The sequence below is a fragment of the Paraburkholderia atlantica genome (assembly GCF_000092885.1).
GTDB lineage: Bacteria > Pseudomonadota > Gammaproteobacteria > Burkholderiales > Burkholderiaceae > Paraburkholderia > Paraburkholderia atlantica.
On record NC_014117.1, the window covers coordinates 1,603,922 to 1,719,264 of the forward strand.

Below are 115,343 nucleotides of genomic sequence, written 5' to 3' on the forward strand. Positions count from 1 at the left end.
CAGCGGCGCGCCGACGCAGCCGACTTCCTCGTCGAACGACAGCGCGAGGTGGATCGGCTTCGCGAGCTTCGCGCGTTGCATGTCGGGCACGAGCGCGAGCGCCGCGCCGATGAAGCCCTTCATGTCGCAACTGCCGCGGCCGTAGAGCTTGTCACCGCGAATCTCGGGCTTGAACGGATCGCTGTCCCATTGCTGGCCATCCACCGGCACGACGTCCGTGTGGCCCGACAGTACGACGCCGCCGTTCGTTTCGCCATCGTGTGCGGGAATCGTCGCGAACAGGTTCGCCCATTTGCCGCCTTTGCCGTGCGTCAGCGTCGCGTCGATACCGACCGCGCGCAGTTCGTCGCGCACGGTTTCGATCAGGCCGAGATTCGGATTGCGGCTCACCGTGTCCATCGACACGAGACGGGTGACCCAGGGCAGAGATACCGGAGAAGCGGGAGAAGCGGAGGAGGCGGACGACTGCGACGATTGCGCTGTTTCAGCGACGTGGGACATGACATGACTCCATCATTTTGTATCTATCGATCATATCCCATATTGCATTTTGGCAAGGGGAGCCAAAATGCCGGGCGCGCGTTGGCGCAGCGCAGCATCGATGCAAAAAAAACGGGGGGACGTCCCCCCGTTTTTTGTTGTTTCACGACCCTCAGCGCGCGGGCGCTGCCGCCGTGCCGCGGCTCGGCGAACCGAGCGCGCGCAACGTCTCCTTGACGGTCGCGACGCGCACCGCGAGATCCGGGCTGCGCGTTTCGATGCGCAGCTTGTCCTGACCTGCGAGCTTGATGTGCTTGTGCTTCTGCACCATCTCGATGATCCGCATCGCATCGATGGGCGGATTGGGGATGAACTGCAGGCCGATCACCGCTTCGCCGGCATCGATCTTCGAAATGCCGAGCGGCTTGGCGGCGAGCCGCAGACGATGCGTTTCCACCAGCGCATGCGCCTGCGGCGGCAGCTTGCCGAAGCGGTCGATCAGCTCCTCCTGGATGCCGTCGATCGAATCGCTGTTTTCGCAGTTCGCGAGGCGCTTGTACAGCGACAGACGTTCCTGCACGTCGCCGCAATAGTCCGATGGCAGGATCGCCGGCGAATGCAGGTTGATTTCGGTGGTCGCCGCGAGCGGCGCGGTGAGGTCCGGTTCCTTGCCGTTCTTGAGCGCCTTCACCGCGTCATTGAGCATGTCGGTATAAAGCTGGAAGCCGATCTCGTGAATCTCGCCCGACTGCTTGTCGCCGAGCACTTCGCCGGTGCCGCGAATCTCGAGGTCGTGCATCGCGAGATAGAAGCCCGAGCCGAGTTCCTCCATCTGCTGGATCGCTTCGAGCCGTCGCTGCGCCTGCTTGGTGAGCCCCTGCGGATCATGCACGAGCAGATATGAATACGCCTGGTGATGCGAGCGGCCGACGCGGCCACGCAGCTGATGCAATTGCGCGAGACCGAACTTGTCGGAACGATGGATCAGGATCGTGTTCGCGCTCGGCACGTCGATGCCGGTTTCGATGATCGTCGTGCACAGCAGCACGTTCGCGCGCTGCGCGACGAAGTCGCGCATCACGCGTTCCAGTTCGCGCTCGTGCATCTGGCCGTGCGCGACCGCGATGCGCGCTTCGGGCACGAGTGCCTCGAGCATCTGCCGGCGATTCTCGATCGTTTCGACTTCGTTGTGCAGGAAGTAGACCTGGCCGCCGCGCTTCAACTCGCGCAGCATCGCTTCGCGAATCACACTGTCTTCCTCGCGCCGCACGAAGGTCTTGATCGCGAGGCGCTTTTGCGGCGCCGTTGCGATCACCGAGAAATCGCGCAGGCCTTCGAGCGCCATGCCGAGCGTACGTGGAATCGGCGTCGCGGTCAGCGTCAGCACGTCGACTTCCGCGCGCAGCGCCTTCAGCGCTTCCTTCTGACGCACGCCGAAGCGATGCTCCTCGTCGATGATCACGAGCCCGAGCCGCTTGAACTGCACATCGGACGACAGCAGCTTGTGCGTGCCGATCACGATGTCGACCGAACCTTCGTTGATCTGCTGGATTGCCGCGTTAACTTCCTTGGTCGACTTGAAGCGCGACAGCTCGGCGATGCGCACCGGCCAGTCGGAGAAGCGGTCACTGAAGGTTTGCGTGTGCTGTTCGGCGAGCAGCGTGGTCGGCGACAGCAGCGCGACCTGCTTGCCGCCCATCACCGCGATGAACGCCGCGCGCAACGCGACCTCGGTCTTGCCGAAGCCGACGTCGCCGCACACGAGCCGGTCCATCGGCTTGCCGCCCGTCATGTCGCCGATCACCGCCGCGATCGCGGCGGCCTGGTCCGGCGTCTCCTCGAAACCGAAGCTCTCGGCGAACTTCACATAGTCCTTCGGTTCGAGCGCGAACGCGTGGCCTTCGCGGGCGGCACGGCGCGCGTACAGGTTCAGCAGTTCGGCGGCCGTATCGCGGATCTGCTGCGCGGCCTTGCGTTTGGCCTTTTCCCACTGGCCCGAACCCAGCGAATGCAGCGGCGCGCTTTCCGGATCGGCGCCGCTATAGCGCGAGATCACGTGCAATTGCGCGACCGGCACGTAGAGCTTGCTGTCGCCAGCGTATTCGAGGTGCAGGAACTCGGTTTCGCCTTCGCCGAGGTCCATCGTCACAAGACCCATGTAGCGGCCGATACCGTGCTGCGAATGGACGACCGGATCGCCCACCTTCAACTCGGACAGATCGCGCACCATCGAATCGACGTTGCTCGCCTGTTCCTGGCGGCGGCGCCCCGCGCGGCGCGCGAGCGGTCCGTACAGTTCGGTTTCGGTGATGATCGCGATGCCGTCGCCCGGCACCGCAAAGCCGTTCGCGAGCGGCGCGACGCCGAGCGAGAACGGCGCATCGCTCTTGAGCCAGTCGGCGAAGCTGTCGGCCGAGGCGGGCTTCAGCTGGTTGTCGGCGAGCAGTTGCAGCAGCGTCTCGCGACGGCCCGCCGATTCGGCGGCGAACAGCACGCGGTTCGGCGTCGTGCTCAGATACGCGCGCAGTGCCGACACAGGGTCGTCGGCGTGACGGTCGATCGCGAGGTTCGGCAAGGCGATCGACCAGGCGCCGCCGCCGTTGCTGGGCAGCACGAGCCGTGCGAACGGCTTCGCGAACGCAAAGAAATCCTCGTCCGACAGGAACAGCGTCTGCGGTTCGAGAATCGGCCGGTCGCGGTCGTGCGACAGGAAGTTGAAGCGCTGTTTCGTGTCGTTGGTGAAGCGCCGGATCGCCGCGTCCAGGTCGCCGACGAACGCGAGCTGCGAACCGTCGGGCAGGTAATGGAAGAGGGTGGCCGTTTCCTCGAAGAACAGCGGCAGATAGTATTCGATGCCCGCCGACGGCACGCCGTTGCCGATGTCTTTATAGATCGACGCGCGGCTCGGATCGCCCTCGAAGGTCTCGCGCCAGCGGCTGCGGAATGCGGTGCGCGCGGCTTCATCGAACGGGAATTCGCGGCCCGGCAGCAGACGCACGTCCTTGACCGGATAGAGGCTGCGCTGCGTGTCGGGGTCGAACGCGCGGATCGAGTCGACCTGATCGTCGAACAGGTCGATGCGGTAGGGCAGCGGCGAGCCCATCGGAAACAGATCGAGCAGCGAGCCGCGCACGCAGTATTCGCCGGGACGCACGACCTGGCTCACGTGCTCGTAGCCGGCGAGCGTCAGCTGCGCCTTCAGCTTCGCTTCGTCGAGCCGCTCGCCTTGCGAGAACGAGAACGTGTAGGCGGCGAGGAACGACGCGGGCGGCATCCGGTACAGGGCCGTCGTGGCCGGTACGAGCAGGATGTCACAGCGGCCTTCGCCGAGATCGTGCAGCGTCGCGAGACGCTCGGACACGAGGTCCTGGTGCGGCGAAAACGTGTCGTATGGCAGCGTTTCCCAGTCGGGCAGCAAGCGCACGCGCGCGTCGGGGGCGAAGAAGCCGATTTCCTGCGACAGCCGCTGCGCGTCGACCGCGCTTTCGCAGACCACCGCCAGCAGCGGCATCTTCTCGCGGTAGGTGAGATGGTAGCGGGCGATCAGCAACGCGTCGGACGAACCGCGCGTGCCGTCGAAGGCGAAACGCTGGCCGGCCTTGACGAGCGCGACGGGCGAGGAGGACTGCGAGGTTGCGGCGATGTCTGGCATAAAGGAGAGAAAGCGGCTCGAGGCTCACACGACGGCCAAGTTTACGCGTCCACGGGCGTGAATGCGAAGGACGTATTATAAAATCCGTCCTTTACTTTGACCTGGCGGCATCCGCACTCGTGACTTCCCGTCTCTTCGCCCTGATCCCGTGCGCGGGCACCGGCAGCCGTTCCGGCGCCGCGATGCCCAAGCAATACCGTACTGTCGCCGGCCGCGACATGCTGCATTACTCGCTCGCCGCGTTCGACGCGTGCAGCGAATTCACGCGGACGCTAGTCGTCATCGCGCCCGACGACCAGCACTTCGACGCGCGCCGCTTCGGCAATCTGCGCTTCGCGGTGCGGCGCGTGGGCGGCGCATCGCGCCAGGCGTCGGTGCTCAACGGTCTGCACGCGCTCGCCGAGTTCGGCGCCCACGACGACGACTGGGTACTCGTGCACGACGCGGCGCGCCCGGGCATCACGCCGGCGCTGATCCGCACGCTGATCGGTTCGCTAAAGGACGACGCGGTCGGCGGCATCATGGCGTTGCCGGTCGCCGATACGTTAAAGCGTATCGACCGTGCGTCGGCCGATGGCCGCATCGCCCGTACCGAGGCACGCGACGGCTTGTGGCAGGCGCAGACCCCGCAGATGTTCCGCATCGGCATGCTGCGCGAGGCGATCCTGCGCGCGCAGGCCGACGGCCACGATCTGACCGACGAGGCGAGCGCGATCGAATGGTCGGGCCATGCGCCGAAGCTCGTGCAAGGCAGCTTGCGCAACTTCAAGGTCACGTATCCGGAAGATTTCGATCTGGCCGAGGCGATTCTGAGCCGCGCCGCCGGTTCGTGATACTTCGTGTTTGCACCATGGAAAGGTTTGGAAAGGCTTTAAAGAAGCATTAAAAGCTTCAGCACTTGAGGATGTGACGCTTATGGATTTCAGAATTGGGCAAGGCTACGACGTGCATGCGCTGGTGCCGGGACGCGCGTTGATCATCGGCGGCGTGACGATTCCGTACGAACGCGGGCTGCTCGGTCACTCGGACGCGGACGTGTTGCTGCACGCGATCACCGACGCGCTGTTCGGCGCGGCCGCGTTGGGCGATATCGGCCGCCACTTCTCCGATACCGACGCGAAGTTCGCCGGCGCCGACAGCCGCGTGCTGTTGCGCGAATGCGTGGCGCGCGTGAAGGCGGCGGGTTTTGCGATCGGCAACGTCGATAGCAGCGTGATCGCGCAGGCGCCGAAGCTCGCGCCGCATATCGAAGGGATGCGCGCGAATATCGCGGCGGACCTCGGCTTGCCGATCGAGCGCGTGAACGTCAAAGCGAAGACGAACGAGAAGCTCGGCTATCTTGGCCGCGGGGAGGGCATCGAGGCACAGGCCGCGGTGTTGTTGGTCAAGGGCTGAACGGGCTTCTGTTTGAGCGACTGGCGGTGCCGCTCACAGCGTCGCACCGCCGATCGTCCGATTGCTCGGACACAGCTCTTCCGTTTGCAGGCCGTCGAGGATGCGCAGCACTTCTGCGGGATTACGGCCCACGTAAAGGTTGTTGACCGACACGTGCTGGATCGTGTTGTCCGGATCGATGATATAAGTCGCGCGCAGCGCGACACCCGCTTCCTTGTCGCGCACGCCGAGCTGGTCGATCAGCTCGCCTTTCACGTCGCCGAACGAGTAGTGGTTGAGCCTGTCGAGCGCCTTGTACTCGCGGCGCCACGCGAGCTTCACATATTCATTGTCGACGCTGCCGCCGAGCAGCACCGCCTCGCGGTCCTCGAACTCCTTGACGAGCTTGCTGAAATCGACGATTTCCGTCGGGCAGACCAGCGAAAAATCCTTCGGATAAAAGTAGATGATTTTCCACTTGCCTGGAAACGACTGATCGGTGATGTATTCGAACGCCGAGACGCCGTGTTCTTCGTGATGGTTGAAGCCTGGCTTGGCGGCAATGACGGTGAACGCTTCGAGTTTATCGCCAACGGTTTTCATTCAAAGGCTCCTTCGAAAGTCGCAAAAAGCGGCGTGCTTCGAATAACGACGGCGCGCCGTCGGCTCACGCGCTCTTCGCGAGCGGAAACTCGATCGTCACTTCAAGCCCCGGTCCGGGCGAGCGGTTGCGCAGACGCAGCGCGCCGCGATAACGGGCGACGAGCCGCTGCACGATCGCCATGCCGAGGCCCGTGCCGTTGGCCTGGGTGCGCGCCGAATTCACGCGATAGAACGGCCGCGTGACGAGCGCGAGCTGGTCTTCGGGAATGCCGGGGCCTTCGTCGACCACCGACAGTTCGACGCGCGAATGCGACACGCGCGTTTCGAGAATCACGTGTGGCACACCGTCGCCGTCGCTGAGACCATATTTGCGCGCGTTCTCGAGCAGATTGCCGACCACCCGACGCATGTCGGTTTCATCGGCCTCGATCACCGCCGACGGAGCGAGCCGTGTGATCAGCCGCATGCTGTCCTCGCTTTGCATGCGTGCGGCCAGCTCGCTCGCGATCACCGACAGGTCGACCGGTTCCGGCACGCGCTGCACCGGACGCGCATAGTCGAGGAAGCGGCCGATGATCATGTCCATCTGCTCGATGTCGTCGACCATCGCGTCCTTGGTGGCCTGATCGGACGGGCTCATTTCGGTTTCGAGTCGCAGCCGCGCGAGCGGCGTGCGCAGATCGTGCGAGATGCCCGCGAGCATCAGTGCGCGATCGGCCTCGAGCTGTTCGAGGTCGCGCACCATCTGGTTGAAGCTTCGATTGGTTTCGGCGGCGACACCCATGCCGCGCTCGGGCAGCGGCTCGGGAGATTGCCCCGAGCCGACCCTGCGCGCCGCCATCGCGAGACGCGCAAAAGGCCGGTTCACCAGACTCGTGATGAACGCCGCGCCGAACAGCGACAGCGCGAGCGCGAACACGCCCCAGCCGGCCCACTGCAGGCCGGTCGCGTTGTCGAGCTGATCGCGGTCGAGCGCGACCCAGTAATCGTCGTCGTCGATCTTGAAGCTGATCCATACGCCGTTGATATCGTTTACGCTCTGCGCGATCACGGTGTCGTCGCCGAGACGGCCGCGGATGTCGTGCTCGATCAGTCGATTCAGCGATTCGTCGGGCTGGAGTTTGTATTTGTCGGTGGCTTCGCGGGGGTACACGCGCACCCCTTCATTGCTCTCCAGATCCTGCAGCAGCGCGCGCCGCAGGTCGGGATCGGAATAGAGGAGTGCGGTGCGCGTGAGTTTGACGATCGCGACGAGTTGCAGAGCCACACGCTGCGCGCGCGGCTCCCGCTCGATCACGCGAAAGCTCTGGAACCACGCGGCGAGACTGACTGCGATCAGCAGCGCGATCAGCAGAAAGGTTCGCCAGAAAAGGCCGCCGAACGCGAGCGTCAGGAGGCGCCGGTCGATCCGCATGGGCCCTTCTTATCTGGAGTCAAAGACAGAAACTATATGGGACCGAAGCAGGTGCTTTGCATGGGACCAGGTGACGCACCGAAGCGCGAACTCTGGTCGACAGCTAAAGCGCCTACTCGGGTCGACATGAAAACGGAGCACAAACTCAGGCTGCGCCGTCGGGAATGAACACGTAGCCAAGGCCCCACACGGTCTGAATGAAGCGCGGGCTGCCCGGGTCCGGCTCGATCAGCTTACGCAGACGCGAGATCTGCACGTCGAGGCTGCGGTCGAAGACTTCGTATTCGCGGCCGCGTGCGAGCTCCATCAGCTTTTCGCGCGACAGCGGCTGACGCGGATGACGGGCGAACACCTTCAGCACCGAGAATTCACCGGTGGTAAGCGGAATTTCCTGGCCGGCCTTGGTCAGCGTGCGGGTGGCGAGATTCAGCGCGAACTCGCCGAACTCGAACACCTCGGTGGTCTCGGACGGCGCGCCCGGCAACTCGGACGGCGACTGACGACGCAGCACCGCGTGAATGCGCGCGACCAGTTCGCGCGGATTGAACGGCTTGGGCAGGTAGTCGTCGGCACCCATCTCGAGGCCGACGATACGATCGACATCCTCTCCCTTGGCCGTCAGCATGATGATCGGCGTGCGGTCGTTGCTGCCGCGCAGACGCCGGCAGATCGACAGGCCGTCCTCACCGGGCAGCATCAGATCGAGCACCAGCAGATCGAAGCGCTCGCGCACCCAGAGCTTGTTCATTGACGGCGCATTTTCGGCGACGTAGACGTTGAAGCCCTGCTCGCCGAGGTAGCGGCGCAGAAGATCGCGCAGGCGTGGATCGTCGTCGACGACGAGGATTTTCGAAGGGTTTTTGGTTTCCATGGTCGGCATCTTAGCGCGATTAGAAAGTGGTGCGCGGTTACACCATTTCTGGGGTTACAGTCGGTTACAAAATTTACCCGCGGCGTGGCGCGACGTAAAGTATGCGCGTTTAGACTCCTTTACTGAATGCGGCTGTTCGGTGGATACTTCACTCGACAAAACTCTCGTACCCGGCTGTTACCGGGGTTTGTATACGCATCTGAGGTAGCCGGTTGCCGCGCCACGAAGGGAACAACATGAAGGGAGGGGTTTGGCCAAATGTGCGCTTGAGCGTGATTGCACTGGCGGTTGCCGGTACGCTCGCAGGCACACTGAGCCCGACGCTCGCCCATGCGCAGCCGTCCGCGGATAGAGCGGCGAGCGAGCATGCGCCCCGCTCCGGCAATGGCAAGGCCACCCACCGCAACCCGACCATCGATCGCCCTGCTTCAGACGTGATGTTGCGTACCGCGGTTCCCCCTGATCTCGATCAACGTCGCCGTGACGGGCATATGACGCCCGAAGAGCGTCGGCTGTTGCGGCAGCATATCGAAGACGCCGTGCGCGAGTTGTACAAACGTTAATCCCAGCGCGCATCGTCGCGTGAACCATCCTGTTGCATCTTCAGCGTCAACTTCCTGATCCGCTGCTCCGTGGAGTCGCTAGCATCCGCTCGAGATTTCACGCGAAACGGATCAGCGTCGGCGAACCTTTTCAACGTATGGGATGAGCGTCGCGCGTTGAGTACCGCAGCGAAGCGAAATCGTCGCCTTCCGACCGGGTGTTCTAGCCGATTCCAATGCGTGCCGCGCGCATCACATGGAGGCCGGATCAACGTCGCGAGCAACAAAAGCTGATTGGACAGCGTTACGAACTATTACCTGCAGGGTGGGTGCGCGAAGTGTTGAATACACCTTTGCCGCTCACCGAACCCATGACGCTTTTCTGGCACGACCACTTCGCGTCAGGCAGGACCAAGCCCGCATCCGGAATTGATGGCGCGGCTGAATCTGCTGTTGAGATCCCGATATGCAGTGACGTGCTGCGCGCGAATCAGCGTGACGGCGCCGAGAAGACCGTGCGTGATCAAACCGGCGCGCTCGATGGCTGCCACGTACTCGATATCCTGCTCGGTCCGTGACCGTGACGTTCGTCACAGTGAAGCTTTGGCGCGAGTTCATCTACGACATGGTGGACCAGGCCGCATTCGCTGTCGGCTTCGACGGCACCTCGCCGTTCGCCGCGCCGATTCGCGCGCTTGGCGAGAAGCTGTTCTATCCGTGGAACGTCAAAGGATGGCTGGCGGCGCGTCGTCGTTGATCAACAGCTCGAAGCTGCTAGCGCAGCCCGCCGCTGCAGCGCGTCATGGCGCGCAATGGCCAGAGTGGCGTACGCTTTGACATCGCGATTTGGCTCTCGCATATGCAGCGGGCGGCGGCACACCACGCGCCTGCATGATCACAACGAGGTGCAGCATGAAACGACGCAGCTTTCTGTCGATGAGCGTAGCCGCCGGCGCATCGCTGTGGTTGCCTCGCGCGATCGGCGCGGAGGATGCGAAGGCTGCGCAGCGGCGGGATGCGTCGAAAGCGCCGGTTGTGCCGGGGCGCGGTTACGACAATCTGCTGATCCTGATCGAACTCAAAGGCGGCAACGACGGATTGAATACCGTGATCCCGTTCGCCGATCCCGCGTACTACACGCTGCGCAAAAACATTGGCATCAAACGCGAACAGATGATCCAGCTCGACGAGCGCACCGCGCTGCATCCCGCGTTGCAGCCGTTGATGCCGTTGTGGCGCAGCCGGCAACTCGCAATCGTGCAGGGTGTCAGCTACGCGCAGCCAAACCTGTCGCATTTCCGTTCGATCGAGATCTGGGATACCGCGTCGCGCTCCGATCAATATCTGCGCGACGGCTGGCTCACGCGCGCGTTCGCGATGCGGCCGGTGCCCTTCGGTTTCGCGGCCGACGGGGTCGTGATCGGTAGCGCCGAGATGGGGCCGCTCGCAAATGGCGCGCGCGCGATCGCGCTGGTCAATCGCACGCAGTTCGTCAGGGCCTCGCGAGTCGCGACACCGATGCCGCAGTTGAAGACCGCGTTTCCGGGCGGCGCGTTTGGCGGTTCGATCACAACGGCGATGCAGGTGCTGGCCGCTTCGGACACCCTGAAGGTGACCGCCGCCGGACGCGCGCCACCGGAGCAGCCGTTGAGCGGAAAAGGCGTGGCCGTGATCCGGCTAACGCTGAACGGTTTCGATACACACCAGAACCAGTCTGGACAGCAGGCCGCGTTGCTTCAACAGTTGGCGGAAGGCATCGTGGCGATGCAGGCCGCGCTCGTCGAGTTGGGCCGGTGGCAAGAGACGCTCGTGATGACGTATGCGGAGTTCGGGCGCCGTCCGCGCGAGAACGAGAGCAACGGCACCGATCACGGCACGGTGGCGCCGCACTTGGTGACGGGTGGTTGCGTGAAGGGCGGTTTGTATGGCGTGCCGCCGATGCTTGCGCGGCTCGACGGAAATGGCAACCTGCCTGTTGGCGTTGATTTTCGCCACATTTATGCGACGGTGCTCGGGCCGTGGTGGGGGTTGGACGCATCGACGATTCTGCAGCAGCGGTTCGAGCCGCTGCCGCTGCTGCGGGCGTGAGCGAATGGGCGCGAATCGGCGCGCCTCGCTGTCAGGCTACTTCGCGCGCCACGCGATCCATAGCTTACGGATCGGCGTCAACGCGATACGTTGATGCAGCACGTGGTAACCGTCGCGCTCGATTTCATCGAGCAACGCCAACGCGAGCGCCGCGAGCGCGAGCAGCGTGCGCTGGGCGCGCCGCGCTCTGGCGGGCACCGCGGCGAGCGCGGTCTGCACTGCGTCGCGCGCGCGATGCGTCTCGAAGCGCATCAGCTCGGTGAACGCGTCGGTGTATTTGCGGTTGATCAGATCGGCGGCGGTGACGTTGTAGCGCTGCATCTCGTCGATCGGAACGTAGATGCGGCCGTGCCGCGCATCGTTACCGGTTTCGGCGACGAACTGCGCGAGCATCAGCGCCTCGCCGAGGGGAGCGGCCCACGTCGACGCTTGCGCGGCATCGTCGGCCGATCCGGCTGCCGCGGCGCGCGACACCAGCGACGCGAAATTGCCGCCGACCCCGCGCACATAGCGATGCAGGTTCGGATAGTCGAGATAGCGAGCCTGGTCGAGATCCATCTCGAAGCCCGCCAGTAATTCCTGTAGAGCAGGATATTCGGCCCGCGCGTCGGGCAGATAGGCCGCGAGCGCCTTGGATACCGGATGCGACGGCGAGCCCGCGGCGAGCGCGGCGATTTCTTTCTGCCACCACGCGAGCTTCGTGCGGCCGACCGCCGGATCACTCGTCTCCTTGACCGTTTCCTCGAATTCGCGACGCAATGCGAAGAGCGCCGTCAACAGCGGCTGACTGGCTGTGCGCGCCTGGCGAAGCGCATAGTAGGTGCTCGATCCTGGGGGCGCCGCTTTCTGCTGGCAATAGTCGTCGAAATTCACGGGATGAGAGTGTGGGAAAGGGCTGGCGAGAAGGGCGCTGGTGCCCGTCTCGACGAGCCGAAAATTGTAGCATCGGCGCCGCGCGCGCAGATACCGCCGGGTGCAGACAAGCGCGAATCAATCGGTTAGAATCTCGCGCTTACGCTTTCAGGCACGTGTTTGGCGCGCGTGGAAGTGCACAGGACAATCGGGCACGATGCATCGCGGCGTACCCGGCTGCGAGGGTGGCGAAATTGGTAGACGCACCAGGTTTAGGTCCTGACGCCCGCAAGGGTGTAGGGGTTCGAGTCCCCTCCCTCGCACCATTTATTGGTAGTCAAGAAAAAACCCCGTCAAGTCTTCGGACCGGCGGGGTTTTTTTTGTTGCACGGTCTCTGCAAGGCCGCAGTGTTGCCCCGCGGCCTGCCATTGCGAGAACGCGAATCAGGCGCCCGGTGTTCCCGGCGTTTGCTGCGAGCCCGGCACCTCCGCTTGCGCGGCACCTTCAAGGAAGCGGCGGGTCGACTCGAACGCCTGCAGCATTTGGTCCGGCCACGGCGTTTGCAGCATCACGGCCTGATGATTTTCAAATGCCGACGACAGCAGTTTCGCCAGTTCCGGCGAACGAAGATGACGCAGCACGACGCTTACCGCGATCGCGGTTGCCTGGCTCGCACCGGCGGTCTGGAGTTCCGACGCGGTGAGTGCCGCGACCTGTTTGTTGATGTCCACTGAAACGTCCCTGGATGAAAAAGACGGTGAAGGCGCGTTGGCCAATGCTCAATTTTGACACGCGCCGCCCAATGCCGTGAGGCGGCGCTCTTAAACATGGCCGGTTCGTCTCGGGCCATCACTCGCGCGCGTTCATCGCGCGGATCACCTTGTCGAGCGCCGCGCCGAACGCGGCCCTTTCTTCTTCGTCGAGACAGTCGAACATATCGCCGTTCCACTTGCGCGCGATCGGCATCACCTTGCGATACAGCGCGCGACCTTCCTGCGTCAGCGAGACCAGCACGACGCGGCCGTCCGCGGCGCTCGTTTCGCGCTGCACGAGTCCCTGCCGGATCAGCGCTTCGGCTGCGCGACTCGCCTGGCTTTTGTCCAGATTTGCATGGCGTGCCAGCTCCATGATCGAGAATGGTCCGAACGATCCCACTGACGCAATCACACGCGCTTCAGGCAGCGTTACGCCGAGCTTCGCCGCGTAGCGCGCGCTGATGCCGCGCTCGGACAGTTTGTTCAAAACATGCAGACGATACGTGAGGAACTGCTCGAGCCCGGCTTTGGCGGAGTCCTTCATGGTCACCCCGTGATGAGTGGAACGGTCGTGGCGCTGTGATTGTTGCGGCAACCGTTTCGCGGGTCAACGCACGCCGTATTTCAGGCGCGTCAGCTGCTCGGCCTCGTTGGCGAGCAGGCGCGCTGCGTCGCGAATCGCGACGTCGAGCGTGATCGGCCCGGGCGCCGGCGAAAAGCAGCCGCTGAAGTGTTCGGCGAGACGCGGCAGCGCGGCGGGGTCGACCGCGCCGGACAATAGCGTGGCGGGCACGCCCGCGGCTCGCGCATGCGCGCACGCAATGAAGGGCGCCTTGCCGTGCAGCGTCTGTACGTCCGAGCGGCCTTCGCCGGTGATCAGCCAGTCGGCGCCGGCGAGCGCTGCGTCGAGGCCGATTTGCCGCGCGACGGTTTCCGCGCCCGGCTCGAACTGCGCGCCGAGCATGTGCAACGCGAAGCCGAGACCGCCCGCCGCGCCCGCGCCCGGCAGCTCGCGCGCGGTGCGGCCGAGCGCGGCTTCGAGCAGATCGGCGAAGCGCGCGAGCGCGGCGTCGATCGGAGCGACCTGTTCGGGCTTCACGCCTTTTTGCGGTCCGAAGACGGCGGTCGCGCCGTGTTCGCCGGTCAGCGGATTGTCGACGTCCGACATACCGACGAACTGCGTGTCGGCAAGCCGCGCGTCGAGCAGGGACGCATCGACCCGCGCCACGCGCGCTAGCTGCTCGGGCGTGCCTTCGAGGGCGTTGCCTTGCGCGTCGAACAGTTGCAGGCCGAGGCCGGTCAGCAGGCCGGCGCCGCCGTCGTTCGTGCTGCTGCCGCCGAGCGCTACGAAAAATCGCCGCACGCCGGCGTCGAGCAGCGCGCGAATCGCTTCGCCCATGCCGCGCGTGCTGCGCGCCTCGACCGGCACGGCCATGCCGACGGGGTCCGTAATGCCGACGATTTCCGCCGTTTCGATGATTGCGCTGCCGTCCGCGAGCAAGCCCGTGAGCGCCGCGCGCGTCGGACCGGCCGCGCCGCGCACGCTGAGCGTGCGGCGCTCGCCGCCGCTCGTGAGCATTGCGTCGAGCGTGCCTTCGCCGCCGTCAGCCATCGGACAAATGCGCACGCTGGCGTCGGCGCGCGCGCGCCGGATGCCGGATGCAATCGCCTGCGCGACCTGTTCCGCGCTGAGCGAGCCTTTGAATGAATCGGGAGCGATGACGACGACAGGCGAGGGCGACGAATTCGGCATGGTGTCTCTGAGAGGTTTGAGTCGTTGTAAGCGGTTGCCGGAGCGGATGAAGCGACCGGCTGCTGAAGACCGGCGGTGGCGGCCCGACCGAGTGCGTTAGCTTATCAGCATGGGGGCGTCGGCTGAATATGTCGAAAGGCATAGGCGGGATCGCTGCAAACTGGCTAGCCACGCCAGCGGCAAACCGCGCTCGCTGTGTCAAAACTACCCGAAAATGACCCTCAAAACGCGCAGAATGCAGGGAAAACTCGATGCATTCATCGAATCCCGGCTAGGCGCGCAAATAGTTTGCTAAAATATTCGGCTCTTTGGACTCAACCGTGCTGCCGGCGGCCTGCAAGCCCGCGGCGCAGGTGCGTGATCGATGCAATCGGCGCAAATCGATGCGAAGCGACATCGACGGGCAGCACGGAGAAGATAACTGATTCGCTCGAATAATTTTAGGACGATTGAAGCCATGGCTAACGTTGTTGAAAACCTCGGCAAGCTCGAACGCCGCGTGACGATTTCCCTGCCGAAGGATGCCGTGCAGAAGGAAGTGGATTCGCGTATCCGTCAACTCGCGAAGAACGTGCGCATGCCGGGTTTCCGCCCGGGCAAGGTGCCGCTCAAGATGGTGACGCAACAGTATTCGGGCCAGGTGGAAGCCGAAGTGCTGAGCGACAAGGTCGGCAAGGAATTCTTCGACATTAGCCGCGCCGAAAACCTGCGTGTCGCGGGTCAGCCGAGCTTCGCGCCGAAGACCGACGCCGCTGAAGGCAGCTACGCGTTCGACGCGACCTTCGAGGTGTATCCGGAAGTGAAGCTGGGCGACGTCGCCACGGCGGAAATCGAGCGCACCACGACCAGCATCAGCGAAGCGGAAATCGACCGCACACTGGACATCCTGCGCAAGCAGCGCGTGCACTTCCACGCTCGCGGCGAAGCCGGCGAGCACGGCGACGGCGGCGCGGACACGGCCGCCAAAGACGGCGACCGCGTGACGGTCGACTTCGTCGGCAAGATCGACGGGGAAGCATTCCAGGGCGGTAGCGCCGAAGACTTCGGCTTCGTGCTTGGCGAAGGCCGCATGCTGCCGGAATTCGAAAAAGCGGCGCTTGGCCTGAAGGTCGGCGAAGCGAAGGAATTCGACCTGAAGTTCCCGGACGACTACCACGGCAAGGAAGTGGCGGGCAAGACGGCGCAATTCACGATCACGATAAAGAAGATCGAATGGCCGCATCTGCCGGAAGTCGACGGCGAATTCGCGAAGTCGCTGGGCATCCAGGACGGCGATCTGACAAAGATGCGCGCCGAAATCAAGGATAACCTCGAGCGCGAAGCGAAGCGCCGCACGCAAGCCATCGTCAAGAACCAGGTGATGGACGCGCTGCTGAAGATTTCGGAACTCGACGTGCCGAACGCGCTGATCGAACAAGATCAGGAGCGCCTCGTCGCGATGGCTCGCCAGGATCTGGAGCAGCGTGGCGTGCCGAACGCGAAGGACGCGCCGATCCCGGCGGCGATGTTCAAGGAGCAGGCTGAGCGCCGCGTCAAGCTGGGCCTCGTGTTGGCCGAACTCGTGAAGGCGAATGAACTGCAGGCGAAGCCGGAGCAGATCCGTGCCGAAGTCGACGAATTCGCGAAAAGCTACGAAGACCCGAAGGAAGTCGTCCGCTGGTATTATTCGAACCAGCAACGTCTTGCTGAAATGGAAGCGTATGTCGTTGAAGCTAACGTCGTCGAATTCGTCCTCAGCAAGGCCAAGGTGACGGACAAGGAAGTGAGCTTCGAGGAACTGGCAAGCGCAACGGCGCAAGCGTAAGCGTCGCTGCAACGGCGTGCCGGCTGTCGGAGCGACCGACGGCCCGCACGCCGTTTTTTTGCGCCGCAACAATGTGTGACGTATCGGATCCGGTCGTACGTCGCACATCAAGACGGCACTTGAATACGGGCTCGTCGCACCAACCTGTGTCCAGCAGCTAATATTCAGAATATTTCCAGACAAGGATCCATTGCATGACCTTTCGCGCCCAAATGCTGGACACGTTGACCTCCCAGTCGTCCCGGGATCTCGAAGCGCAGGCACTCGGTCTGGTGCCGATCGTCGTGGAAACGAGCGGCCGGGGCGAGCGTTCGTATGATATTTATTCGCGTCTGCTGAAGGAACGCATCGTGTTCCTCGTGGGCGAAGTGAACGACCAGACAGCCAATCTGGTGGTTGCGCAGATGCTGTTTCTCGAAAGCGAGAATCCGGACAAGGACATCTACTTCTACATCAACAGCCCGGGCGGCTCCGTGTCTGCCGGTATGGCGATCTACGATACGATGCAGTTCATCAAGCCGGACGTCTCGACCCTTTGCATGGGCCTCGCGGCGAGCATGGGCGCGTTCCTGCTCGCGGCCGGCGCGAAGGGCAAGCGTTTCGCGCTGCCGAATTCGCGCGTGATGATCCACCAGCCGCTCGGCGGCGCGCGCGGTCAGGCATCGGACATCGAAATCCAGGCGCGCGAAATCCTGTACCTGAAGGATCGGCTGAATCATCTGCTCGCGCATCACACCGGTCAGCCCGTCGAGCGTATCGCGCGGGACACCGACCGCGACAATTTCATGTCTGGCGATGACGCGCAGGCGTACGGCCTTGTCGACCAGGTGGCGCACAAGCGTCCTTGATCTGGTACGGTTTTGCCACGCTGTTTTGCCCGGTGTTGCGGCAAAACCGTCATCGGGCCGGTGGTGAATGTTCAACTTCCGTCCGGGCGTCTGCGGCAAGCGCCGTTATCGTGCTCACTAGCCCTGCCGCGCCCAAACTACGTGGCGAGGGCAAACGGCGTATTATGTAATCCGGTGTCCGGAGGCTCACACATCTATGGCGGACAAGAAAGGTTCTAACAGCGAAAAGCTGTTGTATTGCTCGTTTTGCGGCAAGAGCCAGCATGAGGTCAAGAAACTGATTGCTGGCCCGTCGGTATTCATCTGCGATGAATGCATCGATCTATGCAACGAAATCATTCGTGACGAGGCTGCAGGCGCGGGCATCGAGGCGGGCTTGTCCAAGTCCGACCTGCCGACTCCGCAGGAAATCCGCGAAATTCTCGACCAGTACGTGATCGGTCAGGAACGCGCAAAGAAAATCCTCGCGGTCGCGGTCTACAACCACTACAAGCGTCTCAAGCACCTCGACAAGAAGGACGAAATCGAGCTGTCGAAGAGCAACATCCTGCTGATCGGCCCGACCGGCTCTGGCAAGACGCTGCTCGCGCAGACGCTCGCGCGCCTTCTGAACGTGCCGTTCGTGATCGCCGACGCGACCACGTTGACGGAAGCCGGCTATGTCGGTGAAGACGTCGAGAACATCATTCAGAAGCTACTGCAGAATTGTAATTACGAGGTGGACAAGGCCCAGCGCGGCATTGTCTACATCGACGAGATCGACAAGATCAGCCGCAAGTCCGACAACCCGTCCATCACGCGCGACGTGTCGGGCGAGGGCGTCCAGCAGGCTCTACTGAAGCTGGTCGAAGGCACGATGGCGTCGGTGCCGCCGCAAGGTGGTCGTAAGCATCCGAACCAGGACTTCATCCAGGTCGATACCACCAACATCCTGTTCATCTGCGGCGGCGCTTTCGACGGTCTGGAAAAGGTCATCGTCGACCGTACCGAGAAGACCGGCATCGGTTTTGGCGCCAGCGTGAAGAGCAAGCAGGACCGCGACGCCGGTGAAGTACTGCGTGAAGTGGAGCCGGAAGATCTAATCAAGTTCGGCCTGATTCCAGAACTGATCGGCCGTCTGCCGGTAGTCGCCACGCTCGGCAAGCTCGACGAAGCCGCGCTAATGAAGATTCTCGTCGAACCGAAGAATGCGCTGGTCAAGCAGTATCACAAGCTCTTCAGCATGGAGCGAGTCGAACTGGAAATTCGTCCAGCCGCGCTGCAGGCCGTGGCGCGCAAGGCAATCCGCCGCAAGACCGGGGCGCGAGGCCTGCGTTCGATTCTGGAACAGGCGTTGCTCGATGTGATGTACGATCTTCCGCAAATGAAAGGTGTCAGCAAGGTCATCATCGACGACAACGTTATCGACGGCGACGGCAAACCGCTGCTGATCTACGAAGACGCGCCGAAGGTCGCGGGTTCGAACTGATCGGCTTTCGAGTTCTGCAAAAAGCCGTTCATGGCGACGTGAACGGCTTTTTCGTTTATCGTGTGGTCAGGCTGGTTGTTCTCAACTATGGAGTCACTGAACCTTCGGAGTCACTGAACTTTTCCCACACGCGGAGGCTTGCAATATTTTCTGCTGGCCTCACCTATCGAACGAACTGATTCCACTCATGGGGAAATGAAATGTCAGGAACCCAACTCCTCCCGCCGGAACGCATTACGCTGCCGCTGCTCCCGCTGCGCGACGTAGTCGTATTCCCGCACATGGTGATTCCGCTCTTCGTAGGCCGCCCGAAGTCGATCAAGGCTCTCGAAGCAGCGATGGAAGGCGGCAAGCACATCATGCTCGTCGCCCAGAAAACGGCTGCGAAAGACGAGCCGACCGAAAAGGACATGTACGAAGTAGGGTGTATCGCCAACATCCTGCAGATGCTGAAGCTGCCTGACGGTACCGTGAAGGTGCTCGTCGAAGGCTTGCAGCGCGCGAAGACGCTTTTCATCGAAGAACAGGAAACGCAGTTCTCGTGCGAAGTCATGCCGCTCGAACCCGACCACGCCGACAGCGCTGAAACCGAAGCGCTGCGTCGCGCGATCGTGTCGCAGTTCGACCAGTATGTGAAGCTGAACAAGAAGATCCCGCCGGAGATCCTGACCTCCCTGTCGGGTATCGACGAAGCGGGGCGTCTCGCCGACACGATCGCGGCGCATCTGCCGCTCAAGCTCGATCAGAAGCAGCACATCCTCGAGATGTTCCCCGTGATCGAGCGACTCGAGCATCTGCTCGCGCAACTGGAAGCCGAGATCGACATCCTGCAGGTCGAAAAGCGCATCCGTGGGCGCGTGAAGCGTCAGATGGAGAAGAGCCAGCGCGAGTACTACCTGAACGAACAGGTCAAGGCGATCCAGAAGGAACTCGGCGAAGGTGAAGAGGGTGCGGATCTCGAGGAACTCGAAAAGCGCATCACCGCTGCCCGCATGCCGAAGGAAGCGAAAAAGAAGGCCGACGCGGAGCTTAAGAAGCTCAAGCTGATGTCGCCGATGTCGGCCGAAGCGACGGTCGTGCGCAACTACATCGACACGCTGATCGGCTTGCCGTGGCGCAAGAAGAGCAAGGTCAACAATGATCTGTCGAATGCCGAGCGCGTGCTCGACGAAGACCACTTCGGTCTCGAGAAGGTGAAGGAACGCATTCTCGAGTATCTCGCGGTCCAGCAACGTGTCGACAAGGTCAAGGCACCGATCCTGTGCCTCGTTGGGCCTCCGGGTGTCGGTAAGACTTCGCTCGGCCAGTCAATCGCGCGCGCGACGAACCGCAAGTTCGTGCGCATGGCATTGGGCGGCGTACGCGACGAAGCCGAGATTCGCGGCCACCGCCGTACGTACATTGGTTCGATGCCGGGCAAAATCCTGCAAAGCCTGACGAAGGTCGGCGTGCGCAATCCGCTTTTCCTGCTCGACGAAGTCGACAAGATGGGCCAGGATTTCCGCGGCGATCCGTCGTCGGCCCTGCTCGAAGTGCTCGATCCGGAACAAAACCATACGTTTGCCGATCACTACGTCGAAGTCGATTTCGATCTGTCGGACGTAATGTTCGTTGCGACGTCGAACTCGTTGAACATTCCGCCGCCGCTGCTTGACCGGATGGAAGTGATCCGTCTGTCCGGCTATACGGAGGACGAGAAGGTCAGCATCGCGCAGCGTTATCTGTTGCCGAAGCAGAAGAAGAACAACGGCCTCAAGGATGGCGAGGTCGATGTGACTGAATCCGCGATCCGCGACATCATTCGCTACTACACGCGTGAAGCGGGCGTGCGTTCGCTCGAGCGTGAAGTGTCGAAGATTTGCCGCAAAGTCGTGAAGATGCTTCTGCTGAAGAAGGCAGAAGGCGCGGTGAAGGTCGACGGTAGCAATCTCGACACGTTCCTCGGCGTGCGCAAGTACGACTTCGGTCTGGCCGCGAAGGAAAATCAGGTAGGCCAGGTCACGGGTCTCGCGTGGACGGAAGTGGGCGGCGATCTGCTGACTATTGAAGCCGCAGTGATGCCGGGCAAGGGCAATGTGATCCGCACGGGTTCGCTCGGCGACGTGATGAAGGAATCCGTCGAAGCGGCGCGCTCGGTGGTGCGTTCGCGTTCGCGTCGTCTTGGCATCAAGGACGAAGCGTTCGACAAGCAGGACATTCACATTCACGTGCCGGAAGGCGCGACGCCGAAAGATGGTCCCTCGGCCGGTATCGCGATGACGACCGCGCTGGTGTCGGTGTTGACCGGTATACCGGTGCGCGCCGATGTCGCGATGACGGGCGAAATCACGTTACGTGGCGAAGTCCTGCCCATCGGCGGCCTGAAAGAGAAACTGCTCGCGGCGCATCGCGGTGGCATCAAACTGGTGCTGATTCCGGAAGAAAACGTCAAGGACTTGACGGAGATTCCGGACAACGTGAAGAACGCGATCGAAATCGTGCCGGTCCGCTGGATCGACAAGGTGCTCGAACTTGCGCTCGAACGTGTGCCGCAGGCGTTGCCGGAAGAAGAGCCGAAGCCTTCGGCGCCGGTTGGGGCCGAGCCGGGCAAGGATGCTGCGACGGACGTCGTCAAGCACTGAGGTCCGAAGCGAATTAGAATCCGCTGACGCAAAAGCGTTCTACAGCACGATTGTTCGCTGAAACTGAAAACCCGCGGTCAAGGCCGCGGGTTTTTTATTGCCCGCACGACTTTGTCGCTGGCCGCATCGCCAGTTTTGCCGCTGGAACATACTGCGTCGAAAGTGCCGCTCTAAAATCACCCCGATCAGGCTCAACTCCGGTTGACACAAGGGTTTCGGCCGCTTTTAATGGGGTGGCCTGGCGTTATATAACGCCGGCCGCGTGACGGGGAGGTGCTGGAAAGCACTGTCACGATTGCCAATAAACATTCACGGGGGTTTTGAATGAACAAGACGGAATTGATCGATCACATCGCACAGCAAGCCGACATTTCGAAGGCTGCGGCGGGCCGTGCACTCGATGCAGTCATCGCGGGCGTCAAAAGCACGTTGAAGAAGGGCGGATCGGTCACGCTGGTCGGCTTTGGCACGTTCGCGGTCGGCAAGCGCACCGCGCGCACCGGCCGCAATCCGCGCACGGGCGCTGCGATCAAAATCAAGGCAGCAAAAGTTCCTAAATTTAGGCCTGGCAAAGCGCTGAAGGATGCGCTAAACTAACGGGCTTGCTGCTTGAGGAATTGCTTGACCCGATTGCATAAATGATTCATCGGGAGGGCGGCGGCAAGGCAGAAAACACACATCAAGCACTGAATCACGAAACGGGTGCTTAGCTCAGTTGGTAGAGCGGCGCCCTTACAAGGCGTAGGTCGGGAGTTCGAGCCTCTCAGCACCCACCAGTTTCAGATTCGGCGGCCGTGTTTTTCAGTAGCAACAGCGCAGTAAAAGGAGTGGTAGTTCAGTCGGTTAGAATACCGGCCTGTCACGCCGGGGGTCGCGGGTTCGAGTCCCGTCCACTCCGCCAGTATCCACGAAAGGCGAACTCCGGTTCGCCTTTTTTGTTGCCCGCTGAGGTAAGATCGGGCGTTCTGTTTTTGGCATCCCTCACGCATGCTCGATTTTTTCCGCAATCACCAACGCCTGATGATGTTCATGCTCATCCTCGTCATTTTGCCGGGGTTGGGTTTCGTGGGTATTCAGGGTTTCCGCGGCTTCTTTGACGAAAGTGCAAACGTCGCAAGTGTCAACGGTCACAAGATCACCCGCGTCGAATACGACGACGCGATGCGTCAGCAGATCGACCGGGGGCGTCAGATGCTCGGCGCGCAGTTCGACATGAAGGCGTTCGACACACCGGAGCGCCGCCGCGAGATGCTCGACGGCATGATCGAGCAGCGCGTGCTCGCCGACGAAACGCAGCGTCTGCATCTGACCGCGTCGGACGACGCGGTGCGCCGTGCGCTGCTGTCCGATCCGGTGATTTCGTCGCTGAAGAATCCCGACGGTTCGATCGACCTCGAGCGCTACAAGCAGTTGCTTGCGATGCAGGGCATGACGCCCGATCAGTACGACGAGCGCATGCGCTACAACCTCGCGATGCAACAGCTGCCCGCGAGCATCGCGGCGAGCGCGTTCACGTCGAAGACGCTTGCGCAGCATCTGAGCGAGCTCGCGCAGCAGCAGCGTGAAGTGCAGGGCATCGCGTTCCATCCGCACGATTACGAGGCGAAGATCCAGCCGACCGACGCGCAATTGCAAGCGTATTACGACGCGCATCGCAACGACTTCGCGACGCCCGCTACCGCGGCGATCCAGTACGTGGTGATGTCGCCGGCCACGCTGGGCGCATCGGTGCAGCCAAGCGACGCGGACCTGAAGAAGTACTACGACGACAACATCGCCCACTTTCGCACCGAAGGCGAAGTGCGCGCGAGCCACATCCTGATCGCGGCACCGAAGGACGCGAGCACGGCCGACAAGGCCAAGGCGAAGCAGAAAGCCGAGGAGTTGCTCGCGCAGCTCAAGGCGCATCCGGACCAGTTCGCACAGATCGCGCAGCAGAACTCGCAGGACCCGGGTTCGGCGTCGAAGGGCGGCGATCTCGGCTACTTCGGCCGCGGCATGATCGCAGGCGGCCAGGCGTTCGACGACGCGGTGTTCGCGCTGAAGAAGGACGAAATCAGCGGCATCGTGCAGACCGACTTCGGCTTCCACATCATCAAGGTCACCGAGGTAAAGCCGGCGGTCACCAAGTCGTTCGACGAGGTGAAAGACCAGATCGCCAAGGAGGTGAAGACGCAACTGGCGAGCAAGGCGTTCACCGACAACTCCGAAGGCTTCACGTCGCTCGTCTATGAAAAGGCGAAGAGCCTGCAGCCGGCCGCGGACAAGTTCAAGCTGCCGATCCAGACCGCGACGGTCACGCCGCAGCCGGACGCCAAGCTGCCGCCCGACAGCCCGCTGAACAATCCCAAGTTCCTCGCGGCCGTTTTCGCAAACGACTCGGTATCGGCGCACAACAATACGCAGGCCATCGACGTCGGCGACAACACGCTGATCGCCGCGCGCGTGACCGACTACAAGCCCGCTGCCGTGCCCGCATTCGACGCGGTGAAGGACGCGGTGCGTCAGAAGGTGATCGCCGAGCAGGCGAACGAAGCGGCGCACAAGGACGGCGCTGCGAAGCTGGCCGAGTTCGAGAAATCGAAGGCGACCGCCGGTTTCTCGTCGCCGCTGAAGGTATCGCGCAATGACGCGCAGGGCGTGCCGCCTGCCGCTCTGAGCGCGATCTACAAGGTCGATGCGCAAAAGTTGCCGGCCTACGTGGGTGTCGATCTCGGCGACGACGGCTATGCGATCTATCGCGTGAACCGGATCGTGCCGCCCGCGGCCACTGACGCGCAGCATCTCGCCGTCGCGCAGCAGCAGATCGCGCAGGTGGACGCGCAGTCGCAGGCCGAAGCCTATCTGAAGGCGCTGCGCGAGCGCTCGAAGGTGCAGTTCTACGGCACGCTCGATAGCGCCGCGCAGACGGCCGACCAGTAAGCCGCCGTTAGCATTACCTGCCGCTCAAAGGAAAAGCCCCGCAAATGCGGGGCTTTTTTTATCTACAGCCAAGGCGACAGTTTCACAGACAGCCGCTGATCGCGCCGGTAGCGTTGCTTGCGCCAGCGCCAGCGCCAGCGCCAGCGCCGCCGGCGCGGAAGCCGACCCACGTGCCCTTGCCGCTATACGACGGACGGACCACCGCGGCCGCGCCGTTAGGCGGCTGCTGGCCCGGGACGTAGACGTCCATGGCCTGATCGTTGGCGAGGATACTTTGCGAAACGACCTGCTGCTGCGAGCTATCCGCCCATTTCTGCGCGATGCAGGTTGCGACGGCGTGAGGCGGCTGCTGGCTTTGACCCACCGACTGGACGCCGGCCGGCGGTTGAGCCGCGCAGGCCGAGATGGCAACGGTCAAAGCGATTAACGGTAAGTATTTCAACGTTATCTCCTCAGAGGTCGCTCAAGAATGAGCCGGGTGGCACGGAACGGCCCATGTGTCGAACGGCTCGGCGATCCATGCTCCCCCAGGTTCCGGAAACAAGTCGTTAGCAGATGTTTCAGTGCGGCGAACTTGTGCGAAGGAGTGGCTTGACAGCGGGCCACACGTTGTTGAGTAGCAGCGGCTGTGCCTGCTGCGTCGGGTGGATCTGATCGGCCTGGAACATATCCGGTTTATCCGCGATGCCGGCGAGCAAAAAAGGCACGAGCGGCACATGGAATTCCTTCGACAGCTGGCCGTAGAGGCCGTTGAACTTTTGCGTATAGTCCGGGCCGTAATTGGGCGGCACGTACATGCCGACGAGCACGACCTTCGCGTGGCCTTGCTGCGCCTGTTCGATGATCGTGCGCAGATTGGCCTCGGTCGTCGACAGCGGTACGCCGCGCAATGCGTCGTTGGCGCCGAGCTCGACGATCACGATGCTCGGCTCGAGCCGTTCCATCAGCGCGGGCAGACGCGCGCGCCCGCCGCTCGTCGTGTCACCGCTGATGCTCGCATTGGCGACGCTATAATCGATGCGCTCTTCGGCCAGACGCTGACGCATCAACGCGACCCAGCCCGTATCGCGGGGCAGCCCGTACTCGGCGGAGATGCTGTCGCCGAGCACGACGATCACCGGCTTCGCGGGTTCGGGCGCATTCGCCGCATGAGCCCGCAACGGTAACGAAACCAGCGCGGCGGCCATCATGGTCGCGCCGAATGCCGCAGTCAGCGCCGCGGCGCGAGGGACGATGGCGCGCACTTTCAACCTACGCTTCACCATGCCAAACAGAACTGATCCAGTCATTGAAGTGCGGGGTTTGTGCAAGAAGGTTAACGATGCGACGGGCGAACTGACGATTCTCGACGACATCGATCTAGCCATCGATGCCGGCAGCAGCGTCGCGATCGTCGGTGCATCCGGATCGGGCAAGTCTACGCTGCTCGGCCTGCTCGCGGGATTGGACAGCGCGAGCGCGGGCTCGGTTCGGCTGCTCGGCCGCGAGCTCGGCGAGCTCGACGAAGACGGGCGCGCCGCATTGCGCAGTGGCGCGGTTGGCTTCGTGTTCCAGTCGTTTCAGTTGATGCCGCATCTGACCGCGCTCGAAAACGTCACGTTGCCGCTCGAACTGCAAGGCGGCATCGGCACGCGCGAGGCCGCCGCGCGTGCGCGTGAACTGCTCGAACAGGTGGGGCTAGGGCAGCGCACCGGTCATTATCCGAAGCTGCTGTCGGGCGGCGAGCAGCAGCGCGTTGCGCTCGCGCGGGCGTTCGTCACGCGCCCGGCGATCCTGTTCGCCGACGAACCCACCGGCAGTCTCGACGCGGCCACCGGCCACGCGGTCATCGATCTGATGTTCGAGATGAATCGCGCGCACGGCGCGACGCTTGTGCTCGTGACGCATGACATCGAACTCGCGCGGCGTTGCGATACGACGGTGACGATCGAAGCGGGGCGGCTCGCTTGATGATCGTGCGGCTCGCTATTCCGCGCTTCAAACTTCGACTCAGCGTTTCAACGCAGCGCGCGCCCGCGCGATCAACGCCGACGTCGACGAATCATGCTTCTTCACGTCGGCACTCGCCGCACCCAGATCGGCCTCGACCACCTTGCCGAGGATCTTGCCGAGCTCGACGCCCCACTGATCGAACGGATTGATGTTCCACACCGACGCCTGCACCAGCACCTTGTGCTCATACAGCGCGATCAGCGCGCCGAGCGTGCGCGCGGTCAACGCGTCGAGCAGCAACGTCGCGGTCGGACGGTTGCCGGGGAACGTCAGGTGCGGCGCGAGTTCCGGCTTGTCGGGGCCGGCCACCTTCTTTGCTTCCTCGAGCGTGCGGCCCAGCATCAGTGCTTCGCTTTGCGCGAAGCAGTTCGCGAGCAGCTTCGGATGATGGCTCGCGAGCGGATGCTCGGGCGTCAGCACGGCGATGAAATCGATCGGCACGATCGTCGGGCCTTGGTGCAGCATCTGGAAAAAGGCGTGCTGACCGTTGGTCCCGGGCTCGCCCCACGTTACCGCGGAAGTCGCATAGTCGACCATCGCGCCGTCGAGCCGCGCGGACTTGCCGTTGCTTTCCATTTCGAGCTGCTGCAGATACGACGGCAGGAAATGCAGCGCCTGCGAATACGGCGCGACCAGATAGCTCTGCGAGCCGAAGAAGTTGCGATACCAGATGCCGATCATGCCGAGCAGCACCGGCAGGTTCTTGTCGAGCGGCGCGGTACGGAAGTGCTGGTCCATCTCGTTGGCGCCGGCGAGCAGTTCGTCGAACTGTTGCGGGCCGATCGCGATCATGATCGACAGACCGACGGCCGACCACAACGAGTAGCGTCCGCCGACCCAGTCCCACATCGAGAACACGTTCTCTTTTGCGATGCCGAACTTGACGACTTCGGCCGTATTCGCCGACACGCCGACGAAGTGCTTCGCGAGCGCGCTTTCCGGGCAGCCCTTCTTGATGAAAAAGTCGCGCAGCGAGCGCGCGTTGGTCATCGTCTCCAGCGTCGTGAAGGTCTTCGACACGATGATCGCGAGCGTCTCCTCGGGATCGATCTGCTGCATCACGTTGTACAGATCGGCGCCGTCGACGTTCGACACGAAGTGCGTCGAGATCTCGGGCGTCGCCAGATGATGCAGCGCATGCACGACCATCTTCGGCCCGAGATCCGAGCCGCCGATGCCGATGTTCACGACATGACGAATCCGCTTGCCGGTGTAGCCGGTCCATGCGCCGCTGCGAACCTGCTCGGCGAACGCGGCCATTTTCTTGCGCTCGGCCTGCACGTCGGCGAAGAACGGCGCCTTCGGGTCGGTTGCGCGCAATGCGGTGTGAAGCGCGGCGCGGCCTTCGGTCGGGTTGACGACCTCGCCCGCGAACATCGCATCGCGGCGCTTTTCGACGCCTGCTTCGCGCGCGAGTTGCACGAGCAGTTGCAGGGTTTCTTCGGTGATGCGGTGCTTCGAGAAATCGGCTGCGAGACCGCCGCCCGCGAACGTGAAGCGTTCGGCGCGCGTGGGAGCGGGATCGTTCTCGGGGGCGAACCAGTCGCGCAGATGCGCATCGCGAATCGTGTCGTAATGCGTCTGCAGCGAGGACCAGGAGGGGAGCGAGTTCTGGGTCATAGCGTCCGTCTAACCAAGGGGCACGAAGGAAGGCGCGCGCATGAAGCGCGGCCGAGAATGATGCGGCGATTCAGTCAGAGCGATGCCACGCAGCCCGGTTCGCGAGCGGGTTCCGACGATACTTCGCGAAGCAGGTGAACTTCGCGAAAACGCCAGGCGGCGCACGCGCCTGCTGGAGTATCGCCGCGACCCGCGATCGATCCGACGCGCGGCGCAGGCACCCAGTATAGCGGGGATGAGTGGCGGGCAGCAGTGCGTTGCGCTGGCTCCCAATGATCGGGATGGCGACGTTTCACCGGTGTGAACGAGCGCGGCGAACAAGCGGCGCACGACCCGTCCGTCAGGCAGGCGTCGCCGGGTAGAACATCCGGTTCAACAAGGTACGCACCATCGGTGCCAGCTCGCCGGCCGTCAAACCCGCGGGGCCTTGGCCCTGCGCGGTCTGCGTATCGGCGGCGAGGCCGTGCAGATAGACGCCCGCTAGCGCCGCCTCGAAGCGTGGCAGGTGCTGCGCGAGCAGCGCGCCGATGATGCCGCCGAGCACGTCGCCGGTGCCGCCCGTCGCGAGTGCGGCGTTGCCGGTCGGGTTCAGCGCGAGGCGGCCGTCGGGCGCGGCGATGATCGTGCCGACGCCCTTCAGCACGACGACGCTCGCAAAACGCGCCGCGAGCGCGCGGGCGGCCGCGAGACGGTCGCGCTGCACGCTCGCCGCATCGCTGCCGAGCAGGCGCGCGGCTTCGAGCGGATGCGGCGTCAGGATGCACGGATCGCCTTGCACGCCGCGCGCGGTGACTTCGGCGGCGAGCGCGGGATCTCTGGCGATCAGGTTCAGCGCGTCGGCATCGAACAGCTTCGGCACGTCGAGTGGTAGCACGTCATGCAGTACGCGCGTCGCGCGTTCGCCATGCCCCATGCCGCAGCCGACCGCGAGTGCGTCCATCGAATCGAGCGGCAGCGTGTCGATCGGATGCAGCATCAGTTCCGGGTGCGGCGGATCGTAGGGCGGGGCACCTTCGCCGAGCAGCGCGACGTGGACCTTGCCCGCGCCGCTGTAGAGCGCCGCGCGCGCCGCGAGAATCGGCGCGCCGCACATGCCGGTGTCGCCACCGACCACCGCGAGGCTGCCGAAGGTGCCCTTGTTGGTCGCGAAGTCGCGCGGGGGCATGAAGGGGCCGAACAGGTCAGGGGCGCTGAGCTGGAGCGCGGCGCGAGGGGCGGCTGTGGTAGCGTCCTGGCCAGCGCCGCCGCCGTTGATCCCTGCCGTGAGCCCGATCGGTGCAACCGTCACCCGCCCGGAGAGGTCGCGGCCCTGCGCAGTGAAAAGCCCTGGTTTCGCGCCGATGAACGTGATCGTGTGGGTCGCATGGACCGCCGCCGCGCCATTGCCGCCGATCACCGCGCCGGTATCACTGTCGAGCCCGCTGGGCACATCGAGCGCGAGCACGGCGCCCTGTGTCGGGCGCGTCTTCGTGCGCTGCGACAACTGCCGCGCGAGCGTCGCGAACACGCCGTCGAGCGGCCGCGCGAGACCGATGCCGAACATGCCGTCGACGAGCCAGCCATAGCCGTCGAGCGAGGCGGGCGGCGCCGCGTCGATCGACACGCCGGCGGCGCGTGCGGCGTCGAGCGCCCAGCGCGCGTCGGCGGGCTTCACTTCAACCGGCATGCAGACCTCGACGGCGATGCCGGCCTTGTGCAGTTCCGTTGCGACGACCAGCGCGTCGCCGCCATTGTTGCCGGGGCCGGCGACCAGCCAGGCCCGCTGCTGCGCTTTCGTCACGGAGGTGTCCGCGGCGATTCGTTCGAGCAGCCAGCGCGCGGCCGCGTGACCGGCGCGCGCCATCAGCGTGTGCTCGGGCAGCGCAGCGGCGGCCTGGGATTCGGCGATTCGCAAGTCGGTCAGCGTCAGCAACGGCAGCGCAAGCGGCTGCGGGTCGCTGAGCGGGACGGTTAGCGGATCGAAAAGGGTGAGCAGCGAATTTTCGGCGTCTGTCATGGCGAAGCCTGGCGGTGCGCCCGCGGCGCGGCGGGCAGACTAGGGAATCGCTATGGTAGTGCCGATAGCCGAGCGGCGTGCGGCTGTTTCGGTGCAGGCGGTGGGACTGGCGCGATGAACGCGGGGTGTCGGCAGCGGGCTGTCAGCCCGCCATGCCCGCCCGGAAGAGCGCGAAACCTTACCGGAACCGCTCCGGCCGCAACGCCGCGAGTGTGTCTTGCGGCAACGTCGGTGTCTGCCCCGACATCAGCTCCGCAACGAGCTTGCCCGCGCCGCAGGCGAGGCCCCAGCCGGCCGGGCCGTGCCCGATGTTGACGAAGAGGCGCGGATGCAGCGCGTTGCCGATCACCGGCAAGCCGTCCGGCGACAGCAGTTTCACGCCTTCCCACGGCAGCGCCGCCGAAATGCGCGCGGCGCCCGGAATCCAGTCGTGCGTCGCCTGGCCGAGCATCGCGAGCGCCTCCTCGGTCAGTGCTTCGCCGAGCGGCTTGTCGATCTGGCTCGCGCTTTGCAGCACCGCGCCGCCCGCGATCCGCAGCCGATGGTTCATGCGGCTGATGCCGATACGCTTGACCGCATCGACGATCGCGACGTGCGGCGCGCATTCTTCGTGCGCGATCGGCGCGACCAGCGAATGCAGCCGCAGCGGATGCAGCGGCAGCTTGAGCCCCGCGCGTTCGAGCAGCGCGAGGCTGCCATAACCGGCCGCGACCACGACCGCGTCGGCCTGGACCACGTCGATTTCACGCGAGCGGGGCGTGCCGTCGCGAGGCGCGAGTTCAACCGCCGCGCGCTGATTTTCGAGCCGAATGCCGGTCACCTCGCAGTTCGGCATGAACTGCACGCCGCCCTGGTTATCCAGCACCTGTTTGATGAGCTTGGTGAAAAGCGGGCAGTTCGCGGTGCGCTCGTGCTCGAACAGCACGCCGCCGGCGAATTCAGGATCTGTGGGGACCGCATGCTCGAAAACCGCGCATTCGGCCGGGCTCATCACGTGATGCGGTACCTCGAACTGGCCCAGCAGATCGAGCGCGGCCGCGCTCAGCTCCCATTCGTGCGCGCTGCGCACGAGATACAAAAGGCCACTCCCCTGTTCGAATTCGAGGCCGAAGCGGGCTTCGACGTCGGCCATCGCCTCGCGCGACGATTCGATCAGCGGCCGCAGCAGCGCGTACTGGCGCGCAAACGCTGCGGGTTCCTGCCATGCTGCGAGCTGCTTGATGAACTGCCGCGCGGCGCCGTTGAAGCCGGTCTTGCTGATCACGCCATTTTTCGCGTTGTAGCGGCTCGCCATGAAGGTCGGCCCGAACCAGACGTCGAGCGGCGTCGGCAGCACGGTGCCGCCTTGTCCATAAGTGGCGCCTTGCGCGACGGTTGCGTGACGCTCGACGACGCATACCCGGTGGCCGGCCGCGCGCAACTGATAAGCGGTGGCGACGCCCGCTACCCCGCCGCCAATGACGATGACATCCATGCTCTGATTCGATGTGCCGACGGGCGGCTCGCGCGCGTTCCCATTGGCTGTGACATGCGGCGCGCCGCCGGATAAAGCCCGGGTTGCGTGCGCCGATCTGGTGAAACGCGAATGATAGCAGTCAAAACCCCCGCGCGGCGACGCGACGGGCGCTCCAGCGACGCCTCGCGCGGGCAGACGCAGCCCGCCGACGCCGCACCCCGGTGCCCGCTGGAAGCCCGTTCCCGGGGTATAATCTCGGACTTCCTTTCCGCCTCACGTCGCCTGCATGCGCGGCTCTCCGGCATCAATGAGCGACGCAACGTCAAGTCCCATGGCCCACTTCTCGTGTTTCCCCGGCGCTTCGGCCCTTTCCGATTTCCGTCAAACCCGCCTGCTCGACACGCTCACGCGCATCGACCCGAATATCACCGGCGTGCGCGGGCAGTATCTGCACTTCGTCAATGCCCAGACCGAACTGTCCGCTGAAGACAGCGCGAAGATCGAGGCGCTGATGCACTACGGCGATCCGTTCGAAGAAGGCAAGGAACGTGGCGCGGTCGAGACCTTCCTCGTGGTGCCGCGCTTTGGCACCGTGTCGCCGTGGGCCAGCAAGGCAACCGACATCGCGCATCATTGCGGTCTCACGCAGGTGCGTCGCATCGAGCGCGGCGTCGAATACTCGGTGACGCTGAAAAGCGGCCTGCTCGGCGGCAAGAAGACGCTGTCCGACGAAGCGCGCGCGGCCGTCGCCGCCGCGCTGCACGACCGCATGACCGAGAGCGTCGCTCCGTCGCGCGACCATGCGCTGCATCTGTTCGACGAGCTGCCGGCCAAGCCGCTGCAAACCGTCGACGTGCTCGCGAGCGGCCGCGCGGCGCTCGAAACCGCCAATGTGGAACTGGGCCTCGCACTCGCCGACGACGAGATCGACTACCTGGTCGACGCATTCACGAAACTCGAGCGCAATCCGACCGACGTCGAGCTGATGATGTTCGCGCAGGCCAACAGCGAGCACTGCCGCCACAAGATCTTCAACGCGGACTGGACGATCGACGGCGAGAAGCAGGACATGTCGCTGTTCAACATGATCCGCAACACCGAAAAGCTGAACCCGCAGGGCACGATCGTCGCGTATTCGGATAACTCGGCGATCATGGTCGGCGGCATGGCCGAGCGCTGGTTCCCGCGCACCCCGGCCGAACTCGGCGCGAGCGAATTGCCGGAGCACTACGGCCGCAGCGTCGAGCTCACGCACACGCTGATGAAGGTCGAAACGCACAACCACCCGACTGCGATCTCGCCGTTCCCGGGCGCCGCGACCGGCGCGGGCGGCGAAATCCGCGACGAAGGCGCGACCGGCCGTGGCGCGCGTCCGAAGGCGGGTCTCACGGGTTTCACGGTATCGAACCTCGAACTGCCGGACGCCGTCGAGGCGTGGGAAAACGCCCGCGACTCCGCACAGCCGCTCGCGCAGCGCAATCCGGCCGATCAGCACCAGGCGTACGGGCGCCCGGACCGCATCGCGTCGCCGCTGCAGATCATGATCGACGGCCCGCTCGGCGGCGCCGCGTTCAATAACGAATTCGGCCGGCCGAACCTCGGCGGCTACTTCCGCACCTACGAGCAGAACGTCGCGGGCCTCGTGCGCGGCTATCACAAGCCGATCATGATCGCGGGCGGCATCGGCAATATCTCCGACCAGCACACGCACAAGCACGATCTGCCGGAAGGCTCGCTGCTGATCCAGATCGGCGGTCCGGGCATGCGCATCGGCATGGGCGGCGGCGCCGCGAGCTCGATGGCGACCGGCACCAACACCGCTGAACTCGACTTCGACTCGGTGCAGCGCGGCAACCCGGAAATCGAGCGTCGCGCGCAGGAAGTGATCAACGCGTGCTGGCAGCTCGGCGACAAGAACCCGATCCTCAGCATTCACGACGTCGGCGCGGGCGGTCTGTCGAACGCGTTCCCCGAAGTGGTCGACGGTGCGGGCAAGGGGGCACTGTTCGAACTGCGCAAGATCCAGCTCGAAGAAAGCGGCCTGTCGCCGCGCGAAATCTGGTCGAACGAAGCGCAGGAGCGCTATGTGCTCGCGATCGCGCCGGCCGATCTGCCGGTGTTCGAGGCGATGTGCCAGCGCGAGCGCTGCCCGTTCGCCGTGATCGGCACGGCCACCGCCGAGCGTCAGCTGAAGCTGATCGATGCCGAGTTGCAGGAAGGCGCGCATCAGCCGGTCGATATGCCGATGGAAGTGCTGCTCGGCAAGCCGCCGCGTATGCACCGCGACGTGAAGCGCGTCGAGCGCACGCTCGAACCGGTCGACGTGACCGGCCTCGCGCTGCAAGACGTCGCGCAGAGCGTGCTGCGTCATCCGACGGTCGCGAGCAAGTCGTTCCTGATCACGATCGGCGACCGCTCGGTCGGCGGCACGACCGCGCGCGACCAGATGGTCGGTCCGTGGCAGGTGCCGGTGGCCGACGTCGCGATCACGACGATGGACTACGCAGGCTTTAACGGCGAAGCGATGACGATGTCCGAGCGCACGCCGCTCGCCGTCATCAATGCGCCAGCCTCGGGCCGCATGGCGGTCGGCGAGGCGATTACCAACATCGCGGCGGCGCCGATCGCATCGCTCGACAAGCTGAAGCTGTCGGCCAACTGGATGGCCGCGTGCGGTGCGCCGGGCGAAGACGCGGCGCTTTACGACACCGTGAAGGCAATCGGCATGGAACTGTGCCCGGCGCTCGGTATCGGCATTCCGGTCGGCAAGGATTCGCTGTCGATGCGCACGCGCTGGGAAGAGAGCGGCGTCGCGAAGGAAGTGGTCGCGCCGGTGTCGCTGATCATCTCCGCATTCGCGCCGGTCGAAGACGTTCGCAAGCATCTGACGCCGCAACTGCAGCGCGTGAGCGAAGTCGGCGAGTCGGTGCTGATCGCGATCGATCTCGGCCGCGGCAAGCACCGTCTGGGTGGCAGCATCCTTGCGCAGGTCACGCAGCAGGTCGGCGACACGGTGCCGGACGTCGACGATCCGGAAGATCTGAAACGCTTCTTCAACGCGATCCAGGCGCTCAACAGCGACGGCAAGCTGCTCGCCTACCACGACCGCTCGGACGGCGGACTGTGGGCGACAGTGTGCGAAATGGCGTTCGCGGGTCATACGGGTGTGTCGCTGAACGTCGACATGCTGGTGCTCGACGCCAACCACGAATCCGATTACGGCGACGCGAAGGACTGGGCGAAGCAGACCAGCGGCCGCCGCGAAGACCGTACGCTGCGCGCGCTGTTCAACGAAGAGCTCGGTGCCGTGGTGCAGGTGCGCGCGGCCGATCGCGACGCGGTGCTCGCCGCGCTGCGCGAACATGGTCTGTCGGCGTGCTCGCACGTGATCGGCAAGACCAACGAGCGTGATGTCATCGAGATCTATCGCGACGCGAAGAAGGTCTACGAAGCGCCGCGTGCGGAGCTGCATCGCACGTGGAGCGAAGTGAGCTGGCGTATCGCGCGTCTGCGCGACAACCCCGCCTGCGCCGACGCCGAATACGACGCGCTGCTCGACGCGGCCGACCCGGGCATCACGCCGGTGCTGAGCTTCGATCCGGCCCAAGACGTCGCCGCGCCGTTCGTCGGCAAGGGCGCGCGTCCGCGCGTCGCGATCCTGCGCGAGCAGGGCGTGAACTCGCATCTGGAGACGGCCTATGCATTCGATCGCGCCGGCTTCGACGCGCACGACGTGCATATGAGCGACCTGCTGGCGGGCCGCGCGAATCTCGCCGATTTCGCGGGCGCGGTCGCGTGTGGCGGCTTCTCGTACGGCGATACGCTGGGTGCCGGTGAAGGCTGGGCGAAGACGATCCGCTTCAACGCGCAACTGGCCGACATGTTCGCCGCGTTCTTCGGTCGCGACGACACGTTCGCGCTCGGCATCTGCAACGGCTGCCAGATGATGAGCAGCCTCGCGTCGATGATCCCCGGCGCCGAAGCATGGCCGAAGTTCACGCGCAACAAGTCGGAGAAATTCGAGGCGCGCTTCTCGCTCGTCGAGGTGCAGGCCTCACCGTCGATCTTCTTCGCCGGCATGGAAGGCTCGCGCATTCCGGTCGCCGTCGCGCACGGCGAAGGCTTTGCGGACTTCTCGCAGCAGGGCGACAAGTCGAGGGTCGCGGTCGCGATGCGCTACGTCGATCACCGTGGTCAGGCGACCGAGCAGTATCCGTTCAACCCGAACGGTTCGCCCGAGGGCATCACGTCGGTCACGACGGCCGACGGCCGCTTCACGGTGCTGATGCCGCACACGGAGCGCGTGCATCGCGCGGTGCAGATGAGCTGGCATCCGCAGGGCTGGGGCGAGATCGGCACGGACGCGAGCCCGTGGATGCGCGTGTTCCAGAACGCGCGCCGCTGGCTCGGTTGATGAGTCAGGGGGCCGCCGCCCGTGTGCGGCGGCCACTGTTTGCAGCGGCAGTACGTCGCCGCTCCGCGAAGCTCGCAGCAACAAAAAAGCCGCCTGTTTGGGCGGCTTTTTTTGCGTTCAGGCTTCTTTAGAGCCAGGCGGCGGACTGTCCGACGACGATCCGCCCGCTGATGCTTACTGAATCTTCGCGTTCTTGCGCAGATTCTCTTCGAAGGCCTGCAGCTTTTCCTGCTGGATCTGCTGCACGATCTGCGCGCGCACCTGCTCGAGCGGCGGCGGCGTGACGGCGCGGATGTCGTCGACACGGATGATGTGCCAGCCGAATTGCGTATGCACCGGCGTGTCGGTCATCTGGCCTTTCTGCAGATGAGCGGCCGCGTCCGCGAATTCAGGCACGTAGGCCTTCGGGTCCGACCAGTCGAGGTCGCCGCCGTTCTTGCCCGATCCCGGGTCCTTCGAGTACTGCCTGGCGAGATCTTCGAAGCTTGCGCCGGCCTTGATCTTCGCGATCAGGTCCTTCGCCTGCTGCTCGTTGTCGACGAGGATATGGTGCAGGTGAAATTCCTTGCCGCCCGCATCCTTGACGAGCGCGTTGTAGCGCGCGGTGACTTCGGCGTCGGTCGGCTGGTTGTTCTTCACGAAGTCTTCGATCAGCGCGCGCAGCACGACGGTTTGCTGCGCGACCGCGATTTGGGCCTTGATGTCCGGACGGTTCGGCAGCCCGCGACGCAGGGCTTCCTGCATCAGGATTTCGCGATTCACGAGCTCTTCGCGCACGGCCTGCTGCAACTGCGGCGTGTCTTGCTGGCCCTGATGAACCAGTTGCTGGATCAACGCATCGGCGCGCGACTTCGGAATCGGCGTACCGTTCACGACGGCGATGTTCTGTGCGAATGCAGGTGCGGCCGCGAACGCAGCCAGCAATACCCAGAGGCGGGTTTTCTTCAAGGTCATCGAAAGGTTCCTAGCGGGGCAACAAAGCAAATTCTTCGGGCGTGTACGCCGTGATGGCAAGGGCATGAATGCCGCGCTGCATGGCATCGGCCAGCGCATCATACACCATGCGATGCCGCGCCACGCGGGGCTTGCCGGCAAACGCGACAGCCACGATCGTGACACTGAAATGACCGCCGGCGGCGGCCCCTGCGTGGCCCGCGTGCTGCGCGCTGTCGTCGGTGATGCGGATCGATTCGACGGGCGCGAGCGCGGCTGCGAGGCGCGCTTCGATCAGCGCGGCGCGCTCGGCGGTGGTGGCGTGCATGAACAGGTCGCTCATGTCATTCCTCCTTCATATACTTCGACAGCCACAGGCTCTGTCCGACGATGAACACGAGCAGGCACCCGGTCGCGCCGAACAGCTTGAAATTGACCCACTGATCGGTCGTGTAGTGATACGCGACAAACAGGTTCAGAAGACCGAGCAGCACGAAAAAGACCGCCCAGATCAGATTCAGCTTGCCCCAGATCGCGTGCGGCAGCGTGATCTGCTTGCCCATCATCGCTTCGATCAGGTTCTTGTTGAAACCGAGCTGCGACACGATCAGCCCGACGGAAAACGCCCAGTACAGCACGGTCGGCTTCCATTTGATGAAGGTGTCGTTGTGCAGCACGAGCGTCGCACCGCCGAATACCACGACGACGCCGAGGCTCACCCACAGCATCGGGTCGACCTTGCGGTGGCGGAACGCCACCCACGCGATCTGCACCAGCGTGGCGACGATCGCCACTGCCGTCGCCGTGAAAATGCCCCAGATCTTGAAGGCGACGAAGAACAGGATGATCGGGAACAGATCGAACAGGAATTTCATTATCTGGTCGGGAAGTCGGAGAGTGAGTCGAACGGTGCGTCGAAGACTGAAGCGCGCCTGCCTGGCGTGCCTGGTGCGCGGTGCCCGCTGCCGAGCGGGAGTGCCGCATTGAAAGGGCGCCGCGCGCGGTTCGCGCCGCGGCGCCCGAAGCGGGCAAGGCTGCTGTCGCGCCGCGTTACTTGGGCTCGAATTGTAACGCAGCCGAATTGATGCAGTAGCGCAGACCGGTCGGTGCCGGTCCGTCCTCGAACACGTGGCCCAGATGCGCGCCGCAGTTCTTGCACTGCACCTCGATGCGCAGCATGCCGTGCGAGCGGTCGGTCTTCTCGGCGATCACCTCGCCGTTGATCGGCCGGAAATAGCTCGGCCATCCGCAGCCGGCGTCGAACTTGGTGTCCGATTCGAATAGCGGCGTGCCGCAGCACACGCAGTCGTAGACGCCGCGTTCCCAGTGATCGTTGTAGCGCCCCGTGAACGGGCGCTCGGTGGCCGCGTGGCGGGTCACCTGGTACTCGATGTCGGACAGCTCCTTGCGCCACTCGGCGTCGCTTTTCTGTACGGCTGGGGCGTCATGCTTGAGATCGTCGGGGTTGCTCATGGTCGGGTTCCTGTCTCGGGTTTGTACCGGTGTTTTCTGGCGGGACGGCCGCGGCGATTCAACTGCGCCGGCGCGTCATGACGAACAGCTCACTTCCAGCGAGCTCGCCCAGTCGGGCGGCAGGCCCGCATACGACGCGTATTCGGGCTGCTCGTCGAACGGGCGACGCAACACGGCCGCGAGCCGTTCCACCTCGGAGAAATCCTTCTCCTTCGCGCGTTGGATCGCCGTTTCCGCCAGATGGTTGCGAAGTACGAATTTGGGGTTCACGCGATTCATTGCAATGGCGCGCGCAGCGTCGTCGTGTGACTCAACGGCGAGCCGCGCGCGATAGTCGTTCGCCCATACGTCGAAGGCGGCGCGATCGAGGAACAGGTCGCGTACCGGCGCATCGCCGCTCGCATCGTGTTTCGACAGCCGCGCGAGGTTGCGGAACGTCAGCGTGAAATCGGCGCGGTTCGCGTGCATCGCTTCGAACAGCCGGTTGACGAGCGCGTCGTCGCCGTCGCGCGCCTGTTCCAGCCCGAGCTTTGCGCGCATGCGGTTTTCGAGCGCCGGCGCGAAGCGCTCCTTGAAGCCGGCGAGCACGTGCTGCGCATCTTCGACCGCCTTGTCGGCGCGCACGCTTTCGTCGTGCTTCTCGCCCAACAACGGCAGCAGTCCTTGCGCGAGGCAAAAGAGGTTCCAGTACGCGATTTGCGGCTGCAGCCGGTACGCGTAGCGGCCCTGGGTATCGGAATGATTGCAGATGTGGCCGGCATCGAAGCCATTCATGAAACCGAACGGGCCGTAGTCGATCGTCAGGCCGAGGATCGACATGTTGTCGGTATTCATCACGCCGTGACAGAAACCGACCGCCTGCCAGTCGACCATCAGATCGGCGGTAGAGCGGACCGCTTCCGCGAGCAGCGCCAGATACGGATCATCGGCCTCCTTGCAATGCGGATAGAAGCGCTCGATTACGTGATCGGCCAGCGCGCGCAACGCGTCGACACGATCGTTCGCATAGAAGTGCTCGAAGTGGCCAAAGCGCACGAAGCTAGGCGCGACGCGCGTGACCACCGCGGCGGTTTCGATCGTCTCGCGCCGCACCGGCTGGTCGGAGCCGATCACGCACAACGCGCGCGTGGTCGGAATGCCGAGGTGATGCATCGCCTCCGAGCACAGATATTCGCGGATCGACGAGCGCAGCACCGCGCGGCCGTCGCCCATGCGCGAATAGGGTGTGCGGCCCGCGCCTTTGAGCTGCAGCTCGTTGCGCTCGCCGTCGTGTTCGAGCTCGCCCAGCGTGAGCGCGCGGCCGTCGCCGAGCTGGCCGGCCCACACGCCGAACTGATGCCCCGAGTACACCGACGCATAAGGCAGTGCGTCGGCCGGCCAGTCGCGCGTCGCATTGCCGCAGAACAGCTCGAGGAAGCCCGGATCGCGCTCGATGCCTTCGGGCATCCCGAGCCGTGCGGCGGTCTCGGCCGAGAAGCCGACGAGGTAGGGTGCGTCGAGCGGCGCGGCGGGCAGCCGCGTGAAGAAGGTGCCGCCGAGCCGCGCGAACGCGTTGGCTGGGGGAGTGGCGAGTGTGTTGGAAAGATCCGTCAAAGCTGCGGATAACCCTGCAATGCTTGGGGAAAACGACATGTTGAGCGCCTCTGGATTAGCCGATATTGTAAGTCCGCGCCCGCGGCGCTGCTGGGCGGCCGCCTTCATCGTTCGGACCATGCTGCGTACGACGCCGCCACGACCTTCCGCCTCGCGCTGTTCGGCGCGTGATCCGTTTCACGACCACGTATTCACCAAACCCGACTGCAACCCATCGACACTAACAAGCCGAGGAGACCCCGCCTTATGACGACGCCGCTGCTGGGCCAGATGATGGACGTGCCGCTCACCGTATCATCGTTGCTCGCGCATGCCGCGCGGCATTTCGGCAGCACCGAGATCGTGTCGCGGCGCATCGAAGGCGACCTGCATCGCTACACGTACCGCGATTGCGAGAAGCGCGCGAAGCAACTCGCGCAGGCGCTCATCGCGCTCGGCGTCGAACCGGGCGACCGGGTCGCGACGCTCGCGTGGAACGGCTACCGGCATCTCGAAGCGTATTACGGCACCACCGGCTTCGGCGCCGTGTGTCACACGATCAATCCGCGCCTTTTCCCCGACCAGATCGCCTACATCATCAATCACGCCGACGATGCGTACGTGCTGTTCGATACGACGTTCGCCGCGCTGGTCGATACGCTCGCGCCGCAGTGCCCGCACGTGCGCGGCTGGATCGCACTGTGCGATGAAGCGCACCGGCCGCCGATGCAAACGTCGGTGCTGTGCTACGAAACGCTGATGGACGGTCAGGACGGCGGCTTCGACTGGCCCGCGCTCGACGAGCAGCAGGCGTCGTACCTCTGCTACACGTCGGGCACGACCGGCAATCCGAAAGGCGCGCTGTATACGCATCGCTCGACGGTGCTGCACGCGTTCGGCGCGGCGTTGCCCGACTCGATGAGCCTGTCCGCGAGCGACTCGGTGCTGCCGATCGTGCCGATGTTCCATGTCAACGCGTGGGGCCTCGCGCATGCGGGGCCGCTGACCGGCGCGAAGCTCGTGTTCCCCGGCAAGGATCTCGACGGCAAGTCGCTTTACGAGCTGATGGAGAGCGAACGCGTCACGTGTTCGGCCGGCGTGCCGACCGTGTGGCTCGGTCTGCTGAACCACCTGCGCGAAACGGGCGCGAAGTTTTCATCGTTGCAGCGCACGGTGATCGGCGGCTCCGCCTGTCCGCCCGCGATGCTGCGGATACTCGAGGACGACTACGGCGTGCAGGTGATCCATGCATGGGGCATGACGGAGATGTCGCCGCTCGGGACGTTGTCGAAGCTCACCTGGGAGCAGAGCCAGCGGCCGCTCGCCGAGCAGCGCAAGCTGCTCGAAAAGCAGGGGCATGTGATCTATGGCGTCGACATGAAGATCGTCGGCGAGGATGGCCGCGAGCTGCCGTGGGACGGCGTCGCATTCGGCGATCTGCACGTGCGCGGACCGTGGGTCATCGACCGGTATTTCCGCAAGGAAGAGTCGCCGCTCATCGACGGCTGGTTCCCGACCGGCGACGTCGCGACGATCGACCCCGACAGCTTCCTGCATATCACCGACCGCTCGAAGGACGTGATCAAGTCGGGCGGCGAATGGATCAGTTCGATCGAAGTCGAGAACGTCGCGGTCGCGCATCCGGCGGTCGCGGAAGCCGCGTGCATCGCGTGCGCGCATCCGAAGTGGACCGAGCGGCCGCTGCTCGTCGTCGTCAAACGCGCGGGGTTCGACGTTACACGCGAAGAACTGCTCGCGTTCTACGACGGCAAGGTCGCGAAGTGGTGGATTCCCGACGATGTCGTGTTCGTCGACGAACTGCCGCACACGGCGACCGGCAAGCTGCAGAAGCTGAAGCTGCGCGACCTGTTCCGCGACCACGTGCTGCCGTCCGCTCTCGAAGACAGCCGCAACTGGGCGCTGACCCCTGAGGCCCAGGGGAAACCCCGTTCGACAATAAATTGAACGTTCGTGCTTTTTCAGTGTATTCTGCGTGCTGACACCGGAACTGTCGCTTGAAATAGTCTGACAATGAGCAGGCTCGATGAACCGGACAGGCGGCGCATCATGCGCCGCCTCAATGAATGCATGGATCGCACGGAGGCACGCAGATGGCAGTGGACTACACAACTCATGACGGCGTGGCCGTTCTCACGCTGAATAATCCGCCCGTCAATGGGCTCGGTCTGTCGACGCGGGCGGGGATCGTCGAAGGGCTCGACCGTGCGCAGAACGATCCGGCCATCGAGGCCATCGTGCTGACGGGCGCGGGCAAGGCCTTCTCGGGCGGTGCCGACATCACCGAGTTCAATACGCCGAAGGCGACCCAGGAGCCGACGCTCGCGACCGTCATCAAGGCCGTAGAGGGCAGCGCGAAGCCGGTCGTCGCGGCGATTCACAGCGTTGCGATGGGTGGCGGCCTCGAGCTTGCGCTGGGCGCGCATTACCGCGTCGCCGCGGCTGGCGCGCAGATCGCGCTGCCCGAAGTGAAGCTCGGCATCCTGCCGGGCGCGGGCGGCACGCAGCGTCTGCCGCGCGCGATCGGCCTCGAAGCGTCGCTGAACATGATCGTGTCGGGTACGCCGGTGCTGTCGGAAAAGCTTGCCGATTCGGGGCTGTTCGACGAAGTCGTCGCGAATCCCGCCGAACTGGCCGAAGCCGCGCTCGCGTTCGCGCGCAAGGTCGGCGCGCAAGCAGGCCCGCATCCGAAGGTGCGCGACCGCAAGATCGAACATCCGAATGCGGCCGGTTTCATCCAGTTCGCGCGCAATAGCGTCGCGGCCATCGCGAAGAACTTCCCGGCGCCGCATAAGTGCATCGACGCGGTCGAGGCCGGTGTGAAGGACGGCTTCGACAAGGGGCTCGCATTCGAGCGCGAATGCTTCATCGCACTCGTGCAGACGCCGGAGAGCCACGCGCTGCGTCACGCGTTCTTCGGCGAGCGCGCCGCGAGCAAGATACCCGACGTGCCGTCCGATACATCCGTGCGCGACATCAATCAGGTGGCCGTGATCGGCGCCGGCACGATGGGCGGCGGCATCGCGATGAACTTCCTCAACGCGGGCATTCCGGTCACGCTGCTCGAAACGAAGCAGGAAGCGCTCGACCGTGGTGTCGCGACGATCCGCAAGAACTACGAGGCCACCGTCACGAAGGGCAAGCTGAAGCCCGAGGTGATGGAGCAGCGTCTCGCGCTGCTGAGCCCGACGCTGTCCTACGACGACCTGAAGCACGCCGACATGATCATCGAAGCCGTGTTCGAAGAACTCGGTGTGAAGGAGCAGGTGTTCGGCCGGCTCGATGAAGTCGCGAAGCCCGGCGCGATCCTCGCGTCGAACACGTCGACGCTCGACGTCGACAGGATCGCCGCGTTCACGAAGCGTCCGCAGGATGTGGTCGGCATGCACTTCTTCAGCCCGGCCAACGTAATGAAGCTGCTCGAAGTCGTGCGTGGCAAGGAGACCGCGAAAGACGTGCTCGCCACCGTGATGAAGCTCGCGAAAAAGATCAGAAAGACCGCGGTGGTGTCGGGCGTGTGCGACGGCTTTATCGGCAACCGGATGATCGAGCAGTACCTGCGCCAGGCGCTCTTCATGCTCGAAGAGGGCGCATTGCCCGCACAGGTCGACAAGGCCATCGAGAAGTTCGGTTTCGCGATGGGTCCGTTCCGCATGAGCGACCTCGCCGGCAACGACATCGGCTGGGCGATCCGCAAGCGCCGCTACGTCGAGCATCCCGACATGCACTACTCGAAGATCGCCGACCGTCTATGCGAGATGGGCCGCTTCGGCCAGAAGACCGGCGGCGGTTGGTACGACTACAAGGCGGGCGATCGCACCGCGTATCCGTCCGGCGCGGTCAACGAAATGATCGTCGAATACTCGAAGGAAACCCACTCCGAGCGCCGCAAGATCAGCGACGACGAAATCGTCGAGCGTCTGGTGTTCGCGCTCGTCAACGAAGGCGCGAAGATTCTCGAGGAAGGCATCGCGTCGAAGGCCTCGGATATCGACATGGTCTATCTGACCGGCTACGGCTTCCCGCTCTATCGCGGCGGCCCGATGCTGTACGCGGACACGGTCGGGCTCTACAACGTCGAGCGCGCGATTCGCCGCTATGCCGCGCGGCCGAACGGCGACGCGTGGAAGCTCGCGCCGAGCATCGCGAAGCTGGCGGCCGAAGGTCGCGGCTTCAACGGCTGAGCACGGCTGACTTCAGCACACGAATTGAGCGCTGCGGATTACTCCCGCAGCGCTCGCATCAAACGACAGAGGCGGCGCGGTGATGCGCTTTTGAACGCACGGCAGTGAGCCGGCGCGCCACTTCGACATTGCAATTGGAGACACCCATGACTGACGCCGTAATCGTATCCACCGCCCGCACGGGCCTCGCCAAATCGTGGCGCGGCGGTTTCAACATGACGCACGGCGCGACGCTCGGCGGCCACGTGACGCAGGCCGCGGTCGAGCGCGCGAAGCTCGACCCGGCGCGCGTCGAGGACGTGATCATGGGTTGCGCGAATCCGGAAGGCGCGACGGGCGGCAACATCGCGCGTCAGATCGCGTTGCGCGCCGGCCTGCCGGTCAGCGTGCCGGGCATGACCGTGAACCGTTTCTGCTCGTCGGGATTGCAGACGATCGCGCTCGCGTCGCAACGTGTGATCGCCGGCGAGGGCGATGTATACGTCGCGGGCGGCGTCGAGTCGATCTCGTGCGTGCAGAACGAGATGAACCACCACATGATGACCGACGGCTGGCTCACCGAGCACAAGCCGGAGATCTACTGGTCGATGTTGCAAACCGCCGAGACCGTCGCGAAGCGCTACGCGATCTCGAAGGAGCGTCAAGACGAATACGGCGTGCGCTCGCAGCAGCGCGCGGCGGCCGCGCTCGAAGCCGGCAGGTTCAACGACGAGATCGTGCCGCTGACGGTGCTCGCCGGCGTCGCCGACAAGGCGAGCGGCCGTCTCTACACGAAGGAAGTGACCGTCAGCGGCGACGAAGGCATTCGCGCCGACACGACACTCGAAGGCGTGTCGAAGATTCGCACCGCGCTGCCGGGCGGCGTGATCACCGCGGGCAATGCGAGCCAGTTCTCGGACGGCGCATCGGCTTGCGTCGTGATGAACGCGACGCTGGCCGAACGCGAAGGGCTGCAGCCGCTCGGCATTTTCCGCGGTTTCGCGGTGGCCGGCTGCGAGCCCGACGAAATGGGCATCGGCCCGGTGTTCGCGGTGCCGAAGCTGTTGCAAAAGGCTGGCCTCAAGGTCGAGGACATCGGCCTGTGGGAGCTGAACGAAGCGTTCGCGGTGCAAGTCCTCTATTGCGCGGACAAGCTCGGCATTCCGCACGACCGGCTGAACGTCAACGGCGGCGCGATCGCGGTGGGCCATCCGTATGGCGTGTCGGGTGCTCGGCTCGTCGGCCATGCGCTGATCGAAGGCAAGCGGCGCGGCGTGAAGTTCGTCGTCGTGACGATGTGCATCGGCGGCGGGCAGGGCGCGGCGGGGCTGTTCGAGATCGCGTAGGTCGGGCGCGATCGCGCCTCAGGAAGACGGGCGCCGTGGGTTCGACGAGTGGCAATGTCGGACCGCGGCGCCGTGTTTTTATCCGCCGTCTTCTCGTCTACTGCGACGCCATTCCCGGCAGCGTCAACATGCCCTGGTCGGTGAAGCGTGTCGTGCCGGTCAGGCCGCCCGCGAGCTTGCCTTGCAGCCGGTACGGGACCTGCCCAGACTGCGCGATGCCCGCAAGCCCGAGCGCCTGGCGAACCGCGGCGAACGCGGGCACGGTCAGCGGCACGCTGACGACGGTTTCGCCGAAGCGCGGCACGGTGCCGCTCTGATCGCTGACACCGCTCGCGAACGGCTTGCCGTTCAGCTCGAGATCGACCGCGATGCCGTTGAAGCTCACTACTGAATCGTTCGGATTCTGCACACGCAGCTTCAGATTGAAGCGCATCTCGAGGCCTTCGCCGGGCAGCGGTTCGATACCGGCGACGTTGACGCGCAACGCATCGCCGCCGAGCAGCCCGGCGCATGCGCCAAGCGTCAGCGTAACGGCGCAGACGAGATGGAAACAGCGTACGAAGGTGGCGAGACGGCCGAAAAGCCGCGTGCGTGGAAAGAACATGACCGGCACCTCGAAACAGGAAGCGGGTGGTCACGCATTCTAACTGGCGGCGAGGCGTCGATTCTCGTGATCGAGTCTGCGTATCAGGTAGTACGCCGGCATGATCTCGCGACGACACCAGCGAGTCGCCGGACGGCTCGACGGACGAGTTCGCGAAGGTCCGCCGCATCGTCGGGCGAAGCTTGTACGATCAGCACCGCGGCACCCGCGCGCGACGCGCGGATCGACATGACGCCGCGTTGGCTGGAGATGAAATGCTCACCTTCGCGCACGATGATCGACGTGCACGGTACGGCGCTGCCGAGCCACGCGAGCGCGTGATCGCGAAATTCGAGTTCGAGATCGCCTTCAACGGCCACGATCGTGGCCCCGGCGCGCAGATCGAGCATGGCGGCCTGGGCGCGTGCAAGGCGTAATGCATCAGGGCGAGACGGAATCACCGCGCAGGTCGGGAGAGGCATCGCGCTTTCCTTAGAATCGTTTTCATGCGGTACAGCTTATTGAGTCCACCGCCTTCGGAACAGCAACAACCATGGACAATCCGAACCGATACAGCGAAGGCTTTCGGCCTGCTGTATCGGTCCGAATCGTGCGGTTGTGTATCTGTTGCTCTGCGTGGACTGTCCGCACCATCGGCGTATGAGCAAACTGACCTTCGAGCGGCGCGACGCGTTCGCGGACCCTTCAGCGGACCGCCAGCCTCTTTATCGGCGACTGGCGGATCAATATCGCCGCGCGATCGGCAACGGCGTGCTGCGCCCCGGCGACCGCATGCCGTCGATGCGTGCGTTCATGCAGCGGCACGGCGTGAGCCTCGCGACCGCGACCGAGAGCTACCGTTTGCTCGAGCGCGACGCGTTGATCGATGCGCGGCCGCGCTCAGGCTATTTCGTGCGCGTGCCCGCCGAGGTGCTGCCCAATGCCTCTGAACCGGATCTGGCCATGCCGCCGGGCGAAGCGCAATTCGTCGGCATCCATGCGACGATTTCGGCGATCGTGTCGAAGTACCAGCGCTATCCGCAGGCGCTCAATCTCGGCGGCGCAACCGCGGCGCCCGATCTCTATCCGACCGATGCACTGCAGCAGGCCGCAATGCGCGCGTTGCGCCGCGAGCCCACGCTGCTGACCTCGGCCGGCCCCGACTTCGGCGATCCGGCTTTGCGCGCGATCATCGCGCGGCGTGCGCTCGAAGGCGGCATCGAGATCGGCGCGGATGAGGTCATCATGACGCACGGCGGCATCGAAGCCGTGAACCTCGCGTTGCGTGCGGTGACGCAGCCCGGGGACACCGTCGCGGTCGAGTCGCCGTGTTTTTTCGGCCTGCTGCAGGTGCTGGAGAGCCTCGGACTGCGCGCGCTCGAAATTCCGGCGAGCCCAAGCACGGGCCTCGCCGTCGAAGCGCTGAACTTCGCTTTGCAAAATCATCGCGACATCAAGGCCGTCGTCGTGGTGCCGAACCTGCAGAATCCGCTCGGCAGCGTGATGCCTGACTCGAACAAGGCCAGTGTCGTCGAGCTGTGCGCGCGTGCCGGCGTCGCGCTGATCGAGGAAGACCCATATCGCGATCTCGTCGATGGAGAACCGTCTCCCCGCTCACTGAAGGCCTGGGACACCGACGGCACCGTGATCCATTGCACGTCGTTCAACAAGACGCTCGCGCCTGGCATGCGGGTGGGCTGGATCAATGGCGGGCGCTGGCATCCACGCGTGGGCATGCTGAAGTTCGCGCAGTCGCGGCACAACGATCAGCTTGCGCAGGTCGTGCTCGCCGGGTTTCTGGGGACGGGCGCCTACGCGCGGCATTTGCGGCGCTTACGCGAGAGCCTGCGGCTTCAGCGCGAGCGCATGGCGGCGGGGATCGCGACGGCGTTTCCGGAGGGCACGCGCTTCACATCGCCGCGCGGCGGCATGTTCTTTTGGGTCGAGTTGCCGCATCGGTTGTCGTCGGCCGCTTTTTTCGAGGCGGCGTTGGATGATGGCATCCGCATCATGCCTGGGACGGTGTTTTCTAACACCGGGCGCTTCGATCGTTTCGTCCGCCTGAGTTGCCCGAGCGCGCACCTCGACCTGGTCGATGAAGCGGTGCGCCGATTGGGGCGGTTGGCGACGCGAATGATCGAGTGGAATGAGGCGGATGGATCAAAGCGATAGCCGGTAGAATTTCTCATTTAGCGCACACGCGTGCCCCTTGCGGAGTGCGGGGATGCGGCGAATCGATTTCCGAGCTTGCCGCCCACGAACTCCAGACACCGCCATGACCGACCCAACCACTTCCGCCACAACAGGCAACCCATCGTTGCCGGAAAGCCCCTTCATCGACCGTCTCGGCGCGCAGCTGCTGCGCGCCGCCGATGGCGTCAGCGAAGTCGTGCTGCCGTTGCAGCCCGATCATATGAACACCTGGGACGTCGCGCACGGCGGCGTCACGATGACGCTCGCCGACGTCGCGCTCGCGATGGCCGCGCGCAGTCTCGCGGGCGACGGCGTCGGCGTCGTCACCGTCGAGATGAAGGTCAACTTCATGCAGCCGGGGCGCGGCGAGTTGCGCGCGACCGGCCGCGTGCTGCATCGCTCGACCACGATGGCCTATTGCGAAGGCGAGATCCGCGACAGCGAAGGTCACTTCGTCGCCAAAGCGCTCGGCACCTTCAAGTACATGCGGCGCCTCGCAGTCGGCCGCGACGTCAGGCGTCAGCGTCTGCGCAGCGACCCGGCGGCGAAGCCCGGTCCGAGCGACTAAGCCCTCATCGCAGTCAACTTCAGACCTGGGTTCGACGAATGCAGGTCAATCCCCAACAACCCAAGGAGACGACTTCATGGCCCAGATCAACCGCCAGGTGCTGCTGGTTTCGCGCCCGCAAGGCGAAGCCACGCCCGATAACTTCAAGCTCGTCGAAACGCCGCTGGCGCCGCTCGCCGACGGCGAAGTACGCGTGCGCAACCACTATCTGTCGCTCGATCCGTACATGCGCGGACGCATGAACGACAGCAAGTCATATGCGCCGCCGCAGCCGCTGAACGAAGTGATGATCGGCGGCACGGTCGGCGAGGTCGTCGAAACGAGGAATCCGAAGTTCGCGGTGGGCGACAAGGTCGTCGCGATGTTCGGCTGGCAGGAGTACGGCACCTCGAACGGCGCGGGCATGCAGAAGGTCGACGACACGCACGTGCCGCTGTCCGCGTATCTCGGCCCGGTCGGCATGCCGGGCGTCACCGCGTGGTACGGACTGAACCGCATCATCGCCCCGAAGGCGGGGGAGACGGTGGTCGTCAGTGCGGCGAGCGGCGCGGTGGGCAGCGTGGTCGGCCAGCTCGCGAAGGCGGCCGGCGCGCGCGCGGTCGGTATCGCGGGCGGCGCGGACAAGTGCCGCTATGTGGTCGATACGCTCGGCTTCGACGCCTGCGTCGACTACAAAGCCGGCAACCTGTACCAGGACCTGAAGGCCGTGACGCCCGACGGTGTCGACGGCTGCTTCGAGAACGTCGGCGGCGAGGGGCTCGACGCGACGCTCGCGCGCATGAATGCGTTCGGGCGCATCGCGTTGTGCGGCTTCATCGCCGGATACGACGGCCAGCCGCTGCCGTTGAAGAATCCGTCGATGATGCTGACGCAGCGGCTGCTCGTGCAGGGCTTCATCGTCAGCGAACATATGGACGTCTGGCCCGAGGCGCTCAAGCAGCTCGGCACGCTCGTCGCGCAGAACAGGCTGCACTATCGCGAGACCATCGCGCAAGGGCTCGAGGCCGCGCCCGAGGCGTTCATCGGTTTGCTGAAGGGCCGCAACTTCGGCAAGCAACTGGTCAAGCTGATCTGAGCGCGACGTCATCATGCAACGGCCAGCTGCCACTCAATCACGGAGTCACAGGATGTTCGAATTCGCAGGCAAGGTGGCGGTGATCACCGGCGCGGGCAGCGGCTTCGGCCGCGCGTTCGCGCACAAGGGCGCGGCGCTCGGCATGAAGCTCGTGCTCGCCGACGTCAACGCCGAGCAGCTCATGCAGACCGTCGACGCATTGCGCGAAGCCGGCGCCGCAGCGATCGGCGTGCCGACCGACGTATCGAGCGCCGCGCAGGTCGAGGCGCTCGCGCAGGCGGCGCTCGCCGCATTCGGCAAGGTCCACCTGCTGTTCAACAACGCTGGCGTCGGCACCGGCGGCTTCCTGTGGGAAAGCTCCGCCAACGACTGGTCGTGGGTGTTCGGCGTCAACGTGATCGGCGTCGCGCACGGCGTGCGCGTGTTCGCGCCGATCATGCTCGCGCAGAACGAGCCCGCGCATATCGTCAATACGGCGTCGGTGGCGGGGCTGCTGGCGCCGCCGGCGATGGGCATCTACAACGCGTCCAAGCATGCGGTGGTGGCGCTGACCGAGACGCTATATCACGACCTGAAGCTCGCGCAGGCCGGCACCGGCGGCGAGGTCGGCTGTTCGCTGCTGTGTCCCGCCTTCGTGCCGACCGGCATCGCCGACGCCGAGCGCGCGCGTCCCGAGGAACTGCGCAACGCGAGCCGGCCGACGCGCTCGCAGATCGCTGCGGCCAAGCAGTTGCAGCGCGCGGTGCAGTCCGGCAAGCTCAATGCCGACGATGTCGCCGACATCGCGTTCGAGGCGATCGCCGCGCGGCGTTTCTATATCATCACGCATCCGGGCATCATGGCGACCGTCAAGCTGCGCCACGAGGATATCGAGCAGTTGCGCGAGCCGTCCGATCCGATGTCGCTGAAGCCCGAAGTGAAGAACGCGGAGTAGCGGCCGGCTGCGTAGCCGGTGCGCCGGCTCCTGACAACAATTGGCTTCCTGCGCTGTGCGCATCACGTTGCCGAAACCATGCCGCTGAATCCAACGATCGAGCAGGTGCTCGACATGATCGCGCGGGCCAAACGCCCGCAGTATCACCAGATGAGCGCGCAAGCGGCGCGCGCGTCGTACGAGAAAAGTGCGCCGATTCTCGAGATCCCGAGTGCGCCGATGTTCTCCGTCGAAGACCTGCGGGTACCGACGCGCGACGGCGCGACGATCCGCGCGCGCCTCTATTTCCCGGTCGAGCCGAACTGGGCCGAGCCGCTGCCGGCGTTCGTCTACTACCACGGCGGCGGCTTCACGCTCGGCAGCGTCGACACGCACGATGCGCTGTGCCGGATGTTCGCGCGCGACGGCCAGTGCGCGGTGCTGTCGGTCGATTACCGGCTCGCGCCCGAGCACAAGTTTCCGACCGCGGTCGATGATGCCTTCGATGCCCTTAGCTGGCTGCACGCGCACGCAGCCGAATTCGGCCTCGACGACACCCGGCTCGCACTCGGCGGCGATAGCGCGGGCGGCACGCTCGCGACGGTTTGCGCGGTGCTCGCGCGCGACGCCGGCATTTCGCTCGCGCTGCAATTGCTGATCTATCCGGGCACCACCGGCCATCAGCAGACCGACTCGCATTCGCGCCTCGCCGACGGCTTCCTGCTGTCGGGCGACACGATCCAGTGGTTCTTCGAACACTACGTGCGCGATAGCGGCGATCGCGACGACTGGCGTTTCGCGCCGCTCGACGGCGAGCGCGGCGCGCCGGATTTTCGTGGCGTCGCGCCCGCGTGGATCGCGACCGCCGAATACGATCCGCTCAGCGACGAGGGCGATGCGTATGCGCAGAAGCTACGTGCGCTCGGCAATCCGGTCACGCTCAAGCGCTACGCCGGCATGATCCACGAGTTCTTCAAGATGGGCGGCTTCGTGCCCGAAGTGGCGCAGGCGCATGCGGATGCCGCGGCGGCATTGCGCGCGGCATTCGGCATCGGATGAGGGTGGTTGTCGCGAAGCGGTGAGCGGCCGGCGGCGAATGCGCCGGCGAGGCGGTGATCAAACGGTCAAGCCACGCTCATCCGGTCACGCTCGACATTGAACGCGAAGCTGCGCTCGAAATCGCCGGGCCGCACGATGCGGTGCGAGCCGTTGTCGTCGCTGCGCTCGGCGACCGCGACGCCGATCACCTCGCCATAGGCGGCGACGCGCAGCGCGGTGGTGCTGCGCGTGCCATATTCCGGCGACTCGATGAACGCCGCCGACAGCACGCGCTCGCGTTCGAGCGGAATCCCGGTCGACGGCAATTCGTCGTCGCGCGCGAGTCGCGGATCGCGCATCAGATCGATCAGGCGTTCGAGCGGCGGCATCGCATCGCGCGCGAGCAGCGTGCCGAGCTCGCCGCGCTTTCTGACCAGCTTCGGCCACGCGGTGTCGAGCACCGCGTTCGAGATGCCGTGCGTGCCCGGCGCGAGCAGCGCGGGGCCACTGTTTGCGTCGACGGCGCCGCGATTGCAGTACCAAGCGAGCTCGCGGCGCGTCCAGTCGCCGACCAGCAGGTTGAAGCCGTTGTAGATGTCGCCGCTTTGCGCGACGTGCTGCAGATACGCGAGCGGCGTCTCGTGAGGATGCCCGTCGGGGTCGCGCGCGGCGCTCGTGAGCCAGTTGCTGACGAGCGTGCCGCGGGTCGGCGCATCGGCGCGCATTTCGCCCGGCGCGCGGTAATTGGTCAGCGCGGCGAAACGGCCGTCGCGCGACAGCCCGAGCCACGTGCCGCCGCCCACGAGGTCGCGGCCCGCCAGCACGTCCGGCGCGTCACGCCACCAGCCGATCGGCTCGGCCGTGCGGCGGAAGAACTCGTCGCGATTCGCGGCGAGCGTGAACAGCGGACCATCGACCGCATCAGGTCGCCAGTCGAATACGATCAGGCACATCGGGGAGCATCTCCCGTACAGAGCATGGGGCGGCCGCCTGATGCCGCAAAGGCCGGCGGCAGAGAAAGCGACAAAAATCGGACGAGAATAAAGCAGCCAATAAAAAACGGCGCCCGATTGCGCCGCTTTTTACCTGTCCAGCGATCAGACCTCGGCTGGCAGCCCGTAGGGCAGCGTCAGGAAGCGCAGCGCGGGGCCGTCGGCCGCGCCGGCATGCACGCTGCCGCTTTCGAGCGCCGTGAGCTTGATCTCGACCAGCAGATCGACGCCGCCGCCTTGTGCCGATGCCGCGTTGACGATCATCCCGCACGGCTGGCCGGGATCGTCCGAGTGGAACAGCTCGACGCCGGGGCGCACCGTGTCCAGCTCGCCGGCGACGTTGGCGAGCGACGTGCGCCGCTTGATCGTGCCGCGGTACTGGCTGCGCGCGACCACTTCCTGACCCGGATAGCAGCCCTTGCGGAAGTTGACCGCGCCGAGCACGTCGAAGTTGACCATTTGCGGCACGAACTGCTCGACGACCGGCTGCGTGATGCGCGGCTCGCCCGCGCGGATGTCGAGCCAGTCCCACACGGCCGGCGATACGCGCTTCAACTTGCCGTCGAGCGACGGCAGCAGCGCTTCGACCTGCGCCTTCGGTCCGATCCACAGATAGCGCAGCCGCTCCAACGCGTCCGGCACGCGGATCAGCGTGCCCGCGGTGCCGTCGACCTGCACGTGCACACCGTCGGGCAGCGCGTCGAATACGCCGGATAGCGCGCCGCGCACGTCGCCCGCGAGGCCGACCACCGCGAGCTCGCCGCTCGCGTCCACGAGCTTGGCTTTTGCGCGCAGCACGAACATCGACAGGCGCTTTTGCACCGCGGCCTGCACATCTTTCGATACCAGCAGGCGGATCGTGTCGCCGCTGCGCCAGCTGAGGAACGACGCGAGCAGCCGGCCCTTGGCCGAGCAGTAGCCGGCGAGGCGCGCGTTCGCGGCGTCGAGATGCTGGACGTCGTTGGTCAACTGGGCGTGCAGGAAGCTTGCCGCGTCGTCGCCGGTCGTGTCGATCACGCCGAACTGCGACAGCGGCATATAGGCGCCATGTTCGAGCACGGCGGCGAATTCTTCGGCCGACGGGCGCGGCATGATGGGCAGGGCGGCGGGCGCCGCCGCGGTGGGAGCGAGACCGGAAGCGTTACCTGAGGTGTTCACGAGCGGTGTGTTCATGGATTCCGGGAACAGTCAATTCTGACTTTGGCTAAGGCAAACAGTTATTATATTCAGTCCAACCCAGTCACGTTTCGCATGACCCTTTTCAAGAAATGTTTCGCAGCCGGCGCGCTCGTCGTTGTGCTGGCCGCGGCGGCCATCGCCGCTGGATACTACTGGGCCACCCGCCCGCTCGAATTGACCCCGGCGCAACTCGACGTCACCGTCAAACCGCACAGCAGCCTGCGCAGCGTCGCGCTGCAGCTCAATCGCGGCGGCGTGCCGGTCGAACCCGAGCTGTTCATCGCGATGACGCGGCTGCTCGGGCTGCAAAGCGACCTGAAGTCCGGCAACTACGAGTTCAAGAGCGGCATCACGCCCTACGAGGTGCTGCAGAAAATCGCGCGCGGCGACGTCAACGAATACGTGGCGACGATCATCGAAGGCTGGACGTTCAAGCGCATGCGCGCCGAGCTCGACGCGAATCCCGCGCTGAAGCACGACACGCTCGGCATGAGCGACGCCGATCTGATGAGCGCAATCGGCGCGCCCGAGGCGTCGATCGGCAATGGCGAAGGGCTGTTCTTCCCGGATACCTACCTGTTCGACAAGGACACGAGCGACCTCGACATCTACCGCCGTGCTTACCGGCTGATGCGCGTGCGTCTCGACGAAGCGTGGCTCGCGCGCGCGCCGAACCTGCCGTACAAGACGCCGTACGACGCGCTGACGATGGCGTCGATCATCGAAAAGGAAACCGGCAAGGCGTCCGACCGCGCGCTCGTCGCCGCCGTGTTCGCCAACCGTCTGCGCGCGGGCATGCCGCTGCAGACCGACCCGACCGTGATCTACGGGATGGGCGACAGCTACGCCGGCCGCATCAGGAAGAAAGACCTGCAGACCGACACTCCCTACAATACCTACACGCGGATGGGCCTCCCGCCTACGCCGATCTCGCTGCCGAGCGTCGCGTCGCTGCAGGCGGCGATGAACCCGGCGCCGAGCAGCGCGCTGTACTTCGTGTCGCGCGGCGACGGCAGCAGCATCTTTTCTGACACCCTCGGCGAACACAACAAGGCCGTGGACAAATACATTCGAGGGCAATGATGGCGCGCGGCAAATTCATAACGTTTGAAGGCATCGACGGCGCAGGCAAGACCACCCATCTGGGCTGGTTCCGCGAACGGCTCGAGGCGAAGCTCGCGCCGAGCGGCCGCTCGGTGGTGATGACGCGCGAGCCCGGCGGCACGCCGCTCGGCGAGCAGATCCGCGAAATCGTGCTGCATCAGCAGATGGACCTCGAAACCGAGGCGCTGTTGATGTTCGCGCTGCGCCGCCAGCATCTGGCCGACGTGATCGAGCCGGCGCTCACGCGCGGCGACTGGGTGTTGTCCGACCGTTTCACCGACGCCACGTTCGCGTACCAGGGCGGCGGCCGCGGCCTGCCGCGCGACAAGCTGGAGACGCTCGAGCGTTGGGTGCAGGGTGGTTTCCAGCCGGATTTGACCGTGCTGTTCGACCTGCCGCCCGCCGTTGCCAACGAGCGGCGCAGCGCGGCGCGCAACCCGGATCGTTTCGAGAGCGAGTCGGCGGCGTTTTTCGAGCGCACGCGCGCCGAATATATGCGCCGCGCCGAAGAAGCGCCGTATCGATTCGCTATCATCGACTCTTCGCAGAGCGTCGCGCGAATCCAGAAGCAGCTTGAAGAGTTGATTGCAACTCTTTGATCCAGACGCAATATAACTGCTTCTTATAATCACGCGCCAAGTTGATTCGATACCTGAGGCAGCGCGTGCAACCAATTGATTCAAAAGACAAACGATGATCTATCCGTGGCAAGCCGATGACTGGAACCGCCTGCAGCAGCTGCGCGCCCACTGGCCGCACGCGTTGTTGCTGCACGGTCAGGCGGGTATCGGCAAGCTGCGCTTCGCGCAGCATCTCGCGCAGGGTCTGCTGTGCGAGGCGCCGCAACCTGGAGGCGAGCCGTGCGGTTCGTGCGTGGCCTGCAACTGGTTCGCGCAGGGCAATCATCCCGATTACCGCATCGTCGTGCCGGAGGCGCTCGCCGCCGAAGCCGGTCTCGCGAACGGCGCCGAAGACAAGGCCGAAAAAGCCGAAGGTGACGAGGGCAAAAAGACCCGCACGCCGAGCAAGGAAATCAAGATCGAACAGATCCGCGGTCTGCTCGACTTCGTCGGTGTCGGCTCGCACCGCGGCGGCGCGCGCGTGGTCGTGCTGTATCCGGCCGAGGCGCTCAACGTCGCGGCCGCCAACGCGTTGCTGAAGACGCTCGAAGAACCGCCCGCGGGCGTCGTGTTCCTGATGGTGTCGGCGCGCATCGACCGTTTGCTGCCGACCATCATCAGCCGCTGCCGTCAGTGGCCGATGAGCGTGCCTGCGCCGGACACCGCCGCGCCATGGCTCGCCGCACAAGGCGTCGACGATGCCGCCGCGCTGCTCGCCGAAGCGGGCGGCGCGCCGCTCGCCGCGCTCGCGCTCGCCAGCGACGAAAACCGTCCGCTGCGCGACTGGACGCTCAAGCAGCTCGCGGCTGGCGCAGGCTGCGACGCGTTCGCCTGTGGCGAGGCGCTGCAAAAGCTGCCGGTGCCGCTCGTGCTCGGCTGGCTGCAGCGCTGGATGTACGATCTGCTCGCGCAGCGCACCGCCGGCGCGCCGCGCTATTTCCCGCAGGCCTCGGCCGCGCTGACGCGCTGCGCCGCGCAGGCCGACGCCAATGCATTCGCGCGCTTTCTGCGCACCGTCACGCGCCAGCGCGCCGTCGAGAACCATCCGCTGAACGCGCGGCTCGTATTCGAGGAACTGTTCATCGGCTATCGCGCGCTGTTCGCGTGAGCCCGGAGCCGGACAGCCTTCCGTCTCATTCCATTCAAGCCAGACACCATGAGCCTTTCCTACCGCGACGCCACGCTCGACGACCTGCCTGCGATCGTCGCCATCTACAATTCGACGATCCCGTCGCGCCAGGTCACCGCGGACCTCGAGCCGGTCAGCGTCGAGAGCCGGCATGCGTGGTTTGATGCGCACGGCCCGCAAAAACGGCCGCTGTGGGTGGTCGAGGATCCGAAGCAGGCGGGCCGCGTGATCGCGTGGCTGAGCTTTTCCGATTTTTATGGCCGGCCGGCTTATCAGCGCACCGCCGAAGTCAGCATCTATCTCGACGAAAGCGCGCGCGGCCAGGGTCTCGGCAAACAGTTGCTGGCGGCCTCGCTCGACGCGGCACCGGGTCTCGGCATCGACACGGTGCTCGGCTTCGTGTTCGGTCACAATGAAGCGAGCGTGCGGCTGTTCCGCGGCTTCGGCTTCGACGCATGGGGCACGCTGCCGCGCGTCGCGGTGCTGGACGGTGTCGAGCGCGATCTGGTGATTCTTGGCAAGCGCCTTGCGCACGCGAGTTGAGCAAGCTACCTGAGTTGTCGCAAGCGGCCCCGGCCACGCCGTGGCCTGGCCGCAAAGCCTTTTTTCGCAGGACCTGACCATGTTTGTCGATTCACACTGCCATATCAACTTCGAAGGACTCGCGGACCGTCTGCCGCAAGTGCTCGACAACATGCGCAGCCATTCGGTGTCGCACGCGCTGTGCGTGTCGGTGGACCTCGAAACGCTGCCGTCGGTGCTGGATATCGCCGGCCGCTATGACAACGTGTACGCGTCGGTCGGCGTGCATCCCGATCACGAGCACATGCGCGAGCCGAGCGTGGCCGAGCTGGTCGAACTGGCGGAACACCCGAAGGTCGTCGCGATCGGCGAAACCGGGCTCGACTACTACCGCCTCGAAGGCCGCTCGATCGCAGACATGGAATGGCAGCGCGAGCGCTTTCGCACGCATATCCGCGCCGCGCACGCGACCAGCAAGCCGCTGATTATCCACACCCGGTCGTCGTCGGAAGATACGTTGCGCATCATGGCCGAGGAGCGCGCGGGCGTGCCGGGCGGCGTCATGCATTGCTTCACCGAACCGTGGGCCATCGCCGAGCAGGCGCTCGCGCAGAATTTCTACATTTCGCTGTCGGGCATCGTCACGTTCAAGAACGCGATCGATGTGCAGGAGGTTGCGCGCCGCGTGCCGCTCGAGCGTCTGCTGATCGAAACCGATTCGCCGTATCTGGCGCCGGTGCCGTATCGCGGCAAACCGAATGAACCTGCGTACGTCAGTTATGTCGGACGCTTCATCGCGCAGCAACGCGAGATGCCGGACGAGGCGCTGGCCGCCGCAACCACGCAAAATTTCTTCAGGCTGTTCGGAATCGCCACGCCGGCCGGCGTCTGAGTTAAAAAGCCTCGCAATATCAAAGGGATAGGAAGTTTTCCTAAAGTACCATATGAAAAACATTTCGATGTCGTCCGCTGATTTCCAACCGCTGTGCGCCGGACCGGCCGCTCGGGCTCTCGCGCCGGCACGCCGTCTTGCGTGCGCCGCCGCGCTCGCCTGCGCGGCGCTAGTCGCGATGCCCGCGCACGCAGCGCCGATCGACACGCTGATCAAGGCGGTCAAGTTCGACGACGTCGACGGCGTCAACAAGCTGCTCGCGAAGGGCATGGACCCGAACAGCGTCGACAACCAGGGCATGCCGCTGCTCGTGATCGCCGCGCGCGAAAAATCCGACAAGGTCGCAGCCGCGTTGCTTGCGAATCAGAAGACCGACATCGAGATTCAGGACAAGGCCGGCGAGAACGCGCTGATGATGGCGTCGCTGGTCGGCGACCTGAACCTCGTGAATCTACTGATCGCGAACGACGCCGAGGTCAACAAGAAGGGCTGGGCGCCACTGCACTACGCGGCCGCGAACGGCCACGACGATATCGTCAAGGTGCTGCTCGACCACTCGGCTTACGTCGACACGGGCTCGCCGAACGGCACCACGCCGTTGATGATGGCCGCGCGCGGCGGCCACGTGTCGACCGTCAAACTGCTGCTCGACAACGGTGCGGATCTGTCGGTGAAAAACCAGATCGGCATGACCGCGCTCGATTTCGCCAAGACCTACAAGGAGCCGGACGTCGTCGAAGGGCTCACGGCGCGCATGCAGCAGACCCAGCAGCAGAAGCAATGACGCTGTCGGCAGACCGCGCGGCGCGCCCCGAGGCCGTGCCGTTTTGCTGCCGTTTTGTCCGACCCGCGCGGCAGCGCGCCTGCTGCCGCCGCGCAAAACAGTGCAGAATGACGACTTCGGCGCGCCGTGTAGCGCGCCGTCCGGACGCGGCAGAAAGACCGCGTGATAAACAACCCTGGAAAGGAACACCATGCTGCGGGCATTGATTTTCGCCGGCGCGCTTGCCTTGCCGCTTTCGGCAGCCGCGTTTACGGGAGGCGACCTCAACAAGCTGTGCACCAAGACGGACATCGCTTCGCGTAGCGCCTGCGCGGCCTACATCGAAGGCGCGGCCGACGGCATCTTCAACACGATCGACGCGATCGGCGGCACCACCGGTCCACGCGTCGGCCAGTACTTCTGCCTGCCGCCGGACGCGCGCTCGGCGCAGTTGACCGACGCGGTGCGCAAGTACATCGCCGAGAATCCGAACGCCGCGGGCTACAACGCGAGCACGGCGATTTCGCTGGGTCTCGGCAAGGCGTTTCCCTGCAAGAGCGGCACCTGATCGATAACCGCCCGCGCATTGAAGAACCCGTTGTAACGCCCAGGCGCTGTCGTGCGCCTCGGGTGTCGGGGTCGTCGCTCCCGCTGGGGCGCCCCCGGATGTCAGTAGTCCCGCAGGCGCGCCGCCGCTCATCGAGCCCGGAGGAAGATGCCCGTTATGCCTACTATCGACGACTTCTACCGCGTGGCCGCCGCGCCGTTGCATACGTGGCTCGGCGCGCTGATCGTGACGGCCTTCGTGACGGTCGTGGCGATCGGCGTTCACCGCTTCGGCGCGCGTGTCGTGATGCGCCTCGCGAAGCCTCATGCGCTGACGAGCGTCGTGCTGCGCTACATCGACAAGCCGTCGCTGTTCGTCCTCGTGATCCTCGTGTTCGCGTGGGTCGGGTCCGAGGCGCCCGATACCCTGAACTTCATCGAACCGGTGCGCGACATCACCGGCATCGCGCTGATCGCCGCGCTGACGTGGCTGTCCGTGCGCTCGGCCGCGGCGATCGGCGAAGCGATCATCCGCGCCCATCCGCTCGATTCCGCCGATAACCTGCAGGCGCGCCGCATCCATACGCAGGCCCGCGTGCTCGCGCGCTCGGTGATGATCGTGATCGTGATCATCGGTGTCGGCGGTGCGCTGATGACCTTGCCCAATGTGCGGCAGATCGGCGCGAGCCTGCTGGCTTCGGCCGGTGTCGCCGGTCTGGTCGCCGGTATCGCGGCGCGGCCGGTGCTCGGTAACCTGATCGCCGGTTTGCAGATTGCGCTGTCGCAGCCGATCCGCCTCGACGACGTGGTCGTGATCCAGAACGAGTGGGGGCGCATCGAGGAAATCACCGGTACTTACGTGTCGGTGCGGCTGTGGGACCAGCGCCGGCTGATCGTGCCGCTGCAATGGTTTATCGAAAACCCGTTCACGAACTGGACGCGCAACAGCTCGCAAATCATCGGCACCGTGTTCCTGTTCGTCGATTACCGGATGCCGCTCGCGCCGCTGCGCGAGGAACTCGCGCGCATCGTCGAGAACGCGCCCGAGTGGGACCGCCGCGTGCAGGTGCTGCAGGTGACGGACTGCACCGAGCGCGCGATGCAGTTGCGCGCGCTCGTCAGCGCGCCCGATTCCGGCCTCGCGTGGGATTTGCGCTGCCGCGTGCGCGAAGGGCTGCTCGATTTCGTGCACCGGCATTACCCGGAGTACCTGCCGCGCGCGCGTGCGGAGGTGTCGGCGGAGCTGGAGACCAGCGGCGCTGCTCCGATCGACTGGCTGCCGCGCAGCCGCCAGGCGCCAGCCGGCAGCACCGCCGCGCATACCGAAGCCGATCCGGTGGCGAGCCGCCTCGGCCGCACGGGCGCGGGCGAGGTACCGCAGAAGGCTAAGGAGCAGGCCTAGTCAGGCGTTGCCGAGCGCCGATCGAATCGCGCGCCGCGAACGTCGAGCGCGCTCACGCCCAACGGTGCCTGGGCACGCTGATTGCTATTTACGGGCGCACCACGCCCGCGCAGGCGGCGCGGCGCACCGCAAGAACTACGGAGGACATGCACTATGGGCCGATTGATCGTCGTGTCGAATCGCGTCGCGACGCCGACGGAGACCAAGGGATCGGCGGGCGGACTCGCCGTCGGCGTATTCGGCGCGCTAAAGGATGCGGGGGGTGTCTGGTTCGGCTGGAGCGGCGACGTGGTCAGCGAAACGGTCGCCAACGCGGGGCCGATGCTCGAGCAGGACGGCGCGGTGACGTTCGCGACCGTCGGCCTCACGCGCAAGGACTACGACCAGTATTACCGCGGCTTCTCGAACGCGACGCTATGGCCGGTATTCCACTACCGCAACGACCTCGCGCGCTACGAGCGCGAAGAGTACGCGGGCTACCGGCGCGTCAATGCATGGCTCGCGCACAAGCTGGTCAAGCTGCTCCAACCGGACGACATCATCTGGATTCACGACTACCATCTGATTCCGTTCGCCGAGGCGCTGCGCAGCGAGGGCGTGACGAACCGCATCGGTTTCTTCCTGCACATCCCGTTTCCCGCGCCGCAAATCCTGCTCAACATTCCGCCGCACGAGGAGCTCGTCAAGTCGCTGTCGTGCTATGACCTGCTCGGCTTCCAGACCGCCACCGACCAGCAGGCGTTTCACGACTACGTGACGCGTCACGCGCGCGGCACGGTCAGCGCGGACGGCAGCGTCGAGGCGTTCGGGCGCAAGCTGCGCACCGGCGTGTACCGGATCGGCGTGTTTCCCGACGAAATCGCCGAGCAGGCCAAACGCTACGAAAGCCGCCAGCACGTGCTCGAACTGAAGCAGAGCCTCGAAGGGCGCAAGCTGATCATGAGCGTCGACCGGCTCGATTATTCGAAGGGGCTGGTCGAGCGCTTTCGCGCGTTCGAACTGCTGCTCGAACGCTCGCCGGAATGGCGCGGCAACGTCACGCTCGTGCAGATCGCGCCGCCAACGCGCTCGGACGTGGCGACCTATCAGAAGATCCGCCAGGATCTCGAATACGAGGCAGGGCGCATCAACGGCCGCTACTCGGGGCTCGATTACACGCCGATCCGCTATCTGAACCAGCAGTACGACCGCTGGAAGCTGATGTCGCTGTTTCGCGAGTCGCAGATCGGCTTCGTCACACCGCTGCACGACGGCATGAACCTCGTCGCGAAGGAGTACGTGGCCGCGCAGAATCCCGACGACCCCGGCGTGCTGGTGCTGTCGATTTTCGCGGGCGCAGCGGCCGAGCTCTCTGGCGCGGTGCTCGTCAATCCGCACGATGCGATCGGCATGTGCGAAGCCTTGCAGCGCGCATTGCAGATGCCGCTCGACGCGCGCCAGCGGCGTCACGAAATCAATATGGCCGCGCTGCGCGAGAACGATCTCGGGGTGTGGCGCGACAGCTTTCTCAGGGATTTGCGCAGCGTGCCCGTACGCCGGGCGGGCGAGGGCGGCGGCCACCAATGACGGCGCGAAGATGGCGCGATGAAGGCCCAAAGCTCGCGCAAAGTCGGCGCGCGGCCCCGGGTCACCGGATGTAAGCCGTTTGTAACAGCACCGAGCAATTGCAAGACCTGCGGCTTTTCCACCGACGCCAGGGAATAATCCTCCGTAGCGACGATGCATGCGGCGCTTAGGGACCGCGTGAATTGATCCGACGTCATGGCGCTGTCATACTCGGCGTCGCCGACGGCATCGTGATTGCACGCCAGCCGTCGGCTCACGGAGACACAATATGAAGATTGCGCAGATCGCCCCGCTGACCGAATCGGTGCCGCCGAAGCTATACGGCGGCACGGAGCGGGTCGTGTCGTACATCACCGAAGCGCTGGTCGAACAGGGTCACGACGTGACGCTGTTCGCGAGCGGCGACTCCGTCACCAGCGCGAAGCTCGAAGCGGTGTGGCCGCGCGCGCTGCGGCTCGATCCGGGCATTCGCGACCGCGTCGCGCCGCACATGCTGCTGATGGAACTGGTGCGCCGCCAGGCCGAAGACTTCGACGTGCTGCATTTCCACCTCGACTACTACTCGTTCTCGGTATTCAAGCGGCAGGACACGCCGTTCGTCACGACGATGCACGGCCGGCTCGATCTGCCTGAGCAGCAGCCGGTGTTCGACACGTTCGACTCGGTGCCGGTGATCTCGATCTCGAATGCGCAGCGCCATCCGCTGCCGCAGGCGCGCTGGCTCACCACGGTCTATCACGGCCTGCCGGAGCAGCTCTATACGCCGCAACCGGTCGAGCAGAAGTATCTCGCGTTTCTCGGCCGGATTTCGCCGGAAAAGCGCGTCGATACGGCGATCCGCATCGCGGGCCGCTGCGGCATGCCGATCCGCATCGCCGCCAAGGTCGACGCGGCCGACCGCGAATACTTCGAGCGCGATATCCGGCCGTTGCTCGACCTGCCGTACGTCGAGTACATCGGCGAGATTGCCGATCATCAGAAGGCCGAGTTTCTGTCGGGCGCGCATGCGCTGCTGTTTCCGATCGACTGGCCGGAGCCGTTCGGTCTCGTGATGATCGAGGCGATGGCGTGCGGCACGCCGGTGATCGCGTTCAATCGTGGCTCGGTGCCGGAAGTGCTCGAAGAGGGCGTGACCGGGTTCATCGTCGAGGACGAGATCGGCGCGGTGGCGGCCGTGAACAGGCTGCACAAGGTTCCCCGCACGGGCGTGCGGCGGCGCTTCGAGGAGCGCTTCACGTCGCACCGGATGGCGCGTCAGTATGTGGAGGCGTATCAGTCGGTGATTCGCGCGCAGAAGCGCTCGAGGTTCAAGGTGATCGATTCGTCGGGCGCTTGACGCGGGATCGTTCGCCAGTGTCGAAGCGAAGAGCGGCGCGGTGCGCGATGCGCGGCGCCGTTTTTTTTCGCGCTTGAGTTTTGTCGCGGGTGAGCGCCGGCATCGGCATCACACAATAAAAAGGCCGCGCGATGACCCACACAAGGTCCCTCGCGCGGCCTTCGCCGCGATGCGATCCGGATGCAAAGCCTGCGCGCGTGTCAGGACGCGCGCGCAAGTGTTCAGCGAAGCGTGCCGATGAACGCGCTCAGATCTTCAGCCGCGTGACCTTCGTGCCTTGCAGCGACACGTCGCCCATCAGGCCCGCGTTGGTCAACACGAAAACCTGCACCGGCGCGGTGGCCGTGGTCGTGTCGACGGCGCCGTTCGCGCCGACCTTCACGAGCGCGACCGATGCATCGACGCCGGCCGACCAGCCGTCCGCGTTGCGGAATTTGTCGAGCGAATCCTGCGTCATGAACAGGAAGATGAGTGCCTTCGACTGCGCGCCCGCCGTCAGGCCGAACGAGCCCGACACGGTGCTGTAGTAGCCGACCGTCGAGCCGCCCACTCGCAACGCGCCCTCTCCATACTGGCCGCCGACGATGAAGCCCGCCTGTATCACCGACGGGAACACCAGCACGCCGCGCGCCTTCGACACCAGCTCGCGCGAGCCCGGCACGGTCGTGAACAGCCTGGACAGCGTGCCGTCGACGCTGGCGTCGATCGACTGTCGTTTCGAGGCGTTGACATGAGCATTGTCCGGAGTGTTGCCCGTCGTCGTGCACCCGGCGAGTGCAAGGCCTCCGAAAGCTAGCGCAGCGGTCGTCTTCAACATGAAGTGTCGTCTTTGCATCGTTTTTCTCCGTGGTGGGTCCGGTGCGCAACCGTGTTGTTGTCGCATGGTTGCCTCTGAGTTATAACACAGCCTGGTCTAAAAGGCGCGTCGCGTAGCAACGCGAAAAGCCTTATGGGACAAGGGTTTGAGGCTGATCGCAAGGTCCTTTTCAGTAACTTTGACCGGTCCGCCGGGCAGCGTCGAAGTACGCGTCCAGCGAAGATCGGAGGAGGCGAAGCGGACGAGCGCCCAAAGCGCGGCGATTTTGGGGACGCTTCGGCGCGACCCCGCGATGCGCCGGTTTTTACCGATTTTCGCGTCCCGTGGCGGCCCATCGACATCGAAATGAAAGTGTTGTTTCGGCGCAGCAGATGGCCGCGAGTGCCAACGGCGCGGCCGCCACTCACCCGTGATTCACCGGACTCTTGACCGCGGGCGGGCGCCGCAGCGCGCGGCGCACCATGCCGATGATTGCGCCGATCACGAACAGGATCGCCGCCGGCACGATCCAATAGCCGACGAACGCGTGCCACAGATAGGCGAACAGCGTCGAGCGGCGCACACTGTATTCGTTGATCGCGTCCTGCTGACGCGGCGCATTGGCAGCCAGCACTTCGGCCGGGCAGCCGGCGGCTTTCGCCTCGTCGGGCTTGCCATGGCAACGCGCAGGCGCGCCGGCGGCGCGCTGCGCCTGAGTGAAATTCCAGGTGGTCAGCGCGCGATCGAGATCGACCGCGTTGTACGACATTTCCTCGCGGATCTCGTTGACCGCCACGATCGCCACGGGCACGGCCCAGAATATGATGACCAGCAACCACCGCCTTAACCAGCGGTTTTTGTGCTTCGATACCATCCTTGCCTCCGATCGATGCTCAGTAGCACCAACGACAAGATGGCGGCCCGCGTAGTGATTGGTTCTATATGTGAGGGTGGGCCGTCTCCGCAGCCATCATAGAAGAAAACGGCGGGTTGCGGCGGGTGGACTACGAAGCAGGGGACTCGGGCGGAGCGCCGCGTGGGCGGAACGATGCGCCGGCGCCGCGTGCACAGGCAGGGCGCCGGCGTGGGGAACGGCTACGCGTATTGCTCAGTTGGCTGGGGCCGACGAGGACAGGCAGGTCTTCATGAACGCCTTGCGGTCGTCGCCCTTCTTGTCGCCCGCCTGCTTGTTGCACGCCTTCATCTTGTCCTGCTGGCTCATCGGCGCGGCGGCGGCCGGCTTCGCGGAAAGACAGGTTTGCATGAACGCCTTGCGCTCGTCGCCCTTCTTGTCGCCGGCCTGCTTGTTGCAGTCGGCCATCCTGGTCTGCTGGCTGTTCGCCGCGAACGCCGGCGATACGAGTACCGCGCCCAACACCAGCGTAGCGATAGCGGATTGGATTTTCATGGGAGACTCCATCGGTGGTGAAAACGTTTCTGGTCGTTTATGCGCGCGGGCGACGACGGCATCCATGGGCCCATCGGCGCATCCATTATGGCAAATGCCTCTGCCAGAACGGCTCGAAATGCATTTCGGTTGACAGCGGTCCGCGCTCGTTTTCCCCGAGTAGCGGGCAGCAACCGGCGATGCGGCGTTTGAAACGATTGAATGAACGAGCGCGCGAATTTCGTTATGCAATGCAGATGAGTCGCGCCGATTATTTCAAACCTATCGAATGGAAATTACGGCTTCCGGTATTTGAATCCATGGCCAGCAGGCAATGAAAATTTCTACATTGCTGCGAATGCACCTGAATAGAAAATTGGCACAAAATTCGGGCGCGGCCGTTATGCTCAAATGCGCTCCGATGCATGCCGCTCCATGTCAACCTTCGTCCTTGCGAGGAGACTTACGATGCACTACCTGTTGATGTACGAGCTGGTGCCCGACTATCTGGCGCGACGCGGCGAGTACCGCGACGCGCATCTGAAACTCGCTTGGGCCGCCGCCGAACGGGGCGAACTGCTGCTGGCCGGCGCACTCACCGAGCCGACGGACGGTGCGGTGCTGCTCTTCACCGGGCCCTCGCCGGCAGTCGCGGAAGCCTTTGCAAAGGCCGATCCGTACGTGCTATCCGGACTCGTCACGCGCTGGCGCGTGCGCGAATGGACCACCGTGGTCGGCGAGCAGGCATCGAAACCAGTGCGCCCATAGCGTCGCTCGAAGCGACTTAGACGTCTTTCGTGTCGCGTCGAACTCCGCGCATGCGCAGCGGCCGCGTGCGCGCCTCCCATTGCCTCTATGTCACCGCGCGTGCGCGTCGGCGTTCTGTCGCCGACGCTCGACACCGCTGATCAAATCAAACATCAAATGGCATAGAAATGCATGCTGGATCGGCAATTGCATTTCTAAAAGCGCATTCGGTTCGGAAATGCGGTATTGTGCTTTGCAATAAACAGATTCAATGCTGGATAAGCAGTGGCTTCTGTTACGGCAATACGAGAATCGACGCAGCGAAACAGACAAGATTGTTTCTATCGGTAACACTTGTCTCAACTGTACTCATGCAAAGAATGAGGTGGTATGCTTCGTGCACAAATTTTCCCGTGCACGAGTGAGACCGCGTTTTGTGCTTCGCAATAGGGAAGAGCCGCACCACGCATGGGCGGACTGCTCCAGCGAGCCGAACGAACAAAACAAATTTGTGCAACCGAGGGCCGCACACGGGTCGTGAACGCTGAGAATCCGTGGCAGGCCCAACGCCGCGGCCAGGCCAGGCCGCGTGGAGAAAATCCAATGTTTTTCGATGAGCTAAACAACGACGAATGGGCGCTGCTCGCGCCCCTCGTCTCCGACGAGCCGGCCGTCCGTCTGAACAGGCGCGGCCGGCCGCGCGCCGAACCGCGCATCGTGACGAATGCGGTGCTGTGGATCATGACTACGGGTGAGCCGTGGTCGAAGCTGCCGGGCCGCTATCCGTCCGGTCCCACGTGCCGTCGCCGCTTCGAAGAGTGGCAACTGAACGGCACACTGCTGGAGATGGTCCGCCTGCTGTCGCAGAGCGGCCGCACCTTCGCGTACATTCCCCAACCGGCGCCGCCCGCTACAGCCAGACCCGCGGCACCGGTGGCGCAAACCCCGAGCCCGCGCGAAGACGATAGTCTGCGCGGCGTGTCGTGGAAGAGTCCCGAGTCGTGGCAGGCGCCCGGTGTCGCGAGTGCGTTGAGCCAATGGCGCACGGCCGATCCGATCGGCGACATCACGCGGCAATTGTCGGGGCTCGCGCCAGCGGCAGTGCCGGCGGCCCCGGTGGCGACATCGGCGGAGGCGCACGTCGAACCGCCCGCATTCGACACGGCCGAGACCGTCGCGGCTGACGAGCCGCGCCCGTCGCTGACCATGAGCCTCGCGCCGCGCGGCATGCAGGTCACCGACTCGCGCGGTTATCTGATCTACGTGGTGGTCGAGGAAGTGCCGAATGCGATGTATCGCGGGTGGGCGGAGATCATCAGGGACGGCAAGCGTGTCGAGCGCTCCGGCCTCGTCGGCCCGCGCTTCGAGGATGCGCAGCACGCGCAGCAATTCGCGCTCGACTGGGCGCGTCAGTGGATCGATCGCGAATGCGCAACCGACGCGGCGGCCGCCACGATGACCGATGCAAGCGCCGCCGAACCTGCGTCGGCACACGCGTCGGGCAACCCTGCGCAGCGCTCCGCGACCCGTTCGTTGTCGGGCCTGCGTCATGTGCCGGAACCGGCGTCGATCGATGGCCTCGCGAATCACGCGCCCAATCACGGCGCGCCGTTGCACGGGCCGCTGAAGCCATCACTGAATGCATTGCGCGGACCGTTGCGCCGCTATCCGTCGGACTCCGGGAGCGCGGGCGTCGCAAGCACGCCCACGGTGACGGCCGACAGCGGCACCGTGGAGCGCTTTTCGGCGACCTACAAAGAACTCATCTCGTACGTGGGATGAGCCCGGCGGACCCTGCGGCCGCTTTTCGCCGCCGCAGGGTCCCGCATCATTATTTCGGCCGGTCGCAGGTCATTGCCGTCCGTAGGTATCGTCGAAGCGGACGATATCGTCTTCACCCAGGTACGAACCGGACTGCACCTCGATCATTTCGAGCGGCATCTTGCCCGGGTTTTCGAGGCGATGCGTGACGCCGAGCGGAATATAGGCCGACTCGTTTTCGGACACGATAAAGCGCTCGTCGCCGCGCGTGACGAGCGCGGTGCCGCGCACGACGATCCAGTGCTCCGCGCGATGATGATGCATCTGCAATGACAGCCGCGCGCCCGGCTTCACGACGATCCGCTTGACCTGGAAGCGCTCGCCGGTGTCGACGGAATCGTAGTTGCCCCACGGCCGATGCACCTTGCGATGATTGGCCGCTTCGAGCCCGCCATCCTCACGAATCCGGTTGACGATCTTCTTGACGTCCTGCACGCGTGATTTGTCGGCGACGAGTATCGCATCGGCGGTCTCGACGACGACGAGATCCTGCGTGCCGACACAGGCAATCAGCCGTCCTTCCGAATGCGCGAACGTCGAGTTCGCACCTTCGAACATCACGCGGCCGCGGCTCACATTGCGATCGGCGTCCTTCTCGGAGATGTCCCAGATCGCGTCCCACGAACCGACGTCGGACCAGCCGGCCGTCAGCGGCACGACCACGCCCGACGCGATGCTCTGATCGGCGCCGAGCTTTTCCATCACCGCATAGTCGATCGAATTCGACGGCGACGCGCCGAACGCATCGCGTTGCAGCCGGAAGAAGTCGCCGTCCGCCGTGCTGCCCGTGAAGGCCGCTTCGCATGCTTCGTAAATGGCCGGCTGAAAATGGCGAATCGCCTTGAGCCACGTCGATGCGCGCACGATGAAAATACCGCTGTTCCACCAGTATTCGCGTGATTCGACGTAGCGCCGCGCGAGTTCCAGATGCGGCTTTTCGACGAAGCGGTCGAGGCGATGCGCGACGAGGCGCGCCGGTCCTTCGGTCTGCGCGGCATCCTGCACATCGTTAGAGCCGAGCGGCGCGCCGATGCGGATATAGCCGTAGCCGGTTTCCGCGCGCGTCGGCACGATCCCCATCGTCACGATTTGCCCGGCCGCCGCATGCTGAACGCCGGCGGCGACCGCCGCGTGAAAGCCTGCGCTGTCGGTGACCGCGTGATCGGCGGGCATCACGACCATGATGCCGTCTTCGTCCTGCGCAGCGACGGACAACGCGGCCACCGTCAACGCGGGCGCGGTGTCACGGCCGACGGGTTCGAGTATCAGCCGGCTCGGCTTGCCGCGCGTGCGCAACTGTTCGGCCGTCGTGAAGCGCTGTTCTTCGTTGGCGACGACCACGAGTTGGCCGGCGAGCGGATAGCCGGCTTCGAGCCCATCGAGACGGCGGGTCGTCGATTGCAGCAGCGACTCGTCGCCGAGCAGGCCGATCAGCTGCTTCGGATGCTGCTCGCGCGACATCGGCCATAGCCGCGTGCCCGAGCCGCCCGCGAGAATCACGGGATGAACCTTGAGCTTGACGCTGGTCGCGGTTGAGGGCGTGGACGAAGCGGTGGGGGAAGGCCGGGTGCCGGCGGGCGTGACCGGGGCCGGAGCTGTCATGGTGAACTCTCCTCGAGGCTGGATGAATGCGTCGAGTTTTATCACGAAGTCGCGAATCAATAAAAGCGCGTTAAATACAATTCGGATAAAGCGTGCGGCGGATTTATTCGAAATGCGTGAAAAAATATCGCATCGATTGATTAAAAAATAAAAATTACCGGAAAAAACCGCCAAGTATTTTTTTCGCTTAATGATGCGCAAGAATGACAGCACGGATGGCGCCGGTCGTCACCGGCAGAACTGTTTGGAAAGCGCAAGTTTCAGCCGAAAAGGCGCAAGTGAGTTGCCCGGAACCCTCTGTCGAGCCGCATTGCGGCAACAATTACCGCACAAAATGCATAAAAAATTCGAAATTTTGACCGATACAATTTGAGATTTTTTGCAGTCTTGTCGCGCGAATTTTAATACCGCTTTATTGAGGTATGTACAAGGGTATTCACTCATTCGGCCTTGGCTTTTCCGTCCTGGTCAATCCAGGCGCATTCAGTGCCATTCAGCCGCGAGGCAAATGGGAAATAAAAAGCGCAACGGTGAAACCCGCATGCAACACCCAATTCAACCAACCGACGGATCGCACTTGACTGACGAACAGAGGGGCGGCGCATGCTGAGCGTTCTAGCGAGAATCATCGACATAGCCATGGTCGCGCTCGCCGCGATGGTGGCGGCGGCCGTGCACAGCGGCAGAGTGGTATGGCTCGACGATATGCAAAGCGTGTCGCTCGCGTTCGGCTGCCTGCTCGTGGTGGTGTTCTTCCCGGCGCTCGGCATCTATCAGTCGTGGCGCGGCAAGCCGCTCTACGATCTGCTGTCGCGCGTCACCGGCGGCTGGCTGATGGTCGAAGTGACCGGCGTGCTGATCAGCTTCAGCGTGCACCGCGCCGACAGCCTGTCGCGGCTGTGGCTCGTGTACTGGGCGCTCGCGTCGATCGTGCTGCTGGTCGTCACCAAGGTGATCGTCTATTCGATCCTGCGCGGGCTGCGCCGCGAGGGCTTCAATCAGCGCGCGGTCGCGATCGTCGGCGGTGCGCCGTACGGCCGTTTCCTGATCGAACAGATGCGCGGCCGCCCTGAAGCCGGCTTCACGCCCGTCGTCGTGTTCGACGAGGACGGCACCATCAATCCGTACGAAGACCCGGACACGGCGCACGCGGTCGCGGGCGTGCCGGTCGAGCGCGACTATCAGCGCATGATCGAGCTGGTGCGCCAGCGCGCGATCCGCGAGCTGTGGCTCGCGCTGCCGATCTCGAAGGAGAAGGCGATCCATCGCTTCGTGATGGACCTGCGCAACGACTTCGTGAACATCCGCTTCATCCCCGACGTCGGCAGCCTGACGCTGTTCAATCAGCCGATGGTCGAGCTGCTCGGCGTACCCGCGATCAATCTGGCCGCCTCGCCGATCACCGATCTGCGCGTGCTGCCCAAGCGCGTATTCGACAGCCTGTTCGCGCTGGCCGCGTTGCTCGCGCTGTCGCCGCTGATGCTCGTGATCGCGCTGATGGTGAAGCTCAGCTCGCCCGGGCCGGTGTTTTTCCGCCAGCGGCGCAAGGGGATCGACGGCCGCGAGTTCGAGATCTTCAAGTTCCGCTCGATGAAGGTCCACAAGGAAGCGGCCGGCCAGATCACCCAGGCGACGCGGCGCGATCCGCGCATCACCGCGGTCGGCGCGTTCCTGCGCCGCACCAGCCTCGACGAGCTGCCGCAGTTCATCAACGTGCTGCGCGGCGAGATGTCGGTGGTCGGTCCGCGTCCCCATGCGCTCGAGCACGACGACATCTACAAGGATCTGGTGAAGGGCTATATGCACCGCTACCGGATCAAGCCGGGCATCACCGGGTGGGCGCAGATCAACGGTTATCGCGGCGAAACCGACCGCATCGAAAAGATGATGGGCCGCGTGAAGCTCGATCTGTACTACATGCAGCACTGGACCTTCTGGCTCGACATCAAGATCGTCGTGCTGACGCTGTGGAAAGGCTTCGCGGGCAGCAACGCCTATTGAACGTGACGCGCCGGGCCGTGCCGATGCCACGCATCGCGCGAGCGCGTTTCTGAATCAACTCTATTTATCGAGGTGCAATCCATGAACCTGACGATCATCGGTAGCGGCTATGTCGGCCTCGTGACCGGCGCATGTTTGGCCGACATCGGCCACGACGTGTTCTGTCTCGACGTCGACACACGCAAGATCGACGTGCTCAACAACGGCGGCGTGCCGATCCACGAACCGGGACTGCAGGAAATCATCGCGCGCAATCGCCGCGCGAAGCGCCTGACGTTTTCCACCGACGTCGAGGCAGCGGTCGCGCACGGCGACATCCAGTTCATCGCGGTCGGCACGCCGGCCGACGAAGACGGTTCGGCGGACTTGCAGTACGTGCTCGCCGCCGCCCGCAACATCGGCCGCCATATGAACGGCTTCAAGGTGATCGTCGACAAATCGACGGTGCCGGTCGGCACCGCATCGCGCGTGCGCGAAGTGGTCGCCGCCGAGCTGGCCGCGCGCGGCGTCGAGCAGATGTTCTCGGTCGTGTCGAATCCGGAGTTCCTGAAGGAGGGCGCGGCCGTCGAAGACTTCACGCGGCCCGATCGCATCGTGCTCGGCTGCGACGACGACGTGCCCGGCGAAAAGGCGCGCGAACTGATGAAGCGCCTGTATGCGCCGTTCAACCGCAATCGCGAACGCACGCTGTACATGGACGTGCGTTCCGCCGAGTTCACCAAGTACGCGGCCAACGCGATGCTCGCGACGCGCATCTCGTACATGAACGAGCTCGCGAATCTGGCCGATCGCGTCGGCGCGGATATCGAGGCGGTGCGCCGCGGCATCGGTTCCGATCCGCGCATCGGCTATGACTTCCTGTACGCGGGCTGCGGCTATGGCGGCTCGTGCTTTCCGAAGGACGTGCAGGCGCTGATCCGCACCGCCGCCGATCACAACGCCAACCTGCGCATTCTCGAAGCGGTGGAAGAGGTCAACGACGCGCAGAAGCAGATCCTCGCGCAGAAGATCGTCGCGCGTCTCGGCGAGGATCTGTCGGACCGCACGTTCGGCGTGTGGGGGCTCGCGTTCAAGCCGAACACCGACGACATGCGCGCGGCGCCGAGCCGCGAGCTGATCGCAGAACTGCTGCGTCGCGGCGCGCGCGTGAAGGCCTACGACCCGGTCTCGATCGACGAAGCGAAGCGCGTGCTCGCGCTCGATCTGAAGGACGTGCCGCAGCAGCATGCGCGCCTTTCGTTCGTGAACGAAGAGATGGAAGCGGCGAGCGGCGTCGATGCACTCGTGATCCTGACCGAATGGAAAGTCTTCAAGAGCCCTGATTTCGATGCGCTGAAACGCATGCTGAAGACGCCGCTGATTTTCGATGGCCGCAATCTGTACGAGCCGGACGTGCTGCTCGAACTCGGCATCGAGTATCACGCGATCGGCCGGCGGCACGCGTTGCGCAATGCGCCGGCGCGCGTCGGCGCGAACAGCGCGATGCACGCGGCGGGCATCGCCGCGGCGGAAACCTTCGGCCGCTGAGGCCACTGCGATTGCCGCGCGAGGAAACCCGCCATGTTCGCCAACGTGCTAATCGTGTGCCACGCCAACGTGTGCCGCTCGCCTGCCGCCGAGATGCTGTTCAAGGCGCGCCAGGCGCGCGCGCCGCGCTCGGGCGCCGCGCCGATCGCGTTTCATTCGGCGGGCATTCGCGCGGTGAACGGCCACGGCATGGACCCGGTGATGCGGCGCCTGCTCGAAGAGCGCGGCGTCGCGGCCGGCCTGCATCACGCGCGGCGTCTCGACCGGTCGCTCGTGCGCGCGGCCGATCTCGTGCTGGTGAGCGAGCGCGCGCAGGTGAGCAAGGTCGAAGCGCTCGATCCGTCCGCGCGCGGCAAGGTCTATCCGCTCGGCAAGTGGGAAGCCGATTCGGACGTCGCCGATCCGCACGGCGGCGCGGAAGACGAATACAGGGAGAGTCTCGTGCTCATCGAACATCTGGTCATGGGATGGCTGCAAAAAATATGCTGAAGAAACCCCGCATCGAAAACTCATTCGCGAGCTTGCGCACGAAGCTCGCCGCCTCGCTTCTGCTGACGTCTTTTCTGTCGGCCTGCGCGACCGCACCGGGCAACTATCTCGACACGTCGCGGCTCAAGGACAACGATCAGGCGCCGAGCGAAACCTATCCGGTCCATCTGATCGACGCGAACCTGATCATGGCGCAGGCGCAAGCCGCCGCCGCGAAAACCGAGCCGTTGCCGCCGTCGGCGCTGTCCGATCCGTCGCTGTACGTGTATCACCTCGCGCCGCAGGACATTCTCGGCATCACCGTGTGGGATCACCCTGAGCTGACCACGCCGCAGGGCAGCACCTTGTCCTCGGGCGGCAACACTACGCAGACGATCGCGGGCGCGTTGCAGCAGCCGTATACGGCCGCTTTGCCGGGCCAGGCCGATCCGTACGGCCAGACCATCGCCGCCGACGGCACGATCTTTTTCCCGTTCGTCGGCCGCATCCAGGCCGCGGGCAAGACCACCACCCAGCTGCGCGATCAGCTTGCCGCGCGCCTCGTGCCTTATATCCGCAATCCGCAGGTCGACGTGCGCGTGCTGTCGTATCGCAGCCAGAAAGTGCAGGTCACCGGCGAAGTGAAGCAGCCGGGACCGCTCGCGGTCAGCGACGTGCCGCTGACGCTGGTCGACGCGATCACGCGCTCGGGCGGCACGAACCCGGACGCCGACATCCAGCGCGTGCGCCTCACGCGCAACCACAAGCTCTACGTGCTTAACGCCGATCGCATGCTCGATCAGGGCGACACCACGCAGGACGTGATGCTGCAGAACGGCGACGTGGTCAACGTGCCGGACCGCACCGACAGCCGCATCTTCGTGATGGGCGAAGTGAAGACGCCGATCCAGGTGCCGATCATCCGCGGCCGCATGACGATCGCCGATGCGCTCACCCAGGGCGGCGGCATCCTGAACACCGACGCCAATCCGCGCCAGATCTTCGTGATGCGCGGCATGCGCGAGCATCCGACCACGCCCGAGGTGTTCCGCCTCGATATGACGCAGCCGGACTCGATCATGCTGTCCTCGCAGTTCCAGTTGCAGCCGCTCGACGTCGTGTACGTGGGCACCGCCGCGTCGACCACGTTCAACCGCGTGTTGCAGCAGGTGCTGCCGAGCGTGCAGACGCTGTTCTATCTGAAGCAGCTGACGCGCTGAACGTTTGGGCTGTAACGTCCCGCGCCGCTGTTGTAGAGGCCGGCGCGGGACGCGCAACGAAAGCAGAAGTACCGCTGACGCGAAAGCCGAAGCCAACGACACGGGATGGAACAGTGAGCAATCAACTCTCTCCACACATGGCTGGTCCGATCAAGACCGAAGAAGAAGACGTCGTCCTCGGACAACTGGTGCAGGTGATCCTGGACGACATCTGGTGGCTGCTCGCGATCACCGCGATTATCGTCACGATGGCGCTCGCCTACTGCTACCTCGCCAAGCCGACGTATTCGGCCGATGCGCACGTACGCGTCGAGCCGTCCGACAGCATGTCGCAGGCGCTCACGCAAACGCAGACCGGCGCCGCGATCACCAGCGGCTCGACGTCGCTGCCGACCGACGCCGAGATCGAAATCATCAAGAGCCGTGGCGTGGTCGCCCCGGTCGTGCAGCAGCTGAAGCTGAACTTCAGCGTGACGCCGAAGACGGTCCCGCTGCTCGGCAACATCGCCGCGCGCCTCGCGACGCCGGGCCAGCCAGCGCGTGCGTGGCTGGGGCTCACGTCATACGCATGGGGCGGTGAAAACGTCGACGTCGATTCGATCGACGTGACGCCGTCGCTCGAAGGCGAGAAGCTGCTGCTGCGCGTGATCGACGCGCAGCACTATGAGCTGTTTGCGCCGAACGGCTCGCTGCTGCTGCGCGGCGAGGTCGGTCAGCAGGCGCAGGGCGGCGGCGTGACGATGGTCGTCAACAAGCTGATCGCGCGCCCCGGGCAGGAGTTCACCATCGTGCGCTCGAACGATCTCGACGCGATCACCGCGTTCCAGTCGGCGATCGCGGTTCAGGAGCAGGGCAAGCAGACCGGCGTGATCCAGATCTCGCTGGAGGACAAGAGTCCCCAGCATGCGGCGCTCGTCGCCAATGCGCTCGCGCAGTCGTATCTTCGGCAGCACGTGTCGAACAAGCAGGCCGACGCGAGCAAGATGCTCGACTTCCTGAAGAGCGAGGAGCCGCGCCTGAAGGCCGACCTCGAACGCGCGGAAGCCGCGCTGACCGCCTATCAACGTCAGTCCGGCTCGATCAACGCGAGCGAAGAGGCGAAGGTCTACCTCGAAGGCAGCGTGCAGTACGAGCAGCAGATCGCCGCGCTGCGCCTGCAAATGACGCAGCTCGCCGAGCGCTACGGCGACGACCATCCGACGCTCGTCGCCGCGCGTCAGCAGATGGCCGAGCTGCAGGCGCAGCGCACCAAATACGCGGACCGTTTCCGCGATCTGCCGGCCACCGAAGTGAAGGCCGTGCAACTGCAGCGCGACGCCAAGGTCGCCGAAGACATCTACGTGCTGCTGCTCAATCGCGTGCAGGAACTGTCGGTGCAAAAGGCGGGCACGGGCGGCAACGTGCATATCGTCGACGCGGCGCTGCGCCCCGGCGCGCCGGTCAAGCCGAAGAAGATGCTGATCATGTCGGCGGCGGTGATTCTCGGGCTGATCGCGGGCACCGGTTTCGTGTTCCTGCGCCGCAATCTGTTCAAGGGCATCGACGACCCGGATCACGTCGAGCGCGCGTTCCATCTGCCGGTGTTCGGCCTCGTGCCGCAAAGCGCCGAGCAGGTGCAGCTCGAAAGCAGCTATGCGCGCGGCGGCGAACGGCTGCGTCCGGTGCTCGCGAATGCGCGGCCGAAGGACGTGACGATCGAAAGTCTGCGCAGCCTGCGCACCGCGATGCAGTTCACGCTGATGGACGCGCGCAATCGCATCGTGATGCTGACGGGCCCGATGGCCGGCGTCGGCAAGAGCTTCCTCAGCGTGAACCTCGCGATGCTGCTCGCGCATTCGGGCAAGCGGGTGCTGCTGATCGACGGCGACATGCGGCGCGGCGCGCTCGAACGTCAGATCGGCGGCGTGCAGGAGAACGGCCTGTCCGAGTTGCTGAGCGGCCAGATTTCGCTTGAAGAGGCGATTCGCCCTTCGAATGTCGAGGGCCTGAGCTTCATTTCGTGCGGCCGCCGTCCGCCGAATCCGTCCGAACTGCTGATGTCGCCGCGTCTACCGCAGTACCTCGACGGCCTCGCGAAGCGCTACGACGTGATCCTGATCGACACGCCACCGGTGCTCGCGGTGACCGATGCGTCGATCATCGGCGCGTATGCGGGCTCGACGTTCTTCGTGATGCGCTCGGGCATGCACAGCGAGATCGAGCTGGCCGATGCGCTGAAGCGCCTGCGCGCGGCGGGCGTGCACGTGCAGGGCGGCATCTTCAACGGCATGCCGGCGCGCTCGCGGGTCGGCTACGACCGCGGCTACGCGGCGACCCAGGAATACCTGAGCACGTGACGCGCGCAGCGGACTCCAGCGCCGACTTCTGCCCAACAGGAACCGAGGACATCACGATGAAACTGACGGTACTGGTACCGACTTATCGCCGCCCGGCCGATCTCGCGCGCTGCCTCGCGGCGCTCGAACGGCAATCGCGCGCGCCCGACGAAGTGATCGTGGTCGCACGCGTCGACGACGACGCGACTCATGCATGCCTGCGCGATCCGTCCTCGCGCGGCCGCCTGCCGCTGGTGATCGCACCGGTGGACATACCCGGCCAGGTCGCGGCGCTCAATCGCGGGCTCGATGCCGCCAGCGGCGACGTGATCGCGATCACCGACGACGACGCGGCGCCGCGCCGCGACTGGGTCGAGCGCATCGCCGCCGCGTTCGAAGCCGATGCGCGCCTCGGCGCGCTCGGCGGGCGCGACTGGGTGCACGAAAAAGGCCGCGTGCTCGACGGCGAGCGGCCGCTGGTCGGCAAGGTGACCGCGCACGGCAAGATCATCGGCAATCATCACCTGGGGGTCGGTGCCGCGCGCGAAGTCGACATCCTGAAGGGCGCCAACATGAGCTACCGGCGCGACGCGGTGCGCACGATCCGCTTCGACGCGCGTCTGCGCGGCGCGGGCGCGCAGGTGCACAACGACATGGCATTCAGCCTCGCGGTAAAGAACGCGGGCTGGAAGCTCGTCTACGACCCGCAGGTCGCCGTCGATCATTTCCCCGCCGAACGTTTCGACGACGACAAGCGCGACGCGCAGACGATGGCCGCGCTGCGCAACGCCGCGTTCAACTTCCATCTGATCCTGCGCGACCAGTTGCCGCCGCTGCGCCGCGAAGCCGCGTGGTGGTGGTGGACGCTGGTCGGCACACGGCTTTATCCGGGCCTCACGCATGCGGCGCTCGCGCTGCTGTCGAAGCAGGCGCAGTTGCAGCTGTCGCGCTGGCGCGAGGTGCGCGCGGGCGCCCATGAGGCGCGGCGCGCGCTGTCGAAGAGCGGAGTGTCCGCATGAGCACCAAGGTTCACGTTCATCTGTTTTACGGCGCCGATCCGCGCTTTTATCGCAAGGGCGACGACATCGGCTGCCTGTACGGTTATCACCACGCCGAGTCCGAGGCATTCTCGCTGACCTATTCGCAAGACGCGCGCGAAAGCCGGCCCGTGCGGCTCGTGCGGCGCGCGCTGAAAGCCGCGCTCGGTTTCGATTTCATCCATACGTGGCGCAATCGCGCGCAGATGCTGCGCTCGGACGTGATCTGGACGCATACCGAGCAGGAGTGGCTGTCCGCCGCGCTGATGCTGCTGCTGTGCGGCCGCAAGGCGGGGCCCGGCGCGTCGCCGCTGCTGCTCGCGCAAAGCGTGTGGCTGCTCGACAAATGGCCGTCGTACGGCATCGTGCGCAGCTGGCTGTATCGCAAGCTGATGACGCGCGCGGACCGGCTGACCACGCTCGCGAGCGAAAACGCCGAGCTGTGTCAGGACTATTTCCACCGCGACGCGACGCCGCTGCTTTACGGCCTCAATACACGCGACTTCCCGGTCAACCCGCCGACACAGTGGACGCCGCATACACCGCTGCGCATCGCCGCGATCGGCAACGATCGCGACCGTGACTGGGAGACGCTGATCAAGGCGTTCGGCAACGATCCGCGCTACACGGTGAAGCTGGCGACGCGGCGGCGTATTCCCGCGTCGCTGCGCGCGTCGAACGTCGAGATCGCACTGTTTTCTGGCATCAAGAAGCAGCACGAGCTGTACGACTGGGCCGACGTGATCGTCGTGCCGCTGCGGCCCAACTCGCACGCGTCGGGCATCACCGTGATGCTCGAAGCGGCGGCGGTCGGCAAGCCGATGGTCGCGACCGACGTCGGCGCCCTGCGCGATTATTTTCCCGCCGACGAAGCCGCCTACGTGCCGCCGTTCATTCCCGAGGCGCTGCGCGCCGCGGTCGACCGGCTCGCCGCCGAGCCCGCCGAGGCGTTGCGCCAGGCGCAGGCAGCCGCGGCCGGTCTGCTCGCGCGCGATTTGACCACCCAGCACTACGCGATGCAGCACGTGCGGATCACGCGCGAGATGCTGAGCGCGCGCGGGCAGGCGAGCGCACACACGGCCGCGGCCACGCACGAGCAACGCGCGGCACCCGCGCGCGAATCGCGCGGAGGCCTCTAAGCGATGTCGACGATTCCGCGCGCGAACCCAATACCGCCGGCAGGCGCGGCCAACGCCGGCGCCGCGAAGACCAGCGCGAGCGGGCTGCTGTCCGGCGCAAGGCGGGAATGGCTGCCGCCGCTGTTGCTGTGGCTGATCACCGCGGTGCTGATCGTCGCGCATCAGGGCACCGTGCTGACGCTCGCGTTTCCGGTGCTCGCGATCCTGACGGGCCTGTGGCTCTACTTCAAGAGCCCGGCGCGCTATATCGGCTTCATGTGGTGGCTGTGGTTTCTGAGCCCCGAAGTGCGGCGTCTCGCCGACTGGTCGAAGGGCGCGTTCACGCCGACGAGTCTGATCCAGGTCGCGCCGCTCGCCGTCACGATGATCAGCGGCCTGTCGTTGTTGCGCTATTACCGGCTGCTCGCGCAGCGCCGTGGTTTGCCGGTGCTGCTGATCCTGCTCGGCCTCGTCTACGCATTCCTGATCGGCGTGATGTCGAGCGGCCCGCTCGCGGCCACCTACGACCTCGCGAACTGGCTTTATCCGATCCTGATCGGCTTTCACATCATGGCGCACACGCGCCAGTATCCGCAGTACCGCGACACGATCGTGGGCACGTTCATCTGGGGCATGCTGGTGATGGGCGGCTACGGCCTGATCCAGTTCTTCATCATGCCGCCATGGGACGTGCTGTGGATGCTCGGCTCGCAGATGAACTCGCAGGGCGACCCGGTGCCGATGGGCGTGCGCGTGTTCAGTACGATGAATTCGTCGGGCCCGTTCGCGTTCGCGATGATGGGTGCGATGGTCTTCGTGATGGCCGCGCAGCACCGCGTGCGCTGGATCGCCGCCGGGCTCGGCTTCTTTTCGTTCGCGTTGAGCCTCGTGCGCTCGACGTGGGGCGGCTGGGTCATCGCGCTGTTGATCCAGCTGGTGAAGTCGAACAACAAGGTGCGCGTGCGCATCGTCGCGAGCGCGGTGCTGCTCGCCGGCTTCTGCGTGCCGCTGCTCGCGGTCGGTCCGGTGGCCGAACGGATGCAGGCGCGCCTGAACACGATCGTCAATCTGCACGACGACCAGAGCTACGCGGCGCGTAACGAGTTCTACGCGAGCTTCGCGAAGACCGCGTTTACGGACGTGTCCGGCGAGGGCATGGGCGCGACCGGCACCTCGACGAAGCTTTCCAACGACGGCGGCCAGCTCGGCCAGTACGGCAACTTCGACAGCGGCGTGATGAACATTCCGTTCGTGCTCGGCTGGCCCGGCACCTTGCTGTACATGTCCGGCATCGTGTGGCTGCTGACGCGCGCGGTGCTCGCGTCGTTCAGGCTGCGCGACGACAAGTTCGTCGCCGCGTGCCTGAGCCTGTGTCTGGCGACCTTCGCGATGCTCGTGTTCACGAACTCGCTGGTCGGCACGGGCGGCCTGCTGCTCTTCATGGGCGCTTTTTCGATTCTTTCCGCGGTTCACTACGAAAAAATGAACCGCGCACGCACGCAATTTCTCCACGGAGGCACGGATTGAGAGTCGCCATAGTCACGCACGTAGTGCGTCATAACGACGGCCAGGGGCGCGTCAATCACGAGATCGCGCGCGCGGCGCTCGACGAGAACATCCGCGTGACGCTGGTCGCGTCGCACGTGGCGCCCGAGCTGCTCGCGCATCCGAACGTGCGCTGGGCGCCGGTGAAGATCGGCCGCTGGTGGCCGACCAATCTGCTGCGCCAGCAGGTGTTCGCGCTGAAGAGCGCGCTGTGGCTGCGTGCGCATCGGCGCGACTACGACGTGCTGCACGTGAACGGCTTCATCACCTGGATGCGGGCCGACGTCAATACCTCGCATTTCGTGCATAGCGGCTGGTTCGCGAGCAAGTACTACCCGTTCGGTTTGACGAAGGGCGTGTGGTCCGCGTACCAGTCGGTCTATACGCGCTGCAATGCATTGCTCGAACGCTGGGCCTACCGGCGCTCGAAGGTGATCACCGCGGTGTCGCAGAAGGTCGCCGACGAAATCCGCGCGATCGGCCTCACGCCGCGCAACCGCGTGGACGTGATCTACAACGGCGTCGATACGCAGGGCTTCGCGGCGGCGAGCGGCGATCGCGCGAAGTTCCGCTTACCGGACGATGCGTTCCTGCTGCTGTTCGTCGGCGATCTGCGCACCCCGCGCAAGAATCTCGGCACCGTGCTCGCCGCGTTGAAACATCTGCCCGAGCATGTGCAGATAGCGGTGGCCGGCTTTCTGCCGGGCAGCCCGTATCCGGACGAGGCGAAGGCGCTCGGCATCGCGCATCGCGTGCATTTTCTCGGGCTGGTGAAGGAGATGCCGGTGCTGATGCATTCGGTCGACGCGTTCGTGTTTCCATCGCGCTACGAAGCGATGAGCCTGTCGCTGCTCGAAGCGATGGCCGCAGGCCTGCCCGTCGTGACCGCGCGCACCGCGGGCGGCGCCGAGATCATCACGCCCGAGTGCGGCATCGTGCTCGACGATCCCGACGACCCGCAAGCGCTCGCTCGCGCGGTCGCGCAACTCGCCGGCGACGACACCGCGCGCCGCGCGATGGGCAAAGCCGCGAGCGAGCTCGCAACAGGCTTCGGCTGGGCGCGCATGGCCGCGCAATACATCGCGCTGTACCGGCAACTGGCCGGGCAGCAGGAAAACCGCCGGCGCAGCCAGACCGAAGCGACGGTTGTCGCGCAGAACGATGCGCTGACGCTGAACCATCTCGCCGGACAGAAGAGCGTGGAATGAACGCGCGAACCGCGCGATCCACGCAAGGACATAGCAACTCACCGCAAGCAACACACAGGGGCACACCATCATGACGACTGGCTCAATCAAATCACTGCAAATCGGGATGCACTGGTTTCCCGAACGCGCGGGCGGCCTCGACCGCATGTACTACTCGCTGGTCGGCGCGCTGCCCGGCGCGGGCGTCGCGGTGCGCGGCGTCGTCGCCGGCTCGCCGAAAGTCGCGGCCGATACCGGCGGCGCGATCAACGGCTTCGGACCCGCCGCGCAATCGCTGCCGTTGCGGCTGATGGCGGCACGCCGCGCGTTGCGCCAGGAAATCCGCAGCTCGCGGCCCGACGTGATTTCGTCGCACTTCGCGCTCTATACGTTTGCGGGCCTCGACGTGACGCGCGGCATTCCGCAGGTGTCGCATTTTCAGGGGCCGTGGGCCGACGAGAGCCACGTCGAAGGCGCCGATTCGCTCGGCCAGCGCGCGAAGCGTTATCTGGAGCAGTCGGTGTATGCGCGTTCGTCGCGGCTGATCGTACTGTCGGACGCGTTCGGCAAGATCCTGACGGCGCGCTACGGCATCTCGCCGGAGCGCGTGCGCGTGGTGCCGGGCTGCGTCGATGTCGAGCAGTTCAATCTGCCGATCACGCAAGCCGAAGCGCGTTTGCGTCTGCAATTGCCGCAGGATCGGCCGATCGTGCTGGCGGTGCGGCGGCTGGTGCGGCGCATGGGCCTCGAAGATCTGATCGATGCGGTCAAGCTGGTGAAACGCAGTGCGCCCGACGTGCTGCTGCTGATCGCGGGCAAGGGGCGGCTCGAAAGCGAGCTTCAGGCGCGCATCGACGACGCGGGGCTGGAACACAACGTGAAGCTGCTCGGCTTCGTGCCCGACCAGCATCTGGCGGCGCTGTATCGCGCGGCCAATCTCAGCGTCGTGCCGACGGTCGCGCTGGAAGGCTTCGGGCTCATCACGGTCGAATCGCTTGCGTCGGGTACGCCGGTGCTGGTGACGCCGGTCGGCGGATTGCCTGAGGCGGTGGCGGGCTTGTCGCCCGATCTGGTGTTGCCGCAGACCGGCGCAGCGGCGATCGCCGCGGGACTCGCCGGCGCGCTGAACGGCACGCTAAAGCTGCCCGATGAGAATGCATGCCGCCGTTATGCGCGCGAGCACTTCGATAACGCGGTGATCGCGAAGCGAGTCGCGGCGGTGTATGCCGAAGCGATCGCGGGGGACGCGTTGCATTGAAGCGCAGCGGCGACGCTTCGATGAAATGAAACGACAGGCGAGGCCGGATCGTTGCGGTCGGGCCTCGCGTTCATGCCGCCGCAGGCTAACGAAAAAAACAGGCTATCAATAACGGCATTTTTCTTTCGAACTTGAGCCCGGATCAGCCCTTGGTCCCGCATTTTTTGACGTTATTTTTCAAAACCCTCAAACGTGTCGCCCGGCGTCGACTTCGTCACGTTGACGTCACACATCCGCGACGATAATCCCCGCGCCCGAAAGTACAAAAACACACGGGCGTCCCGCTCAAAGCGGGGACCTTGTATTTTCAGACCTCGGGGATTCTCAGATGACCATCCGTCACCGCATCACGCTACTCGTCATTCTGATGCTTGTCGCGCTATCCGCCATTGGTGGATACGCTGTGCTTCAGACTCGCAACAGCGCCGCCAACGTCAGGCAGGTGACCCAGGGCGTCGTGCCGAGCGCGCTGGCGTCGGCCGACCTCGTGTCGCAGCTCAAGGACGTGCAGCTCGCGATGATGACGCTCGTCTACGCGCCTGACGAGAACATGGTCGCGCAGGCTCGCGACCTGCTGAAGAGCAAGGAAGCGTCGCTGCACGCGGCGCTCGACGTGCAGGCGAAGGCCGCGCAAGGTCGGGCCCAAACCGGGCTCGTGAGCCAGGCGCGCGACAGCCTCGCGAATTATTTCAACGCGGTCAACGACACCGCGAAGATGAAGGCCGACGGCAAGAACGAACTGGCACAGGCGTATCTGTTCGCGAACGTCGCGCAATACCGCGATGAACTCGAAGGCATCGTCGAGACGCTGCGAATCGAAAAGAACCGCCAGAAAGACGCCGCGATCGACGACCTGAACAGCGCGCTCGCCACCACGACGACGGCGATCGGCGCCGCGACCGGCGCGGCCATCGTCGTGCTGCTGCTGATCAGCGCGCTGCTGTATCGCCAGATCACCCGGCCGCTGAGCCGCATGCAGGTGGAGATGAGCGAGATCGCCGCAAGCCAGGACTTCACGCGCCGCGTGCCGGTTGGCCGCATGGACGAGATCGGTCATTCGATCGTCGCGTTCAACGGCATGATCGAGAAGATCCAGCAAAGCTCGCTGCAGTTGAAGCAGAAGACCGCCGATATCCAGGCGATGCTGCAAAACATGCAGCAGGGGATTCTGACGGTGGTCGAAGGCGTGGTCGTGCATCCGGAATACTCCGCGTATCTGGAGGCCATCTTCGAGACTCGTGAGATTGCGGGCCGTCCGTTGCTCGACCTCGTGTTCGGCGGCACCGATATCAACAGCGACGAGCGCTCGCAGATCGAAGCGGCGCTGCACGCATGTATCGGTGAAGACAGCATGAACTTCGAGTTCAATCAGCACCTGCTCGTCAACGAAATCGCGAAGCCGATGGCCGATGGCCGCGTGAAGACGCTCGACCTGAGCTGGTCGGCCATCACCGACGAACACGACGTCGTGCAGCGTTTGATGCTGTGCGTGCGCGACGTGACCGAACTGCGCGCGCTCGCCGCCGAGGCCGGCGAACAGAAGCGCCGGCTGGAAATGATCGGCGAGATTCTCGCGGTGAGCCAGGAGAAGTTCCATCACTTCGTCGAAAGCGCGACGGGCTTCATCAGCGAGAACGAGCGGATCATTCGTCAGCATCATGAGCCGAGTCACGAGGCCGTCGCCGAGCTGTTCCGCAACATGCACACCGTCAAGGGCAATGCGCGCACGTACAGCCTTCAGCATCTGACCGGCGTCGTCCACGAAACCGAACAGCGTTACGACGCGTTGCGCCGCGCGGACAGCGGCGAGGCGTGGGACCAGCAGCTTCTGATCGAGGATCTGCAGCGCGTGAAGGCCGCGCTCGAAACCTACGCGACGATCAACGAAGTGAGCCTCGGCCGCAAGGGCCCGGGCCAGAACGGCGCGGTGGATCGCTATTTGATGGTCGATCGTGAGTTGATCCAGAAGCAGCTGGACCTGCTCGAAAGCGCCGATCCGGCCGACCGTGACGCACTCGTGTCGATGCGCGAATCGTTGCAGCGCGAGCTGCGTCTGTTGGGCACCGAATCGATCTACGAAGCGCTCGCGGGCGTGCTCGAATCGCTGCCGTCTCTGGCGGCCGAACTCGGCAAGGAAGCGCCGGTCGTCAGCATCGACAACAACGGCTACCGCGTGCGCAGTGAGATCAGCCATACGCTGCGCAATGTGTTCACGCATCTGCTGCGTAATTCGGTCGACCACGGCATCGAGCCTGCCGCCGAGCGTATCGCGAACGGCAAGGACGCGGCCGGTGTCATCGAGCTGGAAGTGGGCGTCGATCATCACGCGCTGCAAATCACCATCAGCGACGACGGCCGTGGTCTCGCGCTCGCGAAGATCCGCGCGGCCGCGATCGAACGCGGCTGGATCGACGCCGATGCCGCGCTCAGCGACGAAGCGATTGCCGAGCTGATCTTCCGTTCCGGCTTCTCGACCGCGCAGAGCGTCAGCGAGATTTCAGGTCGCGGCGTCGGCATGGATGCCGTGCGCGATTTCGTGGGGCGCGAGCATGGCCGCATCGAATTGCGTTTCACCGACGATCGTCGCGGCGCGGACTATCGCCGCTTCCAGACCGTCGTGTCGTTCCCCGAGGACTGGGCGGTGGACAGTCTCGATGCGTCCGTCGATGCAGCGCGCGAGCGTGACGCGGATGCGGTGGCAGGCTAACGGCCTGATCGATTGAACGAAGCGATGGGAGCAGGTCGTGCTTGAAAGTTATCTTGTGGCCGCAGGCGTTGGCGGTATCGTCTGCGCGCTCGCGACGGGCATTTTTTTTCGTCGCAAGCTTCGCGTCAGTGCAGAAGCGCAGCGTGTCGACACGCTCGCGCGGCAAGCCCTCGAACAGCAACTCGACGCGGCGGTCCTGGTCGGCGAGCAAGCCGACGGTGAGCGCGTCGCACTGGAGGCGCTGCTCGCCGAGCTGCGCGCGCAGGCCGAGCAGGGCGAGCGCAATCGCGAAGCGTTGCAGGCGTCCCTCGACGCCGCGAGCGCGCGAAGCAACGAATGGCTGCAGCACGCGACGCGGATCGCGCACGAGGCGGCCCGTCTGAAAGCGCTGACCATCACGTTCGAGCGTTGGCACGAGCAGATGATTTCGCTGATGTCGCAGAACCGTGACATGCACAAGAAGAACCAGGAACTGTCGTCGATCGTGCAGCACGTGCTGATCGTTTCGCTGAATGCGTCGATCGAAGCGGCGCGCGCCGGCACCGCGGGTCGCGGCTTTTCGATCGTCGCGGGCGAAGTGCGCTCGCTCGCGTCGCGCTCGCAGGAACTGTCGAAGAGCTATCAGGAGAGCCTGCATCGCAACGACCTTACGACCGCAGCGACGTTCCAGGACATCCAGGCCGGCGGCAAGATGATTACGGCGTCGCTCGGCGGCGTCGAAGTGCTGGCGACCCAGTTTCAATCCAGGCTCGAGCAGGCCGCGGCGTGATTACCGATCTGGCGTTGCAAAGCATCGCGGACATCTTCTGTCACGCGGCTCGCGCGAGATTACCCGCGACGCCGGGTGATGCATGCGAGATCAGCGCGGTGCCGAGGTGGGATCGCGATCATCCGCCCGGCCCTTGCGCGATGGCGCTGACGATCTCGTCGATCGGCTTTCGGCTGCTGTTCGTGCTGCATTTCAGCAAGGATGAAGCAACGCGCGCGTACTACGCCAGTGGCGACACGACGCGTTCGCTGTCCGAAACGCTGATGGAGCTCGGCAATCTATGCTGCGGCTACATGAACCAGCAACTGGTCGATCACTTCCCCGATCTCGGCATGTCGACGCCGTATGAATTGAACAGCACCTGTATCGAGTATCTGGATGAATTGCGGCCCGATCACGTGTGGGCGTACGAGCTGACGATCGGCGGTGCTGCCCGGCTGGGCGTCACGCTATGCGTATGCGCGCAGGCGCCAATCGATTTCAAGGCTGAACTCGCGACGGCCGACGAGGCCGAAGGCGAACTCGAACTTTTCTAGCAACACTGCATTCGCAGACTGAAACACGATGAATACCAGCAAGCCCGTCAGCAAGGTGCTCGTGCTCGACGACAGTCCGGCACACGCGCAAGCGCTGAAGCTCTTTTTCGACCAGCACAACCTGATTGCACTGAAGGTGCGCGACAGCAGCCGCCTCGGCTCGGTACTCGCCACCAATATCGATCTCGGCGGCGTTCTGCTGGCGGATAACTACGGTGGATCGGTCGAACAGGCGGCAACGACTGCGGCGCGGATCAATACCTTGCGCCCCGAATTGCCGGTGATCCTGCGTTCGAGCGGCGACGCGCCGCTCGAACAGCTTCCGAAGCCTATGAAGAACGCGGCGTGCGCGCATTTCAATGGCGCCGATCTGACGGCGCTGCGTGAAGCCGTCGATCAATACATCTTCAGCCTCGACTTCCCCAACGCGCTCGTGCGCGGTATCGCCGAGATCACCGAAGCACGGCTCGCGACGTTATTCGACGGCGTCACCGTGCAACGCGACACGCCCAGCGTCGTGCGCGATCGCATCATCTTTGGCGAGGTGTTCAGCCTGATTCCGCTCGAAGGCACCTGGTGTCGCGGCTATATGTTGATGCAGGCCGAAGAGGAACCGCTGCTCGGCATGATCGAGCGCGATCGCGCGGCACGTGATGCCGGCAGGGGCACGACGCAAGCAGGCTTTCGCGATCTGAACAACGTGCTCGGCGAATTGACGAATCTGATCTGGGGTGCGTTCAAGGACCGGTTCCTCGGTGCGCGGAACGGTCGCGAAGCGAGTCAGGTGCAGGTGCCTCTGCTCGTCAATCACAAGCACCGCTATATCTCGTTCGGCTCGGACAATCCGCAGTTACGGTTTCAATACCGATTGAGCGACGCGCCGAGCGGACAGTCGGTGTCGATCGATCAGCGCTTCGTGTTCAACCTGAGCTGGTCACCCGAAGATTTTTCTGAAAACACGGCGGATGTCGACGATCTGGTCGACTCCGGCGAACTGGATCTGTTTTGATACAACGCGTCGGTGACGCAAGGGAATGGCTATGGCAAAGATTCTGGTGGTGGACGATTCGAGCACGGTGCGCGATGAAGTCGCGGGCTTTCTGGCGAAAAACGGTCTGGAGGTCGCGACTGCCATCGACGGCAAGGATGGCCTAACGAAGCTGAAGACGGATTCGAATATCCGCCTCATTGTCAGCGACGTGAACATGCCGAACATGGACGGCCTGACGATGGTCGAGAAAATCCGCGGCGAACTCGCGAACAAGACCGTCAACGTGATCATGCTGACGACCGAAAGCAGCCCCGCAATGAAGGAGCGCGGCAAGGCCGCTGGCGTGAAGGGCTGGATCGTCAAGCCGTTCAAGGGCGATGCGGTGCTGGAGACGTTCCGGAAGCTGGCGAGTTGACGGATAGTGTGCGGCGAACTCCGCCGCACACGGATGCGGTGTTAGAACGTCTCGTGGTGCTCGTTGCGTGCGATGTCCGCCTGCACCATCATCTGGCACAGCTGTTCCAGCGAGGTTTGCGGTTGCCAGCCGAGCGTGTCGCGTGCCTTGTCCGCGCAGCCGATCAGCAGGTCAACTTCGGCCGGCCGATAGAACTTCGGGTTCACGCGCACGAGCGTCTTGCCGGTCGCGACATCGATGCCGGTCTCGCGCTCGTCCTTGCCCGACCATTCGAGCTGGAAGCCCGCCGCCGTGAACGCCATGCGCACGAAATCGCGAACGGTCTCGGTGCGGCCGGTGGCGAGCACGAAGGTATCGGGCGCGTCGGCTTGCAACATGCGCCACATGCCCTCCACATATTCGAGCGCGAAGCCCCAGTCGCGCTGCGCGCTCAGGTTGCCGAGTTCGAGCACGTCCTGCTTGCCGAGCTTGATCTTCGCGACCGTGTCGGTGATCTTGCGGGTGACGAATTCGCGGCCACGTAGCGGCGATTCGTGATTGAACAGAATGCCGCTGCTCGCGAACAGGTTGTACGACTCGCGATAGTTGATCGTCGACCAGTGCGCGAACAGCTTCGCGACGCCATACGGGCTGCGCGGATAGAACGGCGTGCTCTCGCGTTGCGGCACCGCCTGCACGAGGCCGAACATCTCGGAGGTCGACGCCTGATAGAAGCGCGTCTTCGGGCTCAGGATACGTAGGCCTTCGAGCAGATTCAGCGCGCCGACGCCGGTCACTTCGGCGGTGGTCACAGGCTGGTCGAACGACACGCCGACGAAGCTCTGCGCGGCGAGGTTATACAGCTCGTCGGCCTGGGTGCCGTCGAGCAGACGCAGCGTCGATCCGAGGTCGGTGAGGTCGTGTTCGACCAGACGCAGATTCGGATGATCGAGCACGCCAAGCTCACGCATGCGCCAGAAGTTGACCGAACTCGTGCGCCGGTAGGTGCCGGTCACGTGATAGCCCTTGTCGAGCAGCAGCTTGGTCAGATAGGCGCCGTCCTGTCCGGATACGCCGGTGATGATCGCTTTGCGTGGTTGGCTCATAGCTTGCCTTCTAGTTTGTGAATGAGAAAAGGAACGGAATGCGCGTAAGCGCGTGGCTCAACGTGTTTCGTCCAGCAGCCGCCGCACCAACGGTTCGACGACCTGATAATCCTGGTCGGCCTTCAGCCGGTACAACTCCGGTTTCGGATGCGCGCCGTCCGACATCAGCGACTTCCAGTCGGGCAGGCCGCTCACATACGCGTATTGATCGACGAGCGGCACCTGCTGTTCGGCGGCCAAGCGTCGCGTCATCGCGACCATCGCGGCGAGCCGTGCGTTGAGCCGGTTATCGGGCATCGGGTTCGAGGTCTGCAAAACGGGCTCCTTGCCGAGCGCTCGCGCGGTTTGCACGAGCGATGATTCGGCCGCGTAGAACTGCTCGGGCGTCTGGTCCTGCATCACTTCGTTGATGCCATAGTTGATCAGCACGATCCGCGCGGGCGAGACGGCGAGACGTTCGCGCCACGGCAGCCCGGCCGTCGGTCCCGCGCGACGATCGCCGGTGCCGTCGCGCAACTGCGAGGCCATCGTGCCGCCGACCCCGTAGTTCGTGACACGCACGCGTTTGCCGTCATTTGCCTGCAACGCTTGCTGCAGATACGTGACCGCGTTGCACGCTTGCGGACCGCAGTGGCCATCGCTACAGGTGATCCCGAGCGTGGTCGAATCGCCGTAGGCGTCGATCAGCACTTGCGTGGGCGATGACGTTAGAGGCTCGTCCACGGCCGCGCTCGTAGTCGGCGCAAGCGACGTCAGCGCCGACACGACGCCCAGCACGCGGGCAGCAACAAGAGTCAGGCGGTTCATGCGCGGCTTTGCGGTGCTTGCCGCGCAACGCCGGCGCCGGCGTGTGCCGTCGCTCTCGTGCCGCGCGTAGCGAAAATCAAGCGCTTCTCGAATGCGAACCACGTGATGCTCGCGTAGACGAGCGTGATCGCGAGCGCGATCGCGGCGCACAGATAGCGGTTCAAATGCAGCGGCCACACCATGTACAGCACGCTCAGGTGGATCAGATAGATCGTGTAGCTGATGGTGCCGATATAGACGAGCACGGGATTGCACAGCAGCCGTTTGACGAGGCCCTTGCTCTGCAGCGCGATCACCACGATCGACGTGCACAGCACCAGCGACACGCTATAGAGCCCCGCATTCGACAACGGCGTATTCGCCGCGCGAAAACGAGGGAAGTGCAGATGCAGCCATGCCAGCACCGCGAGTGCGGCCAGCGCGCCGAGCACCGCGAGTCCCTTGTACGGTTCGAGCGCATTGCGATCACGCCGCACGGCCACCGCGAGCAGCGCGCCGGCCGCGAGCAGATCCATGCGGAACGGCGTCAGGTAGTAGATTGGCCAGAACGAATCGAACCACGGCGTGGCGAGCGCGCGCAGCAGCGGCACCAGCACGATCAGCGCGGCCGCCACGCCGCCGAGCAGACGCTCGGGCACGAGCAGGATCACGAACGGCCAGAAGATATAAAACTGCTCCTCGACCGCGAGCGACCACAGCACATTGAGGCTTTCGTGGCCGCTTTGATTGAGCGCATCGCCGATATTGGTCGCGAAGAACGCATACCAGTACCAGTGCTGCGCCCACGCGAGACCGAACAGCACCGATGACACGGCCATCAGCAGCAGGTACGGCGGCAGAATGCGGCGCGCGCGCCGTGCGTAGAAATAGCTGAAATACGACTGCTGACGCGCCTTGCGATCGAGCAGGATGCCGCTGATCAGAAAGCCGCTCAAAACGAAAAACAGATCGACGCCCATCCATAGCGGCGCTTTCAACGCGTGCTGGGCGAACACTGCGAGCACGGCGATCGCGCGCAAACCGTCGAGTTGCAGGATACGGGAATGGGAGGGTGCGAGGGGCAAAGCGCTGGCTGTCATGAACCGTCCATGTTGTAAAGCAGATGGGCCGGGCGAAGGGCCGCGCGGTTCGCAACGCAGAGCCGGCGAACAGGCGCGCGCTTCGCGTCGCAACTGAAGTGCAATTGATTCTAGGGAAAATAAAATCGAGAAAAAATCTGTTGGAATGGGCTAATTGAATCAGATTGAAACAGCGTATTTTTTTGGCCATTCCAGAAAGACTTTTATGGTTATCTGATGAGCATCGGGCATTCCGTAGTAAATGCGCACTGCGTGATCCCACATCGGTAGGAATGGAGGATTGTCGCGACAGAGCCGAGTGGCGGCGAGGCTTTCGTTTTCATCGATTTTTAAATTCTTTTCTTTTGCGACGTATAAGAGAACGAATATTTTTGAATTATTTTCGATTTTCGTCGCCGCATTTTTTCCGCGTAACTTAGCCGTGCGGACGGCTGCCTTCAGGCGCCGCGCTTCAATCGGTTGCGCTTCGTTTCGCTTTACCAAATCACTGATATTCGCCCCGAGCGGGGCGCGGGTCCGCGCGCATCGCGTTGACCGGGCATCGACTGGAGGTTCCGCTTTGCGCCGTATCACGTTCAAAAGCTGGTTCGCCCTGACAGCCTGCGCTGCCGGCGTCGTCGCCGCAGCAGCCGGTCTGCCCGCTTGCGCCGAAACCACGTTGAACGCGAAGACCTCATGGATCGGCAACAGCTTCGGCTTTGGCGATGGCACATGGACGCAGATCAATATCACCGCAATTGCGGTCACGCCGGACGGCAAGGTCTATACGAACGCGCCGTGGGATGAAAGCGGCGCCGAAGCGAGCGTCTATCAGGACGGCAAGATGCTCGGCTTCGCGGGCGGCACGCATGGCTGGGGCAACGCCGGCGGCAACGCGATCGCGGTCAACCGCAAATATGCGTTCGTCGCGATCTCGGTCGGCAATGAGAAGGGGCACCTGGTCGAACCGGGCGTATGGCCGGACAAGGGCAAGCAATGGTTCGGCATTTCGCGGCGCCTGATCGGCGAGCCGAAGCGCGTGGCACCGTTTCAGCCCGCCGCTAAAAATGCCGATCCGCATGCCCAGCTCGCCGCCGGATTTGTGATGATGAACGAAGTGCCGACCGGCACGAATGCGGAGATCGGCGGACTCGCCGCGAACGACACGACGCTGTTCGCGGCCAATACCGCGCGCAATCGCATCGAAGTCTACGATGCCGAGTCGATGCAGCAGAAGGCGACGTGGAGCGTGCACGAGCCTGGACGTGCCGCACTCGCGCCCGACGGCACGCTCTGGGTGCTGAGCGGCACACGCAGCGATCGCGCGCCAGGCATCGAGCATTACACGGCGGCCGGTCAGCGCATCGACGAGACGATCACGCTGCCGGCCGATACGGTGGCGGTCGACCTCGCCGTCGATGCGCAAGGCCGCCTGCTGATCGCCGACAACGGTCCGCGCCAGCAGGTGCTGTTCTTCACGAAGCGCGACGGCCGCTACACGGCGTCGGGCACGCTCGGGGAGCGCGGCGGCATTTTCAGCGGCGTCGCCGGCAAGCCGGGACCGTTGCGATTCAACGGCTTGACCGGCGTCGGTGTCGATGCGCGCGGCAACGTGTACGTGGCGACCAATGGCATCGGTCCGCGTTACGAGCCGATCGGCGCGGGCCTCGGCGCAACGCTCGAAAGCTACGCGCCGGACGGCAAGCGCAACTGGCAGGTCGAGGGGCTGCTGTTCGTCGACGGCGCGTGGATCGATCCGGCCCGGCCCGACAGCGTCTATACCGGCAACAAGCGCTTCGAACTCGATCTGTCGAAGCCGTCGGGGCAGGACTGGAAATACGCGGGATTCCTGTCGAATCGGTTCAAGTACCCGGACGATCCGGTGTTCCATACCGACCAGTATCCGGGGCTGCCGATCGCGCGACGGTTGAAGGGGCGCACGTTCCTCTATCTGACCGACATGTATGCGGACCATCTGAAGATCTATCGCTTCGATCCGCAGCACGACGGCGAGAGTGCGATTCCGTCGGGATTTATCGCAGGCCGCGAGCGCGCGGTCGCGAAGGTGCCGAATGCGCCGCCGGGCGGTGACTGGATCTGGCGCGACACGAATGGTGATGGCCACTTCCAGCGCGACGAATACACGCCGAACACGAACGGCACGAAGCTCGCGGGCGGCTGGGGCTGGTGGGTCGATACGGCCGGCGACATCTGGCGGACCCGGGATACGAAGGGCATCTATCGCTTCCGTTTCGGCGGACTCGATGCGAAAGGCAACCCGGTCTACTCGTACGCGAACCTGACGCAGTACCCGGTGCCTGCACCGTTCAGCGAACTGCATCGCGCGATCTATGAACCGGACACCGACACGATGTACGTGAGCGGCTATACGGCCGATATGCCGACCACGCAGGGCTTCTGGAAGGAAGTGGGGCGCGTGCTGGTGCGCTACGACAAATGGTCGAGCGGCAAGCCGGTGCAGCGTTATGCAATCAGCTTGCCGTGGCAGACGCAAAGCAAGCCGATCGCGACGATCATCGGCGTCACCGTCGAGGGGCAATACGTGTTCGGCGTCGAACCGGTCGGCGCGGTGCACGTGTGGGACAAGGACGGCGGCAAGGAACTCGGCGTGATCCGGCCGGGCCCCGAAGTGGGCCGCGCGTCGGGCTGGGTCGACGTGCCGAACGGCATCAGCGCGACGAAGCGCGCCGATGGCGAGTACCTGGTGTTCGTCGAGGAAGACGCGCGCGGCAAGGTGCTGATGTATCGCTGGAAGCCTTGAGCTGCGTTGGCCTCGCTGACGCAGCGCCGCACGCAATCTAACCGCAAAACCCAAGGGATTCGATGGACAAAGGCATTCTCAGGAACGTAGCGATCAATTTTTTCGGGCTCGTGCTGCCGACGTTCGTGTCGCTCGTGACCGTGCCGTCGTATATCCGGCTGCTCGGCGTCGAGCGCTACGGTGTGATCAGTCTCGTGTGGACGCTGATCGGCTACTTCGGCATTCTCGATCTCGGCATGAGCATGGCCGCGCAGAACCATATTTCGAAGGCGCGCGCGTCGGGCGATCAGCGGGAAAGCGCGCGCGTGTTCTGGAGCGCGACGTGGCTCAATCTGACGACCGGCGTGGTGGGCGGTTTGATCATCTACTTCGGTGCGTTCCTGTACACCGCGTATTTCACGAAGGTGTCGCCCGAGCTGCAGCACGAAGTGTATATGGCGCTGCCGTGGCTCGCGGTCGCGATTCCGATCGCGAACGTATCGTGGGTGTTCGCGGGCGCGATCAATGGCGCGGAACGCTTCGGCGTCTACAACACGAATCAGACGATCGGCACGTTCCTGTTTCAGTTGTTGCCGCTCGGTGCCGCGCTGTGGCTCGGCGCGACCTTGCAGAACGTACTCGCCGCGGCGGTGGTCGCACGGATTCTCGCCGCGTTGCTGCTCGGCCACTACGCGCTGAAAGTGCTTGAAATACGCAGCATTGAACCGCCGCGGCTCGGCGTCGCGAAGGGGCTGTTCAACTTCGGCGGCTGGATGCTGATCGCGAGCGTGACGACGATGGTCGCCGATTCGCTCGATCGCGTGATGCTCGGATCACGCCTCGGCGCGCGGTTCGTCACGTACTACACGGTGCCGCAGAATCTCGTCACGCGTCTAAACATCGTGCCGACCGCGCTGGTGCGCACGCTGTTTCCGCGCCTGTCGGCGGTTGGCCGCGCGGATGCCGATACGATCACGCAGCAGTCGCTCGAATTCCTGAACGGCGTGTTCACGCCAGTCGCGCTGGTTGCGATGCTGGTGCTCGAACCGTTCCTGCATCTGTGGGTCGGCAACGAAATCGCGACGATCGCGGCGCCCGTGGGCCGCATCATGATCGTCGCGGTGTGGCTCGTCGGCCAGGCGAACGTGACGCGCATCCTGATTCAGTCACAGGTCAATCCAGCCACTGCCGCGCGGATCGGCCTCGTCGAGTTGCCGCTGTTCGCCGGCGCGTTGTGGCTCGGTATCACGCATTTCGGACTGACCGGCGCGGCGGTCGCGGTTTCCGCGCGCGCACTGTTCGACTACGCGGTGCTGCTGCATTTCGCCGCGATCCGCGCGCGCCAGATCGTGCTCGACATGCTCGCCCATCTCGCCTTCCTGCTCGCCAGCCTGTGGCTCGCGCGCTTCCTGCCGAGCCTCGCGCTCGCGATCGCTGCCGGAGTGCTGATGGTCGGCGCGAACGTCGCGTGGTCGATCACGATGACGCCCGCCTTGCGCAATCTTGCGCGTTCACTGCTATTGCGACTGAATCCGAGGAAAAGCGCATGAATCAAGACGTCCTTGAAAAAAACCTGTTGAGGCCTGCGACGCGCAGCGCGCTCGACGAACTGACGAGCGTGCCCGGTATGCAGCCGGCAGAGCGCCGTAGCGCGCCGCGCGCGAACAAAAACGTGCGCATCGCGATCGTGCATGACTGGCTCGTCACCTACGCGGGCGCGGAGAAAGTGCTCGAGCAGATCATCGCGTGCTTTCCCGATGCGGATCTGTTCAGCCTCGTGGACTTTCTCGACGATCGCAGCTTCCTGCGCGGCAAGCCGGTGACGACATCGTTCATCCAGAAACTTCCGCTCGCGCGCAGCAAGTACCGCTCGTATCTGCCGCTGATGCCGCTCGCGATCGAGCAGCTCGACGTGTCGGCGTACGACGTCGTGATCTCTAGCAGTCACGCGGTCGCCAAGGGCATTCTGACCGGTCCCGACCAGGTGCATATCAGCTACGTGCATTCGCCGATCCGCTATGCGTGGGATTTGCAGCATCAGTATCTGCAGCAGTCGAAGCTGACCAACGGCCCGAAGTCGGCGCTCGCGCGGGTGATTCTGCATTACATGCGCAACTGGGATATCCGCACGTCGAACTCGGTCGACGGCTTCATCGCGAACTCGGCGTTCATCGCGCGACGCATCAAGAAGGTGTATCAGCGCGACGCGCAGGTGATCTTCCCGCCGGTCGATGTCGACGCGTTCACGCTGTGCACGCAGAAGGAAGACTTCTATCTGACCGCGTCGCGGATGGTGCCGTACAAGAAGATCGATCTGATCGTCGAGGCGTTCGCGCGGATGCCCGAGCGCAAGCTCGTCGTGATCGGCGATGGGCCCGACATGGCGAAGATTCGCGCGAAGGCGGGGCCGAACGTCGAAATCATGGGCTATCAGCCTTTCAAGGTGCTGAAGGACCGCATGAGCCGCGCGAAGGCGTTCGTATTCGCGGCCGAAGAGGACTTCGGCATTTCGGTGGTCGAGGCGCAGGCTTGCGGCACGCCGGTGATCGCCTACGGCAAGGGCGGCGCGCTCGAAACCGTGCGCGATTTGTCGGAGCCGAAGCCGACCGGCATGTTCTTCGATGAGCAGGATGCCGACTCGATCATCGCTGCCGTGAATCGTTTCGACGAGCTTGGGCACCGGTTCCAGCCCGAGCATTGCCGCGACAACGCCGAGCAGTTTTCGGCCGCGCATTTCCGCGAGCGCTTTTTCGCGCAGGTGCGCGCGGCGGTGCCCGCATTGCGCGCCGCGACGCTGCCGCCGTATACGCCGTATCGGCCGGGCTCGCAGAGCGCCGCGAACGTGCCGCGCATTCTTGCAGTCGATCAAAGCGGCGTGCTCGGCGGCGCCGAGCTGTCGCTGCTCGAAATCGTCAAAGCGCTGCGCCCGCGCATCGAGGTCGTGCTGTTCGACGACGGGCCATTCAACGCCGCGCTCGCGAAGACCGGTGTCGCGGTCACCGTGCTCGATGCCGGGGTGCTGAAAAATGTGCGCAAGCAGGGCGGTTCGCTGCCGAAGGGTCAGGCATTGAAGGGGCTCATCTCACTCGTGCGTGCCACCGCGAAACGGGCGCGCAAAGTGGATGTGATCTACGCGAACACGCAGCGCGCGATGGTGATCGGCGCCGTGGCGGGCAAGCTCGCGAGGCGGCCGGTGGTCTGGCATTTGCGCGACATCGTCAGCGCCGAGCATTTCGGCGGCAAGCAGCTCGCGATCATCAAGTGGTGCGCGCGGCTCGGGCTCACGCATGTGATCGCCAATTCGGCCGCGTCGGCGCAGGCGTTCGCGAAGCTCACGCGCTTCGACAGCAAGCGCATAGACGTGGTGTTCAACGGGATTGCCGCGGAGCCGTTCGACGCATTGCGTACGGTGCCGCAGGCGGTGCTGCGCGAGCGCCTGAATCTGCCGCGCGACGCGTTCCTCGTCGGCTCGTTCAGCCGGCTTGCGCGTTGGAAGGGACAGCATGTGCTGCTCGAAGCGATGGTGCTCAATCCGCAGATGCATGCGGTGCTGGTCGGCGCGGCGCTGTTCGGCGAGGACCAGTACGAGGTCGAACTGCGTGCCTTCGTCGCCGCGCACAAGCTGGGCGAGCGGGTGCATTTTCTCGGCTTCCAGCACGATATTCCGGCCTGCATGTGCGCGGTCGACGCGGTCGTGCATACGTCGATCACGCCGGAGCCGTTCGGCCGCGTGATCGTCGAGGGGATGCTCGCGCAGCGACCGGTCGTGGCGTCGCGCGCGGGCGGCGTGCTCGAAATCATCGACGACTACGAGAACGGCGTGCTGTGTACGCCGGGCGATGCGCATGCGCTCGCCGACACGCTTGCCGAATTGCGCTCGAACGGCGACTTGCGCGACAAGCTGGTCGAGAACGGCTATCGGACCGCGCAGGAACGCTTCGGCACGCGCAGCTATGTGGATGGGGTCGCGGGGATTCTGAAGAGTGTGGCGGGGCAGTAGAGCGTGTTTTTTTACGCGAGGGTAGACAGGGGCTTGGCCAGTCCTTGCTTGGCGTAACGGGGTGGAGGTCGAAGGGCTTTCGCTCCGTTTTTTTGCGCCGTATTCGACGGCACTTCGCATGTACCGCAAACCGTCGTGTTGCGGCTTTGTAATGAGGCATTTTGATACCGCGCAAAACTGTTCGCACCGTGGTGCCTATCTCACAACATCCAGGGCTGGTATTTTTTTGCGGCGGGATGTGGGAATACGTAGGTCAGCCGAAGGGCGGACACCATGGCATGGTACGCGGCTCGTTTCCCAACGTCACTGGAGGATTTCGAGTTAGCCGTTGGGTCCAGGCTTGTCCGGAAACATCGTCGGACGTGCAGTTGCCTAGGGGCATCGAACCACCTCGCGTGGAGACGAGTGGCCCTACTCGCTCAGAAGGCGCTTGAGTTCATCGAGAAACGATGCAGTCGTGTGGCCCCACAGTTTCGGATTAAAACTTGCGCCATAGTCCATTTTAAATGCGTCATCCAGATCCATAGGATGCTCATTCATGAAAGAAATGATCTCTTTGATCAATTGATGATGATATTCCCTTGGACTGTCTCTTTTGTAGCTTGAGACTATTTCTGGAATTGTGCCCCCAAAGAGATCGAAGTCCTCGCCGAAATACGCCCTAAAAACAAGGCTCATTTGTGAATAGTGATTCGATGGCATGGTTCAACCTCGTTGGAGATAAGCCGTAAGAATATAATATGGCATGCCATTGTAGGTTTCGTATTTTAGAACAACCACAACTCTATTCATTGATGTCAGTTTTCCCGTTTGCCTCGTTAGTCCATAGCCAATTTCTCCGGGGATCGTCTCGACCAGGTCGAGTGGGATATGTCGAATAGAAGACCGCGTCCATGCTTGAATTCTTGTTTTGTTGGACCGCATAACTTCTGATATTGCCCATTCGGCTCTTTCGATATTGACGAAAGACGATACGACTTCCCGCTTCGGCTCAAGCCTGAGCCGCTCCCACAACTGCGCCTCGGTCCTCCCCACATGCTTTAGCATCGTATGCCCGCCCACCCCGCGAAGCGTCTTCGCTTCATGCATTTCCAGATTAATCCGGCCCATCGAAACGCTGGCCGCGCGTGCAGCCTTGATCGAGCCAGCGAAGCCAAACGGCACGATCATATCAACTGACAGGCCGATTCTATTCGCCATGTCAGGACTAGCCTTCATCGCTTCCGCCAGTTTTGTCGTCCCGTGCTGGGTCAGCGTAGCCGTATCCCGGCCCGTCCAGATTTGGCGTAATCCTGCCGATGCCGTATCTGAGCCATGCACGCCGAATACGACACATCCGGCCTTGCTTGCCATCGTCGGTTCTGGCAGCACGCATAGAGCCGCAGCCCCGACCATTTCCTGTACGCCGCCGACAACCTGCAAGCCACCCCATAGCCGGTTGGATATGGAATGAGCGATGGATGATTTTGATGTCTATTTGCGCGCGCGAATCAAACCGCGCATGACGAGCGCCTTTTCGCGGGCGGCGTGCTCGAAATCATCGACGACTGCGAGAACGCCGCGCTGTGTACGCCGGGCGACGCGCATGTGCTCGCCGACACGCTTGCCGAATTGAGTCGAACGGTGACTTGCGCGACAAGTTCTGAAGAGTGTGGCGGGGCAGCAGAGCGGTGTTTTTACGCGAGGGTAGGCAGGAGCTTGGCCGGTCCTTGATTGGCGTAACGGGGCGAAAGTCGAAGGGCTTTCGTTCCGTTTTTTACGAGAGGAGACGAGTGCATTACTCGCTCAGAATGCGCTTGAGTTCTTCAAGAAACGATGCGGTCGTGTGACCCCATAGCTTCGGATTGAAATCATGTCCGTACATTTCATAGAAGGCACCATCCAGGTCTTCGCCGAAGTTCGCTGCTAGCTGGTTAATTTCGTTGATCGCAGACTTACGCATTTCAGAAGTAATCGCATTTTTATAGATGCTGACAATTTCTTCAATCGAGTCTCCGATATAGTGATAATCCTGATTTAGATATCCGCCAAACAGAGTATCGAGATTTGGATATGAATGGCTATTTTCTGTTTGAATCATAATTTGGTTGCATATGAAGTAATAATATAATATGGCATCCCATTGTATGTTTCATGCTTCAATACCAACCGGATTCCATGTAGCCGAATTAATCCCCCCCGTTCCCCTAACCACTCCATAACCAATATCCCTGCCAGCGCTTCCATTTAAGACAAGATGATAACTTGGCCGAGACCGCGACCAGGATCTAATTCTGAGAGAATTATTCCGCATAATTTCCGAAATGGCCAATTCTGCTGTTTTGAGATCGTAGAAAGAAGATGCGACGTCAGCGCACAAGCTGACGACTCCTACGACAGCTACGAAGCCTTCTACGCTCCCCAACCGGGGGCAGTATTTGGCGACCCGGTGAAACGAAACGGAGACCCGACCGAGATCGTCATCGAGCCCGAACTTTATAGGTTCTATCGGCGCCGTCCAGGTTTGAAACTCGCCGACCACTTCATCGCAGGCAACTCAACCAGCCGATAGAACACATAGGCGGCCGGCACGGCGACCAGCATGTAACCAAACGACGGCCAGATCGACATCTGCAACGACGAACGAAACAGCCAGGCCGACAGCAGCACGAAGATCGGCAGATGGATCAGATACAGCGAGAAGCTGAAGTCACCGACGCGCGCCAGCAAGCGCGCTACCGCATCGGACCCGGAACGAAGCAGCGCGCGCACGCCGCCCGTTTCACGGCGCGGGACATGACGTGCATCGAGAGCCTTGTACAGATAACACGCGAAGCCAAGCGCCCAGATCTGAAACGCGCCGTACTGACCGAAATGAAACGCCGCGCAGCCTGCAGCGATCAATACCGCCGCGAGCACGTACAGCAATGCGGACGCGCGCGCCTCTCGCGCGCTGCGCGCCCTGACATCAGCGATCCATGCACCTAGCGTCCACGAGAACCAGTACGACGTGAAGAACTGCAGATCATGTCGCTCCAGCCCATACGCCGACGCAACGTTGATCACCGCGACGAGCGCAAGCAGGGCGTTCATGCCGATGCGCCGCCGCAGCGCGAACAGCAGCGGATAGATCGCATAGAACTGCACTTCGAGCGACAGCGTCCACAGCGCGCCGTTCGAGCCATACGTTTTACCTGCCACACCCTGCAGCGAAAACAGGTTGACCAGAAACGGCTGCCAGCCGATGTCGCGAATCTTGTGACTGACGGGCGGCAATTGCAGGCTCAGCGAATCGAGCGCGAAGGTCAGTACCAGCGCCGCGAGCAGCACCGGATAGATGCGCGCGAAGCGCCGCAGCCAGAAATTGCCAGCATCGAGCCGGTAACCAGGATTGCCCGCGAGCCGCAGCGCGCCGCCGCGATGGATGCAGTAGCCGCTGATCACGAAGAACATCGGCACACCGGCGGAGCCCCATGCGATCGGAAACGTCAGATACGCGGCGAGACTATTGGGAGTCAACGAATGTCCGACGCTCTGATGAAACGCCTGCATGCCGACCCACACAATCTGGCGGCAATGGAAATAGGCGACCAGCAGTGCGGCGAAACCTCGCATCGCGTCGATCACATGCTCCTTGCTGGCGCTATCGATATGCGCGTCGCTGCGCGCGTGCGCCGCGGCCGCGTTTTTCTCCGAGCGTGGCAGCGGCGAGAGGGGCAGGGATGAGCCGGCGGCATCCAGTGCTGGGTCGCTCATACACGGTCCTTATCTGAAGCAGTAAAGAGAGAAAATTGCGGCGACATTGGCCTTCGAGCGGGCGGCCTTGCGCACCCGCGACGCATCCATGCTAGAGCATCACAATCCCAGGAAATGATTAAAAAATTGCGTTTCGGATTGAATTCGACATCAATTTTGTGACGAATTGTAATTGCCTGGCGAGGTATGGAATGCCGAATTATTTATCGCTTTTGTCGTGATAATTTAGAGCAAGGATTTTCTGACCCGAGGTGAAGTCATGAACCTGCATTTACTCGCCGGCGTGGCCGTCCTGCTGATCCTGGTGGCCGCCTCCGCCTACCGCGATGCCTTGCGCAACGAACCGATCCGTCGTTTCCGAATGAATCCAGGCAAGCTGCCGCCCGTCGACGAACAGGAATAACGTGCGGCCGGAGCCGGTCGCCAGATCGCCAGGCGGGTCATGCCAGAGGCCATCCGAAAGATAAGACCTTCGGATTTTCTCACTCACCATCTGGCGATCTATGCGTAATAATTTCATCAGCTTTTCGCAATATCGCATTGCGATTAATGCGTGAATTATCCGAATTAAATCGGAGAAAGACCACTTCCGTGAACCTCGCAGATTTTTCTGCTAGTCTTGCGCCGACATCGATTGGCCGCCAGGTCCGCGAACAACCAACTTCTAACCGATGTGGGAATGCCTACCATGCTGAAAGTCACCAAAGCCGTGTTTCCCGTAGCGGGCCTCGGGACACGATTCCTGCCGGCTACCAAAGCAAGTCCTAAGGAAATGCTGCCGATCGTCGACAAGCCGCTGATCCAGTACGCGGTCGAAGAAGCGATCGCCGCCGGCATCACCGAAATGATCTTCGTGACGGGCCGCAGCAAGCGCGCGATCGAAGATCACTTCGACAAATCTTACGAGATCGAATCCGAACTCGAAGCGCGCAACAAGCAGAAGCTGCTCGATCTGGTGCGCAGCATCAAACCGGCCAACGTCGACTGCTTTTACGTGCGCCAGGCCGAAGCGCTCGGTCTCGGCCATGCGGTGCTGTGCGCCGAAAAACTGGTGGGCGACAGCCCGTTCGCCGTGATTCTCGCCGACGACCTGCTGCATAGCACGAAGCCCGTGATGAGCCAGCTCGTCGATACGTTCAATCACTATCACAGCTCGGTGATCGGCGTCGAAACGATCGCACGCGAGGACAGCCGCTCATACGGCGTCGTCGATGGCCGCGAGTGGGAAGACAATGTGATCAAGCTGTCGGGCATCGTCGAGAAGCCAGCGCCGGATCAGGCGCCGTCGAATCTCGGCGTGGTCGGACGCTACGTGCTGATGCCGACGATCTTCAAGCATATCCGCGCGCTGAAGCCGGGCGCGGGCGGCGAGTTGCAACTGACGGACGCGGTGCAGTCGCTGCTGACCGAGGAGCAGGTGCTCGCGTATCGCTACTTCGGCACGCGCTTCGATTGCGGCAGCAAGCTCGGATATCTGAAAGCGACCGTCGAATTCGCGCTGCGCCACCCAGAGGTGAAGGCCGAATTCGAGGCGTATTTGCAGGCGTATATGCAGAACGAAGCGCCTGCCGGCGAGGCGGGGCAGTTGACGGCCGAAGCCGCGTGAACTGACGAGGTCGTGAAATAAAAAACGGGCGTCGCATTGCGCGGCGCCCTCGTCGTTTCAGCCGGACGGCCTCAACCCTGCTTCTTCACCTCGAGCCGGAATTTGTGCAGTAACGGCTCGGTATAACCGCTAGGCTGCTGGCGCCCCTCGAATACGAGTGCCTGCGCGGCCTTGAACGCAATCGTGTCGAAGCTCGGCGCCATCGGCTGGTAGAGCGGATCACCCGCGTTCTGCTCGTCCACGACCTTGGCCATGCGCTTGAACGTCTCCTCGACGAGCTCGCGTTTGATCACGCCGTGATACAGCCAGTTGGCGATGTGCTGGCTCGAAATTCGCAGCGTCGCGCGGTCTTCCATCAGGCCGACGTTGTGAATGTCCGGCACCTTCGAGCAGCCGACGCCCTGGTCGATCCAGCGCACCACGTAGCCGAGAATGCCTTGCGTGTTGTTGTCGACCTCGGCGCGGATTTCGTCGTCGTTCCATTGCGCTTTTTCGACGACCGGAATCGTCAGCAGGCCATCGAGCAGTTCGTCGTACACCTTCGCGTAGTCGGTGCGTTCGAGTTCCTGCTGGACCGCCTGTACGTCGACCTGGTGATAGTGCAGCGCGTGCAGCGTCGCGGCGGTCGGCGAGGGCACCCACGCTGTATTCGCGCCAGCCTTCGGATGGCCGATCTTCTGCTCGAGCATCGCGTGCATCAGGTCCGGCATCGCCCACATGCCTTTGCCGATCTGAGAGCGGCCGCGCAGGCCCCCGCTCAAACCGACCAGCACGTTGCTGCGCTCGTACGACGCGATCCACTTGCTCGACTTCATGTCGCCCTTGCGCATCATCGGGCCCGCTTCCATCGCCGAGTGCATCTCGTCGCCGGTGCGATCGAGGAAGCCCGTGTTGATGAACGCGACGCGCGCCGACGCTTCGGCGATACAGGCGAGCAGGTTCAAGCTGGTGCGGCGCTCCTCGTCCATGATGCCCATCTTGATCGTATTGCGCGGCAGCTTCAGCAGGTCTTCGACGCGCGCGAACAGCTCGCTCGCGAACGCGACTTCGGCCGGGCCGTGCATCTTCGGCTTCACGATATAGATCGAGCCGGTACGCGAGTTCAGCTTGTTTTGACGGTCGCGCAGCGCGCACAGCGTCGTGATCACCGCGTCGAGAATGCCTTCCGGAATCTCGTGGCCGTCGCGGGTCAATACGGCCGGGTTCGTCATCAGGTGGCCGACGTTGCGGATGAACAGCAGCGAGCGGCCATGCAGCTTGACCTGCGACTTGCCGTCCGCGCCGGTGTACTCGCGATCCGCGTTGAGCCGGCGCGTGAAGGTCTTGCCGTTCTTCGTGACCTGTTCGGTCAGGTCGCCGTTCATCAGGCCGAGCCAGTTGCGATAGAGCTGCACCTTGTCGTCGGCGTCGACGGCCGCGACCGAGTCTTCGCAATCGATGATCGTCGTGACCGCCGCTTCGACGACGACGTCCTTCACATGCGCCGCATCGGTCTTGCCGACCGGATCGTCCGCATCGATCTGGATCTCGACGTGCAGGCCGTTGTGCTTGAGCAGCACCGCCGACGGCGCACTCGCGTCGCCCTGATAGCCGACGAGTTGCGTGGGTGTCTTCTGCGCGGCAGTGCCGCTCTGCAGCGCGACGACCAGCTGGCCGTTCTCGACGCTATAGCGCGTCGCATCCGCATGCGAGCCGTTCGCGAGCGGCGCGGCCTGATCGAGGAACTTGCGCGCGTACGCGATCACCGCGGCGCCGCGCACCGGGTTATAGCCTTTCTGCTTTTCCGCGCCACCCGCTTCGGGAATCGCATCCGTGCCGTACAGCGCGTCGTACAGGCTGCCCCAGCGCGCGTTCGCGGCGTTCAGCGCGTAGCGCTGGTTCGACAGCGGTACGACGAGCTGCGGGCCGGCCTGCTCCGAGATTTCGCTGTCCACGTGGTCGGTCGTGGCCTGGACGCTGGCGGGCACGGGCACGATGTAGCCGATGCCTTCGAGAAACGCACGATACGCGCGCAGATCCCGCACCGGGCCGGGATGGGTCCGATGCCAGTTGTCCAGTTCGGTTTGCAGGCGGTCGCGCTCGGCGAGCAACGCCCGATTTTTTGGCGCCAGCTCGTGCACGAGGGCGTCGAAACCCGACCAGAAGGCGGCACTGTCGATCCCGGTGCCGGGCAGGGCTTCGGTTTCAACGAACTGGTCGAGGTTGGCGGCGACCTGCAGTCCGCCGCGCGGGTTCATCTGAGTCATCGACTGCTCCATCTGTTATGGGACCGATGAGGGGCCATCGGCCCGCGTTGTGCCACGGGATTGCTTCGGCGACCGGCGCTTTAAACGCCGAGCGCCTGAATGCCGGCCTTCGCGATCTGTGCGTCCTGCTCCGACTTGACGCCCGATACGCCGACCGCGCCGACCACATGGCCGTCGACGATCACCGGCACGCCGCCTTCGAGCGTGCCCTGCAACGGCGCGCTGAGGAATGCGGTGCGGCCGTTGTTGATCATGTCTTCATAGACCTTGGTTTCGCGCCGGCCGAGCGCCGCGGTGCGCGCTTTCTCGGTCGCGATATACGAGGTGGACGGCGCCGCGCCGTCCAGACGCAGCACCGCGAGCGGATGGCCACCGTCGTCCGCGACGACGATTGCGACGGGCCACTTGTTCTTCTCGGCTTCCGCGCGCGCGGCATCGACAATGCGAGTCGTCTCGGCGACGGTCAACACGGGTTTGGTCAGCATGATGAATGTCCTGTCTCGGTGAGGGGAAGGTGGCTTTTGTGGCTTCTTTCGGTAACGGGGCGATACGGCGCCTGCGCGCGCTTTCGCAGCGCTGCCGCATGCCGCATGCCCCGCGCCGGCGCCTGTCTGATCCGAAGATTCTACTTCCCGCCGCCTCAGCGCGGAACGGCAGCTTCCCTGGTCGCCATCACCGATACACGCGCAGCGCTTTACAATCGCGTCTCCACCTGACAACCGCGCTTCCAACGAGATCTCAGATCATGCCAACCATCAGCGAGCTGTTCGTCTATCCGATCAAATCCTGCGCGGGCATCCCGCTCGATGCGGCGCGCCTGCTGGCGACGGGCCTCGAATATGACCGCAACTGGATGATCGTCGATCCCGAAGGCGCGATGTTCACGCAGCGCGCATATCCGCGCATGGCCCTGATCAAGGTAGAACTCGGCGCCGAGGATCTGATCGTCAACGCGCCGGGCATGCGTGAACTGCGCACGCCGCTCGATGCCGCGCGCCTCGCCGGCGCGGCCAGGGTCGATACCGCGGTGTGGCGCGACGCGGCCTACGGGCTCGACACCGGCGAAGAAACGGCAGCCTGGTTCACGGAGTTCCTCGGTCTGCCCGCGCGCTTGCTGCGCTTCGATCCGGAGCGCGAACGCATCGTCGATCCGGACTACACGGACAGCACCGGCGGTGCCACGACCTTTTTCGCCGATGGTTTTCCGCTGCTGGTGGTCGGCCAGGCCTCGCTCGACGATCTGAACGCGCGGCTGAACGGCAAAGGCGCGCCGTCGATCGGAATCGATCGCTTTCGGCCCAACATCGTGCTCATTGGCCTCGATGCCTATGAAGAGGACTATGTCGAGACGCTCGCCGCCGATGCGGATGCGGATGCGGATGCGGAATCGAGCGCGCGCGTCGAGTTGCGTCTCGTCAAGCTGTGCTCGCGCTGTCCGATGCCGACTATCGATCAGGCCCGCGGTGCGCCCGATCCCGACTGGCCGAACGAGCCGACCGACACGATGCTCGGTTATCGCGTCAGCGCACGCTTCGACGGCGCGGTCACGTTCGGCAACAACGCGCTGGTCGCGAGCGGGGCGGGGGCCTGGCTGCGGGTTGGGCAGCAGGTCGACGCGGAGCTCGGCTTCGGCGATTGATTGGATGAAAGACGGGCGATGCCCGCTTTAATCGGATATCACGCTGCCCGCGCAATCGCCGGCGCGGGCAGCGTTTCCCCACCTTGCTCGCCGGGAGCTTCGCATTCCCAGCAAGGCGCTTCGGCGCTCTCGCCAACCGCATCGCCCACCAGAATCACCGCCGGACTGCCGAAGCCCGCGTCGAGCGCATCGGCGGCGAGCCGATCGAGCCGCGTCAACAGGCGCCGCTCGTCGCGGCCGCCGGCCCACTGCACGACCGCGGCCGGCGTGCCGGCCGGCAGGTGCGCGAGCAAGGCGGCGGCGATGCCGTCGATGCGCCGCATGCCCATATAGATCGCCAGCGTCGTGCGCGTCGCGGCGAGCGCGGCCCAGTCCGGCTCGCCATGATCTTCGGTGTGCGCGGTGACGAAGCTCACGCCGTGGCAGTGCCGCCGATGTGTGAGCGACATGCCGAGCCCGGCCGCGGCGGCGAAGCCCGACGAGATGCCGTTGACGATCTCCACCGCGAGGCCCGCGTCGCGCAGCACCGCGAGTTCCTCGCCCGCGCGGCCGAACAGCAGCGCTTCGCCGCCCTTGACGCGCACCACGTGGAGCCCCTTCAGCGCATAGCGCCGCATCAGCCGCTCGATGAACGCCTGCGGCGTCGAGCGGCAGCCGCCGCGTTTGCCGACGCGAATCACGCGCGCCTGCGGCGCGAGCGTCACGATGTCGGGATTCGCGAGGTCGTCGAGCAGCACGACGTCGGCGGCCGCGAGCGCCTTGACGGCCTTCAGCGTCAGCAAGTCGAGGTCGCCTGGGCCCGCACTCAGTAGCGTGACCTTGCCGGTGTTGATGTTCATGTCGTGTCCTTGTGCCGTGAGTTTCTCGTGGCTCGAAACGAAAACGGCGTCCGCCCGTGAAGATCACGAGGGGACGCCGTTGTCCATTCCATTGCCGGTTGACGGTTGAGTCTGCGCATCGCGACGACGTTGCCGCGATGACGTTGCCGATGACCAATGCAAGGACCACGCCATCGATCGAATAGAGGCACGCAAGGCGTTGCCACGCGCTGCGATTCATGCAGAAAACAGCATCGCGATCGGACCTGCGTGCGACTTCGTTTCGCACGTCCACAGTGCTGCGTCGCACCATCCCTGTGCTTTGCCGCATCAAAACGCGTCGCGCGCGGACTGCGCTCTGAGGCCGCGCGATTTGCGGCAAAGTCCCGTCCCACCGTGCTTTCCGGCGCACTGATCGAAATTGGCACAGCCTTTGCGATAAGCGTTGCCATCGGACCAACGTGGGTTCGTCGCGCTTGCAGCACAAAGCAGCGCCCCGCAGCACCCAACAGGACAACGGCGTCCCCCGGATTCAGCCCTCGGCTGGATTCGCGGGACGCCGTTTTTATTTCGGCAATCGCTTTCGCCAGACACCAGAGGACAGCGCGCTCATGAAAATCATCGTTATCGGTCACGGGATGGTCGGCCACAAACTGGTCGAATGCCTGGCGCAACAGGCCGCGCACGATCTCGACATCACGGTGCTGGGCGAAGAATCGCGACCGGCCTACGATCGCGTGCATCTGTCCGAGTTCTTCTCGGGCAAGACCGCCGATGACCTGTCGCTCGTCGAGCCCGGCTTCTTCGAGCGCCACGGCGTGCAACTGAAGCTGAACGCGCGCGCCGTCGCGGTCGATCGCGACGCGCGCACCGTGACGGTCGCGAGCGGCGAAACGCTGCCGTACGACCGCCTCGTGTTCGCGACCGGCTCCTATCCGTTCGTGCCGCCGGTGCCGGGCCGCGAGCGCGGTGACTGCTTCGTCTACCGGACGATCGACGATCTCGAAGCGATGCGCGAATGCGGCGCTCGCTCGAAAACGGGCACGGTGGTCGGCGGTGGTCTGCTCGGCCTCGAATGCGCGAAGGCGCTGCGCGACATGGGCCTGCAAACGCATGTGGTCGAATTCGCGCCGCGCCTGATGGCGGTGCAGGTCGACGACGGCGGCGGCCGCGTGTTGCGCGGCCGGATCGAAGAACTCGGCGTCACGGTGCACACGCACAAGAACACGACGGCGATCGTCGACGGCGAAGCGGGCACACACCGCATGCAATTCGCCGACGGCAGCCATCTCGACACCGACATGATCGTGTTCTCCGCGGGCATCCGTCCGCGCGACGATCTGGCCCGCGCATGCGGCCTCGAACTCGGCGCGCGCGGCGGCATCGCAATCGACGACGCGTGCCGCACCAGCGATCCGCACATCTACGCGATCGGCGAATGCGCGCTGTGGCACGGTCAGTTGTTCGGCCTCGTCGCGCCCGGCTATGAGATGGCGCGCGTGGTTGCGAAGCAGTTGCTGGGCGACTCGGCCGAATTCGCGGGCGCCGACATGAGCACCAAGCTGAAGCTGATGGGGGTCGACGTCGCCAGCATCGGCGATGCTCACGGCAATACGCCGGGCAGCCGCACCTACCAGTTCAGCGACGAGCGCAAGCAGATCTACAAGAAGCTCGTCGTATCCGATTGCGGCAAGTATCTGCTCGGCGGCGTGATGGTCGGCGACGCGAGCGAATACGGCACGCTGCTGCAGATGATGCTGAACCGCATCGAGCTGCCCGCGTCGCCCGAATTCCTGATCCTGCCGCAAGCGGACGGCAGCGCGAAGCCGGCGCTCGGCGTCGAGGCGCTGCCCGCGGCCGCGCAGATCTGCTCGTGCAACAACGTGTCGAAGGGCGAGCTGTGCGCGGCCGTCTGCGCGGGCGCGACCGACATCGGCGCGTTGAAGAGCGCGACCGGCGCGGGTACCTCGTGCGGCGGCTGCGTGCCGCTCGTCACGCAAGTGATGAAGGCCGAGATGAAGAAGCAGGGCCTCGCGGTCAACAACCACGTCTGCGAGCACTTCCCGTATTCGCGCCAGGAGCTGTACCACCTCGTGCGCGTCGAGAAGCTGCGCAGTTTCGGCGCGCTGCTCGCGAAGCATGGCCGCGGGCTCGGTTGCGATATCTGCAAGCCGGCGGTCGCCAGCATTCTCGCGTCGTGCTGGAACGAATTCGTGCTGAAGAAGGAGCACGCATCGCTGCAGGACACCAACGACTACTACCTCGCGAACATCCAGCGCGACGGCACCTACTCGGTCGTGCCGCGCATGCCCGGCGGCGAAGTGACACCCGACGGCCTGATCGCGGTCGCGCAGGTCGCGAAGAAATACGGCCTCTACACGAAGATCACCGGGGGTCAGCGTGTCGATCTATTCGGCGCGCGCGTCGAGCAATTGCCGTCGATCTGGGAAGAGCTGATCGCCGCGGGTTTCGAATCGGGCCACGCGTATGGCAAATCGCTGCGCACCGTGAAATCGTGCGTCGGCTCGACGTGGTGCCGGTATGGCGTCGGCGATTCGGTTGGTCTCGCGGTCGAACTCGAGAATCGCTACAAGGGGCTGCGTACGCCGCACAAGATCAAGTTCGGCGTGTCGGGCTGCACCCGCGAATGCGCGGAAGCGCAGGGCAAGGACGTCGGCGTGATCGCCACCGAGAAGGGCTGGAATCTGTACGTGTGCGGCAACGGCGGCATGAAGCCGCGTCACGCGGAACTGCTCGCCGCGGACCTCGATAAGGCGACGCTCGTGCGCTATATCGACCGCTTCCTGATGTTCTACGTGCGCACCGCCGACCGCCTGCAACGCACCAGCGTGTGGCGCGACAACCTCGAAGGCGGCCTCGACTATCTGATCGACGTGATCGTCAACGATCGCCTTGGCGTTGCCGCCGAACTCGAAGCGGAGCTGCAGCACGTGGTCGACACGTACGAGTGCGAATGGAAGAAGGCCGTCACCGATCCCGAAACACGCAAGCGCTTCCGCCATTTCGTCAACAGCGGCGAGTCCGACAGCAACGTCGCGTTCGTCGAGGAGCGCGGACAGATCCGGCCGGCCACGCCCGCTGAGCGGCAAGCGCCGCGCATCGGGATTCCCATTGTCGTCGAGACGGTTTGACCTCATCCGCTTCTCACTTACTCATCAAAGGAGTTCAGTCATGAAGAACGAACGCTTGCCCCGCGGCTGGACCGCGATCTGCGCACTCGACGACATCGTGCCGAACACCGGCGTTTGCGCGCTCGTCAACGGCGAGCAGGTGGCCGTGTTTCACGTCGACGGCGGCGAAGCGGAAGCGCCCGCCGAACCTACGGTCTACGCGATCGAAAACTTTGATCCGGGTTCGCACGCGGCGGTGCTGTCGCGCGGACTCGTCGGCAGTCTCGGCGAGCGCATCGTGGTCGCGTCGCCGATCTACAAGCATCACTTCGATCTGCGCACCGGCGAATGTCTGGAAACGCCGTCGTATTCGGTCAACGCGTTTGCCACGCGCGTCGAAAACGGCCAGGTGTGGGTCGCGGTTTGAGGTAACGGCCTCGCTTCATCGTTCAGAGTTCTAACCAGATCATTCGCGCATGTCAGCTACCAGCGTAAAGAGCGTGTGTCCGTATTGCGGCGTCGGCTGCGGCATGGTGCTGCACGTCGAGGACGGCCAGGTCGTGAAGATCGCCGGCGACAAGGAGCATCCGGCCAACTTCGGCCGGCTCTGCACCAAAGGACAGTCGGCTCACGTCGCGCTGCGCAAGTCGGGGCGCCTCGAAGGCGCGTTCGTACGACATGCGCGCGACGAAGACCCGGTGCCGCTGCCGATGGCGCAGGCGTTGAGCGACACCGCGGCGCGTCTGCGGCGTGTGATCGACGAGCATGGTCCCGATGCGGTGTCGTTCTACGTGTCGGGGCAGATGTCGCTCGAAGCGCAGTATCTGGTCAACAAGCTCGCGAAGGGCTTTATCGGCACGAACAATATCGAAGCGAATTCTCGTTTGTGCATGGCGAGCGCGGCGAGCGGCTATAAGTTGTCGCTCGGTGCGGACGGCCCGCCCGGCTCGTACGAAGACTTCGATCACGCGGATCTGTTTTTCGTCAGCGGCGCGAATATGGCCGACTGTCATCCGATTCTGTTCCTGCGCATGATGGATCGCGTGAAGGCGGGCGCGAAGCTGATCGTCGTCGATGCACGCCGCAATACGACCGCCGAGAAAGCCGACCTGTTCCTGCAGATCAAACCCGGCACCGACCTCGCGTTGCTCAATGGTCTGCTGCATCTGCTGCACGAAAACGGCGCAACGGATGCGGCTTTCATCGCCGAACACACCGAAGGCTGGGACGCGATGCCCGCGTTTCTGGCCGGGTACACGCCGGAGAACGTCGCTCGCATCACGGGTCTCGCCGCCGACGACATCCGTCGCGCCGCGCAGATGATCGCGTCGGCCAAAGACTGGATGAGCTGCTGGACGATGGGCCTGAACCAGAGCACGCACGGCACGTGGCACACCAATGCGCTGTGCAATCTGCATCTGGCGACGGGCCGTATCTGCCGGCGCGGCAGTGGACCGTTCTCGCTGACGGGCCAGCCGAACGCGATGGGCGGCCGCGAAATGGGCTACATGGGCCCCGGGTTGCCGGGCCAGCGTTCGGCGCTGGTCGCCGAAGATCGCACGTTCATCGAAGCGCTGTGGCGCATCGCACCGGGCACGCTAAGAGCGGACGCGGGCAACGGCACGATCGACCTGTTCGCGCGCATGGCCGCGGGCGACATCAAGGCGTGCTGGATCATCTGCACGAATCCGGTCGCGACCGTCGCGAACCGGCAGACCGCGATCGCCGGCTTGCGTGCGGCCGAACTCGTGATCGCGCAGGACGCGTTCCTCGACACCGAAACGAATCGCTACGCCGACGTGCTGCTGCCAGGCGCTTTGTGGGCCGAAGCCGAAGGGGTGATGGTCAACTCGGAGCGCAATCTGACGCTGATGCAGCAGGCCATCGAGCCGCCCGGCGCGGCGTTGCCCGACTGGCAGATCATCGCGCGCATCGCGTGTGAAATGGGCTTTGCCGATGCGTTCAGCTATGCGAGCGCCGACGAAGTATTCGCCGAACTCACGCGTGCGGCGAACCCCGCGACCGGCTACGACCTGCGCGGCGCGAGTCATCGTCGCCTGAAGGATGCGCCGCTGCAGTGGCCGATCGCGTCGGCGGATTCGTCCGAGCGCAATCCGCTTCGCTATCTGAATGACGGCGTGAGCCAGACGCTCAGAGAGTCCGAAGATGGCAGCCGCCCGCGCATTGCTTTTCCGACCGCGAGCGGCAGGGCGAAGTTTTTCGCGCGCGCGTATCAGCCCGCGGCCGAGCTGCCCGATCGTGAGTTTCCGATCGTGTTGAACACGGGCCGCGTGCAGCATCAATGGCACACGATGACCAAGACCGGCAAGGTCGCGATGCTGAACAAGCTGAACCCGGGACCGTTCGTCGAGATTCATCCGCACGACGCGGCCGAACTCGGCATTCGCGCGAAAGACGCGGTCGAGATCCGTTCGCGGCGCGGCCGCGCGGTGCTGCCTGCCGTCGTCACCGATCGGGTGAGCGCGGGTCAGTGCTTCGCGCCGATGCACTGGAACGACGTGTTCGGCGACGGGCTTTGCATCAACGCGGTGACCAACGACGCGGTCGATCCGGTTTCACTACAGCCCGAACTGAAAGTCTGCGCGGTCGCGCTGAGCCCGGTGACGGCCGATCGCGTCGCGGACACACGCAAGGGCGACGCGCTCTCTACCCCCACCGACGCAGCGGTTTTAGCGCCCAGCGCCAAGGATCAACCCATGCCTCGTATCGAAGCCCTCACGACTTTGCTGCAATTGCCGCCCGAGCCCGTAGCGATGCCCGCGCTCAGCGATCCGGAGCGCGCGTATCTGGCGGGTTTCGTCAGTGGCCTGCGTTCGTCCGAAGCGCAAGGTCTCGACAACGTGCCGGTGCTGCCGCACAGCGCACCGTTCGATGCGGTGAAGCGGCTCTATGTCGATGGTCTGCTTGCGGGACTGTATAGCCGCAGCGCGACGACGGCCCGGACTTCAGACGCGGCATTGCCGTCGAATGCCGCGCACGAAGAGGCACCCGAATCGGGCGTGCGCATCGTGCGCGCACGGCCGAAGGTAACGCTGTTGTGGGCCTCGCAAACCGGTAACACCGAATCGCTGACCGAGCGTTACGCGACGCGCCTGATGGAATCGGGCTTCGAAATCCGCACCGCGTGCATGGCCGACTATCCGTTCGCGGCGCTCGCGAAGGCGCAATACGTGCTGTTGATGACCAGCACGTTCGGCGACGGCGATGCGCCCGACAACGCGCAGGACTTCTGGACGCATCTGAACGCCGCCACGGCGCCGCGCCTCGACGGCGTGCGTTTCGCGGTGCTTGCGCTCGGCGATCGCAACTACGATCAGTTTTGCGGTCACGGCCGTCGGCTCGACGAGCGGCTCGCCGCGCAGGGCGCGCTGCGTCTGACCGAGCGCGTCGATTGCGATATCGAATATCAGTCGAGCGCCGATGCGTGGCTCGAACGCGTGATCGTCTGTATCAAGCAGGCGGATGCCGCGCTGCATGCGGTGCCGCCGGGCGGCATGATCAACGCGGTGGTGGGCGCGGTGCCAACCAAGGCGCGGC

At 64.3% G+C, this 115,343-nt stretch carries 98 protein-coding genes and 3 tRNA genes (2 of these 101 running past the window's edge); 62 read left to right on the plus strand and 39 right to left on the minus strand.

The genetic code is table 11. From position 1 onward, the window contains the following. Positions 1-501, minus strand: the 5' end (the start) of a protein-coding gene (argE, locus tag BC1002_RS07135; protein WP_013089388.1) for an acetylornithine deacetylase. Its footprint begins 732 nt before the window's first position; the window shows 501 of its 1,233 coding nt (coding positions 1-501); its start codon is at positions 499-501; its stop codon lies beyond the left edge, outside the window. A 151-nt stretch (positions 502-652) separates the two neighbouring features. Then, positions 653-4,132: a transcription-repair coupling factor gene (mfd, locus tag BC1002_RS07140; protein ID WP_013089389.1), complete on the minus strand. Its 3,480-nt coding sequence runs from the start codon at positions 4,130-4,132 to the stop codon at positions 653-655. Positions 4,133-4,251: 119 nt separating this feature from the next. Between mfd and ispD the strand changes: the two genes are divergently transcribed. Both ispD and ispF read left to right on the plus strand, forming a co-directional pair. Further along, entirely contained in the window at positions 4,252-4,965 is a 714-nt protein-coding gene (ispD, locus tag BC1002_RS07145) for a 2-C-methyl-D-erythritol 4-phosphate cytidylyltransferase (RefSeq protein WP_013089390.1), read from the plus strand. 82 nt (positions 4,966-5,047) lie between these two features. Continuing rightward, complete coding sequence (gene ispF / locus BC1002_RS07150; RefSeq protein ID WP_013089391.1) at positions 5,048-5,527, plus strand: 2-C-methyl-D-erythritol 2,4-cyclodiphosphate synthase; 480 nt, start codon at positions 5,048-5,050, stop codon at positions 5,525-5,527. Between the two features lie 33 nt (positions 5,528-5,560). Here the strand turns inward: ispF and BC1002_RS07155 are convergent, their stop codons facing one another. The 3 genes from BC1002_RS07155 to ompR all read right to left on the minus strand — a co-directional run bounded on the left by BC1002_RS07155 (position 5,561) and on the right by ompR (position 8,403). Further along, entirely contained in the window at positions 5,561-6,109 is a 549-nt protein-coding gene (locus BC1002_RS07155) for a peroxiredoxin (RefSeq protein ID WP_013089392.1), read from the minus strand. A gap of 64 nt (positions 6,110-6,173) precedes the next feature. Further along, on the minus strand, positions 6,174-7,523 hold the full coding sequence (locus tag BC1002_RS07160) for an ATP-binding protein (protein WP_013089393.1): 1,350 nt from the start codon (positions 7,521-7,523) through the stop codon (positions 6,174-6,176). Between the two features lie 145 nt (positions 7,524-7,668). Beyond that, positions 7,669-8,403 carry an osmolarity response regulator transcription factor OmpR gene (gene ompR, locus BC1002_RS07165; RefSeq protein ID WP_006048917.1) on the minus strand — a complete coding sequence of 245 codons (735 nt, stop codon included), beginning with the start codon at positions 8,401-8,403 and terminating at the stop codon, positions 7,669-7,671. Positions 8,404-8,630: 227 nt separating this feature from the next. Here ompR and BC1002_RS07170 point away from each other — a divergent pair, with 227 nt between their 5' ends. The 4 genes from BC1002_RS07170 to BC1002_RS07185 all read left to right on the plus strand — a co-directional run bounded on the left by BC1002_RS07170 (position 8,631) and on the right by BC1002_RS07185 (position 11,024). Beyond that, on the plus strand, positions 8,631-8,957 hold the full coding sequence (locus BC1002_RS07170; protein WP_041734616.1) for a hypothetical protein: 327 nt from the start codon (positions 8,631-8,633) through the stop codon (positions 8,955-8,957). Between the two features lie 215 nt (positions 8,958-9,172). Further along, positions 9,173-9,514: a DUF1800 family protein gene (locus tag BC1002_RS37645; protein ID WP_157874654.1), complete on the plus strand. Its 342-nt coding sequence runs from the start codon at positions 9,173-9,175 to the stop codon at positions 9,512-9,514. 2 nt (positions 9,515-9,516) lie between these two features. Then, entirely contained in the window at positions 9,517-9,693 is a 177-nt protein-coding gene (locus BC1002_RS07180) for a hypothetical protein (protein WP_157874655.1), read from the plus strand. 155 nt (positions 9,694-9,848) lie between these two features. Further along, positions 9,849-11,024, plus strand: a complete 1,176-nt coding sequence (locus BC1002_RS07185; protein ID WP_013089395.1) for a DUF1501 domain-containing protein — start codon at positions 9,849-9,851, stop codon at positions 11,022-11,024. A 36-nt stretch (positions 11,025-11,060) separates the two neighbouring features. Here the strand turns inward: BC1002_RS07185 and BC1002_RS07190 are convergent, their stop codons facing one another. Beyond that, positions 11,061-11,897 carry a squalene/phytoene synthase family protein gene (locus BC1002_RS07190; protein ID WP_013089396.1) on the minus strand — a complete coding sequence of 279 codons (837 nt, stop codon included), beginning with the start codon at positions 11,895-11,897 and terminating at the stop codon, positions 11,061-11,063. Positions 11,898-12,115: 218 nt separating this feature from the next. Here BC1002_RS07190 and BC1002_RS07195 point away from each other — a divergent pair. Next, a tRNA-Leu gene (locus tag BC1002_RS07195) sits at positions 12,116-12,202 on the plus strand. 118 nt (positions 12,203-12,320) lie between these two features. Here BC1002_RS07195 and BC1002_RS07200 read toward each other — a convergent pair. From BC1002_RS07200 to BC1002_RS07210, 3 genes are all read right to left on the minus strand, one after another. Further along, positions 12,321-12,608, minus strand: a complete 288-nt coding sequence (locus tag BC1002_RS07200) for a hypothetical protein (protein WP_013089397.1) — start codon at positions 12,606-12,608, stop codon at positions 12,321-12,323. Between the two features lie 118 nt (positions 12,609-12,726). Beyond that, positions 12,727-13,176 (minus strand): MarR family winged helix-turn-helix transcriptional regulator, encoded by a 450-nt coding sequence (locus tag BC1002_RS07205; RefSeq protein ID WP_013089398.1) that lies wholly within the window; start codon positions 13,174-13,176, stop codon positions 12,727-12,729. A 63-nt stretch (positions 13,177-13,239) separates the two neighbouring features. Further along, positions 13,240-14,385 (minus strand): glycerate kinase, encoded by a 1,146-nt coding sequence (locus BC1002_RS07210; RefSeq protein WP_013089399.1) that lies wholly within the window; start codon positions 14,383-14,385, stop codon positions 13,240-13,242. A gap of 457 nt (positions 14,386-14,842) precedes the next feature. Here BC1002_RS07210 and tig point away from each other — a divergent pair, with 457 nt between their 5' ends. The 8 genes from tig (at position 14,843) to BC1002_RS07250 (ending at position 24,048) form a co-directional block, all read left to right on the plus strand. Then, positions 14,843-16,189, plus strand: a complete 1,347-nt coding sequence (gene tig / locus BC1002_RS07215; RefSeq protein ID WP_013089400.1) for a trigger factor — start codon at positions 14,843-14,845, stop codon at positions 16,187-16,189. Positions 16,190-16,383: 194 nt separating this feature from the next. Next, positions 16,384-17,037 (plus strand): ATP-dependent Clp endopeptidase proteolytic subunit ClpP, encoded by a 654-nt coding sequence (gene clpP, locus BC1002_RS07220; RefSeq protein WP_013089401.1) that lies wholly within the window; start codon positions 16,384-16,386, stop codon positions 17,035-17,037. Between the two features lie 196 nt (positions 17,038-17,233). Next, positions 17,234-18,505, plus strand: a complete 1,272-nt coding sequence (gene clpX, locus BC1002_RS07225) for an ATP-dependent Clp protease ATP-binding subunit ClpX (protein ID WP_013089402.1) — start codon at positions 17,234-17,236, stop codon at positions 18,503-18,505. A gap of 200 nt (positions 18,506-18,705) precedes the next feature. Then, positions 18,706-21,126: an endopeptidase La gene (lon, locus tag BC1002_RS07230; protein WP_013089403.1), complete on the plus strand. Its 2,421-nt coding sequence runs from the start codon at positions 18,706-18,708 to the stop codon at positions 21,124-21,126. Positions 21,127-21,450: 324 nt separating this feature from the next. Further along, on the plus strand, positions 21,451-21,723 hold the full coding sequence (locus tag BC1002_RS07235) for an HU family DNA-binding protein (protein ID WP_008923411.1): 273 nt from the start codon (positions 21,451-21,453) through the stop codon (positions 21,721-21,723). Between the two features lie 103 nt (positions 21,724-21,826). Continuing rightward, positions 21,827-21,902: transfer RNA gene (locus BC1002_RS07240), tRNA-Val, on the plus strand. A 48-nt stretch (positions 21,903-21,950) separates the two neighbouring features. After that, positions 21,951-22,027, plus strand: a tRNA-Asp gene (locus tag BC1002_RS07245). 86 nt (positions 22,028-22,113) lie between these two features. After that, positions 22,114-24,048 (plus strand): SurA N-terminal domain-containing protein, encoded by a 1,935-nt coding sequence (locus tag BC1002_RS07250; RefSeq protein ID WP_013089404.1) that lies wholly within the window; start codon positions 22,114-22,116, stop codon positions 24,046-24,048. A gap of 82 nt (positions 24,049-24,130) precedes the next feature. Here BC1002_RS07250 and BC1002_RS07255 read toward each other — a convergent pair whose 3' ends face one another. Next, positions 24,131-24,490, minus strand: coding sequence for a hypothetical protein (locus tag BC1002_RS07255; RefSeq protein ID WP_013089405.1), 360 nt, complete (start codon positions 24,488-24,490; stop codon positions 24,131-24,133). 118 nt (positions 24,491-24,608) lie between these two features. After that, on the minus strand, positions 24,609-25,313 hold the full coding sequence (locus BC1002_RS07260; protein ID WP_041734355.1) for an arylesterase: 705 nt from the start codon (positions 25,311-25,313) through the stop codon (positions 24,609-24,611). Between BC1002_RS07260 and BC1002_RS07265 the strand changes: the two genes are divergently transcribed. Continuing rightward, entirely contained in the window at positions 25,312-25,998 is a 687-nt protein-coding gene (locus BC1002_RS07265) for an ABC transporter ATP-binding protein (protein WP_013089407.1), read from the plus strand. The two genes, BC1002_RS07260 and BC1002_RS07265, sit on opposite strands and share 2 nt — an antisense overlap. Before the next feature lie 39 nt (positions 25,999-26,037). On the opposite strand, the gene pgi is transcribed toward BC1002_RS07265, so the two are convergent. The 3 genes from pgi to BC1002_RS07280 form a co-directional block, all read right to left on the minus strand. After that, positions 26,038-27,660 (minus strand): glucose-6-phosphate isomerase, encoded by a 1,623-nt coding sequence (pgi, locus tag BC1002_RS07270; protein WP_013089408.1) that lies wholly within the window; start codon positions 27,658-27,660, stop codon positions 26,038-26,040. Positions 27,661-28,000: 340 nt separating this feature from the next. Continuing rightward, positions 28,001-29,656 carry a bifunctional ADP-dependent NAD(P)H-hydrate dehydratase/NAD(P)H-hydrate epimerase gene (locus BC1002_RS07275; protein ID WP_013089409.1) on the minus strand — a complete coding sequence of 552 codons (1,656 nt, stop codon included), beginning with the start codon at positions 29,654-29,656 and terminating at the stop codon, positions 28,001-28,003. 178 nt (positions 29,657-29,834) lie between these two features. Next, entirely contained in the window at positions 29,835-31,130 is a 1,296-nt protein-coding gene (locus BC1002_RS07280; RefSeq protein WP_013089410.1) for an FAD-dependent oxidoreductase, read from the minus strand. A 313-nt stretch (positions 31,131-31,443) separates the two neighbouring features. On the opposite strand from BC1002_RS07280, the gene purL reads away from it, so the two are divergent. Then, a complete protein-coding gene (gene purL, locus BC1002_RS07285) occupies positions 31,444-35,526 on the plus strand; it encodes a phosphoribosylformylglycinamidine synthase (RefSeq protein ID WP_013089411.1) in 4,083 nt (1,360 codons plus the stop codon). 174 nt (positions 35,527-35,700) lie between these two features. Here the strand turns inward: purL and BC1002_RS07290 are convergent, their stop codons facing one another. From BC1002_RS07290 to BC1002_RS07310, 5 genes are all read right to left on the minus strand, one after another. After that, positions 35,701-36,480 carry a peptidylprolyl isomerase gene (locus BC1002_RS07290; protein ID WP_013089412.1) on the minus strand — a complete coding sequence of 260 codons (780 nt, stop codon included), beginning with the start codon at positions 36,478-36,480 and terminating at the stop codon, positions 35,701-35,703. Between the two features lie 10 nt (positions 36,481-36,490). Next, positions 36,491-36,802 carry a BolA family protein gene (locus BC1002_RS07295; protein WP_013089413.1) on the minus strand — a complete coding sequence of 104 codons (312 nt, stop codon included), beginning with the start codon at positions 36,800-36,802 and terminating at the stop codon, positions 36,491-36,493. Between the two features lies 1 nt (position 36,803). Continuing rightward, positions 36,804-37,334 carry a septation protein A gene (locus tag BC1002_RS07300; RefSeq protein ID WP_013089414.1) on the minus strand — a complete coding sequence of 177 codons (531 nt, stop codon included), beginning with the start codon at positions 37,332-37,334 and terminating at the stop codon, positions 36,804-36,806. Positions 37,335-37,509: 175 nt separating this feature from the next. Beyond that, positions 37,510-37,932, minus strand: a complete 423-nt coding sequence (gene msrB / locus BC1002_RS07305) for a peptide-methionine (R)-S-oxide reductase MsrB (RefSeq protein WP_013089415.1) — start codon at positions 37,930-37,932, stop codon at positions 37,510-37,512. A 75-nt stretch (positions 37,933-38,007) separates the two neighbouring features. Next, complete coding sequence (locus BC1002_RS07310; RefSeq protein WP_013089416.1) at positions 38,008-39,564, minus strand: protein adenylyltransferase SelO; 1,557 nt, start codon at positions 39,562-39,564, stop codon at positions 38,008-38,010. A gap of 207 nt (positions 39,565-39,771) precedes the next feature. Between BC1002_RS07310 and BC1002_RS07315 the strand changes: the two genes are divergently transcribed. The 3 genes from BC1002_RS07315 (at position 39,772) to BC1002_RS07325 (ending at position 45,031) form a co-directional block, all read left to right on the plus strand. Beyond that, complete coding sequence (locus BC1002_RS07315; RefSeq protein ID WP_013089417.1) at positions 39,772-41,469, plus strand: 3-(methylthio)propionyl-CoA ligase; 1,698 nt, start codon at positions 39,772-39,774, stop codon at positions 41,467-41,469. 146 nt (positions 41,470-41,615) lie between these two features. Continuing rightward, positions 41,616-43,706 (plus strand): 3-hydroxyacyl-CoA dehydrogenase NAD-binding domain-containing protein, encoded by a 2,091-nt coding sequence (locus BC1002_RS07320; RefSeq protein ID WP_013089418.1) that lies wholly within the window; start codon positions 41,616-41,618, stop codon positions 43,704-43,706. Positions 43,707-43,852: 146 nt separating this feature from the next. Beyond that, positions 43,853-45,031, plus strand: coding sequence for an acetyl-CoA C-acyltransferase (locus BC1002_RS07325; protein WP_013089419.1), 1,179 nt, complete (start codon positions 43,853-43,855; stop codon positions 45,029-45,031). Between the two features lie 97 nt (positions 45,032-45,128). Here the strand turns inward: BC1002_RS07325 and BC1002_RS07330 are convergent, their stop codons facing one another. Beyond that, entirely contained in the window at positions 45,129-45,635 is a 507-nt protein-coding gene (locus BC1002_RS07330) for an LEA/WHy family protein (RefSeq protein WP_013089420.1), read from the minus strand. A gap of 83 nt (positions 45,636-45,718) precedes the next feature. Then, positions 45,719-46,096, minus strand: coding sequence for a hypothetical protein (locus BC1002_RS07335; RefSeq protein WP_013089421.1), 378 nt, complete (start codon positions 46,094-46,096; stop codon positions 45,719-45,721). Between the two features lie 178 nt (positions 46,097-46,274). On the opposite strand from BC1002_RS07335, the gene BC1002_RS07340 reads away from it, so the two are divergent. The 5 genes from BC1002_RS07340 to BC1002_RS07360 all read left to right on the plus strand — a co-directional run bounded on the left by BC1002_RS07340 (position 46,275) and on the right by BC1002_RS07360 (position 51,422). Then, on the plus strand, positions 46,275-47,786 hold the full coding sequence (locus BC1002_RS07340) for an aminotransferase-like domain-containing protein (RefSeq protein ID WP_013089422.1): 1,512 nt from the start codon (positions 46,275-46,277) through the stop codon (positions 47,784-47,786). A 103-nt stretch (positions 47,787-47,889) separates the two neighbouring features. Then, positions 47,890-48,375 carry a PaaI family thioesterase gene (locus tag BC1002_RS07345; RefSeq protein ID WP_013089423.1) on the plus strand — a complete coding sequence of 162 codons (486 nt, stop codon included), beginning with the start codon at positions 47,890-47,892 and terminating at the stop codon, positions 48,373-48,375. 76 nt (positions 48,376-48,451) lie between these two features. Continuing rightward, positions 48,452-49,450, plus strand: a complete 999-nt coding sequence (locus tag BC1002_RS07350) for an NADP-dependent oxidoreductase (protein ID WP_013089424.1) — start codon at positions 48,452-48,454, stop codon at positions 49,448-49,450. A gap of 52 nt (positions 49,451-49,502) precedes the next feature. Then, positions 49,503-50,384 carry an SDR family oxidoreductase gene (locus BC1002_RS07355; RefSeq protein ID WP_013089425.1) on the plus strand — a complete coding sequence of 294 codons (882 nt, stop codon included), beginning with the start codon at positions 49,503-49,505 and terminating at the stop codon, positions 50,382-50,384. A 78-nt stretch (positions 50,385-50,462) separates the two neighbouring features. After that, a complete protein-coding gene (locus BC1002_RS07360) occupies positions 50,463-51,422 on the plus strand; it encodes an alpha/beta hydrolase (RefSeq protein ID WP_013089426.1) in 960 nt (319 codons plus the stop codon). A gap of 65 nt (positions 51,423-51,487) precedes the next feature. Here the strand turns inward: BC1002_RS07360 and BC1002_RS07365 are convergent, their stop codons facing one another. Beyond that, on the minus strand, positions 51,488-52,354 hold the full coding sequence (locus tag BC1002_RS07365) for an NRDE family protein (protein WP_013089427.1): 867 nt from the start codon (positions 52,352-52,354) through the stop codon (positions 51,488-51,490). Positions 52,355-52,498: 144 nt separating this feature from the next. Then, positions 52,499-53,566, minus strand: a complete 1,068-nt coding sequence (ygfZ, locus tag BC1002_RS07370) for a CAF17-like 4Fe-4S cluster assembly/insertion protein YgfZ (protein WP_013089428.1) — start codon at positions 53,564-53,566, stop codon at positions 52,499-52,501. A gap of 78 nt (positions 53,567-53,644) precedes the next feature. Here ygfZ and mltG point away from each other — a divergent pair, with 78 nt between their 5' ends. From mltG to BC1002_RS07420, 10 genes are all read left to right on the plus strand, one after another. After that, positions 53,645-54,655 carry an endolytic transglycosylase MltG gene (gene mltG / locus BC1002_RS07375; protein ID WP_013089429.1) on the plus strand — a complete coding sequence of 337 codons (1,011 nt, stop codon included), beginning with the start codon at positions 53,645-53,647 and terminating at the stop codon, positions 54,653-54,655. Continuing rightward, complete coding sequence (gene tmk, locus BC1002_RS07380) at positions 54,655-55,275, plus strand: dTMP kinase (RefSeq protein WP_013089430.1); 621 nt, start codon at positions 54,655-54,657, stop codon at positions 55,273-55,275. Before mltG ends, tmk begins: the two co-directional genes overlap by 1 nt. 94 nt (positions 55,276-55,369) lie before the next feature. After that, entirely contained in the window at positions 55,370-56,404 is a 1,035-nt protein-coding gene (locus tag BC1002_RS07385) for a DNA polymerase III subunit delta' (protein ID WP_013089431.1), read from the plus strand. A 48-nt stretch (positions 56,405-56,452) separates the two neighbouring features. Beyond that, positions 56,453-56,968, plus strand: coding sequence for a GNAT family N-acetyltransferase (locus BC1002_RS07390; protein ID WP_013089432.1), 516 nt, complete (start codon positions 56,453-56,455; stop codon positions 56,966-56,968). A gap of 79 nt (positions 56,969-57,047) precedes the next feature. Further along, a complete protein-coding gene (locus BC1002_RS07395; protein ID WP_013089433.1) occupies positions 57,048-57,839 on the plus strand; it encodes a TatD family hydrolase in 792 nt (263 codons plus the stop codon). A 52-nt stretch (positions 57,840-57,891) separates the two neighbouring features. Next, entirely contained in the window at positions 57,892-58,623 is a 732-nt protein-coding gene (locus BC1002_RS07400) for an ankyrin repeat domain-containing protein (RefSeq protein ID WP_013089434.1), read from the plus strand. 190 nt (positions 58,624-58,813) lie between these two features. Continuing rightward, positions 58,814-59,170, plus strand: coding sequence for a Rap1a/Tai family immunity protein (locus tag BC1002_RS07405; RefSeq protein ID WP_013089435.1), 357 nt, complete (start codon positions 58,814-58,816; stop codon positions 59,168-59,170). A 156-nt stretch (positions 59,171-59,326) separates the two neighbouring features. Then, positions 59,327-60,550, plus strand: coding sequence for a mechanosensitive ion channel family protein (locus BC1002_RS07410; protein ID WP_013089436.1), 1,224 nt, complete (start codon positions 59,327-59,329; stop codon positions 60,548-60,550). Between the two features lie 153 nt (positions 60,551-60,703). Next, the gene (gene otsA, locus BC1002_RS07415; protein ID WP_013089437.1) at positions 60,704-62,116 is read left to right on the plus strand and encodes an alpha,alpha-trehalose-phosphate synthase (UDP-forming); all 1,413 of its coding nucleotides are present in this window, start codon (positions 60,704-60,706) and stop codon (positions 62,114-62,116) included. Positions 62,117-62,384: 268 nt separating this feature from the next. Further along, positions 62,385-63,452, plus strand: a complete 1,068-nt coding sequence (locus BC1002_RS07420) for a glycosyltransferase family 4 protein (protein WP_013089438.1) — start codon at positions 62,385-62,387, stop codon at positions 63,450-63,452. A 247-nt stretch (positions 63,453-63,699) separates the two neighbouring features. On the opposite strand, the gene BC1002_RS07425 is transcribed toward BC1002_RS07420, so the two are convergent. From BC1002_RS07425 to BC1002_RS07435, 3 genes are all read right to left on the minus strand, one after another. Beyond that, positions 63,700-64,287: a BPSL1445 family SYLF domain-containing lipoprotein gene (locus tag BC1002_RS07425; protein ID WP_013089439.1), complete on the minus strand. Its 588-nt coding sequence runs from the start codon at positions 64,285-64,287 to the stop codon at positions 63,700-63,702. A 385-nt stretch (positions 64,288-64,672) separates the two neighbouring features. Further along, entirely contained in the window at positions 64,673-65,122 is a 450-nt protein-coding gene (locus BC1002_RS07430; RefSeq protein ID WP_013089440.1) for a membrane protein, read from the minus strand. Between the two features lie 234 nt (positions 65,123-65,356). Further along, on the minus strand, positions 65,357-65,656 hold the full coding sequence (locus tag BC1002_RS07435) for a PsiF family protein (RefSeq protein WP_013089441.1): 300 nt from the start codon (positions 65,654-65,656) through the stop codon (positions 65,357-65,359). A gap of 17 nt (positions 65,657-65,673) precedes the next feature. Here BC1002_RS07435 and BC1002_RS37650 point away from each other — a divergent pair, with 17 nt between their 5' ends. The 3 genes from BC1002_RS37650 (at position 65,674) to BC1002_RS07445 (ending at position 68,164) form a co-directional block, all read left to right on the plus strand. Further along, positions 65,674-65,973, plus strand: a complete 300-nt coding sequence (locus tag BC1002_RS37650) for a hypothetical protein (protein WP_157874656.1) — start codon at positions 65,674-65,676, stop codon at positions 65,971-65,973. Between the two features lie 130 nt (positions 65,974-66,103). Next, a complete protein-coding gene (locus BC1002_RS07440; protein ID WP_013089442.1) occupies positions 66,104-66,403 on the plus strand; it encodes a YciI-like protein in 300 nt (99 codons plus the stop codon). Between the two features lie 582 nt (positions 66,404-66,985). Continuing rightward, positions 66,986-68,164, plus strand: a complete 1,179-nt coding sequence (locus BC1002_RS07445) for a transposase (protein WP_013089443.1) — start codon at positions 66,986-66,988, stop codon at positions 68,162-68,164. Positions 68,165-68,233: 69 nt separating this feature from the next. Here BC1002_RS07445 and BC1002_RS07450 read toward each other — a convergent pair whose 3' ends face one another. Further along, positions 68,234-69,805, minus strand: a complete 1,572-nt coding sequence (locus BC1002_RS07450) for a mannose-1-phosphate guanylyltransferase/mannose-6-phosphate isomerase (protein ID WP_013089444.1) — start codon at positions 69,803-69,805, stop codon at positions 68,234-68,236. A 603-nt stretch (positions 69,806-70,408) separates the two neighbouring features. Here BC1002_RS07450 and BC1002_RS07455 point away from each other — a divergent pair. From BC1002_RS07455 to BC1002_RS07525, 15 genes are all read left to right on the plus strand, one after another. Beyond that, positions 70,409-71,806, plus strand: coding sequence for an undecaprenyl-phosphate glucose phosphotransferase (locus tag BC1002_RS07455; protein ID WP_013089445.1), 1,398 nt, complete (start codon positions 70,409-70,411; stop codon positions 71,804-71,806). Between the two features lie 81 nt (positions 71,807-71,887). After that, positions 71,888-73,333, plus strand: a complete 1,446-nt coding sequence (locus tag BC1002_RS07460; RefSeq protein ID WP_013089446.1) for a UDP-glucose dehydrogenase family protein — start codon at positions 71,888-71,890, stop codon at positions 73,331-73,333. A gap of 33 nt (positions 73,334-73,366) precedes the next feature. Then, positions 73,367-73,822 carry an arsenate reductase/protein-tyrosine-phosphatase family protein gene (locus tag BC1002_RS07465; protein WP_013089447.1) on the plus strand — a complete coding sequence of 152 codons (456 nt, stop codon included), beginning with the start codon at positions 73,367-73,369 and terminating at the stop codon, positions 73,820-73,822. Next, positions 73,816-75,021, plus strand: coding sequence for a polysaccharide biosynthesis/export family protein (locus BC1002_RS07470; protein ID WP_013089448.1), 1,206 nt, complete (start codon positions 73,816-73,818; stop codon positions 75,019-75,021). The genes BC1002_RS07465 and BC1002_RS07470 overlap by 7 nt, the downstream gene beginning before the upstream one ends. Before the next feature lie 137 nt (positions 75,022-75,158). Continuing rightward, positions 75,159-77,357, plus strand: a complete 2,199-nt coding sequence (locus BC1002_RS07475) for a polysaccharide biosynthesis tyrosine autokinase (RefSeq protein WP_013089449.1) — start codon at positions 75,159-75,161, stop codon at positions 77,355-77,357. A 56-nt stretch (positions 77,358-77,413) separates the two neighbouring features. Continuing rightward, the gene (locus BC1002_RS07480; RefSeq protein ID WP_013089450.1) at positions 77,414-78,355 is read left to right on the plus strand and encodes a glycosyltransferase family 2 protein; all 942 of its coding nucleotides are present in this window, start codon (positions 77,414-77,416) and stop codon (positions 78,353-78,355) included. Continuing rightward, positions 78,352-79,512: a glycosyltransferase family 4 protein gene (locus BC1002_RS07485; RefSeq protein ID WP_013089451.1), complete on the plus strand. Its 1,161-nt coding sequence runs from the start codon at positions 78,352-78,354 to the stop codon at positions 79,510-79,512. The genes BC1002_RS07480 and BC1002_RS07485 overlap by 4 nt, the downstream gene beginning before the upstream one ends. A 3-nt stretch (positions 79,513-79,515) precedes the next feature. Then, a complete protein-coding gene (locus BC1002_RS07490; protein WP_013089452.1) occupies positions 79,516-81,018 on the plus strand; it encodes a glucose-6-phosphate isomerase in 1,503 nt (500 codons plus the stop codon). Further along, the gene (locus BC1002_RS07495; RefSeq protein ID WP_013089453.1) at positions 81,015-82,244 is read left to right on the plus strand and encodes a glycosyltransferase family 4 protein; all 1,230 of its coding nucleotides are present in this window, start codon (positions 81,015-81,017) and stop codon (positions 82,242-82,244) included. The genes BC1002_RS07490 and BC1002_RS07495 overlap by 4 nt, the downstream gene beginning before the upstream one ends. Positions 82,245-82,314: 70 nt before the next feature. Then, entirely contained in the window at positions 82,315-83,481 is a 1,167-nt protein-coding gene (locus tag BC1002_RS07500; RefSeq protein ID WP_013089454.1) for a glycosyltransferase family 4 protein, read from the plus strand. A 328-nt stretch (positions 83,482-83,809) separates the two neighbouring features. Next, the gene (locus BC1002_RS07505; protein WP_013089455.1) at positions 83,810-86,188 is read left to right on the plus strand and encodes an ATP-binding protein; all 2,379 of its coding nucleotides are present in this window, start codon (positions 83,810-83,812) and stop codon (positions 86,186-86,188) included. Positions 86,189-86,225: 37 nt separating this feature from the next. After that, a complete protein-coding gene (locus BC1002_RS07510; protein WP_013089456.1) occupies positions 86,226-86,957 on the plus strand; it encodes a methyl-accepting chemotaxis protein in 732 nt (243 codons plus the stop codon). Continuing rightward, positions 86,954-87,493 carry a hypothetical protein gene (locus tag BC1002_RS07515; protein WP_013089457.1) on the plus strand — a complete coding sequence of 180 codons (540 nt, stop codon included), beginning with the start codon at positions 86,954-86,956 and terminating at the stop codon, positions 87,491-87,493. Before BC1002_RS07510 ends, BC1002_RS07515 begins: the two co-directional genes overlap by 4 nt. 28 nt (positions 87,494-87,521) lie before the next feature. Next, the gene (locus BC1002_RS07520) at positions 87,522-88,502 is read left to right on the plus strand and encodes a chemotaxis protein CheX (RefSeq protein ID WP_013089458.1); all 981 of its coding nucleotides are present in this window, start codon (positions 87,522-87,524) and stop codon (positions 88,500-88,502) included. 31 nt (positions 88,503-88,533) lie between these two features. Further along, entirely contained in the window at positions 88,534-88,899 is a 366-nt protein-coding gene (locus BC1002_RS07525; protein ID WP_013089459.1) for a response regulator, read from the plus strand. A 41-nt stretch (positions 88,900-88,940) separates the two neighbouring features. Here BC1002_RS07525 and gmd read toward each other — a convergent pair whose 3' ends face one another. The 4 genes from gmd to BC1002_RS38770 all read right to left on the minus strand — a co-directional run bounded on the left by gmd (position 88,941) and on the right by BC1002_RS38770 (position 92,557). Further along, a complete protein-coding gene (gene gmd / locus BC1002_RS07530) occupies positions 88,941-89,984 on the minus strand; it encodes a GDP-mannose 4,6-dehydratase (protein WP_013089460.1) in 1,044 nt (347 codons plus the stop codon). A 57-nt stretch (positions 89,985-90,041) separates the two neighbouring features. After that, the gene (locus BC1002_RS07535) at positions 90,042-90,791 is read right to left on the minus strand and encodes an SGNH/GDSL hydrolase family protein (RefSeq protein ID WP_013089461.1); all 750 of its coding nucleotides are present in this window, start codon (positions 90,789-90,791) and stop codon (positions 90,042-90,044) included. Continuing rightward, positions 90,788-91,870 (minus strand): acyltransferase family protein, encoded by a 1,083-nt coding sequence (locus BC1002_RS07540; protein ID WP_013089462.1) that lies wholly within the window; start codon positions 91,868-91,870, stop codon positions 90,788-90,790. Before BC1002_RS07540 ends, BC1002_RS07535 begins: the two co-directional genes overlap by 4 nt. A 159-nt stretch (positions 91,871-92,029) precedes the next feature. Then, positions 92,030-92,557, minus strand: coding sequence for a hypothetical protein (locus BC1002_RS38770; protein ID WP_238537947.1), 528 nt, complete (start codon positions 92,555-92,557; stop codon positions 92,030-92,032). Between BC1002_RS38770 and BC1002_RS07545 the strand changes: the two genes are divergently transcribed. From BC1002_RS07545 to BC1002_RS07555, 3 genes are all read left to right on the plus strand, one after another. After that, positions 92,439-94,631 carry an NHL repeat-containing protein gene (locus BC1002_RS07545; RefSeq protein ID WP_238537937.1) on the plus strand — a complete coding sequence of 731 codons (2,193 nt, stop codon included), beginning with the start codon at positions 92,439-92,441 and terminating at the stop codon, positions 94,629-94,631. The two genes, BC1002_RS38770 and BC1002_RS07545, sit on opposite strands and share 119 nt — an antisense overlap. 62 nt (positions 94,632-94,693) lie before the next feature. Beyond that, positions 94,694-96,160, plus strand: a complete 1,467-nt coding sequence (locus BC1002_RS07550; protein ID WP_013089464.1) for a flippase — start codon at positions 94,694-94,696, stop codon at positions 96,158-96,160. Beyond that, entirely contained in the window at positions 96,157-98,610 is a 2,454-nt protein-coding gene (locus BC1002_RS07555) for a glycosyltransferase family 4 protein (protein ID WP_013089465.1), read from the plus strand. The genes BC1002_RS07550 and BC1002_RS07555 overlap by 4 nt, the downstream gene beginning before the upstream one ends. A gap of 411 nt (positions 98,611-99,021) precedes the next feature. On the opposite strand, the gene BC1002_RS07560 is transcribed toward BC1002_RS07555, so the two are convergent. The 5 genes from BC1002_RS07560 to BC1002_RS07575 form a co-directional block, all read right to left on the minus strand. Beyond that, positions 99,022-99,312, minus strand: a complete 291-nt coding sequence (locus BC1002_RS07560; protein ID WP_013089466.1) for a contact-dependent growth inhibition system immunity protein — start codon at positions 99,310-99,312, stop codon at positions 99,022-99,024. Positions 99,313-99,315: 3 nt separating this feature from the next. Next, the gene (locus tag BC1002_RS07565) at positions 99,316-100,068 is read right to left on the minus strand and encodes an RNase A-like domain-containing protein (RefSeq protein WP_041734357.1); all 753 of its coding nucleotides are present in this window, start codon (positions 100,066-100,068) and stop codon (positions 99,316-99,318) included. Between the two features lie 319 nt (positions 100,069-100,387). After that, positions 100,388-100,690 carry a contact-dependent growth inhibition system immunity protein gene (locus BC1002_RS07570; protein WP_013089468.1) on the minus strand — a complete coding sequence of 101 codons (303 nt, stop codon included), beginning with the start codon at positions 100,688-100,690 and terminating at the stop codon, positions 100,388-100,390. Between the two features lie 51 nt (positions 100,691-100,741). Further along, positions 100,742-100,903 (minus strand): hypothetical protein, encoded by a 162-nt coding sequence (locus tag BC1002_RS39720; RefSeq protein WP_420798750.1) that lies wholly within the window; start codon positions 100,901-100,903, stop codon positions 100,742-100,744. 191 nt (positions 100,904-101,094) lie between these two features. Next, a complete protein-coding gene (locus BC1002_RS07575; RefSeq protein ID WP_013089469.1) occupies positions 101,095-102,345 on the minus strand; it encodes an acyltransferase family protein in 1,251 nt (416 codons plus the stop codon). A 259-nt stretch (positions 102,346-102,604) separates the two neighbouring features. Here BC1002_RS07575 and BC1002_RS38390 point away from each other — a divergent pair, with 259 nt between their 5' ends. Together BC1002_RS38390 and galU are read left to right on the plus strand one after the other, a co-directional pair. Further along, entirely contained in the window at positions 102,605-102,748 is a 144-nt protein-coding gene (locus tag BC1002_RS38390) for a hypothetical protein (protein ID WP_013089470.1), read from the plus strand. Between the two features lie 285 nt (positions 102,749-103,033). Beyond that, on the plus strand, positions 103,034-103,951 hold the full coding sequence (gene galU / locus BC1002_RS07580; protein WP_013089471.1) for a UTP--glucose-1-phosphate uridylyltransferase GalU: 918 nt from the start codon (positions 103,034-103,036) through the stop codon (positions 103,949-103,951). Positions 103,952-104,022: 71 nt separating this feature from the next. Here the strand turns inward: galU and BC1002_RS07585 are convergent, their stop codons facing one another. Both BC1002_RS07585 and BC1002_RS07590 read right to left on the minus strand, forming a co-directional pair. After that, a complete protein-coding gene (locus BC1002_RS07585) occupies positions 104,023-106,197 on the minus strand; it encodes a malate synthase G (protein WP_013089472.1) in 2,175 nt (724 codons plus the stop codon). An 80-nt stretch (positions 106,198-106,277) separates the two neighbouring features. Continuing rightward, the gene (locus tag BC1002_RS07590; protein WP_013089473.1) at positions 106,278-106,682 is read right to left on the minus strand and encodes a heme-binding protein; all 405 of its coding nucleotides are present in this window, start codon (positions 106,680-106,682) and stop codon (positions 106,278-106,280) included. 260 nt (positions 106,683-106,942) lie between these two features. Between BC1002_RS07590 and BC1002_RS07595 the strand changes: the two genes are divergently transcribed. Continuing rightward, positions 106,943-107,836 carry an MOSC domain-containing protein gene (locus BC1002_RS07595; protein WP_013089474.1) on the plus strand — a complete coding sequence of 298 codons (894 nt, stop codon included), beginning with the start codon at positions 106,943-106,945 and terminating at the stop codon, positions 107,834-107,836. Positions 107,837-107,874: 38 nt separating this feature from the next. On the opposite strand, the gene cobA is transcribed toward BC1002_RS07595, so the two are convergent. Next, positions 107,875-108,675 carry a uroporphyrinogen-III C-methyltransferase gene (cobA, locus tag BC1002_RS07600; protein WP_013089475.1) on the minus strand — a complete coding sequence of 267 codons (801 nt, stop codon included), beginning with the start codon at positions 108,673-108,675 and terminating at the stop codon, positions 107,875-107,877. Positions 108,676-109,265: 590 nt separating this feature from the next. On the opposite strand from cobA, the gene nirB reads away from it, so the two are divergent. The 3 genes in view from nirB to BC1002_RS07615 are tightly spaced (at most 49 nt apart) and all read left to right on the plus strand, a layout consistent with a single transcriptional unit that may run on beyond the window. Next, complete coding sequence (gene nirB / locus BC1002_RS07605; RefSeq protein WP_013089476.1) at positions 109,266-111,806, plus strand: nitrite reductase large subunit NirB; 2,541 nt, start codon at positions 109,266-109,268, stop codon at positions 111,804-111,806. Positions 111,807-111,846: 40 nt separating this feature from the next. Then, complete coding sequence (gene nirD / locus BC1002_RS07610; protein ID WP_013089477.1) at positions 111,847-112,212, plus strand: nitrite reductase small subunit NirD; 366 nt, start codon at positions 111,847-111,849, stop codon at positions 112,210-112,212. 49 nt (positions 112,213-112,261) lie between these two features. Beyond that, positions 112,262-115,343, plus strand: the 5' portion of a protein-coding gene (locus BC1002_RS07615; RefSeq protein ID WP_013089478.1) for a bifunctional nitrate reductase/sulfite reductase flavoprotein subunit alpha. 1,100 nt of this gene lie beyond the right edge of the window; the window shows 3,082 of its 4,182 coding nt (coding positions 1-3,082); the start codon lies at positions 112,262-112,264; its stop codon lies beyond the right edge, outside the window.

Coding starts and splice junctions, on each gene's coding strand:
- mfd (WP_013089389.1), bottom strand. CDS start 4,132: ATGCCAGACATCGCCGCAACCTCGCAGTCCTCCTCGCCCGTCGCGCTC.
- ispF (WP_013089391.1), top strand. CDS start 5,048: ATGGATTTCAGAATTGGGCAAGGCTACGACGTGCATGCGCTGGTGCCG.
- BC1002_RS07155 (WP_013089392.1), bottom strand. CDS start 6,109: ATGAAAACCGTTGGCGATAAACTCGAAGCGTTCACCGTCATTGCCGCC.
- BC1002_RS07160 (WP_013089393.1), bottom strand. CDS start 7,523: ATGCGGATCGACCGGCGCCTCCTGACGCTCGCGTTCGGCGGCCTTTTC.
- ompR (WP_006048917.1), bottom strand. CDS start 8,403: ATGCCGACCATGGAAACCAAAAACCCTTCGAAAATCCTCGTCGTCGAC.
- BC1002_RS07170 (WP_041734616.1), top strand. CDS start 8,631: ATGAAGGGAGGGGTTTGGCCAAATGTGCGCTTGAGCGTGATTGCACTG.
- BC1002_RS37645 (WP_157874654.1), top strand. CDS start 9,173: ATGCGTGCCGCGCGCATCACATGGAGGCCGGATCAACGTCGCGAGCAA.
- BC1002_RS07185 (WP_013089395.1), top strand. CDS start 9,849: ATGAAACGACGCAGCTTTCTGTCGATGAGCGTAGCCGCCGGCGCATCG.
- BC1002_RS07205 (WP_013089398.1), bottom strand. CDS start 13,176: ATGAAGGACTCCGCCAAAGCCGGGCTCGAGCAGTTCCTCACGTATCGT.
- BC1002_RS07210 (WP_013089399.1), bottom strand. CDS start 14,385: ATGCCGAATTCGTCGCCCTCGCCTGTCGTCGTCATCGCTCCCGATTCA.
- tig (WP_013089400.1), top strand. CDS start 14,843: ATGGCTAACGTTGTTGAAAACCTCGGCAAGCTCGAACGCCGCGTGACG.
- clpP (WP_013089401.1), top strand. CDS start 16,384: ATGACCTTTCGCGCCCAAATGCTGGACACGTTGACCTCCCAGTCGTCC.
- clpX (WP_013089402.1), top strand. CDS start 17,234: ATGGCGGACAAGAAAGGTTCTAACAGCGAAAAGCTGTTGTATTGCTCG.
- lon (WP_013089403.1), top strand. CDS start 18,706: ATGTCAGGAACCCAACTCCTCCCGCCGGAACGCATTACGCTGCCGCTG.
- BC1002_RS07235 (WP_008923411.1), top strand. CDS start 21,451: ATGAACAAGACGGAATTGATCGATCACATCGCACAGCAAGCCGACATT.
- BC1002_RS07250 (WP_013089404.1), top strand. CDS start 22,114: ATGCTCGATTTTTTCCGCAATCACCAACGCCTGATGATGTTCATGCTC.
- BC1002_RS07265 (WP_013089407.1), top strand. CDS start 25,312: ATGCCAAACAGAACTGATCCAGTCATTGAAGTGCGGGGTTTGTGCAAG.
- BC1002_RS07260 (WP_041734355.1), bottom strand. CDS start 25,313: ATGGTGAAGCGTAGGTTGAAAGTGCGCGCCATCGTCCCTCGCGCCGCG.
- pgi (WP_013089408.1), bottom strand. CDS start 27,660: ATGACCCAGAACTCGCTCCCCTCCTGGTCCTCGCTGCAGACGCATTAC.
- BC1002_RS07275 (WP_013089409.1), bottom strand. CDS start 29,656: ATGACAGACGCCGAAAATTCGCTGCTCACCCTTTTCGATCCGCTAACC.
- BC1002_RS07280 (WP_013089410.1), bottom strand. CDS start 31,130: ATGGATGTCATCGTCATTGGCGGCGGGGTAGCGGGCGTCGCCACCGCT.
- purL (WP_013089411.1), top strand. CDS start 31,444: ATGGCCCACTTCTCGTGTTTCCCCGGCGCTTCGGCCCTTTCCGATTTC.
- BC1002_RS07290 (WP_013089412.1), bottom strand. CDS start 36,480: ATGACCTTGAAGAAAACCCGCCTCTGGGTATTGCTGGCTGCGTTCGCG.
- BC1002_RS07295 (WP_013089413.1), bottom strand. CDS start 36,802: ATGAGCGACCTGTTCATGCACGCCACCACCGCCGAGCGCGCCGCGCTG.
- BC1002_RS07300 (WP_013089414.1), bottom strand. CDS start 37,334: ATGAAATTCCTGTTCGATCTGTTCCCGATCATCCTGTTCTTCGTCGCC.
- msrB (WP_013089415.1), bottom strand. CDS start 37,932: ATGAGCAACCCCGACGATCTCAAGCATGACGCCCCAGCCGTACAGAAA.
- BC1002_RS07310 (WP_013089416.1), bottom strand. CDS start 39,564: ATGTCGTTTTCCCCAAGCATTGCAGGGTTATCCGCAGCTTTGACGGAT.
- BC1002_RS07315 (WP_013089417.1), top strand. CDS start 39,772: ATGACGACGCCGCTGCTGGGCCAGATGATGGACGTGCCGCTCACCGTA.
- BC1002_RS07320 (WP_013089418.1), top strand. CDS start 41,616: ATGGCAGTGGACTACACAACTCATGACGGCGTGGCCGTTCTCACGCTG.
- BC1002_RS07325 (WP_013089419.1), top strand. CDS start 43,853: ATGACTGACGCCGTAATCGTATCCACCGCCCGCACGGGCCTCGCCAAA.
- BC1002_RS07330 (WP_013089420.1), bottom strand. CDS start 45,635: ATGTTCTTTCCACGCACGCGGCTTTTCGGCCGTCTCGCCACCTTCGTA.
- BC1002_RS07335 (WP_013089421.1), bottom strand. CDS start 46,096: ATGCCTCTCCCGACCTGCGCGGTGATTCCGTCTCGCCCTGATGCATTA.
- BC1002_RS07340 (WP_013089422.1), top strand. CDS start 46,275: ATGAGCAAACTGACCTTCGAGCGGCGCGACGCGTTCGCGGACCCTTCA.
- BC1002_RS07345 (WP_013089423.1), top strand. CDS start 47,890: ATGACCGACCCAACCACTTCCGCCACAACAGGCAACCCATCGTTGCCG.
- BC1002_RS07350 (WP_013089424.1), top strand. CDS start 48,452: ATGGCCCAGATCAACCGCCAGGTGCTGCTGGTTTCGCGCCCGCAAGGC.
- BC1002_RS07355 (WP_013089425.1), top strand. CDS start 49,503: ATGTTCGAATTCGCAGGCAAGGTGGCGGTGATCACCGGCGCGGGCAGC.
- BC1002_RS07360 (WP_013089426.1), top strand. CDS start 50,463: ATGCCGCTGAATCCAACGATCGAGCAGGTGCTCGACATGATCGCGCGG.
- BC1002_RS07365 (WP_013089427.1), bottom strand. CDS start 52,354: ATGTGCCTGATCGTATTCGACTGGCGACCTGATGCGGTCGATGGTCCG.
- ygfZ (WP_013089428.1), bottom strand. CDS start 53,566: ATGAACACACCGCTCGTGAACACCTCAGGTAACGCTTCCGGTCTCGCT.
- mltG (WP_013089429.1), top strand. CDS start 53,645: ATGACCCTTTTCAAGAAATGTTTCGCAGCCGGCGCGCTCGTCGTTGTG.
- tmk (WP_013089430.1), top strand. CDS start 54,655: ATGGCGCGCGGCAAATTCATAACGTTTGAAGGCATCGACGGCGCAGGC.
- BC1002_RS07385 (WP_013089431.1), top strand. CDS start 55,370: ATGATCTATCCGTGGCAAGCCGATGACTGGAACCGCCTGCAGCAGCTG.
- BC1002_RS07390 (WP_013089432.1), top strand. CDS start 56,453: ATGAGCCTTTCCTACCGCGACGCCACGCTCGACGACCTGCCTGCGATC.
- BC1002_RS07395 (WP_013089433.1), top strand. CDS start 57,048: ATGTTTGTCGATTCACACTGCCATATCAACTTCGAAGGACTCGCGGAC.
- BC1002_RS07400 (WP_013089434.1), top strand. CDS start 57,892: ATGAAAAACATTTCGATGTCGTCCGCTGATTTCCAACCGCTGTGCGCC.
- BC1002_RS07405 (WP_013089435.1), top strand. CDS start 58,814: ATGCTGCGGGCATTGATTTTCGCCGGCGCGCTTGCCTTGCCGCTTTCG.
- BC1002_RS07410 (WP_013089436.1), top strand. CDS start 59,327: ATGCCTACTATCGACGACTTCTACCGCGTGGCCGCCGCGCCGTTGCAT.
- otsA (WP_013089437.1), top strand. CDS start 60,704: ATGGGCCGATTGATCGTCGTGTCGAATCGCGTCGCGACGCCGACGGAG.
- BC1002_RS07420 (WP_013089438.1), top strand. CDS start 62,385: ATGAAGATTGCGCAGATCGCCCCGCTGACCGAATCGGTGCCGCCGAAG.
- BC1002_RS07425 (WP_013089439.1), bottom strand. CDS start 64,287: ATGCAAAGACGACACTTCATGTTGAAGACGACCGCTGCGCTAGCTTTC.
- BC1002_RS07430 (WP_013089440.1), bottom strand. CDS start 65,122: ATGGTATCGAAGCACAAAAACCGCTGGTTAAGGCGGTGGTTGCTGGTC.
- BC1002_RS07435 (WP_013089441.1), bottom strand. CDS start 65,656: ATGAAAATCCAATCCGCTATCGCTACGCTGGTGTTGGGCGCGGTACTC.
- BC1002_RS07440 (WP_013089442.1), top strand. CDS start 66,104: ATGCACTACCTGTTGATGTACGAGCTGGTGCCCGACTATCTGGCGCGA.
- BC1002_RS07445 (WP_013089443.1), top strand. CDS start 66,986: ATGTTTTTCGATGAGCTAAACAACGACGAATGGGCGCTGCTCGCGCCC.
- BC1002_RS07450 (WP_013089444.1), bottom strand. CDS start 69,805: ATGACAGCTCCGGCCCCGGTCACGCCCGCCGGCACCCGGCCTTCCCCC.
- BC1002_RS07455 (WP_013089445.1), top strand. CDS start 70,409: ATGCTGAGCGTTCTAGCGAGAATCATCGACATAGCCATGGTCGCGCTC.
- BC1002_RS07460 (WP_013089446.1), top strand. CDS start 71,888: ATGAACCTGACGATCATCGGTAGCGGCTATGTCGGCCTCGTGACCGGC.
- BC1002_RS07465 (WP_013089447.1), top strand. CDS start 73,367: ATGTTCGCCAACGTGCTAATCGTGTGCCACGCCAACGTGTGCCGCTCG.
- BC1002_RS07470 (WP_013089448.1), top strand. CDS start 73,816: ATGCTGAAGAAACCCCGCATCGAAAACTCATTCGCGAGCTTGCGCACG.
- BC1002_RS07475 (WP_013089449.1), top strand. CDS start 75,159: ATGGCTGGTCCGATCAAGACCGAAGAAGAAGACGTCGTCCTCGGACAA.
- BC1002_RS07480 (WP_013089450.1), top strand. CDS start 77,414: ATGAAACTGACGGTACTGGTACCGACTTATCGCCGCCCGGCCGATCTC.
- BC1002_RS07485 (WP_013089451.1), top strand. CDS start 78,352: ATGAGCACCAAGGTTCACGTTCATCTGTTTTACGGCGCCGATCCGCGC.
- BC1002_RS07490 (WP_013089452.1), top strand. CDS start 79,516: ATGTCGACGATTCCGCGCGCGAACCCAATACCGCCGGCAGGCGCGGCC.
- BC1002_RS07500 (WP_013089454.1), top strand. CDS start 82,315: ATGACGACTGGCTCAATCAAATCACTGCAAATCGGGATGCACTGGTTT.
- BC1002_RS07505 (WP_013089455.1), top strand. CDS start 83,810: ATGACCATCCGTCACCGCATCACGCTACTCGTCATTCTGATGCTTGTC.
- BC1002_RS07520 (WP_013089458.1), top strand. CDS start 87,522: ATGAATACCAGCAAGCCCGTCAGCAAGGTGCTCGTGCTCGACGACAGT.
- BC1002_RS07525 (WP_013089459.1), top strand. CDS start 88,534: ATGGCAAAGATTCTGGTGGTGGACGATTCGAGCACGGTGCGCGATGAA.
- gmd (WP_013089460.1), bottom strand. CDS start 89,984: ATGAGCCAACCACGCAAAGCGATCATCACCGGCGTATCCGGACAGGAC.
- BC1002_RS07535 (WP_013089461.1), bottom strand. CDS start 90,791: ATGAACCGCCTGACTCTTGTTGCTGCCCGCGTGCTGGGCGTCGTGTCG.
- BC1002_RS07540 (WP_013089462.1), bottom strand. CDS start 91,870: ATGACAGCCAGCGCTTTGCCCCTCGCACCCTCCCATTCCCGTATCCTG.
- BC1002_RS07550 (WP_013089464.1), top strand. CDS start 94,694: ATGGACAAAGGCATTCTCAGGAACGTAGCGATCAATTTTTTCGGGCTC.
- BC1002_RS07555 (WP_013089465.1), top strand. CDS start 96,157: ATGAATCAAGACGTCCTTGAAAAAAACCTGTTGAGGCCTGCGACGCGC.
- BC1002_RS07560 (WP_013089466.1), bottom strand. CDS start 99,312: ATGCCATCGAATCACTATTCACAAATGAGCCTTGTTTTTAGGGCGTAT.
- BC1002_RS07570 (WP_013089468.1), bottom strand. CDS start 100,690: ATGATTCAAACAGAAAATAGCCATTCATATCCAAATCTCGATACTCTG.
- BC1002_RS39720 (WP_420798750.1), bottom strand. CDS start 100,903: ATGCGGAATAATTCTCTCAGAATTAGATCCTGGTCGCGGTCTCGGCCA.
- BC1002_RS07575 (WP_013089469.1), bottom strand. CDS start 102,345: ATGAGCGACCCAGCACTGGATGCCGCCGGCTCATCCCTGCCCCTCTCG.
- BC1002_RS38390 (WP_013089470.1), top strand. CDS start 102,605: ATGAACCTGCATTTACTCGCCGGCGTGGCCGTCCTGCTGATCCTGGTG.
- galU (WP_013089471.1), top strand. CDS start 103,034: ATGCTGAAAGTCACCAAAGCCGTGTTTCCCGTAGCGGGCCTCGGGACA.
- BC1002_RS07585 (WP_013089472.1), bottom strand. CDS start 106,197: ATGACTCAGATGAACCCGCGCGGCGGACTGCAGGTCGCCGCCAACCTC.
- BC1002_RS07590 (WP_013089473.1), bottom strand. CDS start 106,682: ATGCTGACCAAACCCGTGTTGACCGTCGCCGAGACGACTCGCATTGTC.
- BC1002_RS07595 (WP_013089474.1), top strand. CDS start 106,943: ATGCCAACCATCAGCGAGCTGTTCGTCTATCCGATCAAATCCTGCGCG.
- cobA (WP_013089475.1), bottom strand. CDS start 108,675: ATGAACATCAACACCGGCAAGGTCACGCTACTGAGTGCGGGCCCAGGC.
- nirB (WP_013089476.1), top strand. CDS start 109,266: ATGAAAATCATCGTTATCGGTCACGGGATGGTCGGCCACAAACTGGTC.
- nirD (WP_013089477.1), top strand. CDS start 111,847: ATGAAGAACGAACGCTTGCCCCGCGGCTGGACCGCGATCTGCGCACTC.